The sequence below is a fragment of the Vibrio sp. 1727 genome, from assembly GCF_033344415.1.
Classification (GTDB): Bacteria; Pseudomonadota; Gammaproteobacteria; order Enterobacterales; family Vibrionaceae; genus Vibrio; species Vibrio alginolyticus.
Genome location: NZ_JAWPOT010000016.1, coordinates 1 through 115,343 on the forward strand (window position 1 = coordinate 1; position 115,343 = coordinate 115,343).

Consider the following 115,343-nt stretch of genomic DNA (forward strand, 5'->3'; position numbering starts at 1 on the left):
CTACGATGCTTGATGGGTGTAGCCGATCAGATCGTATCTTTTTGATTTAGTTCCATCGATTTAAGCAACAAAGCCTGAGAAAGGGAGAAAAATCAGTATTCAGTGAAAGGTCAGATGTATGACGTTTTTTCCCGATTTAGTGTATATCTCCCAATCTGTGGTTGATTAAATCATACACTCTGTCATACCCCAAAATGGTGGTCGACTTAGGACTTTATTGGATGCTATAGGACTATAACTTATTGATTTTATAACATTAAAGGCATAAAAAAAGACGTCCTAGGACGTCTTTCTTCAAGAATGTGGCGGTGAGTGAGAGATTCGAACTCTCGATACGTTGCCGTATACACACTTTCCAGGCGTGCTCCTTCAGCCACTCGGACAACTCACCGAATCAAATTTTGGTTAGCATCATTGGCTAACGAGGCGCTAATTTAATGATTATGTGCCTGATGGTCAAGGCTAAACATAAAAAAAAGCGCCCTTTTCGAATCGATTGCTCACTAAGTAACTAAATTGAGCAAAACTGGGGCATTTAGATGCTTTGAGAATAACCGGGAACACGGAACCAACGGCGGCACATGTCCAAGAAGTACCCATACAACACACCCATGCCACAAGAAATAACAGCGTTACTTGCCACTGCGGTCACAATTTGATCTATAGACGCGCCAACTGCGAATAAAATACCCGCATAAACTGGAGATTGAAATAGTACGTAAGCGACCAGATCAGAGATGTTCTTCATAAAGGAAGACGGCGACACCTTACTACCTTGATGCAGCACCCAATCACGAAAAACCCCATACGGCCAAGCAATGGCGATATTCACTGGAATCGATAGCGTACGCGATGCTAGAGATTGCTCAAATGTCATCCCTGAAATCAAAATCTCGACAATCATCCCTGTGATAAAGCAAAAAACAACCATAGCAAAGGTATCCGCAGCGGCGTGACGAATACAAAATGGTCCACGAGACTTCATTTACAAAACCCTTAAAATCAAACACTGCAATTAATAAAAATAATAAAACTATTAACCACTAAAAAGACACAAAGCCAGTTAATGATGCAATTAGAGCACACAAAAGCTAGCTTATGGTTCTGTATTTAAAATTAAGTTGTAAATTTATAACCAACTTTTAAAGTAAAAGTAGTTTTTTTCACCAATAGCGAGTAAAAACGCCTAAAATCACGTAAAAATGGTACAAAAACACGGATTTCACTTACATAAAAAGGGGTTACGATAATTATTTCGACGTAAAGTTAGAACAAAACTCGGACCGAAAACAGTCACTCCTATAGCTTATGCTACCAAGCTGCGAAAATTCAGAGTATTACCGATATAATCACAGTAGAAGGTCTTGCTGTTTTACTCGTAAAAGTAAAACTGCAAGCCTGTTCATTGCGGGTTAGAAGAGTTTGTGACGACGCTGGATGACGTATGAATAGTAAGAACAGTTCACAGTTGCGCCATATTGATTAAATTATGGTGAGGCCAGCAAAATCGTTAATGTATCGATATCATCTTGGTCTGGGGATTGCTGACGCTTTAAGTTACTTCTTATCCGTTCGGCGACTGAAGAAACGTCGCCACTGAGTTCAAGGGGAGCCTCCGCAATGATCGCTGAAATAGCCTCAAGTGCTTCATTAAGATGTCCATTATCTAGAGCGACATAGAAGTTGAGTAACCACTTTTCAGCATTAAAGCTATCTGCTGCATTTCCATCAAAGTCCGATTGGTACTGATATAACTGTGTCGCATGAAGATACAGTGCATCATTTAATTCAGACTCCACTATTGGTTTCGCTATTATGTGATCTGCTCCTACATTAATCATACGCTCTTGTGTTTCTTTGAACACATCCGCTGTACAGCCAAAAATCAGTACCGACTTAGCAGGTGAACTCATTGCTCGAATGGCTGATATGGCCCCAACGCCATCTAGAACAGGCATATGATTATCCATCAGTATCAAATCAAATGGTTTGATCGCAACCTCATCGACTGCAAGCTGACCATTTTCGACACTTGTGCACTCAAAGCCCTTGGCTCGGAGGAAAGTTTCCATAATGATCGCATTTGTTCGGTTGTCTTCAACAATGAGTGCTTTCAACCCTTTACAGTTCAATTTATGTGTATTGATTGACTCTACTTTACCTGGCTTGCAAGGTGTAAGGGCAATTTCGACAGTAAAAGTCGTTCCAGCGTCCTCCTGACTCTCTACAACCACTTGCCCACCCATATGTTCCGCGATTTCTTTGACTATTGCTAAACCAAGCCCTGTACCACCAAACCGTCTAGTCGTTGATGACTCCGCTTGCTCAAAAGGACGAAAAATGCGTTTTTGTGCCTCTTTTGAAATACCAATTCCTGTATCTTTTACCTTTAGTATCAGCTTGGTGCCTGCCTTACTCGATTTCTCGGCTAGCTCTACCTCTACGATGCCACGATCGGTAAACTTAACAGCGTTATTGAGTAGATTGAACAGTACTTGACGCAAACGGGCTTTGTCATTGTTGTACCAACGACCCGTTGGTAAATGCGAGACGACTCTAAAGCGAAGACCTTTTTCTGCACATAGAGTTTGATAAACACTCTTGATACTGCCGATAATCGACTCAATTGGGAAAGGCTTATTTTCAAACTCAACATGCCCTTGTTCAATTTTTGAGTAATCTAAAATCTCATTGAGTAATGTCATCATGTGATCACCTGAATCATAAAGTGTTCTCAGGTGCTTACGCTGCTCATCGGTAAGTGGTGTTTTTAACAGTATCTGGGCAGTTCCTAGTACACCGTTCATTGGTGTGCGAATCTCGTGGGACAATGTGGCTAAGAATGCCGTTTTAGCGTTTGTCGAAGCCTGAGCTTTTATTCTCTCCTGCTCTAAATAGATCGTCTTTTCATTGAACTTCTCGATAAGCTGTCCGATTTCGTCATCGCTATCGTAGTCAATATCTATGATCCCACCAGTTTTCGAGTCATCAATCTTAGCGGCAATGCGAACAATTGGTTCAACAATATAGCGATTCAGTAAGTAGTAACCGACCAAGACACACAAGAGCAAAAATGGAATGATCCTCCCCTCAACGCTCATCACTTGTTCAAACACTTGATCGGCGACTTTAGATTTTGCGTTGACAACTTCCATGCGCCAGTCGAACTCTCCGAAATCAAGCTCGCTGACATAAATTTCGTCCGTCAGTTGAAAGTTGTGTTCAATAATCACGTTTGAGTCAGCATCGCGAACCACTACCCCCAAAGAATGCTGGTTCGTGTGCTCTCGAATAAACTGAAAAAGTGCATCTAGTGATAGGTCTACCGTTACAACTCCAGCGAATCGACCGTTTTGGTAGTACGGAGAAGACGCGGTAATCATCTGGACCTGAGTAAAGGTATCGATGTAAACCGTAGACCAACTAACAGAACCTACCGGAGCATCGGCGGCAGCGACATACCAGGGTTCATTATCATAACCGCCAGATTCGGGGTTATTGTAGGAGTGAATTTGGTCAATACCACTATCACTGTTTTTATTGAAGAATAGACTTTTATATCTCCATTGTTCTGCTTTGAGTTTGGGTTTAGGCCATACGCCACCACTAACAAGCATCTTGTCACTCAATTGAAGAATATGTGGAATTATTGTGTTGAGAGATTGAATATTTTCAGTCCCTTGGGCTAGCCCTACTAAGCTGCTCAATACACCTGTAGAACTGAGGAGGGGCTCTTTGATCTCAAGAGCCAGGAGTTGGGTACGTAACTCTAGGTTTTGCTCTAGCTTTTGTCTAACCGGTGGCTCAACAACCAAATAGGCGACAGAACCGATAGTGGCGATAAAGAAGCACAGGTAAAGTGTTAGGGCGAGAATGCTTTTTTTTCTAAGTGATGAGCGAATTTCCATAGATGTGTGAATCATTCCCTAATATCGATTTATCACTAATTGATTGGTAAGATGAGCGCAATCAACTAGCCCATTAACAAATGGTATTCTATTTTGAAACTACAAGACATCCTTTCTCTCCCAGAACTTGACGGTAAACTACTAAACCTATCAAAAACTCAAGGCTTTGTAACAGCGATGGCTGCAGCGCCAAACGTATTAATGCCTCAAGAGTGGTTGCCATTCTTATGGGGTGGAGAAGAAACAGCGCCATTTACTGACGGTGAGCAACTAGAGCAATACATTGACGAGATTGTACAAATGTGGAACCAAACTCGTCCCGCTCTCCTAGAAGGCACTTGGCAGTGGCCTGCAGGGTGCGCGCTAGATGAGCAAGACATTGTAACAAGTCAGGCTCGCGATTTCTGTGAAGGTGTATTACAAGGCTGGCAACTTGCGCGTGATGACTGGGAAACGTTGATGCCTGAGGATAGCGAAGATAATGCCCTACTCGGTGGTGTTTTACTTTCTCTTACTATGCTTTACGACCCAGAAACGACCATTGAAACATTGGCCGAACAAGGTATGGAAGGCTTAGAGCAGTTTGAGGAAATCTTCAATGCAATGCCAGTGATGTTATGTGGTCTTACCCAGCGCGGTGTTGCATTAGCTGAAGAACAATAGACGCAACGCTGTCGACCATCAAGATTGAACGGCTGAATAGACAAAAAGCTCTCCAAATGGAGAGCTTTTTTGATCATGTTAAAATTACATGTGGAATATACCGCGCCATATCTTGAGTCACTAAGCTACTGTCTTCCCTAATCGAAATACCGGCAGCTCTATCATTGACCAACCAACTGCCAATTAACGTATGGTTTTGCCCAAACTTAGGTAGTGGATGGTATTGCTGGACGATATTGAATTTAGATTCATAAGGCCCTGACGTTTTAACAAAACGTTTTCCATCGATGACGATCTCGATGTTCGCGCCCTCTCGAGAAAATAGTGGCTTGATGACATAATCTCTCATAGTGTTCGCTTTTGAATCGTTAGCAAAATAAGCGGGCAAAAGGTTCGGGTGATTAGGAAAGCGCTCCCACAATAACGGTAAAAGTGCTTTATTGGATAGTATCGACTTCCACATCGGTTCTAACCAGTTTACGTTTGCAGTCGCTAAGTACTTCGCATATTCCTCTTCAAACATAAACTCCCAAGGGTAAAGCTTAAACATCCAACGAATCGCTCTGTCGTCAGCATCCACAAACAGACCATCTTCCGTCACTCCAATATCTTCGACATGCACGAATGCCGTTGCTAACCCTGCCTCTCGCGCGCAATCCTCTAAATACTGGACAGTCCCTTTATCTTCTTCAGTGTACTTGCAGCAGCTAAAGTGAAGTGTTTGTCCTGGTTGGTATTTTGCTATTTCGGCGAAGCGCTCGATCAAAAAGTCTTGAAGAATATTGAATTGATCCGCGCTCTGGTGAACTCGACCTTTATTTACAACATCTTCTAGCCACACCCACTGCCAAAAGCCAGTTTCAAACAAGCTGGTTGGCGTATCCGCATTGTTTTCCAGTAATTTTGCTGGCGAGGTCCCGTTGTACGCGAAATCCAGCCGCGAATAAAGCGAAGGTTCGCTTCGTCTCCACGAAGAAGCGACCTGCTCCCACATAGATTCAGGGATCGCACATTGCGTCAGCAACCGCTCACTCCGAACGACTTCATCCACAATAGCCAGGCACATCTGATGCAGCTCTTCAGTGGGCGCTTCTATATCGCGCTCAATTTGCTCCAGCGTGAATTGATAGTAAGCACTCTCATCCCAATACGGTTGGTCATACATGGTATGGAAACCAAAACCAAACTGGCGTGCTAATTCACGCCAGTTTTCGCGCTCTTGTATTTCTCGTCGAAACATAGTGCTTTTTAACCGCCTCGACTGACCGACACCGCTTTACCAAACCCGCCTCGAGACATCGCCCTGCCAATGGTGCCGCCGCCACGTTTATTAAGGCTATTCGTCGCAACTTTGGTCGGCTGATTTCGGTAGGAGCCAAAGAATTGTCCTGCTCCATTATAGAATTTGGATTTATAACGGTACATCGGCTCTGAGTAATAGCTCTTGTTATAACCTTTCAACCCGCTTAATGAGCGACTGTAAAAAAAACCGCCAAAGTTAGGTACATAAGCTCGGGAACTGGAACTGTAGTAACAATCATCCTCGTAGAAATCATTCTCGCATTCGAACTCGCTGCGGTAGCGAGGGGCATTTTGTTCGGCACGAGCTAAAGCTTCTTGGTATGCAATGTCACACTGTTCACTAAACTCAGGCGAGTTAGATTTACACTCATCAGCATCAGAAAAAATGTACCCTTCTGTTTTTGACTCGTACGTAGCAAAGAAGAAAATACCACCAAAGGCAGCAAAGGGAAGAATTTTCCCAAGCTTTAAGCTTTTGTCCATGGAAGAACGTTTAACGTTAGAACTCCGCTTCATCGTTCCTCCTAGTAGGTCATGCACGCGGCATTCAATACGCCAACCGAAACAGAAACTGCTGCTAATACAATACCGGCTGGCAGTTCATCTTTTTCGATACGCTCTGCCACTTTCGGAAGTAAAATAAAGCGTACAATTGCAAATGCAATAATTTGAGCAAGCATTGCAACAACGCCCCATACCATAAAATCGACGATATTGACTGAGTTTTTTGCCGCCCCCGAAATCGCGAGACAGTAACCAAGGAAGGCCCCACTTAGCGCAATCGCTGCTGCTGTATTTTGTTTTTCTTTGATCAGATGCCACTCATCGTATGGCGTCAACTTGACGTAGATGAACTTAAACGCCAATACAAAAATAATAGAAACAGAGAAATAGAGTAAAAAGTTTGGGAAGCCTGCTAACAGGCCAGCAATCATGTGCATTATTGTTCCTTGTTCATTTCTTTCCAGGCAAAATCTTCAATACGTTCATCTGCAATGTAAAACAGCTTGGTACTCGCGGGTACTTCAGCATCTAAATCTGGGTTGAGTTGAATACCATCGCCAATATCAAAAGCAATCAGCGTGGCATGATGGCGTCTTTTGAGAAAAACGAAGAGATTCTCAATAGTGGTGGCAGACTGCCCCTCAGGATAAATAACTGAGTATTGCGTCATACCTCGTGTTGAAGCCAAAAGCTCCTGATGAAGCGCACTTGAGCCCGGGTCAACCGCCGCTTTTGCCAACATTTCTGCGCCAACAGCAGGTATGCATTCCGCTTTCGGGCAATGCTGACTTAGAAGTCGGCCTAGCGCTTCATCTTTAAAGTAAGCGACCAAATGAGCGGAAGGGTTTACAGATGCGCAGTATAGAGCGGCTGACAAGGTAATGTCGTCCGAGAGATTATCCACAATAATGCAAGCGGCTTCGGCAATATTGGCGTTTTTCATTTCTTGCGAATCGGTATAACTGGTCACTTTGATAAAACTGATTTCGCCAGGTAACGGGTTCTCTATTTCTGAACGGCTGCATAAAACAATCGGACGCTTTCCCTCTTCTTCATGTTGTAACATGCGAATAAGGTGCATCGTTCTCGATCCATTCCAGCCCAACAATACAATATGGTTCTCCACTCTTACTCTCCGTTTTCCTAAAATACCCGCTCGCCAATAGTCCATCGCTGCTCCAGCGACACGCCCCAATAATGCGGCGAATAAGCTCAAACCGCCGGGGATTACAAATAGTACGACAACCCATTTACCCAAATCTGTTACTGGAGAATGGTCGCCATAACCCACCGTACTCGCCGTAACCATGAGGTAATAGATAAAGTTAGCGAAACTGTCTGTTAATGCTGTTTCACCAGCGAGAACCAGCAGCCACCATGAAAGGCTCACATATAAGCCACTAAAGATGAGAAGGCTTCGGTTGCTCAATTTAAAAAGGTGGGAACTAAGCCACTTTTTAACTACTAACCACACCGCCATAAATTTATGACCTCGATATTCATTGATTGCATCAATAGTAACTCATTGATAGTAAGACACAAAAAAACCAGCCATATTCGGCTGGTTTTTGAGATTTATTTTCAGTTACGCCTACTTTTTAAGCATTACCTTTCACTTGCATATTTAGCTGCTCAGCAAAATCTAGCATGCGGTTAAGCGGGATAAGGGATTTAACACGCAGTTCTTCGTTAACAAAAATCTCGTGCTCTTCACCACCTTCACTAAGCGCTTTCTCAATTGCTTTCAAACCGTTCATTGCCATCCAAGGACAGTGTGCACAGCTGCGACATGTTGCGCCTGCACCTGCGGTTGGCGCTTCGATAAGTTCTTTCTCTGGCACAAGTTGCTGCATTTTAAAGAAAATGCCTTTGTCTGTCGCAACGATCATTTGTTTGTGAGGAAGCTCTTTCGCTGCTTTGATCAGCTGACTCGTTGATCCAACGGCATCGGCAAGTTCTACGACGCTTGCTGGTGACTCAGGGTGAACCAAAATAGCCGCATCTGGATACACGCTCTTCATTTTTCGTAGCGCATCAGCAGAGAACTCATCATGAACCACACACTCACCCTGCCAAAGCAGCATATCTGCGCCAGTTTTGTTAGCGATGTACGATCCTAGGTGACGGTCTGGTCCCCAAATAATTGGCTTATCTTCAGCGTCTAAGTGTTCCACGATTTCAAGCGCAATGCTCGATGTAACGACCCAGTCGGCACGGGCTTTAACCGCTGCTGAAGTATTTGCGTAAACTACAACCGTATGATCAGGGTGAGCATCACAAAACTCGCTGAACTTATCCGCAGGACAGCCAAGGTCAAGCGAACATTCCGCTTCCAACGTTGGCATTAGAATGCGCTTTTCTGGTGTCAGAATTTTGGCCGACTCGCCCATAAAGCGAACACCACCAATAATCAATGTACTTGCAGGGTGACGATTACCAAACTTCGCCATTTCCAACGAGTCACCAACAAACCCGCCAGTGTCTTCAGCTAGGGCTTGAATCTCAGGGTCGGTATAGTAGTGCGCGATAAGTACCGCATCTTTTTCTTTGAGTAACTTTTTAATACGCTCAATGTAAGATGCTTTTTCTTCTTCGCTTAATGGAACTGGTTTCGGTGGGAATGGGTAAACAGTGTCGATTTTATCTAATATATGGCTCATTGCTCTTGCTCTACGCAACTTCCTTTAATCCGAGTATTGTAACCTCGTTAATTTTCAAAAACCAACTTGTCGCGGGGATTTCTAGCGGTCTAGCCGTATATCTTTGTTACAGGTAGCATTTCCGAGTAGCGAAATTCGGTGCAACATAAGGTCAGAGGCTCTGCATCATTGCTATCGACTTAGCCGTTCTGCACCAACAGAAAATGGAAAAGAAAAAGGAAGCCGAAGCTTCCTTTTCAAAACATAACGTCTTACAGCTTAGAGCTGGCAAGTTTTGCAGATGCACTACCTGGGTATTCATCAACCACTTGTTGGTAGTACTTTTTCGCTTGAGCTGCATTGTTATTACGCTCAGCGATTTCGCCTAACTTAAGCAACGCATCGGCTCGCTTATTGGAGTCTTTATAAGACACAACAGCGGCAAAACTTTTCACTGCATCCTCATCCTGCTTTTTAGCGAAGTACAACTGACCTAGCCAGTAGTGAGAATTCGCTGAATATGTAGAATCAGGATAATCTTTCTGGAACTGCTGGAACGCTGCAATTGCGCCAGTGTAGTCACGTTTCTTGAGGATGAGGTCGACTGCATTTTGGTATGCCGTTTGCTCATCAACATTTGGTGTGTACTGACCACCTGTTTTAGCCGGTTTCGCTTCTTGCGCAGGCGCGGATTTTATCTCTCCACGAACACGATCCAGCTCGACAAACAACTCTCGTTGACGTTGCAACATTTGCTTCATTTCGTAGCTATTTCGCTCTAATTGACCACGTAATTCACTGATCTCTTGTGACATTTGGTCAATTTGCTGTTGCATTTGGAGCTGAACGCGATTGCGGTTTTGTAGCAAGCGCTCTAGACGCTCTACTTCCGTTTCAGATGAACGGCTCTTAGAGACGGATGATGTGCTGTTGAGATCGGATACTGGAGCTGGTGCAGCGAACGCAAAGTTCGCTGCACTTGCCAGTAACGTAAGCGCAACAGCGCGCTTAGTGTTACTGAACATGAGGATTACCTCGAATTAGTATACTAGAACCGCGCGACGGTTTTTAGCGTAAACTTCATCTGATTGACCTAGAAGAAGTGGCTTCTCTTCACCGTAGCTAACGATTGAGATTTGGTCAGCTTGAACACCTAGTGCTTGTAGGTAGTTCGCTACTGCTTGTGCACGACGCTCACCTAGAGCGATGTTGTACTCAGGAGTACCACGCTCATCAGCGTGACCTTCGATAGTTACGTTAAGTGCTGGGTTCTTGCTTAGGTAAGAAGCGTGAGCCGCTAGCATCTCTTCGTAATCTGCTGCAATTGTTGAGTTGTCAAAAGCAAAGTAGATTGTTTGAGTTTCACGTAGCGCTTGCTCTTTTAGCTCTTGCTCTGTCAACTGACCGCTTTGATCAATTGGCGTAGCTACTGTTGTTTCCACTGCGCCATTGTTGTTTGTTGCTGCACCAGTGTTAGAAGCAGCGTCGTCGCTTGAACTACACGCTGTAACAGCCATTACAGGAAGCGCGATTAGTAGCCCTTTTAGAACCTTGTTCAGTTGCATCTTATTTTCCTTTATTAATCAAACTTATTACTACAAAAACGGTGACCATGCAGGCGCTCGAACACGCCCATTTGTTGCCGGTAATCTAGCTTTGAATCGACCATCAATTGACACCATCGATAGTACGTTTTTCTTGTTGTAAATCGAGCTATACACAACCATGCCACCGTTTGGGGCAATACTAGGAGACTCATCAAGCAAGGTCTTAGTTAAGACTTGAAGAGCACCAGTTTCCAAATCTTGTTTCGCCAAATTAAATCCTGCGTTGCTGCGGTTCACCATAACTAGGAATCGCCCATCAGGAGTAATCTGACCACCCAAATTTTGGCTGCCTTGCCAAGTCAAACGGTCAATAGAACCGCTGCCCAAATTTACTTGATAAATCTGTGGTTTACCACCCCTATCCGATGTGAAAATCAACGATTTTCCATCCGGATGCCAGAACGGTTCCGTATTATTTGATCTGCCACGCGTAATTTGCGTCAGCTTACGAGTGTTAAGGTCAAACGTATAAACATGAAGCGAGCCTGTTTTAGAAAGAACAATCGCTAACTTATTGCCATCTGGCGAAAATCTTGGCGCACCATTGTGACGTGGGTATGAAGTAATTTTCTCACGTTCACCGGTGTAGATGTTCATGATGAAGATTTCTGCTTGGCCATTTTGGAAGCTAACATATGCAAGCTTTTTACCATCGGGGGACCACGCTGGTGACATTAATGGTTGTTTAGAGCGTAAAACCAGACGCTCATTGTAGCCATCGTAATCAGCGACTCGAAGTTGGTAAGGGAAACGGTCTTTATCGTTCACTACCACATATGCGATACGAGTCATGAAAGCGCCACGGTCGCCAGTTAACTGCTCATACACCAAATCAGAGATACGGTGAGCGTACTCACGCATACGAGGCCCTTGAACAGTGGCTACTTTATTGAACAGCACATGATCTTTTGACAGGACTAATTCACCGTCACTACCAAGCGCCTTACTCTTCCCACCTGTTAACTGACCACGCACAATATCAACAAGTTGATAGTTGATAACGTAGTCACCTTGGTCGTTTTGCTTGATTGAACCAGTCAATAGCGCATCCACACCTAAATTGGTCCAAGCATCAAAATTAACTTCTGATTCACTGAACGGTGTTTGTGGCATTTTGCTCGTTGGAACTGGGCTGAATTTACCACTACGTTGTAAATCCGAGGCGATAACAGCAGAAACATCCGTTGGAAGCGCTTGTGTGCCCTCCCACTTAAACGGAACAACAGCAATTGGTCGTGCTGAATCAATACCATCGGTAATGACCAACTCTAATGCGGCATTCGCCACATTTGTCATACTGCTAAACAGTACAAACATTCCTAGTAAAAGGCGTCTAATCACGTCTTATTCCTTATTCTAGTATTCAACGGTTAAGTTGATATCTCTAACTTTATCAATAACATCTCTATCTTTAGGCATCGGAAAGTTGCCAACTTGGGCTACTGCACTTTTGGCTGCACTACAAAGACGAGAGTCACCGTTTAACACAGTAACATTACTCACAATACCATCAGTCCCAGTTGGAACTAGCTTCACATTAAGCCTACACGACTTTCCCACAAGATAATCGTCCTTAATGATACGACTCTCTATCAATTGTTTGTAAATTGCACCATAGCGGTCAACTTCAGATTGCACATGTTGATTTTTCGCTTGCTGATTCTGTTCTGACTCACTCTCGAGACCCGCAAAAATATCATCTAACGCGGCTTCTTGAGCTTTACGCTCACGCTCGGCACGCTCAGCTGCTTCTCTCGCTTTACGCTCTCGCTCCGCTGCCTCTTTTGCCGCTTTCTCTTTTGCAATGCGCTCTTGTTCAGCTTTTTCAGCAGCTTCACGCTCACGACGTGCTTTTTCTTCCGCTTCTTTTGCTGCTTTTTCACGAGCTAAACGTTCTTGCTCAGCTTTTGCTATAGCCGCTTCTTTTGCTAAACGCTCCTGCTCAGCTTTACGCACGGCTTCTTCTTTTGCCTTGCGCTCTTTTTCTAGCTTAGCAGCTCGCTCTTTTTCTTTGCGAACACGTTCTTCTTCCTGCTTGCGCTCTTGCTCTTTTTTCTTACGTGCAGCTTCTGCTTCTCGTGCCGCTTGAGCATCTTTCGCTTGCTGCTCTTTCAACTTGCGAATTTGCTCTTCTTCAGCTTTGCGGTTTTTTTCTAGCTGCTCTGCTTCGCGTCTCAGTTTATCAAGACGCTCTTGTTCTTTTTTCGCTGCCTTTTCGCGTTGCTGGCGAATTTCTTTCGCTTGTTGCTGCACAAGTTTTGGATCGATGACAACAGCTTGAACCATTTGCCCTGTAGGCTCTGGTTTAGACATGTTGAAGTCCGTCCCCCAAAGCAGGGCTGCAACTAGAATTGCATGCAAACCAACCGATATTGCTATCGGTTTGGCGTATTGGTTGGGTTTCTTCTTGTGATCTTTCATAGATAATTGATGTCTATTCCCTGATATCGGTCATTAGACCTACCTTAGGGATACCAGCTCGACTTAGTTCATCTAGCAATAGAACAACATCGGCATATGGTGTTGCCGCGTCGCCACCTACCGCAACTGGTGAATCCGGCTTAACCTCTCGCTCCGCTTTCACTCGCACAATAACATCTTGCAACGACAAACCTCGCTGAACTTCTTCATCATTTACGCTTAGGCCTAAATTACCCTCGCTATCAATTTCGATGATAATAAAGCTACTGTCAGTCTCGCCAGCAAGGTCTTGCATAGATTCTGCGGTCGATGTTTTCGGAAGATCAACGTCGACGCCTTGAGTCACAAATGGAGCGGTCGCCATAAAAATGATCAACAGTACGAGCATTACGTCGATATACGGAACAACGTTGATCTCCGCTGTCATTTTTCGCTTTTTAGGTTGATAACCCGCCATGCTTTATTCCTTATCCGCGCTGTCTCGGCCAGCCATCGCTTGACGATGAAGGATGCTGTGGAATTCTTCAGAAAATGTTGCGTAAGTGTGCTCTAGTTTACTCACTTTATTGCTTAGACGGTTGTACGCCATTACTGCCGGAATAGCCGCAAATAGCCCCATCGCTGTCGCGATAAGTGCCTCGGCGATACCCGGTGCAACCATAGACAACGTAGCTTGCTTTACTTCACCCAGCGCAATAAAGGCGTGCATGATGCCCCAAACGGTACCAAATAGGCCGATATAAGGGCTTATAGAACCGACTGTTGCCAAAAACGGTAAGCTTGTTTCTAGCTCATCTACTTCACGAGAAACAGCAACGCGCATTGCGCGGCCAGTGCCTTCCATGATGTAAGCTGGTGAATTTGCGTTGCTCTTACGTAGGCGAGCAAACTCTGTAAAACCTGCGTAGAAGATTTCTTCTGTGCCTTCAATTTCGTCTTTACGCGCTTTTACTTTTTGGTAAAGCTGAGAAAGATCAGTACCCGACCAAAATTTGTCTTCAAACTGCTCTGCATTTTTTGATGCTTGAGAAAGCACTTTGCTGCGCTTGATGATCATTGCCCATGACACAATTGACATGCCAAGCAACGTCAGCATCACAAGCTTTACCAACAGACTGGCCTGAAGAAAGAGATCTAAAATGGAAATATCAGCAGTCACTATTTGTTAGCTCCGAATTTATAAAGGTTGGAATAGCTATTGGTTTCATTTTCTTATTATCGATACATGCTACCTTAACCGAGGCCTTGCACAATATCTTGCCTTGATCATTGACCAACTCTTGACAGAATTGCAGAGAAGCACGTTTTATTTCTGACACTCGGGTTACGACTGTCAGATGCTCGTCCAGCCTAGCCCCTTGGTTGAAATCGATATCCATGTGTCGGACAACAAAGCCGATATTTTGTTCCAGTAACACATGTTGAGAAATGCCTTTAGCACGTAACATCTCTGTCCGTGCGCGCTCAAAGAATTTTAGATAATTAGAATGATATACAACACCGCCCGCATCAGTGTCTTCATAGTACACGGTGATCGGCCAGTGAAAGAGATTTGATGTGCCTTGCAAGGGAGTACCAATATATTCAATTCTTTAAAGTAATTACTATAACTGAAGCGACAGCAATTGGTACCGAGCTAAGGAAATATTTTTGAAATTTGTAGAAAAAATAAAAGCTAGGCGAGATACCTAGCTTTTATTCGATGATTTAGTAACCGACTTTATTACAGCATATTTCAGCCTAAATGAAATAAAGTGCCGTTAGATAAATTAAGATAGCTAACGAGAAATAAGGACTAAACAAAACTTGCCAGTACCAGTTTCTTGGCTTGAAGCCCACCCCATACACCATGCTTGAACATACAGACCAAATCAGTGCTGGTGCGATGATTGAGTTAAAACCACCAATTGCTTGATGGTAAGCTTCAGGGTCCCACATCACCAATCCTACGTGCATAAAGCCAAGGATGAGAGATAAGACTCGTAGCAGAGTCTTATCCATTGGTGCGTGAAGTTTCGCTACCTTATCAGCGAGGTTACTCACTGTCTTTATCCATCATTTCTGAGTGCTCTAGCCAAAGAGCGTTGATGATACCGAATGCACAAGCAAGTAGTACACCTAGAATCCATGCGAAATACCACATAGTAAATGCTCCTTAGTAAAGTGAGTTTTTGTTGTCTTCAATGTACTGGTCATCAAGGCGACCAAACATCTTGTAGTAAGTCCAAGATGTGTAGCCAAGGATGATTGGCACCATAACAAACGCAACGCCTGTCATTAGGTTCAGAGTCAGCTCAGATGACGTTGCATCCCACATTGTTAAGCTGTGGCTTGGCATTAAGTCTGAAGGCATGATGAATGGGAACATCGCAAAACCTGCAGTAAAGATAACACCAGCAACACCCAAGCTTGAAGTAATGAACGAAATCGCACATTTTTCAAGACGAGATGCCAATACAGCGAGAAGCGGCATTGCAACACCTAGTACAGGAGCAGCCCATAGTAATGGGTAGTTTTCAAAATTCTTCATCCACGCACCAGCTTCACGGATAACCTCTTTGTTTAGAGGGTTAGAAGCTGCGTTAGTGTCGATACCGCCAACAATGACGTAGCCATCGATATTTTGGATCCAGAAACCAGCCGCTACAAACGCAGCAACCGTCAGTAAACCAGCCAACTGAGCAACGTTGCGCGCACGCACATGCACTTCGCCTGTTGTTTTCATTTGTAGCCAAGTAGAACCTTGCATCAAAATCATGAACAAGCTTACTAGACCACACAACAGTGCAAATGGGTTTAGTAGACCAAAGAATGAGCCATGGTATGTTGGCATCAAGAACTCACTCAATTGGAATGGTACACCTTGTAGAAGGTTGCCAAACGCTACACCAAAGATGATTGGCGGAACAAAACCACTGATTGAGATACAGATATCCCAGCTATTGCGCCATTTTGGATCTTCGATTTTAGAGCGGTAGTCTAGGCCAAGAGGACGAAGCCATAGCGCTGCTAGTGTCAAAATCATCGCTAAGTAGAAGCCTGAAAATGACGTTGCGTAAACCAAAGGCCAAGCTGCGAACAGTGCACCACCAGCAGTGATAAGCCAAACTTGGTTACCATCCCAGTGAGGAGCAATTGAGTTAATCATGACACGGCGTTGCGTGTCGTTTTTACCGATGATAGGTACAAGCGCGCCTACACCCATATCGAAGCCGTCTGTTACTGCAAAACCAACTAGTAGAACACCGATTAGTACCCACCAGATGAGTCGCAAGATTTCGTAATCAAACATCTTGTTATCTCCTTACCTTACGCTTCTACTTGGCGACTAACTTTGTCTTCAACAGAGTCAGCATTTTGCTCGAAGTGGTAGCGACCCGTTTTCAGGCTACTTGGGCCTTTACGAGCGAATTTCAACATTAGGTAAACTTCTGCAATCAGGAATACCGTGTATAGCGCCAGAATTGCGAAGAGTGAAGTCCAGATTTCACCTGCAGTTAGCGCAGAAGCTGCAACATGCACTGGTAGAATTTCACCTACAGCCCAAGGCTGACGGCCGTACTCAGCGACGAACCAACCCGCTTCAATTGCAATCCAAGGTAGTGGAATGCTAAATAGTGCAGCTTTTAGAATCCATTGTTTCTGTTCAATCTTCTGACGACACGTTTGGATAAACGCCGCACCAAAGACAAACAACATGATGAAGCCACAAGCAACCATGATACGGAATGACCAGAATAGCGGCCATACTGTTGGGATTGAGTCGTCCGCAGCAGCTTGGATTTGCTCTTCTGTTGCATCAACAACATTGTCTGTGTAGCGTTTTAGAAGTAGACCGTAACCTAGGTCACCTTTCACTTCATCAAACGCAGTCATGTTTTCTTCTGACTTGTCGCCCGCACGAAGCTTCTCTAGAAGTTCATAAGCGTACATGCCGTCACGAATACGATCGACGTGTTCATCACGTAAATCACGAAGACCTGTTACTTGCTCATCAAAAGAGCGTGTCGCGATAATACCCATTACGTAAGGGATCTTAATTGCGTAATCGGTATGCATCGTTTCCTGGTTAGGAACACCAAATAACGTAAATGCGGCAGGTGCAGGTTCAGTGTGCCACTCTGCTTCAATTGCAGCGAGTTTCACTTTTTGAACTTCACCAAGCTCGTAGCCAGATTCGTCACCAAGAACGATGGTAGATAAGATAGCTGCAATACCGAAAGAAGCAGCAATAGCAAACGAACGACGAGCAAACGCAATGTCACGACCTTTTAATAGGTAGTATGAACTGATGCCTAGAATAAACATTGCGCCACAAGTGTAACCAGAAGCAACCGTATGCACGAACTTAACCTGAGCAACTGGGTTTAGTACAACCTCAGAGAAGCTCACCATTTCCATTCGCATGGTTTCGAAGTTGAAATCTGCGCCTACTGGGTTTTGCATCCAGCCGTTTGCGATAAGAATCCAAAGAGCAGAGAAGTTAGAGCCTAGTGCCACAAGCCAGGTAACCGCTAAGTGTTGGCGTTTAGATAGACGATCCCACCCGAAGAAGAATAGACCAACAAAAGTTGACTCCAAGAAGAATGCGACAAGTGCTTCGATCGCTAGCGGTGCACCGAAGATATCACCTACATAGTGGGAGTAGTAAGACCAGTTCGTACCAAACTGGAACTCCATGGTAAGGCCTGTCGCCACACCAAGTGCAAAGTTAATACCGAATAGCTTACCCCAGAACTTGGTCATGTCCTTATAGATTTGCTTGTTCGTCATTACGTACATCGATTCCATAATGGCCAGAAGGAAGGCCATACCAAGGGTCAATGGTACGAATAGGAAGTGATACATCGCTGTCAGTGCAAACTGCAACCGCGATAGATCAACTACGTCAATCATGGTAACTCCTATGTGTCGGCTGAATGACACTCTCTACATATTGCAATCCATATTCAGGTGTTATTTACACTTGAAAAATGTTGAATTATCACAACTCATTGTTGCAAAAATGTTCTTCATTGGTTAGTTAATTGTTAAGCATCAGCTAATATAGCTGGGGCTAATATTACTTGTAAAAACAGATTGTTTCAAAAGGTTTATAGCCGTAACGCGCTTTGATATACATCAATGTTTATGCGCGGAATTTGCACAAAAATCCATCACATTGATCTAGATCAACCAGTATTGGATACGGATGTTAAGAGAGAGTAATCAGGAGAGAAATTAACCAGTTGCAAGCAAACATCGAGTTAACAATCAATGCTTTTTACTTACTAAACCAGTATGAGAAAAAATTCAAAAAAATGTGAGTTTGGTCAACTTTAATGAAGCGCTGGGCAACAAAGGCCCAGCGAGGGAATCTTATTTTTCAATTCCGAAATGCAAATACGCACGATCTGTCGCGATTCTTCCACGCGGAGTGCGTTGTAAATAACCTTGCTGAATAAGATAAGGCTCAAGAACGTCTTCAATAGTGTCCTTTTCTTCACCTATTGCCGCTGCCATGTTGTCGAGCCCGACCGGACCACCACCAAATTTTTCCATAATCGCGAGTAGTAGCTTACGGTCCATGTAATCGAAGCCTTCGGCGTCCACATCAAGCATATTCAACGCCTTATCGGCAACATCGGCGCAAATGTGACCATTGCCTTTTACTTCCGCATAATCACGAACACGGCGTAGCAAACGGTTAGCAATACGTGGTGTGCCACGCGCACGTCTTGCCACTTCCAATGCACCTTCAGGTTCCATTGATAAACCTAAACAATCCGCGCTTCGCTGCACGATATCTTGGAGGTCTTTTATCTTATAAAACTCAAGGCGCTGAGTAATACCAAAGCGGTCGCGCAATGGTGACGTCAAAGAGCCCGCTCGGGTCGTCGCACCAATTAACGTAAACGGTGGTAAATCGATCTTAATAGAACGAGCGGCCGGACCTTCACCGATCATAATATCCAGTTGATAATCTTCCATCGCCGGATATAGCACCTCTTCAACCATCGGACTCAAGCGGTGAATCTCATCGATGAACAACACATCGTTTTCTTCAAGGTTGGTTAACAGCGCGGCCAAATCGCCTGCTTTCTCAAGTACAGGGCCTGAAGTAGTGCGAATGTTCACTTCCATTTCATTGGCAACGATATTCGCAAGTGTGGTTTTACCCAAACCTGGGGGACCAAAAATCAAAAGGTGATCAAGTGCTTCGCTACGTAACTGAGCAGCTTTAATGAAGATCTCCATTTGGTCACGGACATGGTCCTGACCTTGGTAATCCGCTAATTTTTTTGGCCGAATAGCACGATCAATGACATCTTCATCACGAAAGGCAGGGTTTTCTGGCGCGATTAAACGATCGGCTTCAATCATCTTTTTACCTTGAAAAATGGTTACCTGAGAGAATAATGCCGCTCGTTTAACAGCAAGTGGCATATTTCTATATCTCGTCATCCTGTACAGCGACGAAGGAGCGTGATACAGGATCTTCTATCCGAGCGATTTATGGTCAAATTGTTTCATTAACCGCTCAGCGTGCTGCTATTAGATTCCCAGTCTCGCCAGGCTCGCTGGAATGACACAAAAAAACATCGTTAAGCGATTGGCATTAACCTTAGAGAATGAGTTATCTTGAACAAATATTCACTGTGCAACCAGCGTTACACCATTGATTTTAGAGCTTCACGGATCATTTGCTCACTGCTCATGTCCGGTTTAGCGATCTGAGATACCACTTTCGACGCTTGAGTCGGCTTGTAACCTAGAGCTAGAAGCGCACTGATTGCCTCTTCTTCTGCGTTGTTGGATGTTGCACCAGAATCCGCAGGAGCAGCATCCGTAAATGGCGTAAATAGATCGCCAGCGCCCCACCCTTTCAAGCGGTCTTTCATTTCAACAACCAATCGCTCTGCGGTTTTCTTGCCAACGCCTGGAAGCTTAACCAGCGTAGAAACGTCTTCATGTTCCACACAAGTAACAAATTGCGTTGCTGTCATACCAGAGAGAATACCAAGACCGAGTTTAGGACCAACGCCATTGGCTTTGATCACTTCACGGAAAAGTGCTCGTTCTTTTACTGTGTTGAAACCGTATAGCAATTGCGCATCCTCACGGACAACAAAGTGAGTATAAATAATGGCTTCTTCGCCAACATTTGGCAGTTCGTAAAAACAGCTCATTGGCATCTGGACTTCATAACCAATGCCATTAACTTCAATTAATACTTCAGGTGGTTGTTTTTCAATCAGTATGCCACGAAGACGTCCAATCACTATAAATACTCTTTGGAAATGAATTTGCGACAGGATAATAAAGAACTGGATAGACATCCAGTTAATTTTAACGGTAGCGCCCTTTTCTGGCACTGGTTGCTTTGCCCGCTAACGCAACGAGAGTCTTGTTAGTATTGGCATGACAAATCGCCACACCCAAAGCATCGGCTGCATCCGCTTGAGGCTTGGCGGGCAATTTAAGCATCTGCTGAACCATATGCTGAACTTGCGCTTTGTCCGCGCCACCAGTGCCGACGACAGCTTGCTTAATAAGACGAGCCGCGTATTCAAATACCGGCAACTCCGCATTCACCGCAGCAACAATTGCACTGCCACGAGCTTGGCCAAGTTTTAGCGCTGAATCCGCGTTTTTGGCCATAAACACTTGCTCGATCGCGAAAACGTCCGGTTGAAACTGGGTAATGATTTCCGTGACGCCTGCATAAATCTGTTTAAGCCGACCCGGAAGTTCTTTTTCTGAAGTACGAATGCAGCCACTACCAAGGTATTGCAAGTGGCGTCCATTTTGACGAATGACCCCATAGCCGGTAATGCGCGAACCTGGGTCAATGCCCAAAATAATTGACATGAATGTTCCTAAAAATGAGGCCTAATTCGGCCTCAGTCTTTTTATTATTACTTGCTAACTTCGGAGCAAATACCGCTACCGACACCTTGAGTTTAATCTAGCGTAGCCGCAACGTCGTCAGAGATATCACCATTGTGATAAACCTCTTGAACGTCGTCCAGATCTTCCAAAGCGTCAATCAAACGAAGTAGTTTTGGCGCAGTATCCGCGTCCAAATCTGCTTTCGTAGATGGGATCAGCGACACCTCAGCGTTCTCTGCCTCAAACCCTGCGGCATCAAGAGCATCTTTTACGAGTCCAAAATCGCCTGGGGCCGTGTAGACATCAATCGAGCCATCTTCTGCCGTTTCAATGTCATCAGCACCACTTTCTAATGCTACTTCCATTACCCCATCTTCATCTAAACCTGGGCCATATGAAATCACGCCTTTCTTGTCGAAAAGATAGTTGACGCTACCATCCGTCCCCAGATTACCGCCTGACTTTGAGAATGCATGACGTACGCCAGATACCGTACGATTTCGGTTATCCGTCATACATTCGACCATGACCGCCGTACCACCTGGACCATAACCTTCATAGATCACGGTTTCCATGTTGTCGTCGCCTTCACCACCAGCACCTCGGCTGACAGCGCGGTTGACAGTGTCACGTGTCATGTTGTTAGACAGTGCTTTATCAATTGCTGCTCGCAAACGTGGGTTATTTTCTGGCTCACCGCCCCCCTCTTTTGCCGCAACAACGATTTCACGAATTAATTTAGTAAAGATTTTGCCGCGCTTCGCATCTTGCGCTGCTTTACGGTGACGAATATTCGCCCATTTACTATGACCAGCCATAATTCACCTTTTAATGTATTTTGACGCTTAATAACAAAACATGTTCTAAAAAGCGTTGCTTGGGAAATTGCTTTGGAAGTTTCTTGGGTTTATTTAAACAAAAACTCCCGCAGTTGCGGGAGTTTTCTTCAAATGTTGTGCGCTTATTCTGCGTCTTTTTCTTTCGCTGCAGTTACTGCGATTGCTAGCTCTTCTAGCGCTGCTGGGTTCGCAATACTTGGTGCGTCTGTTAGTAGACACGCCGCTGCTGTTGTTTTAGGGAACGCGATAACATCACGGATGTTCTCTGTGCCACATAGCAGCATTACTAGACGGTCTAGACCAAATGCAAGACCAGCATGTGGAGGCGTACCGAATTTCAGCGCATCAAGCAGGAAGCCGAACTTAAGCTGTTGCTCTTCAGGTGTGATACCTAGAATATCAAATACGGCTTCTTGCATATCTGCGTTGTGGATACGAACAGAGCCGCCGCCCACTTCGTAGCCATTTAGAACCATATCGTAAGCGTTAGAATTTGCCGCAGCAGGGTTTGCTTTTAGCTCTTCCGCAGTCACACCTAGAGGCGATGTGAATGGGTGGTGCATCGCGTGTAGGTTGCCTTCGTCATCTTCTTCGAACATCGGGAAGTCAACCACCCATAATGGAGCCCAAGCAGATTCATCCGTTAGCTCTAGGTCTTTACCTAGTTTCAAACGTAGCGCACCCATTGCTTCTGCAACGATACCCGCTTTATCAGCGCCAAATAGGATAATGTCACCAGATTCCGCTTGAGTACGATCTAGAATGCCGTTGATCACGTCTTCATTTAGGAACTTAGCGACTGGAGATTGGATACCTTCCATGCCCGCTGCACGGTCATTAACCTTCATCCAAGCTAGACCTTTCGCACCGTAGATGCCAACGAATTCACCGTAGCCATCAATTTGCTTACGAGTCAAAGATGCACCACCTGGAACGCGAATAACGGCAACGCGGCCTTTTTCGTCGTTTGCTGGACCTGAGAATACTTTGAACTCAACATCTTTCACTAGGTCAGCAACGTCTACTAGTTCCAGTGGGTTACGTAGGTCTGGCTTGTCCGAACCGAAACGACGAATCGCTTCGCTGAACGGCATTACTGGGAATTCACCTAGGTCAACATTTAGTAGCTCTTGCCACATTTCACGAACCATTTTCTCAGTCGTTGCACGAACTTGGTCAGCCGTCATGAATGACGTTTCGATATCGATCTGAGTGAATTCTGGTTGACGGTCAGCACGCAAGTCTTCATCACGGAAACACTTAACGATTTGGTAGTAACGGTCAAAACCAGACATCATTAGAAGCTGTTTGAATAGCTGTGGAGACTGAGGAAGCGCGTAGAAGCTGCCTTTGTGAACACGGCTAGGTACTAGGTAGTCACGAGCGCCTTCTGGAGTCGCTTTTGTTAGGACTGGTGTTTCGATGTCTAGGAAACCGTTGTCATCTAGGAAACGACGAACAAAGCTAGACGCTTTAGCTCGTAGCTTGATGCGGTCGCTCATTTCTGGACGACGTAGATCTAGGTAACGGTACTTCAAGCGCTGCTCTTCAGAGTTCTTTTGGTTGAAGTCTAGAGGCAGAACATCAGAACGGTTGATGATTTCAAGACCTTTCGCAAGGATCTCAACTTCACCTGTTGCCATGTCTTTGTTTGCTTGGCTCTCTGGGCGAACGCGCACTTCACCCGTTAGTTTGATACAGAATTCATTACGAAGTGTGTTCGCCACTTCATACGCATCCGCCATATCTGGATCAACAACTACCTGAACGATACCTTCGCGATCTCGCATATCAATAAAAATAAGACCGCCTAAATCACGACGACGGTTAACCCAGCCGCAAAGTTCTACAGTTTGTCCTGCAAGGGACTTGTTCAGGTGACCACAGTAATGGGTACGCATAATGAAATTCCCAATCTCTCAAATGTTGTTAACTACGCTCTGTCAGCCTCATTGCTAAGCAGAGTAAAGATTCAGTTATACGCTGAATGTCCACGAAAATCGACTACTCAACATACAATTACGTGTGTTTTATCATTCACTGGTGCTTTTTAGTACAACAAATGTTCAAAAGCGCACCAAAGCGAAAAAATTGGGGAGGATTATAGCGTGAAATTACCTATTTCAGCAAAACTCTCGTAAAGTATTCACACGAGTAGCAAGCAGTAAAGAATAATGGATAACTTACCTCTTCGACTTGGATTGACGATGTGGTCGCACAATCAATGGCAACAAAGTTTTTACGGCAGCGGGACAAAGCCCGCTGAACGTTTAGAAAGGTATGCGCAAGTGTTTCATACCGTGGAAGGCAACACGACATTTTATGCCACACCGACGCTCAATACAGTGCAAAACTGGAGAGCCGCAACCCACGATGATTTTCGCTTTACTTTCAAACTTCCTAAAGCCATCACTCATGAGCAAATGCTAAGAGGTTGCAGCGAACAACTGAGAGACTTCATGAAAGTCATGGAGCCTTTGCATGACCGTGTGGGCCAATGGACAATTCAATTACCAGCCGCATTTGGTCCTGAGCACCTTGATCGGCTGAAAAAGTTCTGTGCGAACTTTCCACCTAACTTCCCTCTCGGTGTTGAGGTTCGCCATATGGCATTTTTCTCCAAAGGCGAAGAAGAGCGAGCACTTAACCAATGGTTAGTAGAGAATAATATTGACCGCATTATTATGGATAGCCGCCCAGTCTTTGCCGCTAAGCCCGACAATGAGGCGATTATTGATGCACAAATGAAAAAACCACGAGTCCCTGTTCACGCCATTGCTACCGCTTCACACCCTTTGATTCGCTTTATTGGTCATCCAGAAGAACAGCAAAATTACGAGTTTTTTAAACCATGGCTCAACAAGTTGCCACAATGGATTGCCGAAGGTAAACAGCCATATGTCATGATCCATACCGCAGACAATATAATTGCGCCAGAGTTGGCCGCAAACCTATATAAAGACATACAAAAGCGTATCACACTCCCTGAGTTATCACCTTTCCCAGCTGACGATGGCAACTCGCAGTTACAGATGTTCTAACGCAACACATGACAGAGGCGCGAAATTCCCATAAAATACGCGCCTTTTTTGGTGCCTGACATTTTCAGGCGGCTTGTATGCAGAGACTTAGTTATGAACCCTAAGAGCAATCCAGATACTATTTTTTCGGCTCCAATCGATAAAATTGGGGATTTCACGTTCGATGAACGCGTAGCGGAAGTATTTCCTGACATGATTCAACGATCGGTACCGGGTTACAGCAATATCATTTCTGCAATCGGTATGCTGGCAGAGCGTTTTGTAAAACCTCACTCAAACATCTATGACCTTGGCTGTTCTTTGGGTGCTGCAACATTGTCTATGCGTCGCCATATCAAACAAGAAGGTTGCCAAATCATCGCAGTGGACAACTCTCCTGCGATGGTTGAGCGTTGTAAACTTCACGTCAACGCTTACCGCAGTGACACTCCTGTGGATGTAGTAGAAGCAGACATTCGCAATATCGAAATTGAAAACGCGTCAGTGGTGGTGTTGAACTTCACTTTGCAATTCCTCTCTCCAGAAGATCGTTACTCCTTGCTCGAGAAAATTTACGCAGGCCTGCGTCCAGGCGGCATTTTGATTCTATCGGAGAAGTTCGTCTTCGAAGATGAAGTTTCGAACGAACTGTTAATTGACCTTCACCACGACTTTAAACGTGCGAATGGTTATAGCGAACTAGAAATCAGCCAAAAGCGCAGCGCGATAGAAAACGTAATGCGCCCAGATTCAAAGAAAGAACATAAAGAGCGTTTCGCTAAAATTGGCTTTTCTAGCTACGATGTTTGGTTCCAATGCTTTAACTTCGGCTCCATGTTCGCGATTAAATAGACCATGCATACAAAGCCTGAACCATACCGATTTCGGCTTTTGTTAATAATTTATACCCATCAACTCAGCGATTAACTAACTATGTTTAACTTTGCAAATTTCTACCAATTGATTGCCCAAGACACCCGTCTTCAACCTTGGCTTAATGTGCTTCCACAACAGCTAACGGATTGGCAAAATGCAGAGCACGGTGACTTTGGTCGCTGGTTGAAAGCCCTGAACAAAATCCCAGCGGGTAGACCGGACAACATCAACATTGTTGATTCTGTCACGATTTCAAACAATGAGCCCATGCCTCAAGGGGAACTTAAAAAGCTAGAAAGCTTACTTCGTACATTCCATCCTTGGCGCAAAGGCCCATACAACGTACACGGCATCCATATTGATACTGAGTGGCGCAGTGATTGGAAATGGGACCGCGTGCTTCCGCATATTTCACCATTAAAAAATCGCAGCGTACTCGATGTAGGTTGTGGTAACGGCTACCACATGTGGCGCATGCTAGGCGAAGGTGCACGCTTAACTGTCGGTATCGATCCATCTCACCTGTTTCTAATTCAGTTCGAAGCAATTCGTAAACTAATGGGCGATGACCAACGTGCACACCTATTGCCATTGGGTATTGAACAACTACCTAAGTTAGAAGCGTTCGATACGGTATTCAGCATGGGCGTGCTTTACCATCGCCGCTCGCCTCTCGATCATTTAGTGCAACTAAAAGATCAATTGGTATCTGGTGGTGAACTCGTATTGGAAACACTCGTGATTGAAGGTGATGAGAATGCAGTACTGGTCCCGACTTCTCGTTACGCGCAAATGCGTAATGTCTATTTCTTCCCTTCAGCAAAAGCCCTAAAAGTGTGGTTAGAATTGGTCGGTTTTGAAGATGTTCGTATCGTTGATGAAAACATCACATCCGTAGATGAACAACGTACCACAGATTGGATGACGCATAACTCTCTACCTGACTACTTAGATCCGAACGACCCAAGCAAGACTGTAGAAGGCTACCCTGCCCCTCGCCGCGCGGTTCTTGTCGCTCGCAAATCATAATTCGCTGAGATTCCTGACATTGTCTTAACTCATTTTACGAGTTAAGACATTACCCTCTTTCCTCGTAATGAGCGAGTTTGATTTTTGAATCCATTTTTCACGTCAAAATATAAGCACGCTCTAAATAAGGATGCGCTTTTATGTCCTTGATTTTTGGCTTTTCATCACTATTCCTCAAACAATAAGTAATAGAGAAACATTCTTACTTGTGAGGCTTTATCGATATAAGCTAAACTCCTAAAAAATAAACAACTTAATCCAATCCCAAGGTTTTCAATGTTATTACGATTGACCCCGATTGTTGCCATCGCCTTACTATCTGGATGCTCACTAACCAAAGGCGAACAGTACCACCAAGAAACGTTAGCGGCGATTCAAAATTCAGAAGCGAATGTCAATAATCGCATTACCAACCTAGAGCTACAGCTCAGCAACCAATCGGACTATATCGACAGCCTTGAAGAACAAGTCGATAAACTACAGGTTGAACTTCTTACATTTCGCGATGAAGCAATGGCAGAAGTAAAAAAACCGAAAGAGCCGATTATTGTCCAATCTCCCGCTCCTGTGGAACCAACCCCAACTCACGATATTGTCCTTGGCTCTATCGAAAAGGTCACTGTAGAGTCGATTAAGCAAACTTTTGATGCACGTATCGACACTGGTGCCGCGACGTCGTCTTTAAATGCCGTTGATATTGAAGAGTTCGAAAGAAATGGCAAAAAATGGGTCCGATTCCACTTAGCAGACACCAGTAAATCCGAAGAAGAGAAAAGTACTTGGATCGAAGCTCCTGTCATTCGCTACGTCAAAATCCGCCAGGTTACCAGTGAAGAGTTAGAACGCCGCGCTGTGGTAGAACTTTGGGTGCGCGTTGGAAAAATTCATGAAAAAGCGCAATTTACGTTGGCAGATCGCTCACATATGAACCATCCTATTTTACTGGGTAGAGAATTTATGCGCGACATAGCACTTGTCGATGTAAGTCGTACCTATATCCAAACGGACGAAGATAAAAAATAATAAGGTAGATTATGACGTCAAAAATACCGTTTTACCTTTCTATCATCTTATTGGTGATTGCGGGCATTGCTCTGAGTGTTTTCAGACATGAAAACTACGGCGTGCCTTGGACGCCAGGCGAAACTCGCCAGGTATGGGATGTAGAAGCTCGTATTGAGTTCAATGCTAACGGCAACGAAGTAAAAGCGTCACTTGCAGCACCTCATACACAAAGTGGTTACACACTTATCGGTGAATCTGCTTCCTCATCAGGTTATGGCGTTTCCTACATCAATGACGATTCAGGCCGTCGTGCAGAATGGTCAATTCGCCAAGCTCAAGGGCCACAAACCATATACTACAAAGCCCAGTTCTTAGTAGACCCTCAGGCTAAAGTCACTCCTTTACCGCCAACGGAAGACATTACGCCACCAACGCTATCAGCACCACAAGCAGCAGCGGCAAATGCCCTTATCGAACGTGCGATGAGTCGCTCAGCCGATAATGTGACGTTTACTCGTGAGCTTATCAAAGCGCTTAATGACCCAGATAGCCAAAACTCGTCGCTACTACTGAACGATTTCAGCCGTACTGATGCACTGCATAATATTTTGCTTACCGCAGGTATACAAAGCAAAACCGTCGGTGTTATCGAACTAGAAGATGGTCGTCGACGCCAAACAATTCAACCAATGGTTCAGGTTTGGTCAGGTAAAGATTGGGTACTGTTTTCGCCAAAATCCGAACAAAAAGCAGTGAAACCCAACTTGTTAGTGTGGGATGAATCAAACGTATCCTTACTTGACCTTGTTGGTGGTAAAAATAGCCAAGTGCATTTCTCGATGATTAAGCAAGAAATGACACCACAACAAGCTACAAACAACAAAATAGAAGCAGATGGATTACTGAATATTTCAATTCATAGCCTACCTTTGGAAGAGCAAGCGATGTTCAAAACCATCATGCTCATCCCTATTGGTGCTCTGATCGTTGTGTTCTTGCGTGTGATTATCGGCCTGAAAACATCCGGTACCTTCATGCCTGTGTTGATTGCCGTTGCTTTTGTTCAAACTCAACTATTAACGGGTATTGTCGGTTTCTTGCTAATTGTAGGTACAGGCCTGATTATTCGAAGCTATTTGTCTAGGTTGAACTTATTGCTGGTAGCAAGGATATCTGCGGTCATTATTACCGTTATCATGATCATCTCGGTGTTCACCGTTGTTGCATTTAAGATGGGCTTAACGGAAGGCCTAACAATTACCTTCTTCCCTATGATCATCTTGTCTTGGACGATTGAACGTATGTCAATCCTATGGGAAGAAGAAGGTGCGAAGGAAGTTGCTCTGCAAGGTGGTGGTTCATTGCTGACAGCGGTATTAGTTTACCTTGCAATGACGAACTCATACATTCAACACTTAACCTTTAACTTCATTGGTCTACAGTTGATTGTTCTGGCCGGTATTCTATTACTAGGTACTTACACAGGTTACCGCCTCACTGAGCTACGACGCTTCAAACCACTAGCGGAGGACTAAACGATGTTCGAAAGTTTTACTTCGCCGTCTAAGCTTCGCCATAAAGGCATTATGGGGATGAACAAGCGTAACCACAGCTATATTGGCCGTTACAATGATCGTTCTAAATACCCACTTGTCGATGACAAGCTAAAGACCAAAATTATTGCACAGGCAGCAGGAGCAACAGTTCCTGCCCTGATCGGTGTCATTCATAACCAAGCTGAAGTTAAGACTATCCACAAAATGGTTGAGAACTGGCCTGGTTTTGTAATCAAACCTGCACAAGGTAGTGGCGGTAAAGGCATTCTGGTTGTTACGTCTCATAAAAACGGGGTATATACCAAACCCTCCGGCTCTACAATTGGTAGGGATGAGGTCGAGCGTCACATTAGTAATGCGCTTGCTGGCCTTTTCTCTCTTGGTGGTAAAAATGACGTTGCTGTGGTTGAAAACTTAATCAAGTTTGATGACTGTTTTGATGGCTTCAGTTATGAAGGCGTACCAGATGTTCGGATCATCGTATTTAAAGGTTATCCAGTTATGGCGATGATGCGCTGCTCTACAGCGGCTTCCGACGGCAAAGCAAACCTTCACCAAGGTGCGGTAGGAGTAGGCATTGACATCGCGACAGGTAAAGCCGTCAGAGCGGTGCAGTTCGATCATCCAGTGACTCATCACCCTGATACAGGTAAAGACCTTTCGACCCTTCAAGTACCGCATTGGGAGCGCTTGCTGGAGCTTGCGTCAAGTGCCTGGGAAATGACAGGTTTGGGATACATGGGTACGGATATGGTGCTGGATAAAGATGAAGGGCCTATGGTTTTAGAGCTTAACGCTCGCCCTGGTCTGGCAATCCAAATCGCTAATGGTGCAGGCTTGCTTCCTCGTTTGAAACACATAGAGAGCCTTGGCACACCTGCTGAGTATCCAAAACCGATTGAACGCGTCGCTTACGCGGCAGAGCAATTCGGTGTGAAGCCGTTGTTCTAACCCTCCGACATAATGTTCGTTATTACTCGCCAGTAATTGTCATGATTACTGGCGTTTTTGTTCCCGCATCCAAAAACCTTGCACTTGCTCTCCTTATTAAACACATCCTTCTCATATATAAGTTGAATCAATGATCGAGCTAACAAAATCAACATAGATCGTTTCTTTTCTACTTTGCCTTTTGAGTATGATGAGAGCTCCCCTTACTCAACTTGAGAGGTTGGGAAATGCTAATAAAAGAAACAAATAATGATGAACCAGAGCTTGAAGAACAAGAGAGCTTAGACCAACACCTACAACGCTTGTCTGAGCTTTCTGTCCAAGCACTTGAAGAACTTGCTGAAATGATCGAAGTCAGGGACGATATTCCAGAGGAATAAACGTCGCTTCCTCATTAAGTTCCGCTAATAAGCCGAGACTGCCGTCCTACAGTCTCGGCTTGTCTTATGTTGTTCGAAGCCTACCTCGTAAATAGATACAAAAACGCCCGCGTTCATTGCGGGCGTTTTGTTAGATTCGAAGTTTACGATTCAAACTCTTCAATCATCTCTTGTGCTTCAGTCTTAGGCTTATCCGTTTGACCAAAACCACGCAAGCCAACCACGTGTACGTGTTCGTGATCTTTAAACACCTTACGCACCAGTTTGTAGGTCGTACCTTTCTCTGGGCTGATGTTTTCAGGCGCCGCGATAAGAAGCTGCATATCCAGACGGTCACACAATTCGAACAATGTCGCGATCGATTTCGCATCCAGACGCGCGGCTTCATCCAAGAAGAGCAGACGACAAGGCACAATGTCTTTGCTGCGTAGACGACGAGACTCTTCTTCCCAGCTTTGAACAACCATAAGAAGGATTGACTGACCGGTACCGATCGCTTCACCTGTTGATAGCGCGCCAGACTCAGCCTGTAGCCAACCATCTGTACCACGGTTCACTTCTACACTTAGCTCTAGGTAGTTACGGTAATCCAGTAGCTCTTCACCCAGAACTTGAGGTGAACGTTGACCCATATCGATGTGTGGGTTCACGCGTTGGAACAGTTTCGCCATTGCTTCAGAGAAGGTAAAGCGAGTCGATTCAAACAGGTCTTTATGCTGCTCTTGTTGTGTCGCTAGGCCGTTCAGTAGCACTTCGTGACTTTCGCGGATCTTCACGTTTAGACGTACGCCCTTCACCTGACCGAACGAAATATTCGACAGGCCTTGGTTCAGCATACGAATACGATTTTGCTCACGCTGAATCGTCTTCTTAATGATGCTCGCTACTGACTCAGAGCTGATCGCTAAGCGGTTTTCACGTTGGGTTAGCTCTTCCGTTAGACGCGCTAGCTCAACTTCCATCTCTTCGATCGCTTCAACTGGATCATCAGTACGGATGATATCCTGACGAATGCGCTCGCGAAGATGTTGGTAAACCGCGATGTAGAACAGAACTTTACGCTCTGGACGTGCATTGTCTTCTGATAGACGCAGCGCATCACGCAGGTCGTCATTGTTCGCAACCGCGAGACGCAGCGCACCCAGTGATTTATCCGACATTGAACGCAGTTCATCCGCTGACATATAAGCCAGTTCACGCTTGTGTAGACGACGCTCAACATCGTTCTCACGCGCCAGACGAAGTACTGAACACCAGCCAGCTTTCGCTGCAACCACGAACGTACGTAGCTCAACGTATTCTTTCTGAACTTTCTTCAGACGTTTCGCCAAGCCTTTCATCTCTAGTTCAGTAGAGGTGATCGTGCGCTCGTATTCGCTCTTACGACTGCGAGACGTGTGTAGACGCTCGTGCAGTTCGTCACGACGACGCATTGCACGTTCTTCCGCACCTTCGTCCGCATTAACACCAAACTCTTGAAGTTCTTGTTTGAACTCTTGAACCGTTTCCAGTTTCGCTTGGTGTGAACTCTTCAATGATGCCAATACTTGGTTGTATTGGTTCATTTGACCCTGCGATTGCTTCAACTCTTCACGAGAGCGAGTACGCATTTGTTCAGCTTGAACCAGTTTAGCTTTTAGCTGCTCACTCAGTTCGCTACTCTTGTTCAGTAGGTCTACTGAATCTGAGTAAGCGAAGTAGTGACGACGTTCAACGAGATCCGAGAGTGCAAAGATTTGCTTCTTAAGATCTTGTAGCCGCTCGTCTGCCGCTTTGTATTCTGCTTCTAGTGCATCGAATTGCTCTGGGTCAGCATCAAGCGCAGACGCAATATTCTCTAATTGCGTGACGGCTTTTGCATGGTTGTTTAAGAAGTTTTTTGCCTCTGCAAGATGAGCGATTTTCTCTTCTAGCTCATCAAAACGCGCTTGCAATGACTCATCTTCAACAAGCACCATGTGTGACGCTAGCTTGTCCAGAGAAGACAACGCTTGCTTGCTGGTTTGAAGCTGAGAACGTTGTTGTTGCTCTTTCACATCCAGATCCGCCAACACGCGAGCAATTTGGTTACGCTTATCACGAATAGTTGCCAGTGCTTGTTCTGGATCGGCGTCAAAAGCAACCTGAATGTGGTTAGACACAAATAGGTTAAACGCTTGGTACAAGCGCTGCATTTTCTGAGAATCAAACGCCGCTTTTGCGTGTTTCTCTACCACTTCTTCTCGTTCGTTACGCAGCAACTCTAGACGCTGCTCACGTGCCGCACGGCCAAACAATGGGATCTCAGGCAAGCGGGAGTAACGCATTTGGCGATCGTTCATACGAACGCAAACCGCGCCCTCTAACTCTTCTGCATCGAACGAGCTGTCATCAAAGGCATCGATGTCACCTTCAATGATGTACAAGTCTTCTGGACAGTCGTCTAGCTCTACCAGTTTCTCTTCGATACCTGACAGGTCAGAAACAACGATAGCGTGACGAGCCGGACCGTACATCGCACTGAAGTAAGGCGCGTCATCAATCGTGATGTCATCGTAGATCTCAGACAGCAATACGCCGCCCAGTGTATCAGCCAAACCTTTCAGGCGAGGGTCATTTGAACCACCAGGAGAAGCAAGACGCTCAATCTCAGCGTCTAGCTGGTTACGGCGCTCAGCAAGCTTATCTTTAGCTAAAGACAGCTCCCTTTCTTGTTCAAGGACAACTTGCATGTGGTTCATTACCGCATGGCGACCCTCAAGCTCTTCCCCGCTCTGCTCTCTCAGTTTCTCTAGCGCATCGTTCGCCGCGATCCAAGCTGGTGCTATTGCTTCAAGCTTACTGATTTCTGCCACCGCGTTTTGCTCTAGACGGCGCTGTTCACCACGCTGATCACGAACTTCTTCTTGAGCTATCTCTAGTGATTCGATTTGCGTCGCATGACGTTCACGTTCTTGTTCAAACGTAACCTCATCGGTTAGTTCAACGTGATATTGCTTTTTGTATTCAGCAACCAGTTCACGTGCTTGACGCTGCTGGTTAAGGCTGCGTTCGAGATCACGGTGTTGTGCTCGCCATTGTTGTTCGTTTTGTGCAATTTGTTGTGACTCACGCGCTTTCGCAATTGCGGTTTTCGCATGCTCAGACGCGTCTTTGCGCTCAACTTGACCAACGATGCTTTGTACCAGTTTAAGCGCGGTTTCAAACTGCTCTGCCGCTGCAGAAGACATGTCTAGTTTGTGCTTAACCGATAGCAACGCATTGGTGCTTTCTGATTCTTTGTTCTTAAGCTCAGAGACAAGCGCTTGAGCCGATTCCGCCGTTAGGCTGTCATCGCCAAGTAGTTGCTTCGCTTTCTCCAGCGCTTGAACTGCTTGTTGATATTGAAGGGCGCGAGTTTGCTGAACGTCAAGAGCTTGCTGGTAATCAGCAAGTTGCGTCTTAAGGCTATCCACCTCTTCTTCTGCAACGGTAGCTTGCTCTTCAGCCATCATCACGCGTTCTTGCGCTTCTTCGACTACCATCATTTGTTCTTCAAGACGCTCGCTCAGCTCTTCAAGATCTTCTTGGTAGCGTTCGATCTTCTCTTGCTGACGCAGCGCGTTTTGCACCAGTTGCAAGTGATCAGAAGCCGCTTGGTAGTCTTGCTCTAAAGAAGATTCTGATTCGATCAGCAGTTCCAGCTCTTCTTGAACGCGATTAAGCAGATTGTTTTGCTCAATCAAGGTCTCGCGAGAACCAAATAACTCTGAACGCAAAGACAATGTCTGTTCTAGTTTTTTACGACGCTCGTTAGCATGGCGCATATAGTCCGCTGCCACGTAGTTAGTCGACTCTGTGATCAAGTGTTTGAACAAGTCACGGTCTGCTTGCGTAGTTTTGATCGCTTCTAGCGTCATGCGGTTTTCACGCAGCGCCGATTCCATATCTTGGAACGCTTTCTTCACGCCGCCGTTTTGTGGCAGAAGGTAGTCACGTAGCGAACGGGTAATCGCACTTGAGATACCACCGTAAAGCGATGCTTCGATCAGGCGGTAGAATTTAGAACGGTCACCAGAGTTACGCAGTTTCTTCGGAATCACACCGAATTCAAACATTTGTGCGTGGTAATCCACGATAGAAGAGAAGGCTTTAAATTGAACGCCTTCAAATTCTGCGATTGATTCTTTTACTTCATTGATTTGACGTACACGAGCTTGAGTCGCTGATACGCTTTCAATCAAGATATCCGTTGGTTTCACATGGCTTGGAAGACCTTGGATAACAAACGGTTTGATGTCTACTTTCTTATCACGACCCGCAACTTGCTGCAGTTTTACTGCGAACAATAGGCGTTGGTTACGTGAGTTCACCACATCTAGCGCCGCATAACATGCGCCCGGCTGTAGCTTACCGTACAAACCTTTGTCGCGAGACGATTGGCTGCTGCCTGCTTCTGTGGTGTTACGGAAGTGCAGTAGCGTTTGGTCAGGAATCAATGCGGTGATGAACGCCGCCATTGTGGTTGATTTACCTGCACCGTTACCACCTGATAGCGTGGTGACCAGACCATCGATGTCAAACGTACGGGCAAAGAAGCCGTTCCAGTTGACCATGGTCAGCGATTGGTATTTACCGCGTTCAATCATGCTCATGCTTCACCCTCTTCTGTCGTTTCTTCTTGGGCTTGGTCGTCTTGATCTTCTTCAGACAATAGGCTGCCTTGGCTTGGCTCTTTGGTGTGCACTACTGCTTCACCATCACGGATCAGACGCAGTTGCGCTTCACGCATGTCATCGCCAATACGTACATCGGCACCAAAGCGGAATACCGCTTCACTGATGCTGAATTTACCGGTTTCACCGATGTTGATGATCATGCCTAGGCGACGCAAACGACGAAGTGACGTACGTACTTTTTCAAACAGCTTTTCTTTATCAAGGTCAGAACCAGTCGCACGGTTCGTCACTAGCTTCATCAGCTTGTTTTCGTCTGCTAGAGCAAGCAGTTCGTCGTACAGCTCTTGGTTAGTAAAGATGCCTTCGTGCGCAAGACGCTCTGGGCTTAGGTAAAGGAAACACAGTACCTTCCCCACCAGCATATCCAGTTCAGAAAGAACACTACGGCCAATCAGAGACGTTGAACGAGGACGAAGGTAGAAGAAACCTTCTGGCGCTTTCACCAATTCGGTGTTGTAGCGTTGGTAGAAAGAAGAAAGCTCAAGTTCGAAATCCGACAACAACGCGTGATTGTCTAGATCTTCACTTGAGATATGACGCCCTGCTCGAAGCATGCTGTCTAGCGCTGGGAACAGAGGGTTAGAAATTGCTTTTGCCAGATTCTCTGACATGTATTCATTAGTATCGGTCGATGACATTCGCTTGTACCTTTGCCCCAAATTCGTTGATTGCTTTCCAGTCTGGTTGAATCGCTTGGTAATCCGATTCTGAATACCCTAGACGTACAGCTTGATCGACGATAATGCGAGCTAAATCAAAATGATGAGTGTAAGGGTGCTGTGCAAGGTAATCTCGCAGTACCACACTCAAATCGATTGGTGTGCCTTGATCTTTATGCGCTTTTAGCATGTCACCAATTCGTTCAGACAACTCATCATTGACTTGTTGAAACTCTTCGTATTCTACTTCCATCGGAACTTGACCCGTGACCTCGTCATCACGCAGTACTAGGGCCTCATCACGAAGGTCGGAAAGCCTCTCCGCATCTGCATAAGTCAGATACCAAGGCGCATCGAAGTAATCTTTGACAGATTGACGCAGACGCGAGCTAAACGCACGGTTCTTATCCATATCGATTGCAGTACGAATAAACTTGTGCACGTGTCGGTCGTAACCAATCCAAAGGTCGATCGCTTGCTGGCCCCAGCTTGTGATTCGGTCCAACTTCATTTGCAGACCAAACAAGGCTTCTTCGATAAACTCCAGCTCAGGGTCACCGTAAACAATTTCTTGAATATCGAGGATCTGAGTTTGCAGTTCATCACTGGCGGCTTGCAGCGTATCTTGAAGTTCACGCAACGTGCTTGATGTTTCTGACAGAAGTGCTTCACAGTTGTTGATCGCTTCGCGCCAGTCTTTGTTAAGCAGGTCAGCAATCTGTTGTTTCACTGACTGTTGCTGCTCATCCATAACACGTTGGTTGAGGTCAATTTGATCGAAGATTTCGCCTACAGAATATTTTAAAACACCGTATACGTTTTTCTTCCAGTGACCCGGTGTGCCACCTTTTTGTGCTGCCTCAATCGCTTTCGCCATTTCATCCGCTACCATGGATAGCTGGATAGATAGACGCAGTTTTGAGAACTCACGATGACGCACGTAGTAGTCGGTTATTCCTATCGCTAATGGCGACAAGCGGTAAATGCTCGCTCCGTCAGTAATTTCACTGACAAAACGGCTCATAAGACGCTGCTTAACCATCTCGTTGATCGCATTGTTCGCACGAAAAGCGGAGGCTTCGCCGGTCTCATCAAATAGTCGAGTGACGATGGCAAATGCATCATGCAGTTCACCTTCACCCAGTTCTTCATCGAACCTTTCATTACTCAGTACGGCAATGGCTATCAAAAATGCCAATCGCTCTGTGGTCAGGTTCAACGAGAAATCGTGCTGCTTAACCCAGCCAACCAGCTCATCGATTGGTTGCTCTGCAGCATTGAGAGTCATCTCACTCATTGTTATTCCTGTTTATCGTTCTTTTTAGCCCACACATGAATGTAGCGGCCTAATGAGAGGTATGGCTCTTGTCGACAAAGTTGTTTTTCTAGCGCCAACACATCTTCAAACTCGTAATCACCCATGTATTCCATATTGCCTATGTAATCACTAAATGAGCGAATACCAGATTTGCCACAAATATTAAAACCTGAATTTTCTATCCACTGGTAGACTTCTTCAGGTTTTAAGCCTTTTTGCGGCTGTAGTTTAAATCTTTTTCGGTGAGGCATGCCGTCTAATATATGAGGAATGTTGCCACAAACCACGTTTTTATAGACTAAACCGTGGTGGTTGTAGAACATGACTGATGCGATACCTCCCGGTTTTACTTGTTCTAGAACTGTTTCAAGTGCGGCCTTAGGATCAACCAGCCACTCCATCACAGCGTGGAACATAACCAGATCGACCTGTACATCCATATGTTCACCGATGGATTGGACAGGCGAATGAATCAGGCGATACTGCTCAAGCAAACCGTTTTTTTCAATATCCTGCTTAGCCAACTGCAGCATTTCCGAAGATAGATCACATAAAGCGATTCGATGTCCGAGCTTAGCAAGCTTTTGCGACATTTGTGCCAAACCACCACCAGCGTCTAACACTTCTAGGGGTTGCTGGTCAGCATCTAATTCACTTAGAATCTGTAGAAAATCTTCCCACACAATGATTTGGCGGATCTCCCCTTTATCGGAGCCGTAAATATTTTTTGCAAATTTGTGGGCGATATCGTCGAAATTGCGGTCTTCTGTCACTTCTGCTGAGTTATCATAACGGATTGTGCCGCTATTCTGGCACAAGGAAAGCAGGAATAAAGAGGGATACCCTCATTTTTATTATCAATTGATGTTTTTTCGGACTATTTATGTATGTTTGAGCTGAAAAAAGTAGTGTCAGCCATGCTTATGCCCCTTCCGGCATTGCTGCTGATAGGCTTGTTGGGTCTTGCTCTCATTAGTTTTACTACAAAACGTAAAACTGGCTGCTTCGTTGTTCTATTCTCTTTTGTTGGCATTTTTCTTGTTGCCTTCCAACCTGTTTCAACCAAGCTTCTTATGCCGTTAGAGCGAGAGCATAAAGCCTTTTTGCCAGTTTCTGGCACCATCGACTACGTGATGGTTTTAGGGAATGGTCATGTTATCGATGACGAAATTCCACCCACCTCGCAGTTAAGCCGTGCAGCATTAATGCGCTTAACTGAGGGCATTCGTATTTTAAGAATGTATCCAGGCGCGAAATTAATCTTATCCGGCTATGCTGGCGGATCTGAAATTAGCCACGCGCGAATGATGGCGAACGTTGCCCTTGCGTTGGGAGTCGCGAAATCCGATATCATTTTATTAGAAGATGCGAAAGATACGTGGGAAGAGGCGCGTCAAGCGGCTGCATTCGTTCAACAAAAGGAGATTGTGTTAGTCACTTCTGCGAGTCACATGAGCCGTGCATTGTATGAGTTCAACGCAGCAGGCATTAAACCAATCCCAGCCCCGACCAACTTCTTAGCTATTAGCGAGATAAGTCAACCTTGGGATAAATACTCACCTAAAGCGCGTTACTTAGAACAAACAGAGCTTTATTGGCATGAGTACTTGGGCAGTATTTGGCAAAGGTTGCGTGATACTGTCGGCCAAACACCAATGGTTGAAGCAAACTAGTATTATCTTGAAGCCACAAAAAAGGAGAGCCGAAGCTCTCCTTTTCTTTTTACGATTGAGTTATGTTCCAACTAGTCACCAGCAAACATATAGCCTTCGCCGTGCACCGTTACAAAAATCTGTGGGTTCTTAGGATCGAACTCCATTTTTGCGCGCATACGTCGAATAAGAACATCAATGGTGCGGTCATTCGGCGCATCCACTCGATGGCTGATCATGTTCAAAATACGCTCACGACTTAACACCTGGTTAGGATAAGACGATAATGCCACCAAAAGTTCATACTCTGCTTTAGTTAGTTTTACTGGCTCACCGTTGCGGCTAAGTGCGCGACGTTGAATGTCGAATGTCCACTCCCCAAAGCGCACAATGTGCTCTTCACTGGTTTCATTCGCTTTCGAGCTGCCACTGCGCGCTGCTGAAATACGCCACAGCAAGTTTTTAACGCGAACTAACAGCTCTCTCAGTTCAAAAGGTTTTGTCACATAATCGTCAGCACCCATTTCTAGGCCTACGATTTTATCAATGCTATCCGTGCGTCCTGTTACTAATATGATACCAATATCCGATTGGCTACGTAACTCACGAGTAAGCATCAGGCCGTCTTCACCAGGCAGGTTAATATCCAGCATGATCAGGTCTACATCGCCCGCTTGCAAAACTTCACGCATTTCTGCGCCACTCTCTGCTTCGCTGACTTGGTAGCCCTCATTTTGGAAATATCCCGCAAGCTTACTACGAGTTACAACATCATCTTCTACGACTAATACGTGATAGCTCATTTACACCACTTTTCTGTCTTCTTATTATCCAAGACGTATTCTATTCATAACTAGTAACATTTCTAGTCATAGATACATTAAAACGCAAGATTTAGCGTTTTTATTGATTCAAAACAAGCTTGCCCATTGCTATTAATAAACGGTCATTTTTGACCATAAAACATAACAATTATAGTTACTGCTATTCATTTTAATTGATTACACTTAGGGGATATCCCTAATTGACTTTGTGATGCATGACTTGAAGCATCATTCAGGAGCCCAAAATGCAAGAAGTGAAAGCTTTTAATGAAAAACGCGCTGAAATTTACTGGTGGTTTTCGAGCTTGTTCGCAAAAGAACTAACAGAGAAAGAATTGGAAGCCTATCACAGTGTTGAAATTCGCAGTTTTCTCGCAGGTTTAGGTGAAAATGAGTCGCTGAAACCAGCTGTTGATAGCCTAGTTGATGCATTGAATCGGTTACAAGATCGTGAAGATGCACAACTAGAGCTTGCAGCTGACTTTTGTGAACTGTTTTTGAAGACAGAAAAATACGGCGCTCTTCCTTACGCATCCATGTACATTGGTGAATCAGGTTTACTGAATGACAAGCCAGCTGAGGAAATGGAAAAGTTGATGTCTGAATTTGGCGTTCAAGTAGACGAAAACCTAAAGGAACCTGCGGATCACTTAGCCGTTGAGCTCGACTTTCTCGGGAACATGATTATCCGCTCAAACGAGCTTGAACAAGAAAAACACATGGAAGAAGCCTTCGTTAAACAAAACGACTTTATCCAGCAACAATTGATGTCTTGGTTACCTCAGTTTTCAGACAAATGTAAAAAATTCGACGAATTTGGATTTTACTCGAGTGTCGCGAAACTATTAGTTGTATTTTGTAAACTAGACAGCGCCTACCTTCTTGGTGAATAATTGCCGCCTATTTTTAGGGAGCCTGCCTATCGGGCTTCCTGTATGCCTGAAAGTGACCAATTGTAAGTAACTTGGGTATAATATTCGTTTGCCTTAACTTAGCGCAAAGACGCTTGGTTATTTAGCAGTCAAAATGTGACTTCAAATACACAAATCTCTTGCTGAAAACATTGCTAGTCAGTCCACATAGGGCTAAAATGTGAGCGCAAACGATTAAATATGATTTATATGTAAACCGCTGAAATATAGCGGTTTTTGTGTTTTCTTAACAGGTTGATGGCAATTTCTCATCAGATAGAAAAAAGATAAAATTCATCGACCGATGCTGCTACGTACCCTTTTGTCGCACTTGGATCAACCGCTGCCGAGACACTTAGCGCCAATTTTATATTGCTAGGTGTGAAACCATTAGAGCATCAGGTACATCCAATACGACATATTTCAGTAGCTCGATACAGGACACCATTTATGGCCACGATAAAAGACGTTGCTCGCTTAGCCGGCGTTTCCACTACGACAGTTTCGCACGTTATCAATAAAACGCGTTTCGTTGCAGAAGCAACGCAAGAAAAAGTAATGAAAGCCGTTGACGAGCTGAATTACGCGCCAAGTGCCGTTGCACGCAGCCTAAAATGCAACTCAACTCGTACGATTGGCATGTTAGTAACTCAATCAACTAACCTATTTTTCTCAGAAGTGATTGATGGCGTTGAGAGCTACTGTTACCGCCAAGGCTATACTCTGATTTTATGTAACACAGGCGGGATTTACGAAAAACAACGCGATTACATTCGTATGCTGGCTGAAAAGCGCGTTGATGGCATCCTAGTGATGTGTTCTGACTTAACCGAAGAACTAAAAGAGATGCTTGACCGTCATGCGGACATTCCTAAAGTGGTCATGGATTGGGGCCCAGAGAGCTCACAAGCAGACAAGATCATGGATAACTCAGAAGAAGGTGGCTACATTGCAACCAAACATCTGATTGACAATGGTCATACGGATATCGCTTGTCTAAGCGGTCATTTTGAAAAGCTTGCTTGCCAAGAGCGCATTGCAGGTTTCCGTCGCGCAATGAGCGAAGCGAACCTAGCTGTAAATGAAGACTGGATCCTTGAAGGTAACTTTGAATGTGATACGGCCGTATTAGTTGCAGATAAAATTACCGCAATGGACAAGCGCCCGACGGCGGTATTCTGTTTTAACGACACAATGGCTCTCGGCCTAATGAGCCGCTTGCAACAAAACGGGATCAAAATTCCTGAAGATATTTCAGTGATCGGCTACGACAACATCGAGCTTGCAGAATACTTCTCTCCACCGCTAACGACTATCCACCAACCTAAACGTCGTGTTGGTAAAAATGCATTCGAAATTCTACTTGAGCGTATCAAAGATAAAGAACACGAAAAACGAATTTTCGAAATGCAACCTGAGCTTGTAATTCGAAATACTGTGAAAAAAATGAACTAAATTTTACTGTATTTAACCGTGTTAAATAAGCGCTCTACAGGGGCGCTTATTTTTTTGGAAAAATTAAGCATTCCCTAATACTTCACACCACTCTAATAACAATTGACTAACGTTAACTCCCTGTTTTATATAAATGTAATATATATTAAGAACTCCTTTTCAAAGGCCAATTTGCACCTTTCCATATGCAAAATAGAGCATTCAATCTATCATTTTTATTGAACCGAAATCACACTTTTAACGCTAAACCGTGATGTTAATTCAATATAAGAAGTATGCTCATTGTGTCACGCACAGGGCAAACCATTCGAAAGAGTGGGACGCAAAGCCTCCGGCCTGAACCATATTACGATATGGAAGGTAGCGGGGTTACCGATGGCAAGTGTGTAAGCAATGACTTTACTCTGTAATGACATTGTTTTTACGCATGTTTGCTACTCTCTCGGACCTGACTTTTGGTGGCGTAATATTAATTACACCGAGATAACAAAACATGGATAAACCGATACTCAAAGACTCTATGAAGCTATTTGAGGCACTTGGTAATATCAAGTCGCGCTCAATGTTTGGTGGCTTCGGACTATTCGCTGATGAAACAATGTTTGCACTAGTGGTAAACAATCAGCTTCATATCAGAGCAGACCAAAAAACTTCATCTGACTTCGAGAAACAAGGGCTAAAGCCTTACGTTTATAAAAAACGTGGCTTTCCAGTCGTTACAAAGTACTACGCTATTTCCAGCGATTTATGGGAATCAAGCGAACGCTTAATCGAAGTAGCGAATCAATCATTGAAAAAGGCAAAGCTTGAGAAAGAACAGCAAGCAAGTACAAAGCCTAACCGTTTGAAAGATTTGCCTAACTTACGACTGGCTACCGAGCGCATGCTAAAAAAAGCCGGCACCGAATCCGTAGAGAAGCTTGAAGAGGAAGGTGCGCTTAACGCCTATAAAGCGATAAGAGATACGCACTCTGCAACCGTCAACATTGAGTTGCTATGGGCACTAGAAGGTGCTATCAACGGCACTCATTGGAGTGTGGTACCTCAAGCTCGCCGAGATGAGTTGATGAACGGCCTCCAATAAAAGTCGGCCTAAAAACTATCTTGTAAAACCGCAGTCTAATCTGCGGTTTTTTTGTGAAATTTTTTCGGTTTTCCTACTGTCTTATTACATATATCCCAAATTGGAATCAAAATTATGAATAAGAAACTGATATTAGGTCTCATCCTACTAGCGGCTATCGTCTTTTTAGGTATTAACTTTGGCCAGTATTTAACCTTAGAGAATGCAAAAGCCCAACAAGAAGCACTAACTACATACATCGATCAGAATTTTGTATTCTCGGCTGCGATTTACTTTTTTACCTACATTGCAATTACCGCTTTTTCTATCCCAGGAGCGGCAGTAGTCACCTTACTTGGTGCAGCCTTATTTGGTTTTTGGACAAGCTTGCTACTGGTTTCTTTCGCTAGCACTATGGGGGCAACACTGGCCTTCTTAAGCAGCCGATACTTATTGCGTGACTGGGTACAAAACAAATTCGGAAATAAACTCAACGCAATTAATCAAGGTGTCGAAAAAGACGGAGCTTTTTATCTATTTTCCTTGCGTCTAATCCCTGTATTCCCTTTCTTTCTAATCAACTTACTGATGGGCTTAACACCGATGTCTGTAGGTCGATTTTATCTCACTAGCCAAATAGGTATGCTGCCAGGCACAGCCGTATATCTGAATGCAGGTACTCAATTAGCAACAATTGAAAGCCTATCGGGCATTGTTTCACCCGCAGTATTAGCGTCTTTTGCGCTATTGGGACTATTTCCAATCATCACTAAATGGGTTATGAATAAAGTAAGGCCGACACCAAGTCAGCAAAACTCGTAATTGGTGAAGTGGGTATTTTGATGAAAATATTTATCGCTAAAAACCCAGCAGAAGCACACATTGTATGTGAGCTGCTTAAAGTGGAACAAATTTACTGTGAAGTTCGCGGAGAAGGTATTTTCGGCTTAAAAGGAGAACTGCCGTTTGGTGATGATACCGATCCTTATGTGTGGCTTTTTGACACGGCACAAAAGATGAAAGCTGAAGAAATAGTAAAAGCATATCGAAAACAATCCGATAGGCATGAGTATCAAGATTGGCAATGCCCAAAATGTCATGAAATAAACGAAGGGCAATTTGGTGCATGTTGGCAATGTGGATATCAACTAGGAGAGCTATAGCGGCTCTCCTATTCAGTGGATGCACTCAGTTTTAAGCACATACAGCTTGCTGTTTAATAAACTCGATGGAGTGTTGATTGAAGTCTTCTGGACGCTCTACATTGCATACATGACCACAATTCGGGATTTCTCGTAGAATGCTGAGCTTATGTGCTGCAACCATTTCTTTGACAGGTTTAATAAACATGTAATCCCTGTCGCCCATTAAGTAAAGAGTCGGAATGGGTAACTCTCGATCTTTAAAATATTTCATTAACGGATTTACATCAGCGGCAAGAATAAACCAACGTTTAAATTCTTTTTGGCAAAGCTTCTTGGCTTCGCGAATAAAAAGGTGGCGAGATTCTCGTTGGCTTCTTTGAGGCATAACAATATAAGCGAACAGTTTGTAGAGCCACATGTACGGTAGGATATGCTTACAAAAATTACCTAATTTCACCAATATCTGAGAACGAGTGTTAAGCCTTGTGACAGCACCGCCGAGCACCATCGAACGTACGCGCTCTGATGACAATTCAGCAAGGTTTCGAACAATAATAGTACCAAGCGACATACCGACAAAATGAGCGGATTGGATCTTTAAATGGTCCAATACTTTCAAAATATCTTGGGTAACTTCCGTAAAGGTATAACGGCTAGCAATGAGCTCTTTAAGTAACTGATTTGACTTTCCATGACCTCTTAAATCGATCAGCAATAAGTTAAAGTGTTGCTTGTAAGCTTTAATTTGCTTGAACCAGATAGAAGAGCTACCACCAGCACCGTGCACAAATACAACCCACTCATTACTAGTAGGGTGCAAATAGGTTTTATGAAAAAGTAGCGGCTGGGTCATATTGAGTATCAAAAAGATCGTGCTATTGAGTAAAAAGCCATCCTACCACACTCCCCTTACTCAAGATAATAAAGGCACCTCATTCGGTGCCTTTCGTTACAATTTTAAGTCAAACTAACGCTGAGTGGTAAAGCTGCAAATAAGATTCTGCGGCCTTTTGCCAACAAAAGTCTCGTTGCATCGCGTGCAACTGTACTTTATTCACTTCAGGCTCGTTTTGAGCGTAGAGCAACAGTGCCCTTAGCATCGTTAACAACAATGCCTGCGGTGTCGGTTCGAAAAAAACAAACCCCGTTGCTTCAGATGGGTTTACATCATAATCGCTAACGCTGTCCTTTAAGCCACCAACACCGCGTACTATCGGTAATGTCCCATAAGCCATACTATAGATTTGGTTTAAGCCACATGGTTCAAACTCAGAAGGCATCAAGAAGAAATCAGAACCAGCTTCAACGATATGCGCAAGTTCATTGTCATACGCTTCTACAAAGGCAAATTTGCTAGAAAACTGCGCGGCAACCTCTCGTAACTGAGCGGCAAGAACAGGGTCTCCGGTCCCAACGACAACTAGCTGAACATCGTGCTTTAAAAAATCGGCCAAAGCAGGCAACAAGTAATGAACGCCTTTCTGCTGGGTCAACCGACAAACCATACCGAACATAGCTACATTTTTTTCGGGCAAATTTAGTCGTTGTTGTAATGCTTTTTTACAAGCTTTCTTCCCTTGCGACATACTTTGCTGGTCGGCGCAGTAATTAACCGGCAAGTAGGTATCAGTTTCCGGATTCCAAGCACTGTAATCACAACCATTCAAGATGCCGACTAAGTCCTGCGCGCGTTGCTGAAACTCCCAAGCCATGCCGTGACTGCCAAGCTCTGTTTTTAGTTCCTCTGCGTACGTAGGGCTAACCGCGTTTATCTTATCTGCATTCATTACACCAGCTTTAAGCATCGTAATATGCGTTGCACTCACCGCAGCATCGGGAACGTTTCTACAATGAAACTCTGGCAAACACTGCACGTCTTCATAACTAAATACGCCTTTAAAGACCGCATTGTGAATTGAAATGACGCTTTTAGTATGAGCAAAAAACGGATCATTGCCATACCTGTGCTTGAGCAAAAATGGAACAAGACCTGTGTGCCAATCGTTCGCGTGTATGATATTAGGTTGAAAGGCGAGCTTGGGTAACATATCGAGACATGCTGCACTAAAAAACGCAAAGCGCTCGCCGTTATCAGTATACGCTTGGTTGTTCTCCGCATACATTGATGGTCGATTGAAATACGGCGGACAATCAATCAGGTAAACAGGATTTTGACCTAACATGAGCCGCAAAACTCGATACTCCGTATGCGGCCATGATGTTAATTCTGTTTCTAATACAACTTCTGCGTCTGCGAGTTTATCAATACTGCTGTACGCAGGGATGGTAATTCTTACGTCTTGCTGTAGGTTTTGAAGGGCTTCCGGTAGTGCCTTGGCAACATCTGCCAAGCCACCACTTTTAATGAGGCCTTCAACCTCAGAAGCTACAAACAGAATAGATAAGTTGTTAGTAGCCAACTCGAGCTCCTTTCGGAATAACAACAATGCCCTCCTCAGACACGTGGAAGTGTTTTTTATCTTCTTGAAGATTCACACCAATCTGAGTACCAGGAGCAATATCGGCATCCTTGTCGACAATCACACGACGTAAAACACATCCTTCGCCAATTTTTACGTCACCAAGAAGTATACATTCGCTGATATCGCAAGCAGAAGCAATATTACTGCGAAAACCAAGCACCGACTTTTCGATTCTTGAGCCTCTAACATAGCTGCCATTACACACTAAACTATCGATTATCTGCACACGACCATTATCAGAGTCGGTAAATGTCGCAGGTGGCAATGGTGGGTAGTAGGTATGCAATGGCCATTTACGGTTGTACAGCGAAAATGGTGCATCTTTTTCTAGCAGATCCATATGCGCTTGCCAGTACGCATCAATAGTTCCGACATCACGCCAGTACACCTCTTCTTTTTCGCCACTGATTTTGTTGGTACTGAAGTCATACACGAACACATCACCTCTAGGGAACATCTTTGGAATGATGTCCTTTCCAAAATCATGTGATGAAGCTTCATTATCCGCATCTTCGACCAACTCTGAGAACAGTACCTGAGCTTCAAAAACATAGTTACCCATTGAAACTAAAGCGTAATCAGGGTCACCAGGAATCGACTTCGGATTTGCTGGTTTTTCTTCAAAGCCAATCATACGACCTTCACTATCGACTTCGATAACCCCAAATTGCGACGCCTCTTTTAGTGGCATGCGCAATGCAGATACCGTCAGAGAAGCCTTCTTTTCTGAGTGGAAGTTCAGCATTTGTTTGATATCCATCTTATAGATATGGTCAGAGCCAAAAATACAAACTTGCTCTGGTTCCTCTAATTCCATAAAACGCAGGTTTTGATAGATCGCGTCCGCCGTCCCTTCGTACCAACGTTTACCAGTACGCATTTGAGCGGGAATAGGATCGATAAAGCGGTCTGTAATGCCGTTGATGTTCCACCCCTTTTTTAAGTGATGGAATAAAGATTGAGATTTAAATTGGGTTAGGACGTAAATGCGCATCAGATCCGCATTAACAAAATTGTTTAGAGCAAAATCGATCAATCGATAACTACCACCAAACGGTACCGAAGGTTTACTGCGAGATTCCGTTAAAGGTCTCAAACGAGAGCCTTCACCGCCAGCAAGAATCATTCCCAAAACACCAGCCATTTGTTGTTCTCCATATCGTTATAGCTTGGATTTGGTACTCGCTTGAATGAGTCATACTCGGGGAGTCAAGCGAATACATTTAGCAACCGTCTCTGAGTTTCTGTGAACTCTTACAACACGGATAAAAAAGCTACGGCACTTCCAGTATGCAACGTCCACTCTTTCCTTATTTTTTGACGCAAACAATGCACACAGTTGCACTAATTTTTGTAATAAATTATCTAAGCGGGTTCTAAATTACAATTTTTAATACGCCATTCTGTGTACCATACAGCTCTTGCGTACTCAAGACGATATCTAGATCACACATGGAAAAGCAAACGATTACATTGTGAAAACAATTTACGAACGGATTCACTACACCGCCGATTTTTTAGCCCAATGTATAACAAATATGTGAATGCAAAATGAAAGTTACAACGAATATTTTTTACATAAAAAATACATCAGCGACTACGAAATATTGATGCAGGGATCTTCTTGCGTCAGCAAAACTCAGTCAAAGCAGCAAAGATCTATACGAACAACACAATGGCCTTTACGCAAAAACAAAACGCAAAAAAGGCAGCGATATCGCTGCCTTTTTACATCACTTAGATCGTACGTTTTTATGCTTTCGCTTTTTTACGCTTATCAGTGACTTCCCACTTACCGTCAACAAAGAGCGCTGTCCAACCACTTGGCTTACCGTTCTCTTCCGAACGAACGTAGTTCTCTTTTGTTTTGCGACTAAAGCGTACGACTGCAGGACGACCATCAGGATCTTCTTGCGGTGCGGTCGCTAGGTATTTGAACTTCTCAGGTAAACGCTCTTCAAAACGTGCCAGTTCAGCAACCAAAGGAGCACGTGTCTCGCGCGATTTCGGGAAGTTGCTTGCCGCCATAAATAGACCTGAAGCACCATCACGAAGTACGAAATACGCATCTGAGTTTTCACATGGCAACTCGGGGAAATGAACAGGATCTTCTTTCGGGGGCGCGACTTCGCCATTCTTCAAGATCTTTCGAGTGTTCTTGCACGTTTCGCTCGTACAATCCATGTATTTACCAAAGCGACCGTTCTTAAGCACCATATCAGAGCCACATTTGTCACATTCAACAACTGGACCATCGTAGCCTTTTACTTTGAACTCGCCGTATTCAACAAGGTAGCCTTCACAGTTCGGGTTATTACCACAAACATGCATCTTACGCTTGTCATCAATCAGGTATGCGTCCATCGCTGTTTCACAGATCGGACAACGCTTTTTAGCACGAAGAGCTGCGGTTTCAACGTCTTCTTCTAGAACGTTAATAATACCTTCTTCGTCACCCAAGTTGATGGTTGTCTTACAACGCTCTTTTGGTGGTAACGCGTAACCTGAACAGCCTAAGAACACACCTGTTGAAGCAGTACGGATGCCCATTGGACGGCTACACGTCGGACATTCGATATCCGTCATGACGATATGGTTTAGCTTCATACCGCCTTCTGACTCATCCAATTCCGCTTTTTCAAGATCGCCAGTAAAATCAGCAAAGAAGTTGTCTAACACAGCTTTCCAGTTCACTTCACCTTCAGCGATTTGGTCCAATTTCTGTTCCATACGCGCAGTAAAGTCGTAGTTCATCAAATCGTTAAAGCTGTCATCAAGGCGGTCAGTAACAATTTCACCCATTTTTTCAGCGTAGAAACGGCGCTGATCAACTTTCACGTAGCCACGATCTTGAATCGTAGAAATGATCGATGCGTAAGTCGACGGACGACCAATGCCTCGTTTCTCCAGCTCTTTAACCAGTGCTGCTTCAGTGTAGCGCGCAGGTGGCTTTGTAAAGTGCTGTTTAGGGTCAAGTGACTCTAAGCTTAGCTTATCGCCAAGTTGTACCGCTGGAAGGATTGTATCCTCGTTTTTGCCCATTGGACGCTGTACACGAGTCCAGCCGTCAAATTTAAGGATACGGCCTTTCGCTTTAAGCGTGTATTCTGCCGCTTTTACGCTAATGGTTGTTGAATCGTATTCTGCTGGCGTCATTTGACACGCTACAAACTGATTCCAAATCAAAGCGTAAAGTTTGTGCGCATCAGCATCGACACCTTGCAGGTCTTCCGCCTTAACACCCACATTTGAAGGACGGATCGCTTCGTGCGCTTCCTGTGCTCCTTCTTTGCTACCGTACGTCAATGGTTTCGCTGGTAGGTACTTATCACCAAACTCAGAACCAATAAAGTCACGTACAGCGTCCACAGCCTCGGCACTTAGGTTAGTCGAGTCAGTACGCATATAAGTGATGTAACCGGCCTCATAGAGGCGCTGAGCTAGCATCATGGTCTTTTTCACGCCGTAGCCCAGACGTGTACTCGCTGCCTGTTGAAGCGTAGAGGTGATGTAAGGTGCTGAGGGCTTGCTCTTTGTAGGGCGGTCTTCACGCTTACATACTTCGTAACTTGCATTCTCAAGTACAGACATCGCTGCTTTGGTTTCTGCCTCATTAACTGGCTTAAACGCAGAACCGTCTTTCTGAGCAACAAGCAGTTTAAAGTCCGCTTTGTCTTTCGTTTTCGTATTCGCATGAATGTCCCAGAATTCTTCTGGTACAAACGCGTTAATCTCACGCTCGCGCTCAACTAACAGTTTCACCGCAACAGACTGCACGCGACCAGCAGATAAACCACGAGCCACTTTTTTCCAAAGTAAAGGTGAAACCATAAAACCAACGACACGGTCCATGAAGCGACGTGCTTGTTGGGCATTTACACCATCCATGTTCAGCTCGCCAGGTGTCTGGAAAGCTTGTTGGATCGCGTTTTTCGTAATTTCGTTAAAAACTACACGTTTGTATCGCTCTTCATCGCCACCGATGATCTCACGAAGGTGCCATGCGATTGCTTCTCCTTCGCGGTCCAAATCGGTTGCGAGATAAACGCAATCTGCGTCTTTGGCGAGTTTTTGTAGTTCGTTGACAACTTTTTCTTTGCCTGGAAGGATTTGGTAATTCGCTTCCCAGTCATGATATGGGTTAATCCCCATCTTTTTGATCAACGCTTTGCGGTCTTTCTCTTTTTTAACGCGCGCTTTCTCTTCCGGACTCATCCCTTTAGTTGAGATGGCTGCGGCTTTTTTCTCACCAGTGCTTTGACCGGCCGTAGGCAGATCACGCACATGACCAACACTAGACTTAACAATAAAGTCTTTACCAAGGTACTTATTTATCGTCTTTGCCTTGGCTGGTGACTCCACTATAACGAGTGATTTACCCATAACTGACTCTAACGTCCTTCATAATAATGCGGGTAGAAACCTTGTTTAAAGGCCACCCGCATAATGTTCTATTTCATTGCTTCTTTTTTTACTATTGTGCGAGATGAAAAGAAGATCAACTGCTTTTTTGAAATTCAGATCCGATTGGTTGACAATTCATCGTCTTTATACTTCAAAGAGACAGGGTTCTGAAAGGTATTGAGCGGCATATCTAAACAGGCAAACTTAGCATCCGCTAATCCAATGCAATAAATTTTGTTACCCATCACAAAATAGTTTGGTTCAATGCTCTGCCATCTTCCTCCGCATCATGCTTATACTCTAAAAATTGATCTGTTTAGTCTTACTGAACGATTGACTGAATTAATCATGCAAACCCATTTTAGTTGTAGGTATACTCAGCGTTCTTAACTGAATAGGATGGTAGAAAGAATATGTCTGATAGAACGTTTATCGAAGAGTTCGACCTTCTTTTGATCGCTAACCAAATCATCCAAGAGCACGATGATTACATCGAGGGAATGCGAGCAACAAGTGTAGAAGAAAAAGAAGGTGTTTTAGTTTTTAAAGGTGAATACTTCCTTGATGACAAAGGTTTACCAACTTCAAATACGACTGCAGTATTCAATATGTTCAAATACTTAGCGCATCACCTTTCTAAGGAATTTACGCTGGTTAAATAGTATTGGGAAACCAAAAAGCCAGAGTGTTATTCACTCTGGCTTTCCTGTTTCAGGTCAGAATATTTAGCAGCTTAAAGCCTTAAGTTTGTCGAAGTAGTCAGGGAACGTTTTCGACGTACACTTTGGATCGTTAATCGTCACAGGCGTATCACTAAGTGCCACCAGCGAAAAACACATCGCCATTCGATGATCATCGTAAGTATCAATCGCAGCATGCTTTAACTGAGAGACAGGTTTGACGATGATGTAGTCTTCCCCTTCTTCCACTTCCGCACCAACTTTACGTAACTCAGTCGCCATAGCTGACAAACGGTCTGTTTCTTTTACACGCCAGTTATAAACGTTACGAATAGCGGTAGTGCCTTCGGCAAATAACGCTGTTGTCGCGATGGTCATTGCAGCATCAGGGATATGGTTGTAATCCATATCAATGCCTTTTAATTGACCAACACGTGAAATTACGTAGTCATCACCCCATTCAATTTCTGCACCCATTTTTTCAAGCGCATCAGCAAATTGAATATCACCTTGAATGCTGTTTTTACCGATACCCGTGACTTTAACTTCTCCGCCTTTGATGGCTGCCGCCGCCAAGAAGTAAGAAGCAGAAGACGCGTCACCTTCAACCAAGAAATCACCTGGAGCGATGTATTGCTGACCGGCTGGGATCACAAACTCTTGATAGTCGTTGTTGATCACATCGACTCCAAACTGCTTCATGATATGCAGGGTGATATCGATATAAGGCTTAGAAACCAAATCGCCTTCGATGTTGATGCGAATTTCACCTTCAGCCAATGGCGCAGACATTAAGAAAGCGGTCAAGAACTGACTTGAAATGGACCCATCGATAGAAACTGTACCTGCTTTTAGGCCAGTACCAATTATTTTGAGAGGCGGAAAGTTCTCGTTTTCCATGTACTCAACGTTCGCACCAGCATCTTTCAGTGCCGTGACAAGGTGACCAATTGGACGCTCTTTCATACGAGGTTCGCCCGTCAGTACATACTCCCCTTCTCCAAGACAAAGAGCCGCAGCTAATGGTCGCATCGCAGTGCCAGCATTGCCGAGAAATAACTCTACCGGCTCTGAGACAGAAAACGGACGCCCAAGGCCTTCAACGAGACATTCTGTTTTATCTTCGGAAAGTTGGTATTGAACGCCTAGTTTAGTCAGCGCATTCAGCATATGACGGATATCATCACTGTCGAGGAGATTAGTAAGGCGAGTTCTGCCTTTAGCAAGAGCAGCAAGTAAAAGAGCTCGATTAGAAACGCTTTTAGAGCCAGGAAGGTTCACTTCCCCTTGAATTTTATTGATAGGTTGTAACGTTAGGCTTTCCATTAAAAGTTGATAATCCTTTGTGCCCTCAACATACGATTTTTTATGAGGGCTAAACAATTCTTCGTGAATTCAGACTACCCAAAAAAACACGACAAAACCAGAGTAAATCGGCGCTAATTTATGAATATCCTCAAGCAGCCTAAAGATACAGAATTAAAGGCATTGCCAGCGATGTAAATCAGAGCGAAAGAAGCACGGCGAAACAGCAAACTATTTCGACTTTATTTGACGATAAGCCAGCCCGACTGTACATGCCTGATTAGGCTTCGTTAGACTAAAACAACCTAGGGTTAATAAGTGATATCAACCCTGACTCCATCATCAAAATATAAAATACGAACTTCATCCCCTCGACTAAATAACATATTTTTATCAACATCTTGGATGACATTAATTAGCTTATCACCCTTCACTTTGATGAGTAGCTCAACTAACTTATATTCAACCGTGTATTGGTAATTACTTTGGTTTTGAGCAACTGCGGCACCTGCAAGCGCACCCACTGCCGTCGCGACTTCTCTTCCCGTACCACCACCAAATTGATTACCGACTAAACCACCGATAGTGGCACCAAGTAGTGTCTTCCAACCGTTACTTTTCGATTGAACAACCTCTTGTTGAGTAATATAACGGACAGAGTCAATCTTCCCGTAAACTACTTCATTAACTGGCTTGGCAACATTTCTTTCATAGGCTGCGTTGGCGACAAGTGGTAAAAACAGTATGATCCCAAGCCATACTTTTACGATATTTCTTAACCAGGTCATCATAAACTCCTCTGACTCCAATGTTGGTAACGACTTCTTATGGCTATTTATTTAACTGAACTCGATGAAACGTTCAACTTTCCCTCACCCTATAAAGCACTCAGCGACCCCAATGGTTTGCTGGCTTTTGGTGGTGACTTAAACCCCATGAGAATCCTCAATGGTTACTATCAAGGCATTTTCCCTTGGTATGGTCCTGGTGAACCTATTTTATGGTGGAGCCCTTCTCCGCGCGCCGTGTTTGACCCATTACAGTTTAAGCCATCTAAAAGTCTCAAAAAATTTCAGCGTAAACATAACTATAAAGTAACACTCAATTTCGCGACAGAAGAAGTGATTAGACTATGTTCTTCAACACGCCCTGCAGAGGAAACATGGCTCAACGAGGAAATGCAAGCTTCCTACATTGAGTTAGCCAAACTTGGTCACTGTCACTCTGTAGAAGTATGGCATGACAACAACCTGATTGGCGGACTATATGGCATTTGCGTGGGCCAACTTTTTTGCGGAGAGTCGATGTTTAGTCTAAAAGATAACGCATCCAAAATTGCATTGTGGTACTTATGCAACCATTTGGCGTCAAAGCAAGGTCAATTAATCGATTGCCAAGTTATGAATTCTCACTTGGCATCACTTGGCGCATTTGAACTTGAGCGTGACGAATTTATGCAAAAACTACTATCTTTAAGAGAAAAGCAAACACTATTTGATGCCTATCAGCCCCAAGTTTTGCAGGATTCAGTATGAGTACGGATATACAACATATTCGAATAGGGTTGACGAATAATCACCCTTGTAGTTATTTGCCTGAACGGCAAGAGCGGGTTGCGGTGGCGCTTGATGAAAGGCTGCATACTGAAGAAAATTACCAGTTGCTCATGGCTAACGGTTTTCGTCGTAGCGGAGATACCATATATAAACCGCATTGCGAGCATTGCACCGCTTGCCAGCCAATTCGAGTCTCGATTCCAGACCTTAGACTATCAAAAAGTCAGAAGAGGCTGCTTAATAAAGCACAGTCTTTACGCTGGGAAATGAAACCTGAAATGGATGAGGAATGGTTTGAGCTTTACAGTCGGTACATCTGCAAACGGCATAAAAACGGCACTATGTACCCACCAAAGCGTGATGAGTTTGCTCGATTTGCTCAAACCAGCTGGCTGACAACGTCGTTTTTACACATTTACGATGAATCAGATCAATTGCTCGCCATTGCAGTGACAGATTTGATGCCACAATGCTCGAGTGCTTTTTATACTTTCTTTGACCCTGACTACGAGTTATCTCTTGGGACATTAGCGGTGCTTTATCAAATTAAATACTGCCAAGAAAACAAACAACAGTGGCTATATTTGGGATATCAGATTGATGAGTGCCCAGCAATGAGCTACAAAACACGCTTTCAACGCCACCAAAGGCTAGTAAATCAGCGTTGGCGAGGGTAGAATACGCCTCAACTTTACATAATTACTATTTAGCGGCAGAATATAGCCCGCTAATATTGCCTAATTTCTAAAGAGGATTAAATGGCTAAAGAAGACGTAATCGAGATGCAAGGCACAGTCCTTGACACTCTACCAAACACTATGTTCCGTGTTGAACTTGAAAACGGTCACGTTGTGACTGCTCACATCTCTGGCAAGATGCGTAAGAACTACATCCGTATCCTAACGGGTGACAAAGTAACTGTAGAGATGACTCCATACGACCTGTCAAAAGGCCGCATCGTCTTCCGCGCTCGTTAATCTCTGATTTTCGGATGCAATAAAAAACGGAGCAAGCTGCTCCGTTTTTTATTGCACAATTTTTTCCGATTTAGTTCAGATAAAAAAGCGCACGATCTTCTCGTGCGCTTTTGCGTTTGTTACCGACTAACGATTAATGCATCGCTGTCTCTTTCTCACTTAAGTATTCAAACTCAAGCGTATCGTTGACCAGCGTTACTTTCACTGTACCGCCGTCAACTAAAGATCCAAACAACAGTTCGTTAGCCAAAGGCTTCTTAAGCTGTTCTTGGATAACACGCCCCATTGGGCGAGCCCCCATAGCTTTGTCATAACCTTTATGTGCTAACCAATGGCGAGCGTCTTGCGATACTTCCATTGAAACGCCTCTCGCATCAAGTTGCACTTGCAGTTCAACAATGAACTTATCAACCACTTGATGGATAACGCTTTCATCAAGGCTGTTAAACCAGATGATGTTATCAAGACGGTTACGGAACTCAGGAGTAAACACCTTCTTAATTTCCGCCATTGCATCGTGACTGTTGTCTTGTTGAATCAAACCAATTGATTTCTTCTCGGTTTCCGCCACACCTGCGTTAGTTGTCATAACAAGAATGACATTACGGAAGTCTGCTTTGCGACCATTGTTGTCCGTTAGCGTACCGTTATCCATGACTTGCAACAACAGGTTAAAGATATCAGGGTGCGCTTTTTCAATCTCATCAAGTAATACGACTGAGTGTGGGTGCTTAATAACAGCATCGGTTAGCAAACCACCTTGGTCATAACCGACATAACCAGGAGGCGCACCAATTAAGCGACTTACGGAGTGACGCTCACCATACTCAGACATATCAAAACGAAGTAGCTCGATACCTAGAAGCTTAGATAACTGCACCGTCACCTCTGTTTTACCAACCCCTGTTGGGCCTGCAAACAAGAATGAACCAACAGGTTTGTTGTCTACACCTAAACCTGCACGTGTCAGCTTGATCGCCTCGGACAATGCATCAATCGCATTATCTTGACCGAATACCAACATCTTCATTTTGCTATCTAAGTTTTTCAAAATGTCTTTATCTGAAGAAGAAACCGACTTCTCTGGAATTCGCGCCATTTTGGCAACCATTGATTCGATATCAGCCACTCCGACCGTTTTTTTACGACGGCTTGCAGGAGCAAGACGACTACGCGCACCAGCTTCATCAATGACATCAATGGCCTTATCTGGTAGATGGCGTTCATTAATGTATTTAGCCGACAGTTCTACCGCGGCACGCAGTGCTTTATTGGTATAACGTACTTCATGGTGAGCTTCGTACTTCGGCTTCAAACCCATCAAGATTTTAGTTGTATCATCCAATGAAGGCTCTACAACGTCTATCTTTTGGAAACGGCGAGACAACGCACGCTCTTTCTCGAAAATGTTGCTGTATTCTTGGTATGTCGTCGAACCAATACAACGCAACTTACCGCTACTTAAAAGAGGCTTAATAAGATTTGCTGCATCGACTTGACCACCAGATGCCGCGCCTGCACCGATGATGGTATGTATTTCATCGATGAACAAAATGGCATCTTCTTCTTTTTCAAGTTGTTTCAAAATCGCCTTGAAGCGCTTTTCAAAATCACCGCGATATTTGGTACCAGCGAGCAAAGAGCCAATATCTAGTGAATAAATCACGCTGTTTTGAATGACCTCAGGGACCTGCCCTTCGACAATTCGCCATGCAAGACCTTCCGCAATGGCTGTTTTACCAACTCCTGCCTCACCCACTAGTAGTGGATTATTCTTGCGGCGTCGACAAAGTACCTGAATAGTGCGCTCTAACTCTTTATCACGTCCAATGAGTGGGTCGATGTTTCCATCTTTAGCGACTTGATTAAGATTCGTCGCAAAGCTTTCTAGGCGTTCTTCAGAATTAGGCTCTTCAACACTTTCTGAGCTAAACGAGTCTGATGATGAATCCTCACCTGCACCTGATGCTTTAGTAATACCGTGGGAGATGAAATTAACAATATCTAATCGGGAGATGTCATTTTTCTTCAGTAAGTAAGCGGCATGCGACTCTTGTTCACTGAAGATAGCAACAAGCACGTTGGCGCCTGTTACTTCATTACGACCAGACGACTGTACATGAAAGACGGCGCGTTGTAGTACACGTTGAAAACTCAAAGTCGGCTGCGTTTCACGCGTCTCATCACTATCTGGGATAAGAGGCGTAGTTTGATCGATGAAAATATCGAGTTCGTTGCGTAAAGCGTCAAGATCCGCCTTACAAGCTAGAAGGGCTTCCTTAGCTGCATCATTTTCCAACAATGCAAGTAGGAGGTGTTCGACAGTCATAAACTCGTGTCGTTTATCTCGCGCCCGAGCAAATGCACCGTTAAGGCTTGACTCTAGTTCTTTATTTAGCATAAGTACCTCCCGAAAAAACAACTGGGGTTGTTCGAGCAAGTCTTCTTTGTTTACGCTTGCTCCATAGTGCAAAGTAGCGGATGTTCATTTTCCCTTGCGTACATCGTAACTTGCGCTACTTTTGTTTCGGCAATTTCTGCGCTGTATGTGCCGCAAATTGCCTTTCCTTCATAGTGGACCTGAAGCATGATTTGAGTTGCTTTATCAATATCATGTGAGAAAAATCGCTCAAGCACCTCTATGACGAAATCCATAGGTGTATAGTCATCATTATTGAGTACGACATTGTACAGCTTAGGTGGCTGGACTCTCGTACTTTCTCGCTCCAGAAGATCAGAGTCCGGAGTGACCCATTCAAAATTTTTACTCATGGCAATCTAAAGATATCGTATCAAAGGGTTGATGTTTTCGACCTATAAAAACAATCTACCACATGCGTGCAGCGCGGTGTAGTGAGTTATGGCACCGAATTCGATCTTTGATCGATAAAAGTTGCTACCTAATATAGAGACTAATGCACGTCTTGATACGGCGCAAATAAAAGATGCTTGTCGATAAGTTACACATTTTTTCTTATAAAAGAACTTTCTATTTATTGCTTTCGGACTATTGCAAACCACCCCATCATCTTCTATCTGGATCACACTTCCTCATTGAGAATACGGTAATTATCACGAAAACTTCATTTTTTATTCAGTCAGAGGATTCTTCTCCCATAAGCAACACGGACAGTATGGCTTTTTCAGTATGAGCCACTTCATAGGCAAATTGACTAAACTTCTGCGTATATACGAAAAACTGTTTGCAAATTTGTTAATCTCAAAAGTGATTTGTTTTCAATTATGTTTCTGTTTGTTGCTCACTGCTATTGACTGTCGAAATTCATTGACTACAGTGGAAAGTGTCGATGCATAAATCATCATTTTGAAACCTCTCTTCTTTAAGTGGTTTGATGAATGTGACTTATCATTGATTTGACGTTTGTTGGCATTCGCTGACAATGGTAGTACCAAGTTAAAGGTATAACTTGGTTGCAGTAACAACATCAGTAAAAAATGCATGAGGGATGTAAAGCATGGCTACAGGTACAGTAAAGTGGTTTAACAATGCCAAAGGATTTGGGTTTATTTGTTCAGATGAAGAAGAGGGAGATATCTTTGCCCACTACTCAACTATCCAGATGGACGGTTATCGTACACTGAAAGCAGGCCAACAAGTCTCTTACGAGATTGAAAAAGGTCCCAAAGGCTGTCACGCGAGTAGCGTCGTGCCTCTTGAAGGCCAAGCCAAATAATTAGAGCGCTGTCGAAATATAAAAATATTGCTCTCGAAACGCCACGTTGATGTTTTGAAGAGAAAAATAAACCCGCCAAGATAGCGGGTTTCTTACTATTTAGAGCACGTGTTACAAAAGGAACACTTACAACGCACTTACAGGATAGGAAACACGCCGAAAACGACGTGTTTTTACACTAACTTACTTGTTAATGATTGCGTTAAAGGTTTCGCTTGGACGCATCAATTTAGAAACCAATGCATCGTCTAGTAAGTAGTAACCTCCTAGCTCACCTTTCACGCCTTGCGCATTATTTAGCTCAGCAACGATCGTTTCTTCCTGCTCTGACAGCGCTTTTGCAATTGGTGCAAATTCAGCAGCAAGATCCGCATCATCCGTTTGCTCTGAAAGCGCTTTCGCCCAGTAAAGTGCAAGATAGAAGTGGCTTCCACGGTTATCTAGCTCACCCACTTTACGTGACGGAGATTTGTTGGTGTCTAAAAACTCACCGGTCGCTTTATCTAGTGTATCTGCGAGAACCTGAGCCTTAGGATTGTTTGTCGCTACACTTAAATGCTCTAACGAAGCTGCAAGCGCTAGGAACTCGCCCAAAGAATCCCAACGAAGGTGATTCTCTTTTTCTACTTGTTGAACGTGCTTAGGAGCAGAACCACCAGCGCCTGTTTCAAATAGACCACCACCATTCATCAATGGAACAATAGATAGCATCTTAGCAGACGTACCTAACTCGAGAATTGGGAACAAGTCTGTTAGGTAGTCACGAAGAACATTACCTGTAACAGAGATAGTATCTAGGCCCGCTTTCATACGCTCTAGTGAGTACTTACAAGCTTCAACAGGAGATAGGATCTTAATCTCTAGACCGTCAGTATCGTGATCTGGTAGGTAGGTGTTTACTTTCTTGATGAGCTCAGCATCGTGCGCGCGGTTTTCATCTAGCCAGAATACAGCTGGAACACCTGTTGCACGTGCGCGAGTCACTGCTAGTTTAACCCAATCTTGGATTGGTGCGTCTTTAACCTGACACATACGGAAGATATCACCTTCTTCAACCGCTTGCTCTAACAGTACGTTACCTGAAGCATCAACAACGCGAACAGTACCCGCAGCGTCTAGAATGAATGTCTTGTCGTGAGAACCATACTCTTCAGCTTTCTGAGCCATTAGACCAACGTTAGGTACGCTACCCATAGTGGTTGGATCAAATGCGCCGTGCTCTTTACAGAAATCAATAACCGCTTGGTAAATACCTGCGTAGCTACGATCTGGAATCATCGCTTTGGTGTCTTTTTGTTTACCATCTGGTCCCCACATTTGACCCGAAGAGCGAAGCATTGCTGGCATAGAAGCATCTACAATAATGTCACTTGGTACATGTAAGTTTGTGATACCACGATCAGAGTCAACCATCGCAAGTTCTGGTTGAGTTTGGTAAACCGCTTGAATGGCCGCTTCAATTTCTGCTTTTTGCGCTTCAGGTAGAGACTCAATTTTTGAGTAAACATCACCGATGCCATTGTTTACATCAACACCTAGCTCTTCAAACAGCTTACCGTACTTATCGAAAACGTCTTTGTAGTAAACTTTTACTGCATGGCCGAAAATGACAGGGTCAGAAACTTTCATCATCGTCGCTTTCATATGAAGAGACAGCAGCACGTCTTGTGCTTTCGCTTCAGCAATCTCTTTCTCGAAAAATTCAACCAACGCCTTCTTCTTCATTACTGAAGTATCAATGACTTCTTTATCTAGTAATGGGAACGCAGACTTAAGCTCTTTAACTGTACCATCATTACCGACAAACTCGATTTTGACCTCTGTTGCACCAGAGATAGTTGTAGACTTTTCGCTACCAAAGAAGTCATTGTCTGACATGCTCGCAACATGGGACTTAGATTCTGCTGACCATGCACCCATTGAGTGTGGGTTTTTCTTCGCGTAGTTCTTAACCGAAGTCGGAGCACGACGGTCTGAGTTACCTTCACGAAGTACTGGGTTAACCGCACTACCTTTGATTTTGTCGTAAGCCGCTTTAATCGCTTTCTCTTCGTACGTGCTCGGCTCTTCTGGGTAGTTTGGTAAATCGTAACCTTTCGCCTGAAGCTCTTTAATCGCCGCTTTAAGCTGAGGAACTGAAGCTGAAATGTTAGGTAGCTTGATGATATTTGCTTCTGGAGTTTGAGCTAGTTCACCAAGCTCAGTCAACGCATCGCCAATGCGCTGTTCTTCTTTTAGATGCTCTGGGAAGTTAGCGATAATTCGACCTGCTAGTGAAATATCACGAGTATCTACATTGATGCCAGACGATGCTGTGAATGATTGAATGATTGGTAGTAATGAATAAGTTGCTAGCGCCGGCGCTTCATCAGTGATGGTGTAGATAATTGTAGGTTTTTCTGTAGGCATGAAATTTCCCTATTTTTTAATCAACTTGTTGGCTGATCAACTCAGCGTCTGAGTTGGTTTAATTGACGCATTGCTGCGCGTTAGCAGTACATGTATCCTCACTAACGCCACATGCGGTTCGCACTCTTTGTTGTAGTTTGAAGCTCTAAGCTCTGAATCCATGAGTGCACTGATATAATTAAACAAATAACACGAATTAGTCTATCATTCTGTGCGCGTTTGTTAGTTTTAGGCGCGCAAATCATATCCGATCATGAGAAAACTTAAAACTTTCAAACACAGTTCATTTACATTTTTGCAGGGTAGTTAACATGTCATCTCGCACAGGTCAGGAAAAAGGTCGCAGTCGTAACCAGTCTAAAACGGGCCATTTTAAACACTCAGGAGCTCGCAATGGCTCGAAGACTCGTACTCAGCAAGACCGCCGCCCTAATCGCCCAACAAAAAGCCAAAAGCCAAAAGTGGCCCCTAAAGATCGTAAAGTCATTATTTTCAATAAGCCTTACGATACGCTCAGTCAATTTACCGATGGCGATGGTCGCAAAACGTTAGCGGACTATATCCCAATCAAAAATGTCTATGCGGCTGGCCGATTGGACCGAGACAGCGAAGGTTTGATGGTACTCACTAACGATGGCATCTTGCAGGCGAAGCTAACGCAGCCAAAGTCAAAATCGCCGAAGACTTATTGGGTTCAAGTTGATGGCGCTCCTCAGGAGCAAGATCTTGAAAAATTGAGAAAGGGAGTAGAGCTAAAAGATGGTATGACTCTACCAGCCGAAGTTGAAGTTATTCCAGAACCACAAGTCTGGGACAGAACGCCTCCTGTTCGTTTTCGAGCAAATATCCCTACAACTTGGTTAGCCATTACCATTATTGAAGGAAGAAATCGTCAGGTGCGTCGCATGACTGCGCACATTGGCTTCCCTACCTTGCGCCTCATTCGTCATTCGATGGGTGATATCGTCCTTAACGACCTAATGCCTGGTGAATGGAGAGAAATCTCTCTCTAATAAGCAGAAAAGATAAAAGCAGGCTTAAAGCCTGCTTTTTAGATTCGTACTTTTTCAGTTAAGCCCTATCTAATGAACTAAGGGATTACTGCTCAGCAAGCCAGTTTTTAAAGGCCTCTTTTTCCGCCGGAGACGCTTTCTGGTACATCGTCTTTAATACATCAACCATTGGGCTGTCGTTCGATGCGGCTGTTGAACGGGTATCACTAGTCTCAACTCGAGGCTCGATATCACTTACTGATTGTTGATGCTGATTCACAGTTACATAGCTAACAGCAACACTCGCGATACCGCCAGCAATATTGTAGTTACGAGTTTCTTGAGGGTAATTACGACCAATTTGAACACCATCTGACTCTAATACATCTTCGACCAAAGCAATAGGTTGGCCTTTGGTATCCAGTAATTGCCAATCTAGAGGCGAGATGTTGTTTTGCGCTTGGCGAAGAGTTTTAAACTCTGGCAGTTCAAACGTTAGCTTTTCGTTTTCAGCATCAAATTTAGCAACGATTACATCACTGTAAACCGTCTTAAGGTTTTCGTTAATTTCGAATGTAGGTTGATATTTGAAGACAATTTGATTCGTTCCGTCAGGTAGTTCGATTGTCTTCTCACTAGAAAAAAGACCACCTTCTAGATCTGGCTTCTCCATGTTGACGGCCAATAACTTCACGTCTTCTGGAACCACTAAAGTCGTTGCAGCGTAGAGGTTTGTACTGGCAAAAATAGACAGTGCCATTGCCACTTTTAATGATAACTGCATAGAATTTTTCATCCTTATCTTCATAGTAAAAGACCCAGCATATAGCTGGGTCTTACAATATCAAACTGGGTATTGATTACCAGTAGAAACGAGCACCAACACCGAAGTTAGTTGCGTCGTCTGTGTCTTTGTTGTCGAAGTCAGTACCTTCGAAAGTGTAACCCGCTTCTGCGAATACACGTGCCCATTTAGAGAACTTGTATTCAACACCAGCGTAGAACCAAGAAGAGTCTGCGTCTACTTTACCTGCTTCGTCAGTAGACTGAGCTAGGTACTCGTAACCAGAGTATAGAGTTGTTTTAGGAGCAACAGCGAACATACCAGCTACAACGATGTAGTGTGAATCAACTGTTGATTTACCTAGCTTATCTTCGTTTTCGTTGTAGTAGTACGTAGCACCTAGAGTGTGCTCGTTTAGTGCGTACTCAGCAGTTACTTCAAAAGATAGGTTTTCGTTATCAGTACGCTCTGTGTGAGAAACTGTTTGCTCTACACCATTAAGAACTAGTTTTTTCTCTTTAGTTACGTTGATGTCGTTGTTCGCAGTAAGTACACCAGCGTGTAGAGATAGGTCGTTGAAAGATTTACCAACGAATACTTCTAGTACTTCTTCGTTAGAATCTTTTTCGCCTAGCGCGTAACCAGCTTTTAGCCAGAACGCGTCATTTTCGTAAGCGTATTTGATTTGAGAATCGTTGTTCCAAGCGTGACCGTATGCAGTTTCCGCTGCGTTACCACCGAAGAAGTAAGAGTAATCTGCGAAGTATACGTCATCAGCCCAAGTACCTTCTTTACCGAAGCGAAGAGTACCCATATCACCCATATCAAAACCGATGATGTGGCGACGTACGTATACAGAGTCATCTGTACGCTCGCTTGAATCAGCACCTGCGTCGTAGTTGTCACCTAGAGCAACACCGATTTCAACTTCACCCAGAACTTTTAGGCTTTCGTCAACAACGTAAACCGCGTTCACACCAGTACGAGAAGAGCTAGTGTTTAGCTCTGCTGTGTGATCAGTTTTTTCTGTGAATAGAAGAGTTGGACGTAGCTGACCGTAGAAATCTACAGAACCTTCTTCAGATTTGAATACTTCAGCTGCGTTCACTGAAGTTGCAGACGCAACTACAGCTAGTGCTAATAGAGTTTTTTTCATAATTAATCCACTGCCTTTTCTTAGTTCGGGATATCCTTGTCCGGTTCCCTTTTTTTATATGTTTGAGGTAGAGCGTTAACAAAACGTTATACAGCACCTCCTCAAAATCTGGAGCTAAGAGTGCAAAAGATTATTCTGGCTGTCAAATTTTCTAAATACCAATGTAAAAAAAAACAAAATACCATTATAAAACAATAACTTGATAAGTTTACCTTTATTTATTCGACGAACATCTAACCAATCTCCATTATTATTTGTAATTTACAAAATTATTAACAAATGGTTTTTTAATCCAATAAGTAAATTTAAAAAAACAAAAAAAAGAATAAAAACCCACAAATCAGACCAAGTTGGAGTTTTATATTTTTCATATAATGAAATTAATTTCATTAAGATAAGGTTCAATATTTTTTTGTGAAGGAGATCTACATTCCTTATAAAAGCATTCCGTTTTGTGAACTACTGTACAACTAGTGATGTGTGCTACTATTCGCCTCCAACGCATTTGAGGCCCGTATGCTGACCAGTAACATTCAAAAATCGATTCGTAATAGCTATCAAAACCTTCAAGATCAACTTGATAACTTTGTGCCTAGAAGAGCACAAAACTACCTTGTTGCAGAGATTGCAAAAACGCTGTGCGGTCAGTATCACAAATCTAACCGAATACTCGTTGCAGAAGCAGGGACTGGAATTGGTAAATCGCTCTCCTATCTAATGGCGACCATTCCCGTGGCTGTACATAACAATAGAAAAGTGGTTATCTCAACGGCGACCGTCGCTCTGCAAGAGCAGCTCATAAATAAAGACCTCCCTCTTTTTCGTCGGATTACCGACCGAGAGTTTTCTTTTATTTTGGCAAAAGGCCGTCAACGCTATTGTTGTGCAGAAAAGCTCGCTACTGCTAGCGGTGCTGATGGTGGCCAGTTAGCCATGTTTGAAACCAAACCTAAGCAAAAAGATATAGAGCTGTTAGAAACAATGCATCGCTCTCTTGCGCAAGGTAAATGGGACGGTGACCGTGATTCTTGGCCTAAACCCATCGACGATAAGCTTTGGCAACTGATTGTCAGTGATAAACACAGTTGCAATAACAGTTTACCAGGCCACCGCGGCTGCCCATTCCAAAAAGCGCGCTCAGAGTTGGATAAAAACGATGTCATCATTGCTAACCACTCTCTCGTCATGGCAGACGCAGATTTAGGTGGCGGCGTGATTTTACCTGAGCCAGAAAATACGATATACGTCTTCGACGAGGCACATCACTTACCTCACGTCGCTCGTGACCATGCTTCAGCATCTGCGAGTTTAAAAGGTGCGGCAGCATGGCTTGAGAAGTTAAATCAGTCGATTAGTAAGTTTTCATCACTCGCAGACGAGAAACGCGTAGCTCGATTTCGCAACGACCTTCAAGACGCGGTTCAGAACTTGATACCGGCACTGACTCAATTGCCCAAACAGTTCGACCCAGCTCAATTTGAAGAGGGTATCTACCGCTTCGAACACGGTGAACTACCTGAGTGGCTAGAGAACCAATCCAAAGAACTAAAACAGTTCAGTAAAAAAGCAAATCAGAGCGTGGCAAAAATTGCCGACCTTATTGCGGAAAGAGTAAAAGACGGGGAGCTTGCGACAAGGTTGGCTGAACCAGCGCTTGCAGAGCTCGGTTTCTACATTCAAAGGTTAGAAAACCTAGCGCAAGTATGGCATTTAATGGCTGAACCAACTCGTGAAAAAGGTGCGCCTTTAGCTCGCTGGTTAGAAACCCACCCCGATCGCGAGGGTGATTTCATTGTGAGTGTTTCGCCACTTGAAATTGGATGGCAACTCGACCAACAGATTTGGAGCAGATGTATTGGCGCCATTTTGGTTTCCGCAACGATGCGTGCATTAAACTCTTTCCATTACTTTTGCCATCAGGTTGGTATTGATGGAAAACCAGAATCAGGCACTCAGTTTTTAGCGCTTGCGTCACCATTCGATTACCAAAACCAGGCAGAATTGCTCATCCCTGCGATGAAATATGAACCACCAGCGCCTCAATTTACTGAATATCTTATCGAGATATTGCCTAAGTACTTGGAAGACAAGAAAGCCAACTTAGTATTATTCTCATCCTATTGGCAGATGAACCAAGTCGCGAAGGCACTCTCTTCGGAGTTCATAAAAAAAGGCTGGGCGTTGCAAGTTCAAGGTGAAAGCTCACGTCAAGAAATTCTAAAAAAACATAAAAAGTTAATAGAATCAAATAAAACCAGCGTCTTATTTGGTACTGGCAGTTTCTCTGAGGGGCTAGACTTACCTGGCGAATTACTTGAAAACTTGGTGATTACAAAAATTCCATTTGGCGTTCCAACCTCCCCTGTTGAGCAGGCTCATTCCGAATACATTGAGAAAAAAGGAGGAAACCCGTTTATGCAAATAACTGTACCAGACGCAAGCAAAAAGCTGATCCAGAGCGTAGGTCGCTTACTGCGTAAAGAGAGAGATTCTGGTAGAGTAACGATTCTTGATCGACGCCTAGTCACTAAGCGATACGGACAAGCCTTAATCGACTCACTACCTCCATTTAAACGTAAAATAGAATATTAGAAGAATCACCATTTATGGAAATGATTGAGCCAACCATGCTGTTGGTGTTGGCGCTTGTCGCTTTTGTCGCTGGATTTATTGATGCAGTTGCCGGTGGTGGTGGCATGCTTACCGTACCTGCTCTACTGTCGCTGGGCTTGCCGCCTCATATTGCACTAGGCACCAATAAACTTGCCGCTACCTTTGCTTCTTCTACTGCGGCATTTACGTACTACAAAAAACGTCTAATCAAGCCTCAATGCTGGAGGCGTGCATTCGTGGCGACACTCGTCGGAGCGACATTAGGTACGCTATTTGTAGATGCGATTAGTACGGATTGGCTGGAAAAAGGATTGCCGCTTGTTATTTTGGCGGCAGCGTTGTATACCGTTTTTCATAAAACGCCCCACTCTGCTCATCAAAGTCCAATACCCGAGCCTTGCCCCAAACTTCATAAAAAACAGTACATACAAGGCTTATCAATCGGATTCTACGACGGACTCGCTGGGCCTGGAACTGGGGCTTTTTGGACAGTAAGTTCAATGGCGCTGTACCGGCTGAATATCTTGCTCGCCTCTGGCTTAGCAAAAGCAATGAACTTTACCAGTAACTTTACCTCTTTGATCACTTTTGCATTCCTCGGACATATCAACTGGGTGCTAGGCTTAACAATGGGAGTATGTTTAATGGCTGGTGCTTTTGTTGGCGCGCACTCCGCTATTAGATTTGGTTCTAAATTCATTCGTCCTGTATTTGTTACTGTCGTCAGCATACTAGCCATTAAATTGGCTTATGACGCATGGTTTGTAGGTTTGTCATGAACATTTCTCAACTCCAGGAAAATCTAGAACAAATGGCGAAGCAAGCCGCTGTTCTTGACCGTCAAAGAGGCGAACATCATGTTCCGCTTTTTGATGAGCGTTTATTTGGTTGCCGCTCTCGCTTACTTACTCCTTGCGTAAAAGAAGCAAAAGCCACGCTGGATGCGATTGTGCGTGAGCAAAATGAAGGTAAGCTCACCGCTTTGCGTGCTGAGTACCTCACTGAACGGTTAGTGGCGCAAATCGGTGCGATTCAACGCGAGATTTCTACCACTAAAATTCGTAAGAATGAAATCAAACATAGCAGCTATTTCCGCAAGCCTATCAACGTGCTTTATCAGGAACTCGCTCAACACCAAGAGTGGGCAAGACGCTTGCGCGAGATGGTGTTATTAAAAGAACGTGCTGTCGAAAGCGCTCCGAGTTTTATGCGTGCCGACGCTCAAAAAGTATTACTAGCAACCGAGCAACGTTTAGCGCGTTGTGAAGCAGCACTTCTTAAGCTAGAGAACCAAATTACACATAGGGAAAAACATCAATAATGGCTGACCAACCAACCTCGCCTTTAGATGACGCACCTGAAGAGATCAAACTGGCTGTCGATTTAATCTATTTGCTTGAGAGCAATGAGATAGATCCAGAAGTTGCGCTTAACGCTTTAAAGATCGTGCAAAACGACTTAGAAAACAAATTAAAAGCAAAGTAGCTCAGAGCGTTTCACTCCTTTCACCGAGACTCATTTTCAGTGCTCTTACACAATGATACTATTCATAAAAAGTACGCCCCAAAAGGATAAATAATGAAAGTAATCAGCTTTAACATCAATGGACTACGTGCGCGACTGCACCAACTCCAAGCGCTAATCGACAAACACCAACCTGATGTGATTGGTCTTCAGGAAATTAAAGTTCACGATGAAGCATTCCCGATTGAAGCTGTCGAAGCCATGGGCTACAAAGTGTATTTTCATGGTCAAAAAGCACATTACGGCGTAGCAATGCTTTGTAAGCAAGAGCCTCTACACGTACAAAAAGGGTTCCCGACGGATAATGAGGAACATCAAAAGCGCATGATCATGGCAACGTTTTTAAATGAAAACGGCGAAAAGGTCACTGTGCTAAACGGCTATTTCCCTCAAGGGGATAACATCAGCCACGAAACCAAATTCCCATACAAGCGCCAATTCTATAAAGATCTGATGACCTACCTAAACGATCATCACAATAACGACGAGCAATTGATTGTTATGGGTGACATCAACATCAGCCCTATTGATGCAGATATCGGTATCGGCGAGCCAAACCGTAAACGTTGGCTAAAAACAGGTAAATGTTCATTCCAACCTGAAGAGCGCGAATGGTTGAAAACCTTACTAGACTGGGGCTTTGTGGACACCTTCCGTAAGCTATACCCAGAGGTGAACGATCAATTTTCGTGGTTTGACTACCGTTCTCGCGGTTTTGATGATAACCGTGGCCTACGAATTGATGTCATTTTGGCAACCCCTTCTCTAGCGGAAAAGTGTATTGAATCTGGTATCGACTATGAGCTTCGTGGTATCGAGAAGCCTTCAGATCACGCACCAATCTGGTCAACATTTAAGTAATATATTGCAAAGCTATAAGCGAGACTCAACGCTAAGCTTAGTCCAATAAAAAGGGAGACTCAGTCTCCCTTTTTCATACAAATTACCATTTAATCACTGATTCAGCGGCCAAACCGTTTGACCATCAATAGTTATCGGTGTTTGAGCAAATTCGTTCAGACAGTAGCCTGTATTACTACTTGCAAAGTAAGTGAGCGGCATCGGCGGTAGATTCAGCTCCACAACCTGCTGTTTCGCTTTTTCTGTGAACGAGAACCCCCACATATCGAGATAGCTAGTCATATCTCGCTGAGAGATGTAGCTCAGAGCAATAAGCAACCAGTCGCTGTTCGAGATGCTATTTGCTTCTTCCCGAGAGTAGTTGGCAAAACCAATGCTCAATCGTCTCTCATCCCAAAGCGCGTCATCCGATTTTAAGCGGTTAAACTCACGTTCAATCAGGTGCAAGCGCGCCAATAAATGCCAACCACTTTTAAGCACACCTTCATGCTGCGCCGCCATCATCATTTGAATGTAAACACGAGCGCCCCAACTCCAACTGGTTTGATTTTGCGCAGCCATGTATGCGTTTGGATCCGCTTGAGTTCGGCTAGCTTGCAATAATTCAAACTGGCCTTTGAAATCCAAGCTTTGGCAAGTTGAAACTTTTCCCGTATTCTGGAAGAAACGAGACTTACTGTAATACGAGTAGTAATTGGTCGTTGAATGCCCTTCCCAGCCTGAAAATCGGAATCGACCTTTTTCTAAACCATGACCAAGCTCATGTAAATCACCGTGACCGAGTGGGCTGAATGACCAGTAAGCATCGTAAGGGTTACCCGAACAACCATAACCACACGTCGCTTGGTCAGCGTTCATGTGCTTCACTATATCAATATTGGCGATTTCCCAACCTTGGTTTTGGGCGTATTGAATAATTTCAGGCACTTCATCTATGCCCGGCCCTTGGAAACCTGCCAGCACATGCGGGTAGTTGTGAACATATTCTTCTGTTGCAAGCGCCATTTCCGAAGGGGTAGACCACATTTCATCGTTGACCGACTCCAACATTTTGTCGCGCTTTGAGTGTACTTCAAACCCAGGAGTGATCAGCTCAGCCCAATCGAATAAATTGGCTTCTAACTGTTGAATAAAAGCGTCGTTGTCCTTCTCACTTCTCCAAACTGGATGCTGTGCCACATGATTAAATTTCAGTTCAACCGGAACATCATTTTTGTCAAAGTGAACCTGTACTGGACCACCATAAGGAGAAGTCAGCGTGATGGTTTCACCCGGCTTCACTTCATAGCCGAATGAAGTCAGCAGTTTTGGTCGCGTGTATCCATCTTTGCTGAACTCATGAGTTGCACCACTTCTTAAAGTGTTGATGACAATCTTAGTCGCCACATCATTGCTGTCATTACGTTTAACCGTAAAGGTTTCCCCAGGAAGCGCATACACACCAGCCGAACGGAAGTTACGCTTTGATTCCATATTAATCGTTGCACTGATTCTCTTTATGTCAGGGCTAAACTCACTACGGCTGAAGTTCCCCATATTTGGTTGTTTTGGGTTTACGCTTCGGCTGTTGTATTGCACGTAATCGGCAAAGTACGACTTTAGGAATTCGGTCATTTGGGTTGATTGTTTGTCCATCGGGAAGACAACCGTTTGACGATAATGATCAGCCAGCAATACCATGAGTTTTTCGTATTGGTAGCCGTTTTGATTAAACAAATCTACTTTTTGTTCATCAAGCTTTTGCAACCAATGGCGAATGCTGTTTGCCCCTGCATAAAATTGACTGTCCATATTCGCAGTGTCAGGGCAGGATTTGTCATCACACTTTGACAAGTCAACGTTGAAATTTTGAGATTCAAAACGAGACAACAGCGCTTGTTGTGTGATGACAGAGTCCGGCACAACGTTCATCAACGATGAAGGTTCCCAGTCGACCAAGCCTAACTTACGCCAATAGTTATCTCCCACATAATCAACATGGAATTTTTCCAAAATGTCTTGGCCAAGATCAGTTAGTCCTCCATCCCAATGCAGGTATAGAACAGGAATTTGGGCTTGCTCAGCGTATTCCAAAGCTTCGAGTACTGGTTTGTTGGTATCTCCAGATTGCAGATGCTGTGACAAGATCAATAAGTTTGGAGTATTGGTTTGCAAGCAGCTAAGTAGCTTCGAACCATCGCATAGGTTGGCCTCGTTAAACGCCAGCTCTTGTGAAACATTGTCTTTCAGCCAATTCCGAGTCGCTTGCTCATCCGGAAAGTAATAAGACTGATCCATTTGCGCGATGACGACGTTTGAAGTAACTCCACCCGACAACCAAGTGACCAGGTTACTTAACCATTGCGTCATCGCCGCGTTGGAAGAGTCGGGAAAACGTTGTGCCGTTCTAAATGGGTTACTACCTAATAGTGCGTAACGTTGACCATTAGACTTTTCCCCGGCAACGCCAATTGACAGAGCTTGATCTTTGTAACCGCTTGCCATGGCCTTATTGGTCATCAAGATGGTGTCGTTGAAGCCATACTGAGGTGCCAAGATCGCGGCATCATGGGTTGGATCCCAATAAAGACCTGAAAGGCTTTTCGCAATTGCAGATTTGATCGTATTCGACTGCATCTTGTGAGCTTCTACAACCTGACGACTTTTACGAATGAATTCGCTCGGGTCAGAAACGAGCAGTGCATTACCAGTTTCAAGAGCTTGTTGAACTGGAGCTGGCGTTGGTTTTACTTGAGCATTAGGTTGTGATTCTCCCTCTCCCCCACCACATCCTGTGGCTAAGGCGGCAATGCCCAACGATAGAATTGTTTTTTTCATTTTTACTTACTAAACAATGAGTTTACCGAATGTTAATGTAAGTTGATGAATAATAAGAAAGAGTCTTTTACATCGACTGGAAAAATAGGAATGAAGATAACAAAATTATCAAAAGCAATAGCACCCACTCCGATGCTATTGCCTCTATTGATAATTAGCTTAAAGGACGCAGATAAGCTAAGAAACGCTTCTCTGCCACTTTGAAACACCACAAGATCATAAACGTCAGTGCCATGTAGAACAGCCCCGCCGTCAGGAAAGACTCAAATGGTGCATAGTAGCGCGAGTTAACTAGACGCGCAGCACCAGTTAAATCCATGATGGTAACGATGCCCGCGACTGCACTTCCGTGCAGCATAAATATGACCTCGTTTGAATAAGCTGGTAATGCTCGACGCAATGCACTCGGCAAGATAATACGTCTGTATGTCATAAACTTACTCATGCCATACGCTTTCGCAGCTTCCACCTCACCTTTCGGCAAACCATTAATCGCACCACGAATAATTTCTGCGGTGTAAGCCGATGTATTCAGAATAAAAGCGACCAAAGCACAGAACCAAGCGTTCTCCCATAAGGTATCTTTCACAGGGAAAAACTGATCCATGCCGTAGTAAATCAAATACAGCTGAACCAATAGCGGCGTTCCACGGAAAAAGTAAATGAATCCCCAAGAAGGTAAGCTTAGAGCGTAATTGGTACTATTGCGTGCCACGGCTAATGGGATAGAGACACACAAGCCAATAACCAACGCTAATCCCACTAACCAAACTGTTGTCCAAAGTCCCTGAAGATAAGTTGGAAAGCTTTCAATAATCAAAGAAAAGTCCATAACTTACCTCGCATGAATACTGAACTTACGCTCAACAAGCTTGAGTAGCCCGGTCGAAACGCTGGTAAAAAATAGAAAGATGAGCGCGACAGCCATGTAAAAGGTGAACGGCATTTTGGTCGTACCTGCTGCCAATGAGCTCATTCTCACCATGTCATCCAGACCAATAATGGAAACTAACGCAGTGGTCTTAAGTAACACTAACCAGTTATTACCAAATCCAGGTAATGCATGACGAATCATCTGAGGAAGCAAGATTCTTCTAAACGATAAAGCAGAGCTCATCCCATAAGCTTTCGCCGCTTCTAATTCACCCTTGTCCACCGCCATGATCGCTCCACGAAAAGTCTCCGCCATGTAGGCGCCAAAGATAAAACCAATCGTGAGTACACCAGCAATAAATGGGCTGACATCAATATAATCAGGTAAGTAAGACGTCCATTCATGGTTTGGATCACTCGAGGCAAACCACTCGTTGAGCGTTTCGTTAATGGAGTAAAGGCTGTTATTTAAAAGTATTTGTCCACCAAAGAAAATCAGCATCATCAGAACCAAATCTGGAATACCGCGAATGACGGTGGTGTAAAGAGTGGCAATCGCCCTTGCCCATTTGTAAGGTGCTAACTTAGCTAATGCGCCAAGCATGCCTAAGACCATGGCGAGAATGAGTGAAAGCACTGCAACTTCTATTGTTACTAAAGCTCCTTTCAAAATCGAAGCTTCGTATCCTTGTAAATCTAGCATAGGTGAGTTCCTAATCCCTAAACTCAAAAAATCGACCGTTGACTACTTCTAGGAACAAGCCAACGGTCGCTTAATTACGGTTTATTCACCGTACACATCGTAGTTAAAGTATTTACCAGCAATTTCTTGGTAAACACCTTTCTCACGTAGTGAAATAATTGCTGCGTCGAGTTTCTTCGTCAGATCTTTGTCTTGTTTACGAACAGCGATACCCATACCTTCACCAAACCATTTTGGATCGGTTAACGACGGTCCAACAAACTCATAAGCTTCGCCACCTGCTTTGTTGATCACACCCTCTTCTAGAGCAGACGCATCACCTAAAACGGCAGCAATTCGACCATTTTCTAGATCAAGATACGCTTCATCAAAAGAGCCATAACGCACAATTTCAACATCATCGCCGTAGTTGTCAGTTAAGTACTTGTCATGTGTCGTCGCACGTTGCACGCCAATTTTGACATCTTTAAGATTATCAAAATCTAGACCCGCACCTTTCTTAGCGATAAATTTATTTGGAATTTGTGCGTACTTGCCAGTGAAATCGACTTTTTTCTTGCGCTCTTCAGTGATAGACATTGCTGCGATGATGGCATCGTACTTACGTGCAAGCAGAGAAGGAATAATACCATCCCAATCTTGAGCGACGATTTTGCACTTCACTTGCATCTCTTCACAGAGTGCATTTGCCATGTCTACGTCAAAGCCTTTTATTGAGCCATCAGTTTCTGTCCAGCTAAACGGAGGGTAAGCACCTTCGATACCAAAGCGAACTGTTTTCCATTCTTTCGCTTGGGCAACACCTGATACTGCCGTTGCAGCAATCGTTGCTGCTAATAACCACTTTTTCATTTCCATACTCCTGTGATTGCTATTTTATTTCGTTTTGTTTGTTGTGTTGGCTTAGGAGGCAATAGTCTGCCGCCTAACAAATATTAGTAAATGGATGAGATAAACTGCTGTAATCGTTCTGAATCCGGGTTTGTAAATAGCTTAGCTGGATTTCCCTGTTCTTCCACTAAGCCTTGATGTAAAAACATCACATGGTTTGATACGTCACGTGCAAACGCCATTTCGTGCGTGACCACCAGCATAGTTCGCCCTTCATCTGCCAAATCTCTCATTACCCCCAGAACTTCTCCTACAAGTTCTGGGTCAAGCGCAGAAGTTGGCTCGTCAAACAACATCACCTCTGGGTCAACTGCTAGCGCACGGGCAATAGCTGCACGTTGCTGCTGGCCGCCAGATAAGTGCCCAGGGTAATAATCTTTACGCTCATACAAGCCTACCTTCTTAAGCAAGACTTCTGCGTTTTCAATCGCTTGAGCTTTTGGCACGCCTAAGACATGAACAGGCGCCTCAATCACGTTTTCTAGTACGGTTAGGTGAGACCAGAGGTTGAAACCTTGGAAAACCATTGCCAGGCGTGAACGAATACGTTGGACTTGCTTTTCATTAGCAGGAACAGATTCACCTGCTCTGTTGTTCTTCATTTGGATTAATTCACCATTTACCCAAATTTCGCCCGCGGTAGGCGTTTCTAGCAAGTTGATACATCTGAGAAAGGTACTCTTACCTGAGCCGGAAGAGCCAATGATGGAGATAACATCTCCTTTGTGCGCGGCAAGTGAAATGCCTTTTAAAACTTCATTTTGTCCAAATGTTTTGTGCAGGTCTTTTATATCTAGCGCTGGTACATCATTCATGCGCCCTACTCCCTGTGTTTTTGTCACTGCAATTAAGGGACTCCGCCCTCTCTAATTCGGAACAAATTAGCACCGCCCCTTGAAACTTGCAACAAATTATTAACCTGAACAATTCGAATAGAAAGATACGATAGACAAATTAATATGCAATATATAGCAACATATTCTTCAAAAGTTGAATATTAAATATAAAAAAGCCCCTTTCAAAGGGGCTTAATAAATTTACAAAAGTGTTAATTGAAACCTATTCGAGGTCGCAATGAATTAATTAAAACGACTGACTACCAACGAGTTTGAAGTACGTAATGTCACTTCATTTTCTAAGCCTTCTTTTTCAGAAGTAATGATGCCATCTAGGTCTTCATCTAGTTCAGGCTCTGACGCTTCACCATTGGAGAAGAAGCTCATGAAAACTTTAGAATCAATATTACTATCTTCATTCACTACTAAAGCAGTGCGATTAAAATCGTCCGAAGCTGAAACCTTCAAACCGTTAACGGCCGATGTTGGGAAGTTGTAGTAATGCAATTCAGGAACAACAACAGAATCACTATCACTTGTTGTGAAAATGCGATGTGTGACTCTGTAGTCGCCTGAAGTTGCAAAGTAAGCGACACGAGTAAAGCCTTCAGTAGACGATGTTAAGCCCATGTCCAGATCAATCACGGACTCTGCACTTCCTTGCGTTGATACACTTGGTTTTGTGTTCGGCAGGTTATCAATATTTAAGTAAGCACTCGGATCAACGTCAATATCCCATCCGTCAGAGATCGTTTCGTTAAGTAGAGACTCCCAACCATTAACTTGATTCTCTGAGAACGCCATGTATACCCAAGTTTCTTTATTCGTTGCACTAGGGCGATTATATTCAACGGCCGTTTTATCCAGCTTCAACGCGTCATATGCAAAGCCGTTAGTAACAAAGCCAATGTTAAGCGAGTCGTAAGTATAGTCAGAAGACGAATAAATGTTTGACGTATTATCCGCTCTAACTAAGGCTATCTCACCAGTTCCCCACGAACCAATACCATATTGGTAAAGCGCTTTGTCGCTTGAACCTGATTCATACTGAAACAATGCCGTTGGTTCACCTTTAAGCCCCATCAGTTCATCAGTAGGCAACATATCAGGGTTCGGAGACGTGAAAATATCGGTTTGCGAGACAAAGTTGTAATCTCCGCCACCTGATTCAGCATTTCGGTAATCTAAGTTAGTAAACTTATTGCTTGCTAAGTTACCGCCAGTAAAGCATTTGTTCAAAGAGTCTCGGTTTAGTGCAAAAGTAGCATTACGTAGTTTCTTATCTTCCAAGAACTCTTTTGAAAACGTGTTTACGCGAGCTTCTTTGCCGTTAAATTCTATTGCTTGAAACGTTATAAAGCCGCCGTCAGGGATATCTTCAAGATAAAACTTAAAGTTATCAGTGGTAGGTTTGATAATGTCTCCGGATCTTTTGCCATCTGCATCAGAGTAGTAACCGATAACATAGTTGGTCACTTGCTCTTTTGACGCTGCACTGTAGGTTAAAACCGTTTTATCGCCGTTCAGCTCAGTTTTGTGGTCATATACAGTACAACCTTTCGTAGTTGCTTCACTTTCAGTCATTGTTGCTGGTATAGCAAAATCAAAAGTAAACGCAGTTTTCGGCGCTGCACCACCGCCACCGCCGCCACCGCCGCCGCAACCGACCATTAACCCTGAGATGATTGCCACTAGTGGCAGTACTTTAAGCTGTTTCATGTCTTTTTCCTAAACTGAGCGGCAATGATTAGCCAAAAAATTGTCTTTGCTCTGTCCAAAGCAAGAATAAAGCCAGCTTTATATAATCATCGTGAATATTGACATTTAATCTGCATCTCGTGCAAAAGGACAAAAAGTTCTAATTTTATGCAACTTGTGTAATGAAATTACACAAGATCTCCGCATCTCATTCGCATGCCAGAAACTTTCTGTAGTTTTATTTCACAACCATTCTTAAAGTGATCTAAATCAATCACCCTAAATGGCTATCTTGCTAGACTCCTGCCAAAAGATGAGGCTTTTTTTTGTGCCTCAACACAATAAGTTATTAGCTATGCTTAGGCACAGTGTCGACGTGTAACAAATCTAACAATAGCTAGCATAAGCGTGCCGCAGGATGCGGATTAACACAATTGAATGAAGAATTCATAACTTTTAAATATATGAGGAATCTATGTCAGACGCAGTTAACAAAACGCACTCTGATTCAGATATCGAGACCAAGAGCTACCGTGAGCTTCATCGTCCAGCATCTGAGTTCGCAAGCCGTTCAGACTACCTAGACCACGAACTACAAATCATGAAGCCACGTCGTTTTGGCTTGAACTTGCCAGGTCGTGACTTCCGCTTTGAGCTTGAAGACCTTGTTCCAGCACTTGCTGGTACTATCGGTATTATCGCAATGTACTCTGCGGTAATGATGTCTTGGGCTGAAGGTCTTACTGCAGCATGGGACCACGTAAACTTAGGCAAGGACTTTGCTATCGAAGTTGCGCGTGTAGAAATGCTCATCCCTGCACTTCTTTTCTGTGTACTTGCCTCTGGTTTTATTAACCCTAAAGCCAACCTAGCAGGCAACCACGGCCCAATGATCCCTCTTATTGGTACCATCGCTCTTGCTGGTGCTCATCCTCTTGCATTAGCAATTCTCATTGGTGTGTTTGGTTTGATTTTGAGCCTCTTAAAAGGTGGGTCAAAACTGGTTAACCTCACCTCTGAAGGTACGGCTGGTGGCCTTCTTATTTTCCTAGGTTTAACCGGAACCATGAGCCAAATTAACTCTATTCAAGCTTGGGCTGTTGGTTTGCAATCCGATACGGTTGCCGCTGGTAGCATGGGTTACATCGGTCTAATTGTTCTTGCGGTTACCATTGGCTTATACGCGTTCCTTGCTAAAGTGAACAAACGCTGGCTAGCGATCCCTGTTTGTGCCTTCACTGGGCTTGCAATCGCACTTGCTCTTGGCGCAGGCTTCGATATTAAATTCGTAACCGAGACAGGCCTTCCAAACCTAAATCCAATCTACTGGTGGGGTTCAACAGAAGAAGGTTGGATGCTTGGTCTTCCTAATATGGAACACTTCATCGCTTCACTACCATTCGCCATTCTTGCGGTAGCAATGTGGTCACCTGACTTCTTGGGTCACCGTATCTTCCAAGAGATGAACTACCCACGTAAGAGTGAGAAAGTGCTGATGGACGTTGATGACACAATGACAATGTGTTCCGTTCGCCAAATGGTCGGTACTGCAGTGGGTGGTGGTAACATCACATCATCTTGGGGGACTTACATGATCCCTGCTGCAATCGCGAAACGCCCTATTCCTGCTGGTGCCATCTTACTAGGCTCTCTATGTATTATTGTTGCAATCCTTGGTTTTCCTATGGACGTTGCAGTATGGCCTCCAGTTATGCGCGTTGCTCTTCTCGTTGGTGTATCTCTACCACTGCTTGAAGCTGGCATGCAGATGGTGAAGGACTCGAAAGACTCACAAGCAGCAGGTATCTGTATCTTTGGTTCTGCCGTTGTTAACCCAGTTCTAGCTTGGGCACTAACTATGCTTTTAGATAACAACGGTTTAATTGGAGATAAAGAGCGCGCGTCTCGCCTATCATTTGTAGACAAGATTGTGATCCCAGTAAGCGTACTTGTTATCTGTTTAGTTGCTATGCTTGCAGTTGGTATGCTTGAAGGCCAGTATGGCATCCAAGCTTGGCTATAAGCTAGCAGTCCAGAAATTTGTGGGTAGCGCTCGTCGCTACCCCATTTTTATCGAGATTTTTGAGGATTTATTGATTTAGTTTAAGGTTTGCAAAAAAATTTTAGTTTAACCTCTAACTGTTGCTTAAAAAGAGAAACGTTAAAACTAGTGACAATATTTATAGTTTTGTAAATCGAATACGTAAATTTAAGACTATAAATATTGTTATTCATAAGAGTGTACTGTTCCCCTCTTTTATCTGGGGATAGCTGGCTCAACGGCGAAGCAGTACGTATTTTTTTCTACTAAAAAGGTAGGTATGTCATGGCAGAGCAATTTGCTAAAGCTTGGGAAGGTTTTGCTGCAGGCGACTGGCAAAACGAAGTAAACGTTCGTGATTTCATTCAGAAGAACTACACTCCGTACGAAGGCGACGAATCTTTCCTAGTTTCTGAAGGTACTGAAGCGACTAACAAGCTTTGGGCTAAGGTAATGGAAGGCATCAAACAAGAGAACGCGACTCACGCTCCTGTTGATTTTGATACTTCAGTTATCTCTACCATCACTGCTCACGATGCAGGCTACATCGAAAAAGACCTAGAAACTATCGTAGGTCTTCAAACTGACGCTCCTCTAAAACGTGCGATCATCCCTAACGGTGGTATCCGCATGGTTGAAGGTTCATGCAAAGCCTACGACCGCGAGCTAGACCCACAAGTTAAAAAAATCTACACAGAATACCGTAAAACTCACAACCAAGGCGTTTTCGATATCTACACTCCTCAAATCATGGCGTGTCGTAAATCTGGCGTACTGACTGGTCTTCCAGATGCATACGGTCGTGGTCGTATCATCGGTGACTACCGTCGTGTTGCTCTATACGGTATTGACTTCCTAATGAAGGATAAATTCGCGCAGTTCTCTTCTCTACAAGAGCGTTTTGAGAACGGCGAAGACCTACAAATGACAATGCAGCTTCGTGAAGAGATCGCAGAGCAACACCGTGCTCTAGGTCAAATCAAAGAAATGGCTGCAAAATACGGTTGTGATATTTCTCGTCCTGCTGAAACTGCGCAAGAAGCTATTCAGTGGACTTACTTCGGTTACCTAGCTGCTGTTAAATCTCAAAACGGTGCGGCTATGTCTCTAGGTCGTACTTCTACGTTCCTAGACATCTTCATCGAACGTGATATCGCGGCTGGTAAGCTAACTGAAGAACAAGCTCAGGAAATGATCGACCACTTCGTAATGAAACTACGTATGGTTCGTTTCCTACGTACTCCTGAGTACGATGATCTATTCTCTGGCGACCCTATCTGGGCAACTGAGTCTATGGGTGGTATGGGTCTTGACGGTCGTACGCTAGTTACTCGTACAAACTTCCGTTTCCTAAACTCACTATACACTATGGGTCCTTCTCCAGAGCCAAACATCACTGTTCTTTGGTCTGAGCAACTACCTGAAGGCTTCAAGAAGTTCTGTGCGAAAGTATCTATCGATACTTCTTCTATTCAGTACGAAAATGACGACTTAATGCGTCCAGACATGAACTCTGACGACTACGCGATCGCATGTTGTGTATCTCCAATGGTTGTTGGTAAGCAAATGCAGTTCTTCGGTGCTCGTGCGAACCTTGCGAAAACAATGCTTTACACCATCAACGGTGGTGTGGATGAGAAGCTAAAAATCCAAGTTGGCCCGCAAATGCCTAAGATCGAAGGCGATGTTCTTAACTACGATGAACTGTGGGAGAAAATGGACCACTTCATGGATTGGCTAGCGAAACAATATGTGACTGCACTAAACGCTATCCACTTCATGCACGATAAGTACAGCTACGAAGCGGCACTAATGGCTCTACACGACCGTGACGTTAAACGTACTATGGCTTGTGGTATTGCTGGTCTATCTGTTGCGGCTGACTCACTATCTGCAATTAAATACGCAAAAGTTAAGCCAATTCGTGACGAAGACGGTCTAGCAATCGACTTCGAAATCGAAGGCGATTACCCTAAATTCGGTAACAACGACCCACGCGTTGATGACATTGCATGTGAACTTGTTTCTGTATTTATGGGCAAAATCCGTAAGCTTAAGACTTACCGTGATGCAATCCCTACTCAGTCAATTCTTACTATCACTTCAAACGTGGTTTACGGTAAGAAAACTGGTAACACGCCTGACGGTCGTCGTGCTGGTGCTCCATTTGCTCCAGGTGCAAACCCAATGCACGGTCGTGACGAGAAAGGTGCTGTAGCATCACTAACTTCAGTTGCTAAACTGCCGTTTGCTGACGCACAAGATGGTATCTCTTACACATTCTCTATCGTACCTAACGCACTAGGTAAAGATGAGGGTTCACAACGCGCTAACCTTGCTGGTCTTATGGATGGTTACTTCCACCACGAAGCGGGTATCGAAGGTGGTCAACACCTAAACGTGAACGTTCTTAACCGTGAAACTCTAGAAGACGCAGTTAAGCACCCAGAGAAATACCCTCAGCTAACAATCCGTGTATCTGGTTACGCTGTTCGCTTCAACTCTCTAACTGCAGAGCAACAAGCTGACGTAATCGCGCGTACATTCACTGAGTCTCTATAAGACTATAGCGAAATAACGTTCTAGTAATACAACAAAGGCTGATGCTAAGTAGCATCAGCCTTTTTTTATTTCTTGAATGAAAGTTGTGATATCGCGAAAGACTTTTGCCCGCATTCTTACGTATGATGCGAAAAAAGTTAGCAAATAAAGTCTATGAGATTTAGTAAATTAATTATTCTTACCCTTCTTTCTCCAGTTGCAATAGCATCCACTAAGTCTACGGTTTCTTTTACCATCGACAACGATGGTATTTTTGGCGTCGATCAAGACTATACGAATGGTGTTTTCCTTTCTTACGCGACAGACCAACTGACACAAGAAAGCCAATGGAAATGGCTGAGTCTAGCTAACTCAGAGCACGCCAATATCGATAAAATAGAGTTGGTTCTTGGCCACAAGATGTGGACTCCAAGCGACATTGAAGCCGATTATCCACTAATCAATGATCGCCCATATGCCGGTTACCTACACACCGAAATCAACTACCTTTCCCTAACGAGTGACAAAGCTGTACGGTACAATTTCACCATAGGAGCTACGGGTGAAAGTTCGCTATCAGAAAAGGCGCAAGAAATCGTTCACGGCATAACAGGATCGACGGACCCTCAAGGTTGGGATTACCAGATTGAAGATAAAGTTGCGTTCAGCCTTGGTTACCGCGTATTTAACAAATTGATGCGCAGCGAAGAACAAAAAACACAATGGGAGATCACCAACATTAACGACATCAATGCGGGTAACTTCCGTAGTGATGTCTCTCAAGGCGTCATGTTTCGTTGGGGTACAAACCTAGCAAATAGCATCGGAGCCGCCAATATCAGTGTCGAAAGCCCTTTCTCAGCAAGTATGATCGCTCAGAACACGTCGAGTTGGTTCTTGTTCACCGGGTTTGAAGGTCGTTACCGCTTTAATGACATGACTATCGAAGGAGATCGTCCTGGCATTCCTGAACCGTCAGCGCCATACGACGTCACACTGCAAAATTGGCAAGCAAGTGCCGTCGCGGGAGTATCTTGGTACAACCAAAATTACGGTGCAAGCATCACCTTTACAATTAAAACACCGGATTATGAAGAAGCCCAAACCGATGTTTATGGGACAGGCTCGTTCTCCGTGTTCGCCTTTTTCTAAAAACTGGATTATCCCAGCATCGAAGTCAATCTAGATACACGGCAAGTTCTCGGGGTAGGTATTAACCACCTCGTGTTCAAGCGTTTATGCAGATTGGCTCCATCTATTTTCTTTCTTCAAATAACCTTGCCTTTAGTACCGACAAAGCTGTTTTAACCCTGCTTTTTGTAATAAAATAACAGCTAGAATTTACTAGTAATGAGAGCAAAAGATGTCAACAGCTGGTCGTATTCACTCATTTGAGTCATGTGGTACCGTAGACGGACCTGGTATTCGATTTATCGTCTTCTTGCAAGGTTGTTTAATGCGCTGTAAGTATTGCCATAACCGCGATACTTGGGACACGCATGATGGCAAAGAAGTCACGGTTGAAGAAATCATTTCCGAAGCGAAAAGTTACCGCCACTTCATGAATGCATCAGGTGGTGGCGTTACTTGTTCTGGCGGCGAAGCGATGCTTCAACCGGAATTCGTACGTGATTTTTTCCGCGCAGCTAAAACCGAAGGCATTCATACATGTCTAGATACTAACGGTTATGTTCGTAAGCACACTGATGTTATCGATGAAGTACTGGATGCAACAGACTTAGTCATGCTTGACATCAAACACATGAAAGACGAAGTGCACCAAGATCTCATCGGTGTATCCAACCGACGCACATTGGACTTTGCTCGTTACTTGCAAAAAATCGGAAAGAAAACATGGATTCGCTATGTCGTCGTGCCTGGTTACACAGATGACCCAGAAGCAGCACACATGCTTGGTGAATTTATTAAAGACATGGATAACATCGAAAAGGTCGAGTTACTTCCTTACCACAAATTAGGGGCTCATAAGTGGGAAGCGTTAGGCTTAGAATACCCACTCGAAGGCGTAAACCCGCCACCGAAAGAAACCATGGATGAAATTCAATCCATTCTTGCTCAATACAACGATAACGTAAAATACTAAGTGAACCGCAAGACTAACCTCTTTAAAATACCAGCTTATTGCTGGTATTTTTTTGATTATATCTAAGCCTTATCAGTGAGTTTCTCTGCGGTCATTTAGGTATAAAAAGAACGATAGAAATGATTGCGTCATGTTCGCATAGGAAGGAAGTAACATGGATTTGTTTAACTTAGGCTCTCTTGTTGTCTCAATTTGGATAGTAGTAGTCTACTGCCTACCAGATTGGAAAAAAGTCGTTTGGCCCAAACTGGAAAAAGAAAAAGGATTTCAGCACCTCGTTTTTGCAACGCTCTTCTTTTTCAGTATTTTATGGGCCGCTCAAGCAGGTGTAAAAGAAGGATTACAGATTCATTTTCTTGCACTAACAACGCTGACGATGATGTATGGTTGGCGCATGGCATTTATACTCAGCATTCCCGCTATGTTGGTCAACCACCTACTACATGATGTGTCCTTGCTACTCTTACCCACGTCGTTAGTTCTATCTGCCCTAATTCCGATTTTCATTAGTTACTTAGTGTTTCTTCTGAGTTACCACTACTTGCCACGAAACATTTTTGTTTTCATCTTCGTTGCTGGATTTTTCAATGGCGCGATAACAGGAAGTCTGCACCTCATCATTAACTCTTTTTATCACCTATCAGTTGGTCACTACGATTGGGAAACCATTCAACATAACTACTTTGTTTTTGTGCCGTTGCTCGCCTTTCCAGAAGGTCTATTAAATGGTTTGGCACTGGCGGTTTTAACCGTATTCAAGCCAGAGTGGCTGAGAGTATTTTCAGACCGAGACTACATATACAATCATTACCATAAATAAGTGTTTTCAAACTGGTCAAAAGTGACAGTTCTTGCCATTTTTTAGTATTAAATATGTGTTGAGATCATGTTTCACTCATGTCTTAAGCGTTAACCTAAGCACATTAAAAATGTATTAGATATCTAGTGAGGTCACCATGGAAATGTCAAACGCTCAACGTTTGATTCTATCAAACCAATACAACCTTATGTCTCAACTTGATCCAAGTAATGCGGCCAAATACAAACGCTTACAAACGATCGTTGAACGTGGTTATGAACTACAAATGCGAGAGTTGAACAAAGATTTCGGCTGCCTCTCAGAAGCAGAATGTCGTGAGATCATCGACGTTATGGAGATGTATCATGCGATGCAAGAATCTTACAACATGCTAGACGATGAAGACCGCAGCAACGTAGATCAGCGCCGCTTGAAGTTCTTGGGATTTGATATCGCTTCAGAAGCGCAACAAGTACATTACGTACGTTTTCTCATCGATTCTGAAGGTTTGTACCCTCAGTTTGACAAGGCAGATCATCACTTTAACAGCCAAATGCCGATGCTAGATAAATACCGCCGTATGCTGCAAACTTGGCGTAACTGCCCTCGTCAGTATCATTTATGTGAAAACGAACTAGCGCAAATCTTCAGCGCATAAAATGGTCGTCTAAGAATGAGGAGAGCGCCCGCTCTCCTTGTTATTTACCCTGTCACAAACTTATCTAAGACTTTGCTCTCTTCCTACCTCTTTCACTTACCTTGCTCAATGTAGAACAACGAATCACTGAGACTCTTCTGTCTTTGCCAAATATTTGATTTCTATTGCACCTATTCACGACATAAATTCGTCCTTAATAAAAGAGTGATTCAAATGTCACTTTTACAATAAATTCATAATTGTTAAGCAAAATTGCAAATCCCCGACTAGGCTTAAGTAGAGAAAGGCTGTGATTGAAAAATTCATATCCACCGCTCACCGTTGTAACGAAAAAACCGTCCATAAAGCAAAGTCTTTGGTGTCGCCAATCTTACATTCTGTACGAACCAAATGTGATAACAGGACGTATATTCAAACAACAACGAGCATAACTGTTGGTGGAAAGCCTGAATCAACGTTCGTCGGTAGACTGACTATTAAAGGGGAAAGCGACATGAGTATTTTCGACCACTATCAATCAAGATATGAAGCTGCAAAAGATGAAGAGATGTCGTTACAGGAGTTTTTAGCCCTGTGTAAAGATGACAAAAGCGCTTATGCTAATGCAGCAGAACGCCTACTGATGGCGATTGGTGAACCAGAGATAATCGATACGGCAAAGGATCCGAGACTAAGCCGAATCTTCTCGAATCGTGTTATCTCTCGTTATGAAACCTTTAAAGACTTTTATGGCATGGAAGATGCCATAGAACAAATTGTGTCTTACCTAAAACATGCGGCGCAAGGCCTAGAAGAGCGTAAGCAGATTCTTTACTTACTCGGCCCTGTAGGTGGCGGTAAGTCTTCGCTTGCAGAAAAGCTTAAGGCTCTGATGGAACAGATGCCTATTTATGTTCTTACTGCTAACGGCGAACGCAGCCCAGTGAATGACCATCCATTCTGCCTATTCAAAGCCACAGAAGATGGCGATATTTTGAAAAAAGAATATGGCATCGAGCACCGTTATCTTCGCTCGATCATGTCTCCTTGGGCCGCTAAACGTCTTCACGAGTTTGGTGGTGATATCACCAAATTTAAAGTAGTGAAAGTACGCCCTTCTATCCTTGACCAAATCGGTATTGCCAAAACTGAACCAGGCGATGAAAACAACCAAGATATCTCATCATTGGTTGGTAAAGTCGATATTCGTAAGCTTGAACACTATTCGCAAGACGATCCAGACGCTTACAGCTACTCCGGTGCGCTGTGTAAAGCAAACCAAGGTTTAATGGAATTCGTTGAGATGTTCAAAGCACCAATCAAAGTGCTTCACCCGCTGTTAACAGCAACGCAAGAAGGCAACTTCAACGGTACAGAAGGCCTTTCTGCGATTCCATTCGACGGTATGATTCTGGCTCACTCAAACGAATCTGAGTGGCAGACCTTCCGTAACAACAAGAACAATGAAGCGTTCTTGGACCGTGTTTATATTGTGAAAGTACCTTACTGTCTACGTGTTTCAGAAGAAGTCAAAATCTACCAAAAACTTCTCGAAAACAGTGAGTTGTCTCAAGCCCCTTGTTCACCAAGCACGCTCGAGACTCTGGCACAATTCAGTATTCTTTCTCGACTTAAAGAGCCTGAAAACTCGTCCATCTTCTCTAAGATGCGCGTATACGACGGTGAAACGCTGAAAGATACGGATCCAAAGGCAAAAAGCTATCAAGAGTATCGTGATTATGCTGGTGTCGATGAAGGCATGAACGGTCTCTCAACACGTTTTGCCTTTAAGATTTTGTCACGCGTATTTAACTTCGACCAAACCGAAGTGGCAGCCAACCCTGTACATCTATTCTATGTGATTGAACAACAGGTTGAGCGCGAACAGTTCCCTGCTGAAACAGCAGAGAAATATCTCGAGTTCTTGAAAGGCTACCTAGTACCTCGATACGTTGAATTTATCGGTAAAGAGATTCAGACCGCTTATCTTGAGTCTTACTCTGAATACGGCCAAAACATCTTCGACCGATATGTCACCTATGCAGACTTCTGGATTCAAGACCAAGAGTACCGAGATCCAGAAACTGGTCAGCTATTTGATCGCTCTTCACTGAATGCTGAGCTAGAGAAGATCGAAAAAACAGCTGGTATTTCTAACCCGAAAGATTTCCGAAACGAAATCGTTAACTTTGTGCTTCGTGCGAAAGCGAATAACAATGGTCAAAACCCGGTTTGGACCAGCTACGAAAAACTGCGCACAGTAATCGAGAAGAAAATGTTCTCCAATACCGAAGAGCTACTTCCGGTTATCTCATTTAATGCGAAAACCTCTTCTGAAGATCAGAAGAAGCATGACGACTTTGTCGCTCGCATGATGGAAAAAGGCTATACCGAGAAACAGGTTCGCCTACTTTCTGAGTGGTACCTACGAGTACGTAAGTCATCCTAACCCAGTATTGAGTTAGGTCGCTTGTGAAACATGAAGAGGGCTATTTCATGGCGCAATTTATAGACCGAAGGCTCAATGGCAAGAACAAGAGCGCTGTTAATCGACAGCGCTTCTTGAAGCGCCACAAAGAGCAAATAAAAGAGTCGGTAGCAGACGCAGTGAATCGACGCTCGATTACGAATACGGAAACGGGCGAAGACGTCTCTATCCCTCACAAAGACATCAATGAGCCTATATTTCATCAAGGCAAAGGTGGTGTTCGAGAACGAGTTCATCCCGGTAACGACCAATTCATTACTGGTGATAAAATTGAGCGTCCCAAAGGTGGCGGTCAAGGTAGCGGCTCTGGAGAAGGGAACGCCAGTCCAGATGGAGAAGGCCAAGACGAATTTGTATTCCAAATATCAAAAGATGAGTACCTCGATATTTTGTTCGAAGATCTCGAGCTGCCTAATCTAGAAAAAAACCAAATTGCCAAAATCACAGAATGGAAAACGCACCGTGCAGGCTTTCAAACTGCCGGTATCCCTTCCAATATCGCCGTAGTACGCTCTCTGCAACAATCTCTTGCGCGCCGTACTGCAATGACTGCTGGTAAGAAACGACTTCTTAAAGAGTTAGAAGACGAACTTGCTCGCATCAAAAATATTGAACCTGCTCAGCAGTTTGAAGAGAACCGCTTGAAGGCTGAAATTGAAGAACTGCGCAAGAAAATCGAAAACGTGCCGTTCATCGATACCTTCGACTTACGCTTCAAGAACTATGAGAAACGCCCGGTACCATCGAGCCAAGCGGTAATGTTCTGTCTAATGGACGTATCCGGTTCGATGGACCAGGCAACGAAAGACATCGCAAAACGCTTCTATGTTCTTTTGTACTTGTTCTTAACTCGTACCTACGAGAATGTCGAAGTCGTCTTTATCCGCCACCATACCCAAGCGAAGGAAGTGGACGAGCACGAATTTTTCTACTCACAAGAAACCGGGGGTACCATTGTATCTAGCGCGCTCAAGTTAATGGATGAAATAGTAAAAGAGCGATACCCGATTGGTCAGTGGAACATATATGCAGCTCAAGCATCCGACGGTGACAACTGGGCAGATGATTCGCCAAGATGCCGGGATCTGTTAGTGAACAAATTACTTCCAAACTGTCAGTATTACTCTTACATAGAGATCACGCGGCGATCGCACCAAACTCTATGGCATGAGTACGAAAAACTCACTGAAGAGTTTCCTAATTTCGCAATGAAAAACATTCGCTCTGTGGAGGATATTTTCCCAGTCTTTCGTGAACTATTCCAAAAAGAAACGGCGTAAGGAGGCTAGCGATGAATACCGCAACGAGAAACCTCTCAGGAGAGGCGCCTAAAAAGCGTAACAGTAAAGTGTTGCCAGATGGACCAGATTGGACATTTGAGCTGTTAGAGCGATACCACAAAGAAATTAAGCGTGTCGCGGAGCATTATCGCCTAGACACTTACCCTAACCAAATAGAAGTGATTACTTCAGAACAGATGATGGATGCCTACTCAAGTATCGGCATGCCAATCAATTACAACCACTGGTCATTTGGTAAAAAATTCATTCAAACAGAGCAGAACTATAAACATGGTCAAATGGGGTTAGCCTACGAGATTGTGATTAACTCCGACCCTTGTATTGCTTATTTGATGGAAGAAAATACGGTAACAATGCAAGCACTCGTTATAGCGCACGCGTGTTACGGCCATAACTCTTTTTTCAAAGGTAATTACCTATTCCAAACGTGGACTGACGCCAGCTCTATTATCGACTATCTGCTGTTCGCCAAAAAGTATTTAGCCGAGTGTGAAGAACGATATGGCGTAAAAGAAGTGGAAAAACTGCTCGACTCTTGTCACGCGTTAATGAACTTTGGTGTAGACCGCTACAAGCGTCCAGAGAAAATCTCAATTACAGAGGAAAAAGCAAGACAAGAAGAACGCGAAGCATACCTACAATCTCAAGTTAATGAGCTTTGGCGCACGGTACCAACAGCCAAGACGAAAGAGGAAGACATTAAAGAGCGATTCCCAAGCGAGCCTCAGGAAAATTTGCTCTACTTCTTCGAAAAACATGCTCCGTTGTTAGAGCCATGGCAACGTGAAGTTGTTCGGATCGTCCGTAAGATCAGTCAGTATTTTTATCCGCAAAAACAAACGCAAGTCATGAATGAGGGCTGGGCAACGTTCTGGCACTACACCATACTCAACCATCTTTATGATGAGGGCTTGGTGTCTGAAAAGTTCATTCTAGAGTTCTTGCATAGCCACACCAGTGTCGTGGCTCAGCCGCCTTATAACAGTCCTTACTTTAATGGCATTAACCCCTACGCGTTAGGCTTTGCCATGTTCCGAGATATTAAGCGTATCTGTGAAGAACCAACTGATGAGGACAAGGAGTGGTTTCCAGACTTGGCAGGAACCGACTGGTTAGATGCAGTGCATTTCGCGATGCATAATTTCAAAGATGAAAGCTTTATTAGCCAATACCTTTCTCCGAAATTAATGCGTGATTTCAAGCTGTTTGCGATCAACGATGATGACCATAAGAACTTTATTGAAGTCGCTGCTATACACGATGAGATGGGTTATAAACGCATTAGAGAAACCTTAGCCGCTCAGTATAACTTATCTAATCTTGAACCAAACATTCAGGTGTTTAATGTCGATGTCCGTGGTGATCGATCGCTTACGTTGCAGTACGTTCCTCACAACCGCATCCCACTTGATGATAGTTACGAAGAAGTTCTAAAGCACGTGTACCGATTATGGGGCTTTGATGTCATTCTCCAAGAAGTGAAAGACACCGGTCACCGAGAGGTGTTAGCGACCTGCCCTAAACGGAACCAATACGACACTAACATTTAACTAATACCGCGATACGAGTAAAACAAAAAAGGCTCCTAATTCAGGAGCCTTGTTTATTCTTAAATCTATATGAGCATTTGTTACGCTTGCTTTGCAACAATCGCGCGCACGGCTTCTAGGTCTTCGGGCGTATCAACCCCTGCCGCTGGTGCTTCTTTCGCTACCGCCACATGAATTTTTTCACCGTACCAAAGCACTCGCAGTTGCTCAAGACACTCAATCTGCTCTAATGCACTTGGTGCCCAGTTGATATACGTATTAATGAAACCAGCTCGATAAGCATAAATACCAATATGACGCATTAATGGGTTGGCAATAGTTTTGTCTTGTTTAGCAAAGTTATCGCGATCCCAAGGGATGGTTGCTCGACTAAAGTACAACGCATAGCCTTGCTCATCTGCGACAACTTTAACAGCGTTCGGGTTGAACACTTCCTCTTCCGAGTCTATTTCTACAGCTAACGTCGCCATCGGGGCTTCACACCCAGATAAGTTATCAGCAACCTGACGAATGATGGACGGCGGAATCAAAGGCTCATCCCCTTGCACATTAACAATAATGTGGTCTGACGGAATAGCCATCTTTTCAACAACTTCGGCAAGACGCTCCGTACCTGATTCGTGGTGGGGAGAGGTCATACAAACTTTACCACCAAATGACGAAACCGCTTTCGCAACACGCTCGTCATCAGTTGCAACGATGACATCTTCCGCACCCGCTTGTAGCGCTTGTTCATAAACCCACTGAACCATAGGCTTACCACCAATATCCGCTAGCGGTTTACCAGGCAAACGGCTCGATGCGTAGCGCGAAGGGATGACAACCGTAAAAGACATTAGCGTCCCTCATCCATGCTCATAGTGCGAGCTTCAGGCTCTAGCAGAACTGGAATACCCTCTTTGATCGGGTAAGCAAGGCGATCCAATTTGCAGATCAACTCTTGATTATCTTTATCGTACGTCAGCTTACCTTTGCAAACAGGGCAAGCTACAATCTCAAGTAGACGGTGATCCATAAGCCGCTTTAACCTCTTTTATTCTATTTAAAATTTGCTCTGCATCGTTTGATTCAAACTGGGCAGATACAGGCAGATACCACCAATTATCTTGCGCATAATGGCTGCACTTGACGGCATCTTTCTCGGTCATAATCACATTGGTCCCTTGTTGAGCCAATGCTTCTAATTCTTGTTGATCAAAGTCTTGATGGTCAGCAAAACCTTTTGTGACTTTAACATCTGCGTTCATCGAGTTTAGTGTATGAAAAAAACGCGGAGGATGCCCAATGCCCGCAAATGCGACGAGATCTTTCAACTCCGAGACATCCACATGTTGCTTAGTCTTAAGATTAATAGCTTTAGAGGGTGCTAAAGCCATTGCGATTTCGCCCGTATGCGCTTGACCGCCATTGGTGATGATAAAGTCGACTTCTTTAAGTCGCTCAATACCTTCACGTAAAGGACCTAATGGAATCAGGCTTTCATTTCCAAACCGGCGATTCCCATCCACAATCACTAACTCAATATCACGGCCTAACGCATAATGTTGTAATCCATCATCCGTAATTATGATATCCACATCCAAATCTAGCAGTGCTTTCACTGCATTTGAACGCACAGGATCTACCGCAACAGGTGCTCCTGTACGGCGATGAATCAACTTAGGTTCATCGCCACAATGCTTCGCTGGCGTATCTTCTTTTAGCACTAACGGATAGGCAGGAGCCTTTGCCCCATAACCACGAGAAACAACCCCCGGCTTAAAGCCCATTTGCTGTAGTTGCTCAACAAGCCACACAACAACTGGTGTTTTACCATTGCCACCAGCAGTGATATTGCCAACCACAACAACAGGTATAGGCGCATTATAAGCTTGCTTGCGGCCAGTTTGGTATTGCTTTCGCTTTGACTTGCTTATCGCTCCAAATAATAAACTCAGTGGCCACAAAAGCGGCCACAAGAGATATTTTATTGGATGGCTTTCAAACCAGATTTTTTCAATCACCGCGCTTATTCACCAAACTGAATACGGTGCAATTGTGCATACGCACCATTTTTCTCAATAAGCTCAGCGTGGTTGCCACGTTCAATGATGGCACCATCATCAACCACAAGAATTTCATCGGCTTTCTCGATTGTGGATAAGCGGTGCGCTATTACAAGTACCGTTTTGTCTTTTTGCAGCTCATCAAGTGCAGCTTGAATAGCTCGCTCGGATTCGGTATCCAAAGCCGAAGTTGCCTCATCAAGAATCAGCACTGGAGCATCACGCAATAGAGCTCGCGCAATCGCAACACGTTGGCGTTGACCACCAGACAAGCTAGCACCATTTTCACCAATCATGGTATCAAGTCCATCATCCATTTTGCCGATGAACTCCATCGCATGCGCGAGTGTTGCCGCTTTCTCGATATCACTGCGCTCGTATTGGCCATCCGTTGCGTACGCAATATTGTTTGCTATCGTGTCATTAAACAAATGAACATTTTGCGATACTAGTGCAAATTGCTGACGTAAATTCTTTAGCTCGTAATCACGAATATCATGCCCATCTAATGTGATAGATCCACTGTCAACATCATAGAAGCGGTTGAACAAGTTCGCGATGGTACTTTTACCTGAGCCAGAACGGCCAACTAGCGCCACCGTTTTTCCTCTTGGAATATCGAAGCTGACATTTTCCAATGCTGGTTTTTCTGCACCAGTGTAAGTAAAGCTTACGTTTTTAACTGAAACATCGCCATTTGCGCGTTCAACTGTCAACTTACCTTCGTTTTTCTCAGGCTCGAGGTCAATTAACGCGAAGAGCGTTTGGCTCGCGGCCATACCACGTTGGAACTGAGAAGTAACGTTAGTCAGCGCTTTAAGTGGGCGCATCAGACCAAACATTGCAGAGAACACAACAGTAAATGTACCTGGAGTCAGTTGCTCTTTAATCGAATCAATACTTGCTAAATAAAGAACGGCAACAATTGCAAGTGATGCAATCATTTGGATGATAGGGTTAGCCGCCGCTTGAGCCGTCACCAACTTCATGCTTTGTTGACGCATTTGGTTGCTGACTTTTTCAAATCGTTTACGTTCGATGTCTTGGCCGCCATAGCTCAACACAACTTTATGGCCTTTCAGCATCTGCTCTGCTGATGCAGTTACGTTACCCATCATGGTCTGCATATTTTTGGATATTTTTCTAAAACGTTTAGAAACAACACCAATACCCCATGCCACAACGGGAGCAACAGCAAACAGCACTAGCGACAATTGCCAGCTGTTGTAAAACATCAAGACTAACAGACCAATGATACTTGCGCCTTCACGCACAATGCTCACCAACGCTTGGCTAGTTGCCGCTGATACTTGCTCTGAGTCGTAGGTTATACGCGACAATAAGTTGCCCGTCTTTTCCTTATCAAAGTAAGACACTGGCATATGCATAAAGTGATTGAACACCATGCGACGGACTTGCATAACTACGTTGCCAGATACCCAGCTCAAACAGTAGGTGGAGACAAATCCACTTATGCCACGGATGAACATCATGGCAAAAATAATCAATGGAAGCGTGCGTAAAAAATCAGATTCAGCGTTCCCAAAACCTTCATCGAGTAGTGGTTTTAGCAGGGAAATCATATAGGTATCTGATATAGCATTAATAACTAATGCAATGACTGCAACGACAAGACCTGACTTATAAAGGCGAATAAATTGCCATAGACGCTTAAACGTCTGCCAAGTCGTTTCATCAGTATTTATCGACATAGAAGTGCTTTATTTTCTTACATTAAGACTCTCATTCTACTCCCTTACGCAGCATCTGCCTATACCAAGGCTCAAATGTATCGCTACGTTTGGTTTCTGAGCGCCAATTATCACGGTGAATAAAGAAGCTTACCTGACCACCCTCACCAGTATCAAGCCAAGTAACGCCAAGCTTTCGGTATGAAGCAACGACATTTTCCGCTGGCATTCCCCATCGATTGTTTTTTGCTAAAGAAGCAACCGCCACACTCGGGCTCACCGCCTCGATAAATCGAGGATTCGATGAACTTTTACTCCCGTGGTGAGGGACTAGCATCACATCGCTTTGTAACTTTCCGGGTTCTCTAAGCAAAATCCACTCGCTAATGGCCTCAATATCACCAGTAAAAAGCATACTAAAGTTAGAAATAGGGTCAGTAAGTCGTAATACACAGGAGTGCGGATTATACGCACGTTGAACAAGTGCAGGAGGCCAGAGCACTTCCATGTTTAATCCTTGCCATTTCCATTGGTCGCCTCTAGTGCAAGGCTCATATTCGATAAAGAATTGACTACTAAGTTTACGCTGTGGAGAAAAGGCATCTTCAATGAAAAAGCGGCCGCCTGCGTGATCATTATCGGAATGGCTTAGAATCAGTGTATCTATGCTTTCATAACCTCGTTGATGCAAAACCGGAGTGACGACCTGCTCTGCGATACTGCCGCTTTGCCATGCTTTACCAGTGTCATACAGCAACACCTTGTCGTCTTTTTCTACAACCACTGCAAGGCCATGACCTACATCTAATACATCGATACGCCAGTGCGGTTCATACTCCGCTGCAAACTTGATACTAATAACGATGCCGAGTAACAAATACCACGCGTACTGAGACATGAACCGTTGAAATATTAAGCAAACCACTATCACCATAACCAGCATTGTCATTTCCATGCTAATGGGTTGCCAAGAACCTACTGCGTACTGTATTGACGTGCTCAATGGCTGTAATGACCAGTCCACCAAATGCCACAGAGGCTTCGCTATCATTTCAAGAAACAAAGATGAGAACAGGGCTAGAAACATCAAAGGTACAACGATAAATCCGAACCAAGGAATAAATACCAAGTTGTAGGCTATTGAGGACAAACTAAAACCGGAGAAGAAATGGCCACTAACAGGTACGATTAAAGCGCTCAACATCAATTGAGTAAGCAATAACGCTTTTAATCGCGCTTTCCAACCTCCCCTTTGATGTCGAATCAAATTAATTGCGAACAATACCGCACAAACGGAGAGGTACGATAACCAAAAGCTCATACTGTAGGATGCAAAAGGTTGGACAAGCAGTTGTAGAGATACTGCAAGCAAAAGAACTCGCCAAGAAGTCCAGTGCACCAGAGTATACTTCAGGAGAACGTAAACAACGCATACCGACACTGCTCGCGTAGTAGGCAGAGAGAAATCCGCTAACCAAGCGTAGGCAACAGCGAAGATCAGCCCATATAAGCTAGGTAACAACTGGTATTGGGGTAATAGATAACGAACGGTACCGCCCACGACTAGCCCAAAAGTAAACGCCATACCAATATGTAAACCAGAAATGGAGACCAAATGCAGTAAACCACTGTCCCTGAGCGCTTGCCAATCTTCCTTAGACAACCAAGAACGGTCAGCAAAAACTAACGCACTTATTAACGAGAAATGATGAAGGGAAGACACATCATCAGCGACATCGGCAATAATGGATTGACGCAGAGATACATTAGAACGAACAATCCACTTAGCATCTTTGTTAACAACCGCTCGGGCGATAATATTTTTACCCATCGCGTGCTTTTCAGCATCAAAGCCAGCTTCGTTGCGTAGACCTGTAATCGGCTTTAACGAGATGGATGTCGTAAACTCACTGTTAACATCGAGTGGAAAAGGCGTAATAAGACGGATTTTAGGTTTAAGAAAAGGTAACAGAGTTTGAGAATTTACCGCTTCTATAGCGACAATACCTTCATAACCGTGACTTATTTGCGTAAAAGGGCTGTCAACTTTACCAATTATGGTAATATTCTCCCCTGCTTGAAAAAGGGCTTGTCTCTGAGACTCCAATACATTGCCGTGGACGATGACAACCATAAAGCCCGCAATTGCGCCTATGCTAATTAAGCCACGACGTAATTTGATTATTGAGCCAGTGGTTATTATTCCCAGCAGCAACCAACGCCAATCTGGTATTGTCGGCCACCAAGCTGACGAGATTACGCTCGCTACAAATAACGCCAAGGTCCAACTTTTTTCTGAGAGAGTCATGCTGTCCTATGCCTAGAAAGCTGATAAAACGCTTCATGCCAGATCATGAATTGATCAAACGCCAAAAAGCATTGAAGGTCTTCGGCAATGTGTTGTACAACCCAAACTTGTGGTGCTTAAACCGCCGCTCGGCATCAGGGGCTTTTGCTGTCGGGTTATTTATGGCTTTTGTTCCGCTGCCGAGCCAAATGATCATGGCCGCTGGTTTGGCCATTATGTTGGGTGTCAATCTGCCCCTCTCCGTTGCTTTGGTATGGATCAGCAATCCTATCACTATGCCTGTGCTATTTTACTTTGCGTACAAGCTAGGTGCTCTAGTGATGCGTCTTCCCCCGCAACCTTTTCACTTTGAACTATCGTGGGAATTCATCATGCAGCAAATGAGCACCATTGGACCTCCATTTCTATTGGGCTGCGCAATTTGTGGGGTTGTATCCGCGATTATTGGCTACTTCGGAATTCGAGGGCTTTGGCGCTACTCGGTGGTACGGAGCTGGCAAAAACGCAAAATAAGATAAGACCTTACTGCGTAAAAATCAGCATTTGAGCTATCAGTTGAGGGGCATCTAACAGTTAGAATGAAACGCGATGTTACTCAAGTCGGATAAATACAAAAAAGGACCGAATTCGGTCCTTTTTGTTTTTCGCATATTGTAAAATAATCAGCTATTTAGTACTCAGTACAGCCGCCGGATTCAACCTTGCGGCACGAGAAGCAGGATACCACGTCGCAAGTAAACTAAGCACTATCGCCGTCACTGACACCAATGCGACATCTGGCCAGTGTAGTTGTGATGGTAAGAAGTCAACAAAGTAAATATCACCCGATAAAAACTGATGACCGATTAAGCTCTCTAGCCCTTTAATTAACGGAGTCAGGTTTAACGCTACTAAGACACCGATAACACTGCCGACGAGACTACCAAATACACCAGAGAATACACCTTGCCAAACAAAGATCCGTTTGATTAGGCTATCTTTTGCTCCCATTGTTCGCAAAATTGCAATTTCCGCCGCTCGGTCTTTCACTGCCATCATCAACGTAGACACAATATTAAAACATGCCACGCCAATCACCAGTACCATCACCAAGTACATAATGGTGCGCACGAGCTGAATATCGCGATACAAAAAACCAAACTTTTGCTGCCAGCTTTTCAAATACACGTAAACATCAACCATGCTACCAACCTCGCGAACAATAGAAGGCGCATTGAGAACATCGTCCGTTTTTAGTGAGATGCCAGTGACCCCTTCCCCTAACCTCGCGTATTGCTGAGCATCCGCTAATGGTACTAACGCTAGAGAGTGGTCGATTTGGCCATTCAACGTTAAGAACCCTGACACTTTCACGCGCACACGCTTAGGAGCCTGCACTTTATTTGCGCCGCCTGTTTGCGGAATCATCAACGTAACGTAATCCCCCACGGCGACATTTAGCTCGTTTGCTACACCTCGGCCTAAGATCACTTGCTGCTGACCAGCATAAAAGTTTTGCCAAGCAGCTTGGTCAATAAAATTCGACAAGCTCGACACCGCTTGCTCGAAAGTAGGCTCTACACCACGAACTTCTATCGCTTTTAGCTTACTGCCTTTTTCTGCCAAACCCGTAAAACGAACATACGGTGCTGCCGCAACAACATGTTCATGTTTTAGAGCTTGATTCATCGTTTTGGTGTAGTCCTGAAGTGGTCCATTAACACCTTCTAACTCGCCGTGTGGGATCACAGACAACACACGCGATTGCAGCTCGCGCTCAAAGCCATTCATTGCAGACAAACCGATAATGATCACAGCAACGCCAACCGCAATACCAATAGTCGAAGAAAGCGATATGAAAGACACCATCTTGTTGCGCTTTTTCGCTCGACTGAAGCGACCACCAATCATCAAAGCTAAAGAGGTAAACAAAACTAGCCCTCCGCAGATGCTGTATCAGTCACAAAACGATCTACGAGCAAACCATCTTGCATGTGCATTTGACGATCCATTTTTGCTGCCAGCTCTTTGTCATGCGTGACAACCAAAAATGCAATGTTTGACTCTTTATTGAGCTCGCGCATCAAATCATAGATAGACAGTGCCGTATTGTGATCTAAGTTCCCCGTAGGTTCATCAGCCAAGACCAGATCAGGTTTATTCACCAATGCACGCGCAATCGCAACACGCTGACGCTCACCGCCCGATAACTCGGAGGGTCTATGTTGCATCCGATGACTCAAACCAACTTTATCTAACAGCGCTTTAGCCGCCTGTTTTGCATCCGCTACTTTAGCACCGCCAATCATCAGTGGCATCGCCACATTTTCAAGCGCAGTAAAGTCAGCCAACAAGTGATGAAACTGGTATACAAAACCAAGGTGCTTGTTGCGTAATGCCGCCTGTTTGTTCGAGCTCAAAGCTGATAGGTTTTGCCCTAGAAAATCAACTTCACCATGAGTTGCGTCATCTAACGCACCTAAAATATGCAATAAGGTACTTTTTCCCGAACCAGAAGAGCCAACAATAGAAACCAACTCCCCTTTGTCGATATCGAAACTTACGCCTTTCAACACTTCCGTATCTAACGAACCCTCTCGGTAGACTTTACGAATATCACGACATTCTAATAGCTTATTCATAGCGAAGTGCCTCAGCAGGTTTAACAGAAGATGCTCGATAAGAAGGATAAAGCGTAGCAGCAAGGCTAAGAGCAATCGCCAATACCACCACTAAAAGAATTTGCAGTGAATCAATCAAGATGGGTAGATGACCACCAAAGCTGAATAGCGCCACACCAGCAGATTCAAGAATCGCATTTAGATTAAGTGACAAGATCACGCCCGCAGCGCCACCAACAATCGCGCCAATTACACCACTGCTTGCACCTTGCACCATGAAAATGGTCATCACTTGAGATTGAGTCATGCCTTGAGTTTTCAATATTGCAACTTCTGATTGCTTCTCCATTACCACCATGATTAAAGCGGAGATAATATTGAATGCAGCGACACCCACAATTAGACCTAGCATAAGTCCCATCATGTTCTTTTCCATTTTCACCGCTTGGAAAAGCTCACCACGCTGTTCGCGCCAATCACTCCATTCCCATCCATCAGGCATGGGTTGGTCAGCAAAATCCGTTACCATAAATGGGTCAGAGAAAAAGACACGCCAACCAGAAACCGTGTCTTTAGGGAAACGCATCAGCTTAGATGCATCCGTCATGTTCACAATCATTAATTGACCATCAACGTCCGATCCCGTATTGAAAATGCCTGAGACAGTAAAGTTTCGCTGGCTAGGAATACGGCCAAGTGGGGTAAACTGCGTTGCGTTGGTCACCATCAAGCGCACTTTATCCCCGATTGAGACCTTTAGTGAACGCGCCAAACTGTGACCCAAAAATACATTGTAGTCACCTGCTTGAAGTGACGATAATCGTCCGGCAATCAAATGGTTGCTAATCGGATCGCCTTTCTTAGGTTCAATACCGATGAGGTAACCAGCCGTCAGCTGTGCAGAACTCTGAATAACAGCCTCTCCTCTAACGATAGGCTCCGGCTGAGATTCACTCGACATCGCTTGAACAAATGGAGGGGCAGACTCGGTCATAGGCGTTTTTCCATCGTGTTGCGAAACAACGGCATGAGGTAGCACACCTAAAATGCGTTCTTTTAACTGCGATTCAAACCCGTTCATCACAGAAAGAACCGTCACCAACGCCATTACACCGATCGTAATACCCGCCGTCGACATATAAGAAACAAATCGGCTGAACCTATCTCCAGAGCGTCCCCGAAGATACCTTAAGCCAATAAACAATGAGATAGGATGATACATATAAGACAAACCAACTGGTTGTTTTGATATAAAGCTTTAGCGGATTATCTTACCTTACTCTTCTCATTAAGAAGACAAGAGAATCGCTAAATTTGTCAACGACATGCAATAAGTCTGTATTTAGGGCAAAAAGTTCAAGGACAAATCAGCTAAACTTGATAACTTCATTCAGTTAGCGATAATCAGTGCCCTATTTCTCTTTGTTTGTTGAGTGAACAGGGGGCGCTCACTGGCAAAAGGATCGACTATATGACAGAGCAAGAATACTTTACCGTCCATCATAACCTCACCATCAACGTCGAAACGTTGAGTGCGGACTTTGCTTTGCCAGATGAAGAAACATTTGCCTCCGAAATTCCAGCACCATTTATTGTCGCCAGTGAATTTAGTCACTTAGATATGTTGGCAGACAACGCGCGTCTAGAGCTGAAAAACAAAGAGTTAAAGCATGTGATCAACTTGCTTGATACGCAAAACGCGAAACTTAACCTCTTGTTGAGCTTTATGCTTTCACAACAAGATGACGCCTCCATTCGATATCAAACGACGCAGTTTGGTGCTAGTCAACTCAGTTTCCGCTCAGATACAGCGTTAACTACTCAACAACTCGTTCGTGTTAAACTGTTCCTCGATCACCCTGCTGCGGCGATTTACTGTTACGCTCAAGTAGAAGAATGTGATGCTTCAGAGCAAGATTTCATTATCACGCTTAGATACAAGATGCTCCGAGAATCTGATCAAGATTTACTGATAAAGGCGGCACTGTATCAACAACAAAAACTTTTACGTCAGCGCTCGATGGAGCGAGATAAAAAATAATTCCTATGACAAAAGCAACGATTCTTTCCGTCACCAACCCTTCAGAGCGTGGCGACAAAAAACAGCTAGGTAATTTGCCGGGCGCAGCTCTACCTCTAGCCATTGCAGAGCTAGCCAAGCAGCATTCGAGTCACTCGCTACTCGTTGTGCCTGACCCGCAAATCGCTTTAAAGCTTCAGGCAGAGATTGAGCAATTCACCGACCAAACGGTAAGCCTGTTCCCCGACTGGGAAACGCTGCCTTACGATAACTTTTCTCCGCATCAAGAAATCATCTCTGAACGTATCGCTCGCCTATACCAACTGCCAAGTCAACGTGATGGCATAACCATCGTCCCGGTCAGTACAGTATTGCAACGCCAATCGCCACGTGATTTTCTGTTGCAACACACTTTAATGGTGAAAACTGGTGATCGGCTCTCGCTAGAGAAGTTACGTGTACAACTTGAAAATTCTGGCTACCGCCATGTAGATCAAGTATTTGGACCAGGTGAATATGCAAGTCGTGGGTCTATTCTGGATCTCTTTCCTATGGGCAGCAATGACCCGTACCGCATCGACTTCTTTGATGATGAAATAGATACCATTCGCACGTTTGATCCAGAGAACCAACGCTCTATCGACGATATTCAGCAAATCCAATTGCTGCCTGCACATGAGTTCCCAACCACTAAAGAAGCGATTGAAGATTTCCGTACACGTTGGCGCACCCAGTTCGACGCACGCCGCGAGCCTGAATCAATCTACATGCAAGTGACCAAAGGCACGTGGCCCGCTGGTATTGAGTATTGGCAGCCGCTGTTTTTTGACCATACCGAGACTTTATTTGAATATTTGCCAGAAGACTCTCAAGTCATCACATATGGTGATATCGAATCTGCGGTCGATACTTTCTTAACCGATGTCGAATATCGATACGACCAGAAAAAAGTTGATCCGCTGCGTCCTCTTTTGACTCCTGAACAGCTTTGGTTGAAAAAAGACGAACTTTTCAGTCAACTAAAACAGCTCCCTATCGCTCAATTGAGCCTAGATAAAGTGGTTAAGCGTGCCGGTCGTCAAAACCTACCAGTACAATCGTTAGCCGAGCTTGGCGTTCAACAACAAAATAAAGAGCCGCTCTCGCGCCTTCGTCAGTTTAGTGAGCAATTCAGCGGCAAAATCGTTTTCTCGGTAGAGTCAGAAGGTCGTCGTGAAGCACTAACGGAGCTGTTGCAAGGCATCAAAGTTCGGCCAGTCGTACATGGCTCACTTTACCAAGCTCTAGACTCGGGTGATCGATTCAGCTTGGTCTTAGGCGCAGCAGAGCATGGTTTCATTCACGAAGAGCTGAACTTCGCTCTGATCTGTGAAAGTGATCTACTCGGTGACCGTGTTATCCAGCGACGCCGCAAAGATAAAAAAGCCGTCAACAGTGACACCGTTATTCGCCACCTTGCCGAACTAAAACCCGGCCAACCTGTGGTTCATATTGATCACGGTATTGGCCGCTACATCGGTTTACAAACACTTGAAGCCGGTGGTATGAAAACGGAATACGTCACCCTTGAGTATCAAAACGATGCCAAGCTCTACGTGCCAGTTTCATCACTGAATCTTATCAGCCGTTATTCTGGCGGCGCTGAAGAGAGTGCGCCACTGCATAAATTAGGTGGTGAAGCGTGGGCAAAAGCACGTCGTAAAGCGGCAGAAAAAGTGCGTGATGTCGCGGCAGAATTGCTGGATGTGTATGCAAAACGAGAATTAAAACCGGGCTTCAAATTTGAGCTAGATCGTGGGCAATACGCAACATTTAAAGCAACATTCCCGTTTGAAGAAACAGATGACCAAGCGATGGCCATCAATGCCGTATTGTCAGACATGTGCCAGGCAAAAGCAATGGATCGCTTAGTATGTGGTGACGTGGGCTTTGGTAAAACGGAAGTCGCTATGCGCGCAGCATTTGTCGCAACGGATAATAGTAAACAGGTCGCCGTACTCGTACCAACAACCTTACTTGCTCAGCAGCATTTCGAAAACTTCCGTGACCGTTTTGCCAACTTACCAATCCGAGTTGAAGTACTGTCTCGTTTTAAATCTGCCAAAGAACAAAAAGTCATTCTGCAAGACGTTGCCGATGGTAAAGTCGATATTGTCGTTGGTACGCATAAGCTGCTTTCGAGCGACATTAAATTCAAAGATTTAGGTTTGTTGATCGTTGATGAGGAACACCGCTTTGGGGTTCGTCAAAAAGAAAAAGTCAAAGCAATGCGTGCGGATGTGGACATTCTTACCCTCACCGCAACACCAATTCCACGCACACTGAATATGGCAATGAGTGGCATGCGAGACCTGTCGATCATCGCGACACCTCCTGCACGCCGTTTAGCCATTAAAACCTTTGTTCGACAAAAAGAAGAGCCAGTGGTCCGTGAAGCGGTACTGCGTGAAATTATGCGTGGTGGTCAGGTTTACTTCCTGCACAATCAGGTTGAAAGCATTGAAAAAACGGCAGAAGACTTACAGAAACTCATCCCAGAGGCACGCATTACCGTGGCTCATGGTCAAATGCGCGAGCGCGAACTTGAGCGAATCATGAATGACTTCTACCATCAGCGCTTTAATGTGTTGGTGTGTACAACCATCATCGAAACCGGTATCGACGTACCAACGGCGAATACCATAATCATGGATCGTGCGGACAATCTTGGCTTGGCGCAGTTGCATCAATTACGTGGCCGTGTTGGACGTTCACACCATCAGGCCTATGCTTACTTATTAACGCCACATCCAAAAGCCATGACCAAAGATGCCATCAAGCGTCTTGATGCGATTGCTTCACTGGAAGACTTAGGTGCTGGCTTTACGTTAGCAACCCACGATTTAGAAATCCGTGGTGCTGGTGAGCTGCTTGGTGATGAGCAAAGTGGGCAAATTCAATCCGTTGGTTTTACACTTTATATGGAAATGCTGGAACAAGCAGTGCAAGCATTAAAAGAAGGCAAGGAGCCATCTTTGGATGAGCTGCTTCGTGAGCAAACTGAAGTGGAAATGCGAATCCCAGCGCTCTTACCAGATGATTACATTCCGGATGTAAACACACGACTGTCGATGTACAAACGCATTGCGAGTGTCACAAGCAGTGATGAACTATCAGAGCTAAAAGTGGAACTGATTGATCGCTTTGGTCTGCTTCCAGACGCAACAAAGAACTTACTTGCCGTCTCAGAATTGAAAATTTCGGCTGGTAGTTTAAAAGCGAAAAAGATAGAAGCCCATGATAAAGGTGGATTTATCGAGTTTTACCCTGATGCTGACATAAATCCAGCGTATTTAGTTAAACTGCTGCAATCACAGCCGCAAAAATTTGCAATGGAAGGTCCAACTAAGTTCAAGTTTAGCGTACCATTGGTGGACCGACGTAAACGCATTCAGTTTGTTCAAGACTTACTGAATGATTTTAAACAGAATTTATTACCAACGAGCTAATAGTCGAATGAGAATACTGATCCCGTTATTGCTTCTATGTGTCTCAATGCCCTCTTGGGCACAGCGCCAATTTGATATTGAAGTGATCATTTTCAAGCGAGCAGTCGACGCTGAAAGCACAACAGAATCTTGGCCGAATCAACTGCCAAAAATCGATATGGAAAATGTCGGTAGCCTAGAGAGTGAATCCTACCGCCGCTCTAAAGGCGTGACACTTTTGCCAAGTTCTTCTTTCCGTCTCAACGCGCAAGAAGCGGCACTAAATAATCATGCCGGCTTTAAAGTGCTTAAACACGTAGCCTGGCGTCAAGGTGACCGAGGTAAATCTAGCGCCCCAATTTTCCGCATCGTTGGCGGGCGAGATTTCTCTGATTCTTATCAAGCAGATGGCCGCCCAATCAATGGCAATCAAACATTTTCCAGCGACGGTTACAGTGAAGAGACGGTCAATGGTCCTTTATATGAACTAGATGGTCGATTCCAAATATACGTACAGCATTACCTCTTCGCCGAAACAACACTAGATCTGCGCGAACCAAGTGTTAGAGAGGTGCGTTTTGAACCAACCTCAACTGAGCAATTGGCGGATGACTTAGGTGAAGTAGATGGTAACGTCCAAGTCGGTAACTTGGCAGAAATATCGCCGACAGTAACCGAAGAGAAATTCCTGAAGAGTTATCGAATGGATCAAAAACGTCGTATGCGTAGCAGCGAGACTCATTACCTAGATAACCCGTTGATGGGTATGATCATTCAAGTTCGTCGGGTTCGATAAGCACGAGCGGTTCGACAAAGCGCAGCAAAGCTGCGCTTTGTTTTTATCTGCTATACCTCAGTTATTCCTAACCAACGCAGAGCAAGGAAAATAGCTGCGTTCACGTATAAATAGACAGCTTTCAATTTACTTACACTCAACATGGAAGTCGTATTAGTTCATGAGTCCAGACTTTGAAATCATTGCGCCCCGCTTAGCGCTCAAGCTCATCCCTGCTGAAGAAGCACATTCACTACAACGATTACTTGCAGAATCCCCTTCGCTGCACCAATGGCTTGACTGGTGTGATAAAAACGTCACATTGAAAACCGCGCAGGACTTTCTGTTGGCAACCCGTCTTAACTGGGTCAAAACTGAGGCTTTTGGTTTCGGTATCTATGAGCGGCAAAGTAACACTTTGGTTGGAATGGCAGCGGTTAATGAGTTATATCATACGTTTAATATGGCGAGTATTGGTTACTGGGTTGCCGACCGCTATCAACGGCAAGGCTATGCCCAAGAAGCCGTTAAAGCCTTAGCAGAATTCTGCTTCGCAAAGCTAAGTTTAACTCGACTAGAGATTGTTTGTGACCCCGACAACGAAGCTAGCCAAGCCTTAATTGAGTCCGTCGGTGCACAAAAAGAAGCCATCGCCAGAAACCGGTTTATTTTTCATGGTAAGCCTAAAGATGGCGTTGTGTACTCACTTTTACCGACAGATCTAACATAAACAAAAAGCCACCGACTTGCGGTGGCTTCTGCATTTTTTAAGATACAACACATCCACACAGAGTGGATTTAAAACCTTAGTGCAGCTTAAGGTTTGGACGCAGCACGCGATTAATGCGGCCGACGAGCATCATCAGACCGGTTTTGAATACACCGTGCAACGCCATTAGGTGCATGCGATACAATGAGATGTAAACGACACGAGCAATACGGCCTTCTACCATCATCGACCCTTTAGTTAGGTTCCCCATCAGACTACCAACGGTTGAGAAGCGACTTAGAGACACTAATGAACCGTGATCTTTATATACGTAGTCTTTCAACTCGCGCCCGTTGATCTTCGCGACGATGTTACTAAATGCCTGGCTTGCCATTTGGTGTGCAGCTTGAGCGCGTGGCGGCACGAACGAACCGTCAGACTGGGTGCATTGTGCTAAGTCACCAATAACAAAGATGTCATCATCTCGTGTTGTCTGTAGTGTGTTTTTCACTACAAGCTGATTGATACGGTTCGTTTCTAAGCCAGCGATATCTTTAATAAAGTCTGGAGCTTTGATACCCGCAGCCCAAACCATGATTTGAGCTGGGATCTTCTCACCATCTTTTGTAGTAAGGCCATCTTTTTCAGCTTTAGTCACCATAGTGGCGGTGCGCACGTTTACGCCCAACTTCACCAACTCTTGATGAGCAGCAGAAGAAATACGTGGAGGTAACGCTGGTAAAATACGCTCACCTGCTTCAATCAGATTGACGTTCAACTTGCTAGAGTCAAGATCACCGAAGCCATAAGTGCGCAGCTCTTTAACAGCATTATGTAACTCAGCTGATAGTTCAACGCCAGTTGCACCAGCACCAACAATCGCAATATCGACCGTACCGTTACCGTTTTTCGCGTGCAGCTTTAGGAACTCGTTGTTCATTTCTGTACGGAAACGGTGTGCTTGCTCAGGGCTGTCTAGGAAAATACAGTTTTCACGAACGCCAGGCGTGTTGAAGTCGTTTGATGTCGAGCCAATCGCCATCACTAGAATGTCGTATTCTAGCTCACGGCTTGGCATAAGAAGTTCACCGTGTTCGTCTTTAAGCTCACTTAAGATGATCACTTTACGTTCACGGTCGATGTCTTGAAGACTACCCATTTGGAAGTCGAAGCTGTGGTTTTTTGCATGAGCTCGATAGCTCAGTGCATCTACTCCTTCGTCCAAAGAACCTGTAGCAACCTCATGCAATAATGGCTTCCACAAGTGGCTCGCTTTTCGATCGACTAGCGTAATTCGCGCACGGTTTTTGCGACCTAGAGTTCGACCAAGCTTAGTTGCCAACTCAAGACCACCTGCACCGCCGCCTACAACGATAATGCGTGTCACAATGATTTTCCTCTACAAAAATGAATATATGGGGTTCAGCTCGATGCATGACTCACAAACATTTGTGGCATCCATCCAACCGATGAATTCTTGGTTCTTAGAGGTGTCTCAATTACTTGGATTAAAAAACTACCACCCACTTTGATTCTTTATCTATCAATGACTTGTCAGGGTTTGGCATGTTTATCTGGTACGCATACGACGCCAGAAGTTTTTGGGCAAGTTTATTACTCGCTCTCAATTTTTTTTGATATTTATCAAATTATTTTAGTCCGGTTCATTATATAGAGACCAACTTTGAAGGCAACCAAAATCCGTGTAACGAGTACGGATTGACTACTTTTCGACTACTCTACAACAAGGTGTTCGTGCTACATAGGAGGGAAGTAAGAAAACGGTAAGGAGAACACAATATTCAAAGCGTTAAACCAAGAAAATGTGCCTTTCAAAGAGACAGTGGCTCGGCATACTCAAGAGAAGGAATCGCAGCAAAGCAGCCGATAAAAACGCCGCTTTACTGTCTACACTCAACATTAATAAGTATTTTTAAATGCCTTTATCGCTTGTAAATGATGAGAGATTTTTTTGAACTTATGAGACTGAGTTTCATCCCAAATGATTTGATAGTGTTTTTCTAACTCAGCTGCCGTTTTCGAATTGTCATGCACTTCATCATCTTTAGAGAGAATCACTAAGCAGTGCGCTTGATTTTTCGCTCGGAACTGATCAACACATTTTGTTGCGATATCTTCGTACTCTTCTGGGCGATCGATTCGACCAGCCATCGTTTTTTCTGGGTGCAAGTTCGGGTTGAACATCACTTGCTTGATACCGCATAGAAAACCAATTCGCTCAGACCAGTAACCACCTAAACCTACCCCACAGATTAACGGGTTTGGGTCATCAGATTGATCGATAACTTTAGACACTTCTTTTAACAAGTGTTGCATGTCGTGCTTTGGGTGAAGGGTGCTGTAATTGATAAAACGAACGTCGTCGTCGATAAATTGCAGTTGAAGAACTTTTTCGTGGTTACCCGGGCTTGTACTGTCAAAGCCGTGTAAGTAAATAATCATGTGTACCTCTCCCTGTGTGTATCTGGTACTTTTATTAAAACTACCACTATTTCCTTACTGTTAAAGGGGAAAATATCACGAGTTCTCAAAACAGTGATCTTCCATACACAATGAGCCTTTCAACTCATACGCACTGTTTAAGTATTGTTCATCTCCCCACAATTTATAGGCAAGTAGATACCAGAGCATCGCCATCACCAAGGTTCTTGGTTGCCAAGCGTGTACACCTCTCAGCCAAAGAGACACATCTTCGATACCTCGAATTTGGCAATACTGCTTTACCGCTTCTTCCACAGGCGCATTCGCGACCTGAATAGTTAAGGTCAAATCTAGCCTAGGGTCAGCAATCCCGGCATACTCCCAATCAATGACTTTCACCCCACTCTCCCCTCGCACTAGGTTGTAACACCCCAGATCGAAGTGACATAGGGCAAGCGGAACAGGTGCAACGTTCGGTTCCGTGCGCCACTTCATGTACAAAGCCTCAAACTCCGTACCCACATACTGACCATCAAGCTCAAGCCAATAATGATCGATGCGAGAAATATATGAAAATGGAACCAAAGGAATTGCGCTTATCGGATATTGATGAATCTTCGCCGCAATGGATAATAAATCGCTTAGTGCTAAGCCTGACTCCGTCAGTGCCTCTCCTTCTATCCATTCCACCAGCAACCCTTGCTCATGAATAAAAACTGGCTTGGGGCCAATTTCCAATGAAGAGACTGCATTCAGCACTTGATATTCACTGTGACGAGAAATTGAAAAAGCCTTGCAGACATGACTGGTCGGTCGCCAGATGTATGCAAGGCCTTGAGAAGATTCCAACCGCCAACAGCGGTTGGTTAGCCCCCCGGTAACAGTTTGTACTTTTACCGGAGGCTCCGTAAAGAAGCCATCGAGAGCATTAAGACTCGGATCTAACTGTTTTGCTTGTTGCCAAGAAAACCATGCCATTGATGACTTCTCCACCCTGTTCGATTAAAGACCGAATAGGCTCTTAGATTGCGCTTTACGAATTTCAGTTTCATCCGCCCACTCAATCAAACCTGTTTCTAGGTCCATTAGGCGCATGGTCATCTTGTAGTATACATCTTTATCGCTACCTGCATTTTTCACAATGCTAGATAGGTTGCCGTAAAGCATGTATTGAGCACCAACCATTTTACCAAATTGGATCGCTGTGCTTTGGTTAACAAGCTCATCCGTGTTTTGGAAGTTAAGTTGTTCACGCACAGACTCAACACGATCCATATCAACAAAGCGGAACTTACCTGAGTTCAACATCTTAGTAGAGATCGTGTCAGTAATGGATTCAGTGTCAATATGTTCACTGGTTTTGTTCTTAATTCGCTCAACAAAAACGATAGGACGTTGGTCACGAGTAATTGCTGCTACAGAGCCCGACATCATCATGCTATCCACCATTTCAGCCGCGATTTTTTGTAAATCTGTTGAGCCAAAATCGATAGTCGTGGTTTCTGTTGCTTGCGCATCGCCGTAAGAGACTTTGTTAGAACAGCCACCTAAAATGACGGCAAGACCTAAAAGAGCAATAATACTTTTTTTCATGAGAGTTCCTTAGTTTTTCAATACCAGCGCATCGTTAGCGCGGCAGCTTCGGCAGAGCCGTTAAGATTAATCGTCTTGTGCTTCTCTAATTTGCACACGGAATTTTGTGCCATTTGGATTCACAGTAACTTCAGATAACGTGACTTGCTCAAATCCTCGCACAATCATTTTTCGCCACGGACCAGGTTTGGTATTCACTTCTAAACCATTGTTGTCATACCAATAAAATCGGTAAAGAATGTGCTGATCACCTTTGTAATTGCTACTCAACTGCACGACTCCTCGTGGGCGATCATCAACGTAAGTGGTGGTGATGTTGTCAACTAATAAGCGACTACCTAAAACGTTATCATTAAAGAATACTTTTTGCGTTTGGCCATCAATTCGAATACCAGCCGTGTTTTCGGCGCATCCAACTAAACCAATAGCCATTGCTAAACAAACAAGCCATGCTTTCATTACAGTCTCCCTAGCTGTTTATGCCACACGGTTGAGTGTGCTCCCTGACGAGATACCCATACCAATGTAGTCTGCTGTGCAGGCACTTCAAACTGATAGGTTTGATCACCCAAGTTTAAACTTTGTGTTCCCGGTTTCACGATTTTTGAAGCCGTTTTCACTTGCGCTGGCAATGTTTGCCAACTTCTTGTATCTGGCTGTTCGGTCAATGTGTTCCATACATTGAAAAGTATGTTGCCCACATCATCGCCTTTTTTCGCCGCCTCTTTTCGGATTCGATCTTTTGCCCAAACACGAAGAGCTTGACGGATCACTATTGTAGTAAGACGTTCATTAAGATCGTTTTGCGCCATCGCATTAACATCAGTCAGCGTACTGGAAGGCAATACCTGACCATTTAAAACAACATCGCTAAAACGTTGAGCACCTCGGTTCTGATAATAAGGAAGCGCCAACGAATAAATCGCGCCATTATCGCGACTGTCGTAAATCGGTAAATCAATACGCCACCCTTTCATCGCCTCAACAACACCCTGCTCATCAATAACGATGACTCGCCCTTGTGACTGAGTTAATCCAGAAGGTGCTTCGCCATACCGCTTCTCTAGCATGCGCAAGTCTTCACGCATGCCCAGCTTCTTAGCAGCGTATAAGGTGCTTTCCACAACTTGCTTGTTGTCTGGCATTACAGCGAGTGCTCGTCGGTAATCAACATAAGCACTGTTTAAGTCTCGCGACGCTTCATATAACAAGCCAGAAAGATAGAACAGATAACCATTTTGTACCGCGCTTAGTTTTTTACCAGCATCAGGGTAGTTCGCTAACACACTGCCTAAATTGGCAGACATGCCTTGCTTGTTAAGGTCTTTCTCTGCTGCTTTTAGCTCTTTTTCACGCGCCTTTCTTGCTGCTTCCTGAACTTGATTAGCTCGACGCACTTCAACTAGTGCCCCTTCTAAATCGTTTTTCTGTAAGTAATTTAGTCCTAGATACAGGTGCAAAAAGCCAAGTTCGTAATCGGCGGGATGATAGTCTTGGAGATTGTCGTTCACTGCGAGAGAGCCGACGCTCGTTGCCGTGTCTGACACAGATACCGTCGCTCGATCTTGTTGAACACGTACAGCACGATCGCTGCTTTCTAGCGCATTTAAACTTGTTGGGTAATCTTCAGCAAGAAAAGAGATGCGACCTTTTTCAAAATTGCCAAGTATCTCGCCACCCACTTCACTTGATTGAAGTTGTTTTGCTTTGGCATATTCCCCTGCAACAACGGCTTGATAAACTTCTTGATTCTGGTTGCTGTAATGGCTAAACAGATTGCCCGCAGATAAATTCGCGCAGCCAGAGGCCATTAAAGCCCAGCTCATCAGCCCTAACAGCTTTACACCTAGTTTCACATTTATCTCCACAAATGTGTCATTCGACAGGAAAAAGAAGTGGGTGAATCGCCACCCACTTTTAAAAGCTTAGCTCAATACCATTGGACCTAGAGGGCGGCCGCCTAGTAGGTGCATGTGAATATGGTAAACCTCTTGGCCACCATGTGGATTACAATTAACGATTAGGCGATAGCCGTCTTCAGCAATACCTTCTTCTTTCGCTAACTTTCTAGCAACAGTGAACAAACGCCCCATCATTGCTTCATCTTCAGCTTCTACATCATTCGTTGTTGGGATCAGTTTATTCGGAATAATGAGAATATGGCTTGGTGTGCGAGGGTTAATGTCGCGAAACGCAGTCACCAAATCATCTTGATAAAGGATATCGGCAGGGATTTCCTTGCGAATAATTTTACTAAAGATCGTTTCTTCCGCCATGAGGACTCCATTTTATAAACGTAATTAGACCCCAATTAGTATGCGCCAACCAAAAGCGGAGCTCAATAAAAACAGTGTTCACTTAACATTATTAATCAAATGCTAATTAACGAAGCTTTTTTTGTCGTGTGCGTCATAAAATGCGCGTCACAAACTGAATACAATCCAATGAATTTTGTTACTTTTTTAAGACAATTATTATTTTTATACCCAAGTAAACTCAAAATGCTTGGGTAGCTTGTCTATTTTTGGGAGAGGAAGCTCACTTATGCGAGGTTCAGTTATTAAAAGGATGTATGCCGGCTTTGCACTGATCATCATCCTATTTGCCGTCACAATTGCCATTATGATGGGAGGAATGAGTGATATTCACGGAAAATTTGGCACGGTTTCTAAATCATCCCTACCGTTGGTATCGTTATCTAATCAAACCAGTGTTGAGCTGCTTTCTGCCGACAAATCATTTAAAGACTTCCTGACGACAGAGAATAAACAACGCATGGATGAAATGCGTCAGGAATTTGCTAGATCTCAACAGCGCTTCGAATCCACATTGGCTCAACTGAAAACCGCAAGCCAAACCTACCCTTCTCTTGCCGAACCGTTTTCACAGTTAAAAACGTTAGAGCAGAGCTATTTTACAGAAGCTCTAGAGGCCATGGACAACTACGAAGCAATGTTCGCGGCTCAAGAAGAAGTGCAAAAATCCTCACGCCGCTTCCAAAAACTGAATACCGAACTGTCGGTTGGTCTTAAAGAATATGTGGCAGATCAAACCAGCATTTCTGTCAAAGTCATGGCAAAGAGCTACTTTATCAAGTTAAAAGATGCCGAAGTGATTACTTCTGATGCCCTCGCCAGTTCCAACCCTGAGTTTGTTACGCAAGCCGTGGCTAAAAACCGCAAAGCAGTAACGCACTTGAATTACGCATTCCGCGGGTTGGTGACTCAGCTTCCTGAGCTAGAAAAAGCATTTGGCGAATCTGTAGAGCAATTTACTCGTGACGTCGGTATGCGTGGCGGTGTGCTAGACCAACATAATAATTACCTCAATGCTCGCGCCGCTTTGTATAACAATATCGCCAACCTAGCAAATAAAGTGGATTCAACCATGGCGATTCTTGAGCAATTTACGACAACCGCAACAGATAAGCTCAATGAATCATTGGCAGATGCAGGTGACATATATTCGGCGGGTGTAACGAAAGCCATCATCATTGGCGTTATTGTCGTTTTACTCGCGACAGCGATTGGCTACCACATCGCACAAAGCGTTCGCGAGCCGTTGACTCGTATTCTAAAAGTGTTAGAAGGCCTGACTGAAGGTGATATGACACAGCGTATCGATATTCGCTATAACAACGAATTCAGCCGTGTGAGTGGACACATTAACTCACTCGCCGACAACCTTCACGAGATCTTGGTGAAACTCAACGAAGCGTCAGAAAACCTATCGTCAACCGCGACAACCAACGAACGCACCTCTTCGCAAGCACAAATCAAATTGAGCTCTCAACGCGAACAAACAGCAAACGTCGCTACCGCGATGACAGAAATGTCTCATTCAGTGCAGGAAGTCGCGCAAAGTGCGCAAGGCTCGCTAGAAATGGTGCAACGCGTCGAATCTGCCTCTGAAGAAGGCAGAAATGTTATGAGCAGTAATATCTCAACCATTAATCAACTAGAAACACGTTTGAACGAATCGGTCTCCGCAGTTTCTGAGCTACAAAAGATGAGTGGTCAAATTGGGTCTATCCTTGATGTGATCCGCAACATTGCGGAGCAAACCAACCTACTGGCATTGAACGCGGCAATTGAAGCGGCTCGCGCTGGTGAACAAGGTCGCGGCTTCGCGGTAGTGGCAGATGAAGTACGAGTACTCGCATCAAGAACGACTCAATCAACCACTGAAATTGAATCCATGATCAGTAATCTGCAATCTAGCTCGCAATCGGCGAACCAAGTCATACAAAGCTGTATGAGCGATATGGAGATGTCGGTTGAGCAAGCATCAAAAGCGAACAGCTCAATGGAAGAGATCCAAGCGCTAATCATCGAAATCAGCCAAATGAGTACGCACATTTCACAAGCAGCAGCAGAGCAAAGTGAAACATCAACAGACATTGCTCGCAGCATCGAAGATATCAACAGCATCGCCGATGAAAGTTTCCAAGCCATGTCGAATATCGCACAAACCAGTGAATCACTGACCCACTTGGCTCATCAGCAAAATGAATTGGTCCACCGATTTAAGTTATAAATACTTTATAATTAAGAGCATTAATTAGTGCAATCAACTGTATAAGGGCGACTTTTTGTTAAGTCGCCCTTGTTTTTTGTCGGCCATGTCTACATATGATTAATAAGGCCAGCTCATCCCCTTGAACAACTCTTTTCGAGCGG

100 protein-coding genes, 1 tRNA gene and 1 riboswitch are annotated in these 115,343 nt (G+C 44.2%); of the genes, 40 read left to right on the forward strand and 61 right to left on the reverse strand.

The window, feature by feature from the left end; all coding sequences use genetic code 11:
- Window positions 1-303: 303 nt before the first annotated feature.
- The 3 genes from R8O10_RS15455 to R8O10_RS15465 form a co-directional block, all read right to left on the reverse strand.
- Window positions 304-391: transfer RNA gene (locus R8O10_RS15455), tRNA-Ser, on the reverse strand.
- A gap of 144 nt (window positions 392-535) precedes the next feature.
- Window positions 536-985, reverse strand: coding sequence for an L-alanine exporter AlaE (locus R8O10_RS15460; protein ID WP_318191540.1), 450 nt, complete (start codon window positions 983-985; stop codon window positions 536-538).
- Window positions 986-1,487: 502 nt separating this feature from the next.
- A complete protein-coding gene (locus tag R8O10_RS15465) occupies window positions 1,488-3,908 on the reverse strand; it encodes a hybrid sensor histidine kinase/response regulator (RefSeq protein WP_318191541.1) in 2,421 nt (806 codons plus the stop codon).
- Between the two features lie 93 nt (window positions 3,909-4,001).
- Between R8O10_RS15465 and R8O10_RS15470 the strand changes: the two genes are divergently transcribed.
- The gene (locus R8O10_RS15470) at window positions 4,002-4,571 is read left to right on the forward strand and encodes a YecA family protein (protein WP_318191542.1); all 570 of its coding nucleotides are present in this window, start codon (window positions 4,002-4,004) and stop codon (window positions 4,569-4,571) included.
- Window positions 4,572-4,644: 73 nt separating this feature from the next.
- Here R8O10_RS15470 and R8O10_RS15475 read toward each other — a convergent pair whose 3' ends face one another.
- The 21 genes from R8O10_RS15475 to aspS all read right to left on the reverse strand — a co-directional run bounded on the left by R8O10_RS15475 (window position 4,645) and on the right by aspS (window position 23,656).
- The gene (locus R8O10_RS15475; protein WP_005378279.1) at window positions 4,645-5,811 is read right to left on the reverse strand and encodes a glutathionylspermidine synthase family protein; all 1,167 of its coding nucleotides are present in this window, start codon (window positions 5,809-5,811) and stop codon (window positions 4,645-4,647) included.
- Between the two features lie 8 nt (window positions 5,812-5,819).
- Entirely contained in the window at window positions 5,820-6,389 is a 570-nt protein-coding gene (locus R8O10_RS15480) for a DUF1190 domain-containing protein (RefSeq protein ID WP_025766906.1), read from the reverse strand.
- An 8-nt stretch (window positions 6,390-6,397) separates the two neighbouring features.
- Entirely contained in the window at window positions 6,398-6,814 is a 417-nt protein-coding gene (locus R8O10_RS15485) for a DUF350 domain-containing protein (RefSeq protein WP_005378281.1), read from the reverse strand.
- Window positions 6,814-7,857 (reverse strand): potassium channel protein, encoded by a 1,044-nt coding sequence (locus tag R8O10_RS15490; protein WP_017635053.1) that lies wholly within the window; start codon window positions 7,855-7,857, stop codon window positions 6,814-6,816. The genes R8O10_RS15485 and R8O10_RS15490 overlap by 1 nt, the downstream gene beginning before the upstream one ends.
- A 118-nt stretch (window positions 7,858-7,975) precedes the next feature.
- Entirely contained in the window at window positions 7,976-9,037 is a 1,062-nt protein-coding gene (gene nadA, locus R8O10_RS15495; RefSeq protein WP_042522106.1) for a quinolinate synthase NadA, read from the reverse strand.
- A gap of 251 nt (window positions 9,038-9,288) precedes the next feature.
- Window positions 9,289-10,041 carry a tol-pal system protein YbgF gene (gene ybgF, locus R8O10_RS15500; RefSeq protein ID WP_005387926.1) on the reverse strand — a complete coding sequence of 251 codons (753 nt, stop codon included), beginning with the start codon at window positions 10,039-10,041 and terminating at the stop codon, window positions 9,289-9,291.
- 15 nt (window positions 10,042-10,056) lie between these two features.
- Window positions 10,057-10,581, reverse strand: coding sequence for a peptidoglycan-associated lipoprotein Pal (pal, locus tag R8O10_RS15505; RefSeq protein ID WP_005378293.1), 525 nt, complete (start codon window positions 10,579-10,581; stop codon window positions 10,057-10,059).
- Between the two features lie 30 nt (window positions 10,582-10,611).
- Window positions 10,612-11,964, reverse strand: coding sequence for a Tol-Pal system beta propeller repeat protein TolB (gene tolB / locus R8O10_RS15510; protein WP_005387925.1), 1,353 nt, complete (start codon window positions 11,962-11,964; stop codon window positions 10,612-10,614).
- A gap of 15 nt (window positions 11,965-11,979) precedes the next feature.
- Window positions 11,980-13,044 (reverse strand): cell envelope integrity protein TolA, encoded by a 1,065-nt coding sequence (gene tolA / locus R8O10_RS15515; RefSeq protein WP_053303231.1) that lies wholly within the window; start codon window positions 13,042-13,044, stop codon window positions 11,980-11,982.
- A 13-nt stretch (window positions 13,045-13,057) separates the two neighbouring features.
- A complete protein-coding gene (locus R8O10_RS15520; RefSeq protein ID WP_005378298.1) occupies window positions 13,058-13,501 on the reverse strand; it encodes an ExbD/TolR family protein in 444 nt (147 codons plus the stop codon).
- 3 nt (window positions 13,502-13,504) lie between these two features.
- Window positions 13,505-14,203, reverse strand: a complete 699-nt coding sequence (tolQ, locus tag R8O10_RS15525; RefSeq protein ID WP_005378301.1) for a protein TolQ — start codon at window positions 14,201-14,203, stop codon at window positions 13,505-13,507.
- Entirely contained in the window at window positions 14,193-14,612 is a 420-nt protein-coding gene (ybgC, locus tag R8O10_RS15530; protein ID WP_017820044.1) for a tol-pal system-associated acyl-CoA thioesterase, read from the reverse strand. The genes tolQ and ybgC overlap by 11 nt, the downstream gene beginning before the upstream one ends.
- 172 nt (window positions 14,613-14,784) lie before the next feature.
- Window positions 14,785-15,087 (reverse strand): cyd operon protein YbgE, encoded by a 303-nt coding sequence (gene ybgE / locus R8O10_RS15535; protein ID WP_005378304.1) that lies wholly within the window; start codon window positions 15,085-15,087, stop codon window positions 14,785-14,787.
- Window positions 15,080-15,187, reverse strand: coding sequence for a cytochrome bd-I oxidase subunit CydX (gene cydX / locus R8O10_RS15540; RefSeq protein WP_000270284.1), 108 nt, complete (start codon window positions 15,185-15,187; stop codon window positions 15,080-15,082). The genes ybgE and cydX overlap by 8 nt, the downstream gene beginning before the upstream one ends.
- A 12-nt stretch (window positions 15,188-15,199) precedes the next feature.
- Complete coding sequence (gene cydB, locus R8O10_RS15545) at window positions 15,200-16,336, reverse strand: cytochrome d ubiquinol oxidase subunit II (RefSeq protein ID WP_005387923.1); 1,137 nt, start codon at window positions 16,334-16,336, stop codon at window positions 15,200-15,202.
- A 17-nt stretch (window positions 16,337-16,353) separates the two neighbouring features.
- A complete protein-coding gene (gene cydA / locus R8O10_RS15550; protein WP_005378311.1) occupies window positions 16,354-17,940 on the reverse strand; it encodes a cytochrome ubiquinol oxidase subunit I in 1,587 nt (528 codons plus the stop codon).
- Between the two features lie 462 nt (window positions 17,941-18,402).
- Window positions 18,403-19,407: a Holliday junction branch migration DNA helicase RuvB gene (ruvB, locus tag R8O10_RS15555; RefSeq protein WP_005378312.1), complete on the reverse strand. Its 1,005-nt coding sequence runs from the start codon at window positions 19,405-19,407 to the stop codon at window positions 18,403-18,405.
- 287 nt (window positions 19,408-19,694) lie between these two features.
- Window positions 19,695-20,306: a Holliday junction branch migration protein RuvA gene (gene ruvA / locus R8O10_RS15560; protein ID WP_005378313.1), complete on the reverse strand. Its 612-nt coding sequence runs from the start codon at window positions 20,304-20,306 to the stop codon at window positions 19,695-19,697.
- Window positions 20,307-20,373: 67 nt separating this feature from the next.
- A complete protein-coding gene (gene ruvC, locus R8O10_RS15565) occupies window positions 20,374-20,895 on the reverse strand; it encodes a crossover junction endodeoxyribonuclease RuvC (protein WP_005387909.1) in 522 nt (173 codons plus the stop codon).
- Window positions 20,896-20,987: 92 nt separating this feature from the next.
- Window positions 20,988-21,734 carry a YebC/PmpR family DNA-binding transcriptional regulator gene (locus R8O10_RS15570; protein WP_017635061.1) on the reverse strand — a complete coding sequence of 249 codons (747 nt, stop codon included), beginning with the start codon at window positions 21,732-21,734 and terminating at the stop codon, window positions 20,988-20,990.
- A gap of 143 nt (window positions 21,735-21,877) precedes the next feature.
- Entirely contained in the window at window positions 21,878-23,656 is a 1,779-nt protein-coding gene (gene aspS / locus R8O10_RS15575) for an aspartate--tRNA ligase (RefSeq protein WP_005378401.1), read from the reverse strand.
- A 273-nt stretch (window positions 23,657-23,929) separates the two neighbouring features.
- On the opposite strand from aspS, the gene R8O10_RS15580 reads away from it, so the two are divergent.
- The 7 genes from R8O10_RS15580 to R8O10_RS15610 all read left to right on the forward strand — a co-directional run bounded on the left by R8O10_RS15580 (window position 23,930) and on the right by R8O10_RS15610 (window position 30,572).
- The gene (locus R8O10_RS15580; protein WP_042522110.1) at window positions 23,930-24,796 is read left to right on the forward strand and encodes a DUF72 domain-containing protein; all 867 of its coding nucleotides are present in this window, start codon (window positions 23,930-23,932) and stop codon (window positions 24,794-24,796) included.
- 93 nt (window positions 24,797-24,889) lie between these two features.
- Entirely contained in the window at window positions 24,890-25,627 is a 738-nt protein-coding gene (gene cmoA, locus R8O10_RS15585; protein WP_017635063.1) for a carboxy-S-adenosyl-L-methionine synthase CmoA, read from the forward strand.
- Window positions 25,628-25,708: 81 nt separating this feature from the next.
- Window positions 25,709-26,680, forward strand: a complete 972-nt coding sequence (gene cmoB, locus R8O10_RS15590) for a tRNA 5-methoxyuridine(34)/uridine 5-oxyacetic acid(34) synthase CmoB (protein ID WP_053307473.1) — start codon at window positions 25,709-25,711, stop codon at window positions 26,678-26,680.
- 276 nt (window positions 26,681-26,956) lie between these two features.
- Window positions 26,957-27,703: an ATP-dependent zinc protease gene (locus R8O10_RS15595; RefSeq protein ID WP_005378391.1), complete on the forward strand. Its 747-nt coding sequence runs from the start codon at window positions 26,957-26,959 to the stop codon at window positions 27,701-27,703.
- A gap of 11 nt (window positions 27,704-27,714) precedes the next feature.
- Complete coding sequence (locus R8O10_RS15600) at window positions 27,715-29,220, forward strand: inactive transglutaminase family protein (protein ID WP_005378389.1); 1,506 nt, start codon at window positions 27,715-27,717, stop codon at window positions 29,218-29,220.
- Between the two features lie 3 nt (window positions 29,221-29,223).
- Window positions 29,224-30,192, forward strand: a complete 969-nt coding sequence (locus tag R8O10_RS15605; protein ID WP_005378387.1) for an alpha-L-glutamate ligase-like protein — start codon at window positions 29,224-29,226, stop codon at window positions 30,190-30,192.
- Window positions 30,193-30,419: 227 nt separating this feature from the next.
- On the forward strand, window positions 30,420-30,572 hold the full coding sequence (locus R8O10_RS15610; protein ID WP_005378381.1) for a hypothetical protein: 153 nt from the start codon (window positions 30,420-30,422) through the stop codon (window positions 30,570-30,572).
- Between the two features lie 143 nt (window positions 30,573-30,715).
- Here the strand turns inward: R8O10_RS15610 and mukB are convergent, their stop codons facing one another.
- From mukB to cmoM, 4 genes are read right to left on the reverse strand one after another with little or no spacing between them, the layout of a single operon-like run.
- Window positions 30,716-35,179, reverse strand: a complete 4,464-nt coding sequence (gene mukB / locus R8O10_RS15615; protein ID WP_258478476.1) for a chromosome partition protein MukB — start codon at window positions 35,177-35,179, stop codon at window positions 30,716-30,718.
- Between the two features lie 2 nt (window positions 35,180-35,181).
- On the reverse strand, window positions 35,182-35,907 hold the full coding sequence (mukE, locus tag R8O10_RS15620; protein WP_005378379.1) for a chromosome partition protein MukE: 726 nt from the start codon (window positions 35,905-35,907) through the stop codon (window positions 35,182-35,184).
- The gene (gene mukF / locus R8O10_RS15625) at window positions 35,888-37,225 is read right to left on the reverse strand and encodes a chromosome partition protein MukF (protein ID WP_017634722.1); all 1,338 of its coding nucleotides are present in this window, start codon (window positions 37,223-37,225) and stop codon (window positions 35,888-35,890) included. The genes mukE and mukF overlap by 20 nt, the downstream gene beginning before the upstream one ends.
- 2 nt (window positions 37,226-37,227) lie before the next feature.
- On the reverse strand, window positions 37,228-38,019 hold the full coding sequence (gene cmoM, locus R8O10_RS15630) for a tRNA uridine 5-oxyacetic acid(34) methyltransferase CmoM (protein WP_025998624.1): 792 nt from the start codon (window positions 38,017-38,019) through the stop codon (window positions 37,228-37,230).
- Between the two features lie 114 nt (window positions 38,020-38,133).
- On the opposite strand from cmoM, the gene elyC reads away from it, so the two are divergent.
- Window positions 38,134-38,919 carry an envelope biogenesis factor ElyC gene (gene elyC / locus R8O10_RS15635; RefSeq protein ID WP_005387893.1) on the forward strand — a complete coding sequence of 262 codons (786 nt, stop codon included), beginning with the start codon at window positions 38,134-38,136 and terminating at the stop codon, window positions 38,917-38,919.
- 71 nt (window positions 38,920-38,990) lie between these two features.
- On the opposite strand, the gene torR is transcribed toward elyC, so the two are convergent.
- On the reverse strand, window positions 38,991-39,701 hold the full coding sequence (gene torR, locus R8O10_RS15640; RefSeq protein ID WP_005378370.1) for a two-component system response regulator TorR: 711 nt from the start codon (window positions 39,699-39,701) through the stop codon (window positions 38,991-38,993).
- A 266-nt stretch (window positions 39,702-39,967) separates the two neighbouring features.
- On the opposite strand from torR, the gene torD reads away from it, so the two are divergent.
- The 5 genes from torD (at window position 39,968) to R8O10_RS15665 (ending at window position 44,314) form a co-directional block, all read left to right on the forward strand.
- Window positions 39,968-40,615: a molecular chaperone TorD gene (torD, locus tag R8O10_RS15645; RefSeq protein ID WP_318191543.1), complete on the forward strand. Its 648-nt coding sequence runs from the start codon at window positions 39,968-39,970 to the stop codon at window positions 40,613-40,615.
- Between the two features lie 468 nt (window positions 40,616-41,083).
- Entirely contained in the window at window positions 41,084-42,088 is a 1,005-nt protein-coding gene (gene purR / locus R8O10_RS15650; RefSeq protein ID WP_005378368.1) for an HTH-type transcriptional repressor PurR, read from the forward strand.
- Window positions 42,089-42,375: 287 nt separating this feature from the next.
- A riboswitch (cyclic di-GMP riboswitch) is annotated at window positions 42,376-42,465 on the forward strand.
- 116 nt (window positions 42,466-42,581) lie between these two features.
- Entirely contained in the window at window positions 42,582-43,172 is a 591-nt protein-coding gene (locus R8O10_RS15655) for a TfoX/Sxy family DNA transformation protein (RefSeq protein ID WP_318191544.1), read from the forward strand.
- Window positions 43,173-43,286: 114 nt separating this feature from the next.
- Complete coding sequence (locus R8O10_RS15660; protein WP_005378366.1) at window positions 43,287-43,973, forward strand: TVP38/TMEM64 family protein; 687 nt, start codon at window positions 43,287-43,289, stop codon at window positions 43,971-43,973.
- Window positions 43,974-43,993: 20 nt separating this feature from the next.
- A complete protein-coding gene (locus R8O10_RS15665; RefSeq protein ID WP_017820033.1) occupies window positions 43,994-44,314 on the forward strand; it encodes a DUF2007 domain-containing protein in 321 nt (106 codons plus the stop codon).
- A gap of 31 nt (window positions 44,315-44,345) precedes the next feature.
- Here R8O10_RS15665 and R8O10_RS15670 read toward each other — a convergent pair whose 3' ends face one another.
- The 4 genes from R8O10_RS15670 to topA form a co-directional block, all read right to left on the reverse strand.
- Window positions 44,346-45,149: an alpha/beta fold hydrolase gene (locus R8O10_RS15670; protein ID WP_017820032.1), complete on the reverse strand. Its 804-nt coding sequence runs from the start codon at window positions 45,147-45,149 to the stop codon at window positions 44,346-44,348.
- A gap of 109 nt (window positions 45,150-45,258) precedes the next feature.
- Window positions 45,259-46,716 carry a glycogen synthase GlgA gene (glgA, locus tag R8O10_RS15675; protein ID WP_017634725.1) on the reverse strand — a complete coding sequence of 486 codons (1,458 nt, stop codon included), beginning with the start codon at window positions 46,714-46,716 and terminating at the stop codon, window positions 45,259-45,261.
- Complete coding sequence (glgC, locus tag R8O10_RS15680) at window positions 46,706-47,923, reverse strand: glucose-1-phosphate adenylyltransferase (RefSeq protein ID WP_005378352.1); 1,218 nt, start codon at window positions 47,921-47,923, stop codon at window positions 46,706-46,708. Before glgC ends, glgA begins: the two co-directional genes overlap by 11 nt.
- A gap of 608 nt (window positions 47,924-48,531) precedes the next feature.
- Window positions 48,532-51,162 (reverse strand): type I DNA topoisomerase, encoded by a 2,631-nt coding sequence (gene topA / locus R8O10_RS15685; protein ID WP_005378351.1) that lies wholly within the window; start codon window positions 51,160-51,162, stop codon window positions 48,532-48,534.
- Between the two features lie 434 nt (window positions 51,163-51,596).
- Between topA and R8O10_RS15690 the strand changes: the two genes are divergently transcribed.
- Window positions 51,597-51,845 carry a YciN family protein gene (locus tag R8O10_RS15690; protein WP_005387884.1) on the forward strand — a complete coding sequence of 83 codons (249 nt, stop codon included), beginning with the start codon at window positions 51,597-51,599 and terminating at the stop codon, window positions 51,843-51,845.
- A gap of 63 nt (window positions 51,846-51,908) precedes the next feature.
- Here R8O10_RS15690 and aroA read toward each other — a convergent pair whose 3' ends face one another.
- On the reverse strand, window positions 51,909-53,189 hold the full coding sequence (gene aroA / locus R8O10_RS15695) for a 3-phosphoshikimate 1-carboxyvinyltransferase (RefSeq protein WP_005387883.1): 1,281 nt from the start codon (window positions 53,187-53,189) through the stop codon (window positions 51,909-51,911).
- Window positions 53,190-53,479: 290 nt separating this feature from the next.
- Entirely contained in the window at window positions 53,480-53,956 is a 477-nt protein-coding gene (locus R8O10_RS15700) for a glycine zipper 2TM domain-containing protein (RefSeq protein ID WP_005378348.1), read from the reverse strand.
- A 39-nt stretch (window positions 53,957-53,995) separates the two neighbouring features.
- Between R8O10_RS15700 and aat the strand changes: the two genes are divergently transcribed.
- The 3 genes from aat to infA all read left to right on the forward strand — a co-directional run bounded on the left by aat (window position 53,996) and on the right by infA (window position 55,701).
- Window positions 53,996-54,703 carry a leucyl/phenylalanyl-tRNA--protein transferase gene (gene aat / locus R8O10_RS15705; protein WP_005387881.1) on the forward strand — a complete coding sequence of 236 codons (708 nt, stop codon included), beginning with the start codon at window positions 53,996-53,998 and terminating at the stop codon, window positions 54,701-54,703.
- Window positions 54,700-55,401, forward strand: coding sequence for an arginyltransferase (locus tag R8O10_RS15710; protein WP_053307475.1), 702 nt, complete (start codon window positions 54,700-54,702; stop codon window positions 55,399-55,401). The genes aat and R8O10_RS15710 overlap by 4 nt, the downstream gene beginning before the upstream one ends.
- 81 nt (window positions 55,402-55,482) lie before the next feature.
- Window positions 55,483-55,701: a translation initiation factor IF-1 gene (gene infA, locus R8O10_RS15715; RefSeq protein WP_001040192.1), complete on the forward strand. Its 219-nt coding sequence runs from the start codon at window positions 55,483-55,485 to the stop codon at window positions 55,699-55,701.
- Window positions 55,702-55,834: 133 nt separating this feature from the next.
- On the opposite strand, the gene clpA is transcribed toward infA, so the two are convergent.
- Both clpA and clpS read right to left on the reverse strand, forming a co-directional pair.
- A complete protein-coding gene (gene clpA, locus R8O10_RS15720) occupies window positions 55,835-58,102 on the reverse strand; it encodes an ATP-dependent Clp protease ATP-binding subunit ClpA (RefSeq protein ID WP_005387879.1) in 2,268 nt (755 codons plus the stop codon).
- A 50-nt stretch (window positions 58,103-58,152) separates the two neighbouring features.
- Window positions 58,153-58,473 (reverse strand): ATP-dependent Clp protease adapter ClpS, encoded by a 321-nt coding sequence (clpS, locus tag R8O10_RS15725; protein ID WP_318191545.1) that lies wholly within the window; start codon window positions 58,471-58,473, stop codon window positions 58,153-58,155.
- 704 nt (window positions 58,474-59,177) lie between these two features.
- On the opposite strand from clpS, the gene cspD reads away from it, so the two are divergent.
- Window positions 59,178-59,396 carry a cold shock domain-containing protein CspD gene (cspD, locus tag R8O10_RS15730; protein ID WP_005378407.1) on the forward strand — a complete coding sequence of 73 codons (219 nt, stop codon included), beginning with the start codon at window positions 59,178-59,180 and terminating at the stop codon, window positions 59,394-59,396.
- A 183-nt stretch (window positions 59,397-59,579) separates the two neighbouring features.
- On the opposite strand, the gene R8O10_RS15735 is transcribed toward cspD, so the two are convergent.
- Window positions 59,580-61,805, reverse strand: a complete 2,226-nt coding sequence (locus tag R8O10_RS15735) for an NADP-dependent isocitrate dehydrogenase (protein WP_086046610.1) — start codon at window positions 61,803-61,805, stop codon at window positions 59,580-59,582.
- Window positions 61,806-62,116: 311 nt separating this feature from the next.
- Here R8O10_RS15735 and R8O10_RS15740 point away from each other — a divergent pair, with 311 nt between their 5' ends.
- A complete protein-coding gene (locus R8O10_RS15740) occupies window positions 62,117-62,818 on the forward strand; it encodes a pseudouridine synthase (protein WP_005387874.1) in 702 nt (233 codons plus the stop codon).
- An 85-nt stretch (window positions 62,819-62,903) separates the two neighbouring features.
- Here the strand turns inward: R8O10_RS15740 and R8O10_RS15745 are convergent, their stop codons facing one another.
- Together R8O10_RS15745 and R8O10_RS15750 are read right to left on the reverse strand one after the other, a co-directional pair.
- Entirely contained in the window at window positions 62,904-63,581 is a 678-nt protein-coding gene (locus R8O10_RS15745; protein ID WP_017820027.1) for a DUF2057 family protein, read from the reverse strand.
- A 76-nt stretch (window positions 63,582-63,657) separates the two neighbouring features.
- Window positions 63,658-64,737, reverse strand: coding sequence for a porin (locus R8O10_RS15750; RefSeq protein ID WP_005378424.1), 1,080 nt, complete (start codon window positions 64,735-64,737; stop codon window positions 63,658-63,660).
- Window positions 64,738-65,253: 516 nt separating this feature from the next.
- On the opposite strand from R8O10_RS15750, the gene dinG reads away from it, so the two are divergent.
- From dinG to xthA, 5 genes are all read left to right on the forward strand, one after another.
- Window positions 65,254-67,329 (forward strand): ATP-dependent DNA helicase DinG, encoded by a 2,076-nt coding sequence (gene dinG, locus R8O10_RS15755; protein ID WP_017634733.1) that lies wholly within the window; start codon window positions 65,254-65,256, stop codon window positions 67,327-67,329.
- Window positions 67,330-67,343: 14 nt separating this feature from the next.
- Entirely contained in the window at window positions 67,344-68,129 is a 786-nt protein-coding gene (locus R8O10_RS15760) for a sulfite exporter TauE/SafE family protein (protein ID WP_318191546.1), read from the forward strand.
- Window positions 68,126-68,671 carry a primosomal replication protein gene (locus R8O10_RS15765; RefSeq protein ID WP_171344558.1) on the forward strand — a complete coding sequence of 182 codons (546 nt, stop codon included), beginning with the start codon at window positions 68,126-68,128 and terminating at the stop codon, window positions 68,669-68,671. Before R8O10_RS15760 ends, R8O10_RS15765 begins: the two co-directional genes overlap by 4 nt.
- Window positions 68,671-68,835 carry a pleiotropic regulatory protein RsmS gene (gene rsmS, locus R8O10_RS15770; RefSeq protein ID WP_005378432.1) on the forward strand — a complete coding sequence of 55 codons (165 nt, stop codon included), beginning with the start codon at window positions 68,671-68,673 and terminating at the stop codon, window positions 68,833-68,835. Before R8O10_RS15765 ends, rsmS begins: the two co-directional genes overlap by 1 nt.
- Before the next feature lie 93 nt (window positions 68,836-68,928).
- Entirely contained in the window at window positions 68,929-69,735 is an 807-nt protein-coding gene (gene xthA, locus R8O10_RS15775; RefSeq protein ID WP_005378433.1) for an exodeoxyribonuclease III, read from the forward strand.
- Window positions 69,736-69,828: 93 nt separating this feature from the next.
- Here the strand turns inward: xthA and R8O10_RS15780 are convergent, their stop codons facing one another.
- From R8O10_RS15780 to R8O10_RS15805, 6 genes are all read right to left on the reverse strand, one after another.
- The gene (locus R8O10_RS15780) at window positions 69,829-72,552 is read right to left on the reverse strand and encodes an ImpA family metalloprotease (protein ID WP_318191547.1); all 2,724 of its coding nucleotides are present in this window, start codon (window positions 72,550-72,552) and stop codon (window positions 69,829-69,831) included.
- A gap of 154 nt (window positions 72,553-72,706) precedes the next feature.
- Window positions 72,707-73,384: an ABC transporter permease gene (locus R8O10_RS15785; RefSeq protein WP_005378435.1), complete on the reverse strand. Its 678-nt coding sequence runs from the start codon at window positions 73,382-73,384 to the stop codon at window positions 72,707-72,709.
- A gap of 3 nt (window positions 73,385-73,387) precedes the next feature.
- Complete coding sequence (locus R8O10_RS15790; RefSeq protein ID WP_005378436.1) at window positions 73,388-74,128, reverse strand: ABC transporter permease; 741 nt, start codon at window positions 74,126-74,128, stop codon at window positions 73,388-73,390.
- 81 nt (window positions 74,129-74,209) lie between these two features.
- A complete protein-coding gene (locus tag R8O10_RS15795; RefSeq protein WP_005378437.1) occupies window positions 74,210-74,980 on the reverse strand; it encodes an ABC transporter substrate-binding protein in 771 nt (256 codons plus the stop codon).
- Between the two features lie 83 nt (window positions 74,981-75,063).
- A complete protein-coding gene (locus tag R8O10_RS15800) occupies window positions 75,064-75,834 on the reverse strand; it encodes an ABC transporter ATP-binding protein (RefSeq protein ID WP_005378438.1) in 771 nt (256 codons plus the stop codon).
- A 264-nt stretch (window positions 75,835-76,098) separates the two neighbouring features.
- A complete protein-coding gene (locus R8O10_RS15805; protein WP_115385845.1) occupies window positions 76,099-77,574 on the reverse strand; it encodes a 54K polar flagellar sheath protein A in 1,476 nt (491 codons plus the stop codon).
- A 454-nt stretch (window positions 77,575-78,028) separates the two neighbouring features.
- Here R8O10_RS15805 and R8O10_RS15810 point away from each other — a divergent pair, with 454 nt between their 5' ends.
- The 9 genes from R8O10_RS15810 to R8O10_RS15850 all read left to right on the forward strand — a co-directional run bounded on the left by R8O10_RS15810 (window position 78,029) and on the right by R8O10_RS15850 (window position 91,014).
- A complete protein-coding gene (locus R8O10_RS15810; RefSeq protein WP_005378441.1) occupies window positions 78,029-79,576 on the forward strand; it encodes a DUF3360 family protein in 1,548 nt (515 codons plus the stop codon).
- A gap of 303 nt (window positions 79,577-79,879) precedes the next feature.
- A complete protein-coding gene (gene pflB / locus R8O10_RS15815) occupies window positions 79,880-82,156 on the forward strand; it encodes a formate C-acetyltransferase (protein ID WP_005378442.1) in 2,277 nt (758 codons plus the stop codon).
- Window positions 82,157-82,309: 153 nt separating this feature from the next.
- Entirely contained in the window at window positions 82,310-83,287 is a 978-nt protein-coding gene (locus tag R8O10_RS15820; RefSeq protein ID WP_005387855.1) for a lipid A deacylase LpxR family protein, read from the forward strand.
- Window positions 83,288-83,498: 211 nt separating this feature from the next.
- On the forward strand, window positions 83,499-84,239 hold the full coding sequence (gene pflA, locus R8O10_RS15825) for a pyruvate formate lyase 1-activating protein (protein WP_005387854.1): 741 nt from the start codon (window positions 83,499-83,501) through the stop codon (window positions 84,237-84,239).
- Between the two features lie 154 nt (window positions 84,240-84,393).
- A complete protein-coding gene (locus tag R8O10_RS15830) occupies window positions 84,394-85,059 on the forward strand; it encodes an energy-coupling factor ABC transporter permease (protein WP_318191548.1) in 666 nt (221 codons plus the stop codon).
- Between the two features lie 136 nt (window positions 85,060-85,195).
- Window positions 85,196-85,696 carry a YfbU family protein gene (locus R8O10_RS15835; RefSeq protein ID WP_005378446.1) on the forward strand — a complete coding sequence of 167 codons (501 nt, stop codon included), beginning with the start codon at window positions 85,196-85,198 and terminating at the stop codon, window positions 85,694-85,696.
- A 493-nt stretch (window positions 85,697-86,189) separates the two neighbouring features.
- The gene (locus tag R8O10_RS15840; protein WP_005378447.1) at window positions 86,190-88,124 is read left to right on the forward strand and encodes a PrkA family serine protein kinase; all 1,935 of its coding nucleotides are present in this window, start codon (window positions 86,190-86,192) and stop codon (window positions 88,122-88,124) included.
- 47 nt (window positions 88,125-88,171) lie between these two features.
- Window positions 88,172-89,443: a YeaH/YhbH family protein gene (locus R8O10_RS15845; protein ID WP_053307483.1), complete on the forward strand. Its 1,272-nt coding sequence runs from the start codon at window positions 88,172-88,174 to the stop codon at window positions 89,441-89,443.
- An 11-nt stretch (window positions 89,444-89,454) separates the two neighbouring features.
- The gene (locus R8O10_RS15850; protein WP_005378449.1) at window positions 89,455-91,014 is read left to right on the forward strand and encodes a SpoVR family protein; all 1,560 of its coding nucleotides are present in this window, start codon (window positions 89,455-89,457) and stop codon (window positions 91,012-91,014) included.
- An 80-nt stretch (window positions 91,015-91,094) separates the two neighbouring features.
- On the opposite strand, the gene kdsB is transcribed toward R8O10_RS15850, so the two are convergent.
- From kdsB to R8O10_RS15875, 5 genes are read right to left on the reverse strand one after another with little or no spacing between them, the layout of a single operon-like run.
- Complete coding sequence (gene kdsB, locus R8O10_RS15855) at window positions 91,095-91,850, reverse strand: 3-deoxy-manno-octulosonate cytidylyltransferase (protein ID WP_318191549.1); 756 nt, start codon at window positions 91,848-91,850, stop codon at window positions 91,095-91,097.
- Entirely contained in the window at window positions 91,850-92,029 is a 180-nt protein-coding gene (locus R8O10_RS15860) for a Trm112 family protein (protein ID WP_005378451.1), read from the reverse strand. The genes kdsB and R8O10_RS15860 overlap by 1 nt, the downstream gene beginning before the upstream one ends.
- The gene (lpxK, locus tag R8O10_RS15865; protein ID WP_054729263.1) at window positions 92,010-93,017 is read right to left on the reverse strand and encodes a tetraacyldisaccharide 4'-kinase; all 1,008 of its coding nucleotides are present in this window, start codon (window positions 93,015-93,017) and stop codon (window positions 92,010-92,012) included. The genes R8O10_RS15860 and lpxK overlap by 20 nt, the downstream gene beginning before the upstream one ends.
- A 5-nt stretch (window positions 93,018-93,022) precedes the next feature.
- Window positions 93,023-94,771: a lipid A ABC transporter ATP-binding protein/permease MsbA gene (msbA, locus tag R8O10_RS15870; protein ID WP_042522131.1), complete on the reverse strand. Its 1,749-nt coding sequence runs from the start codon at window positions 94,769-94,771 to the stop codon at window positions 93,023-93,025.
- A gap of 31 nt (window positions 94,772-94,802) precedes the next feature.
- On the reverse strand, window positions 94,803-97,058 hold the full coding sequence (locus tag R8O10_RS15875; protein WP_042522133.1) for a DNA internalization-related competence protein ComEC/Rec2: 2,256 nt from the start codon (window positions 97,056-97,058) through the stop codon (window positions 94,803-94,805).
- 8 nt (window positions 97,059-97,066) lie between these two features.
- Here R8O10_RS15875 and R8O10_RS15880 point away from each other — a divergent pair, with 8 nt between their 5' ends.
- Window positions 97,067-97,576 carry a DUF2062 domain-containing protein gene (locus R8O10_RS15880; protein WP_005387834.1) on the forward strand — a complete coding sequence of 170 codons (510 nt, stop codon included), beginning with the start codon at window positions 97,067-97,069 and terminating at the stop codon, window positions 97,574-97,576.
- A gap of 148 nt (window positions 97,577-97,724) precedes the next feature.
- Here R8O10_RS15880 and lolE read toward each other — a convergent pair whose 3' ends face one another.
- From lolE to lolC, 3 genes are read right to left on the reverse strand one after another with little or no spacing between them, the layout of a single operon-like run.
- The gene (gene lolE, locus R8O10_RS15885; protein ID WP_318191550.1) at window positions 97,725-98,969 is read right to left on the reverse strand and encodes a lipoprotein-releasing ABC transporter permease subunit LolE; all 1,245 of its coding nucleotides are present in this window, start codon (window positions 98,967-98,969) and stop codon (window positions 97,725-97,727) included.
- A 2-nt stretch (window positions 98,970-98,971) separates the two neighbouring features.
- Window positions 98,972-99,679: a lipoprotein-releasing ABC transporter ATP-binding protein LolD gene (lolD, locus tag R8O10_RS15890; protein WP_005378457.1), complete on the reverse strand. Its 708-nt coding sequence runs from the start codon at window positions 99,677-99,679 to the stop codon at window positions 98,972-98,974.
- Entirely contained in the window at window positions 99,672-100,880 is a 1,209-nt protein-coding gene (lolC, locus tag R8O10_RS15895; RefSeq protein ID WP_031778997.1) for a lipoprotein-releasing ABC transporter permease subunit LolC, read from the reverse strand. Before lolC ends, lolD begins: the two co-directional genes overlap by 8 nt.
- Window positions 100,881-101,129: 249 nt before the next feature.
- Here lolC and R8O10_RS15900 point away from each other — a divergent pair, with 249 nt between their 5' ends.
- From R8O10_RS15900 to R8O10_RS15915, 4 genes are all read left to right on the forward strand, one after another.
- Entirely contained in the window at window positions 101,130-101,699 is a 570-nt protein-coding gene (locus R8O10_RS15900; RefSeq protein WP_017634743.1) for a hypothetical protein, read from the forward strand.
- A 5-nt stretch (window positions 101,700-101,704) separates the two neighbouring features.
- On the forward strand, window positions 101,705-105,166 hold the full coding sequence (mfd, locus tag R8O10_RS15905) for a transcription-repair coupling factor (RefSeq protein WP_205390771.1): 3,462 nt from the start codon (window positions 101,705-101,707) through the stop codon (window positions 105,164-105,166).
- A 7-nt stretch (window positions 105,167-105,173) separates the two neighbouring features.
- Entirely contained in the window at window positions 105,174-105,941 is a 768-nt protein-coding gene (locus R8O10_RS15910) for a peptidoglycan binding protein CsiV (protein WP_021707672.1), read from the forward strand.
- A gap of 160 nt (window positions 105,942-106,101) precedes the next feature.
- Window positions 106,102-106,650 carry a GNAT family N-acetyltransferase gene (locus tag R8O10_RS15915; RefSeq protein ID WP_025766936.1) on the forward strand — a complete coding sequence of 183 codons (549 nt, stop codon included), beginning with the start codon at window positions 106,102-106,104 and terminating at the stop codon, window positions 106,648-106,650.
- A gap of 76 nt (window positions 106,651-106,726) precedes the next feature.
- Here R8O10_RS15915 and R8O10_RS15920 read toward each other — a convergent pair whose 3' ends face one another.
- The 7 genes from R8O10_RS15920 to hinT all read right to left on the reverse strand — a co-directional run bounded on the left by R8O10_RS15920 (window position 106,727) and on the right by hinT (window position 112,940).
- On the reverse strand, window positions 106,727-108,016 hold the full coding sequence (locus R8O10_RS15920) for an NAD(P)/FAD-dependent oxidoreductase (RefSeq protein WP_025766937.1): 1,290 nt from the start codon (window positions 108,014-108,016) through the stop codon (window positions 106,727-106,729).
- Between the two features lie 533 nt (window positions 108,017-108,549).
- Window positions 108,550-109,092 (reverse strand): alpha/beta hydrolase YcfP, encoded by a 543-nt coding sequence (gene ycfP, locus R8O10_RS15925; RefSeq protein ID WP_005378464.1) that lies wholly within the window; start codon window positions 109,090-109,092, stop codon window positions 108,550-108,552.
- Window positions 109,093-109,167: 75 nt separating this feature from the next.
- A complete protein-coding gene (gene thiK, locus R8O10_RS15930) occupies window positions 109,168-110,049 on the reverse strand; it encodes a thiamine kinase (protein ID WP_222712634.1) in 882 nt (293 codons plus the stop codon).
- 24 nt (window positions 110,050-110,073) lie between these two features.
- The gene (lpoB, locus tag R8O10_RS15935) at window positions 110,074-110,664 is read right to left on the reverse strand and encodes a penicillin-binding protein activator LpoB (RefSeq protein ID WP_005378467.1); all 591 of its coding nucleotides are present in this window, start codon (window positions 110,662-110,664) and stop codon (window positions 110,074-110,076) included.
- A gap of 66 nt (window positions 110,665-110,730) precedes the next feature.
- Entirely contained in the window at window positions 110,731-111,123 is a 393-nt protein-coding gene (locus R8O10_RS15940) for a YcfL family protein (RefSeq protein WP_005378469.1), read from the reverse strand.
- Window positions 111,123-112,520, reverse strand: a complete 1,398-nt coding sequence (locus tag R8O10_RS15945; protein ID WP_206958517.1) for a COG3014 family protein — start codon at window positions 112,518-112,520, stop codon at window positions 111,123-111,125. The genes R8O10_RS15940 and R8O10_RS15945 overlap by 1 nt, the downstream gene beginning before the upstream one ends.
- 69 nt (window positions 112,521-112,589) lie before the next feature.
- Window positions 112,590-112,940 carry a purine nucleoside phosphoramidase gene (hinT, locus tag R8O10_RS15950; protein ID WP_005378473.1) on the reverse strand — a complete coding sequence of 117 codons (351 nt, stop codon included), beginning with the start codon at window positions 112,938-112,940 and terminating at the stop codon, window positions 112,590-112,592.
- Window positions 112,941-113,208: 268 nt separating this feature from the next.
- Here hinT and R8O10_RS15955 point away from each other — a divergent pair, with 268 nt between their 5' ends.
- Window positions 113,209-115,200: a methyl-accepting chemotaxis protein gene (locus R8O10_RS15955; protein WP_206958516.1), complete on the forward strand. Its 1,992-nt coding sequence runs from the start codon at window positions 113,209-113,211 to the stop codon at window positions 115,198-115,200.
- Window positions 115,201-115,343: the final 143 nt, after the last annotated feature.

Excerpts from the sequence above, each read along its gene's own strand:
- mukB (WP_258478476.1), bottom strand. The coding sequence starts at position 35,179 with ATGATTGAACGCGGTAAATACCAATCGCTGACCATGGTCAACTGGAAC.
- R8O10_RS15785 (WP_005378435.1), bottom strand. The coding sequence starts at position 73,384 with ATGGACTTTTCTTTGATTATTGAAAGCTTTCCAACTTATCTTCAGGGA.
- R8O10_RS15475 (WP_005378279.1), bottom strand. The coding sequence starts at position 5,811 with ATGTTTCGACGAGAAATACAAGAGCGCGAAAACTGGCGTGAATTAGCA.
- cydB (WP_005387923.1), bottom strand. The coding sequence starts at position 16,336 with ATGTTTGATTACGAAATCTTGCGACTCATCTGGTGGGTACTAATCGGT.
- R8O10_RS15835 (WP_005378446.1), top strand. The coding sequence starts at position 85,196 with ATGGAAATGTCAAACGCTCAACGTTTGATTCTATCAAACCAATACAAC.
- mukE (WP_005378379.1), bottom strand. The coding sequence starts at position 35,907 with ATGTCATCGACCGATACTAATGAATACATGTCAGAGAATCTGGCAAAA.
- xthA (WP_005378433.1), top strand. The coding sequence starts at position 68,929 with ATGAAAGTAATCAGCTTTAACATCAATGGACTACGTGCGCGACTGCAC.
- R8O10_RS15465 (WP_318191541.1), bottom strand. The coding sequence starts at position 3,908 with ATGGAAATTCGCTCATCACTTAGAAAAAAAAGCATTCTCGCCCTAACA.
- pflB (WP_005378442.1), top strand. The coding sequence starts at position 79,880 with ATGGCAGAGCAATTTGCTAAAGCTTGGGAAGGTTTTGCTGCAGGCGAC.
- ybgF (WP_005387926.1), bottom strand. The coding sequence starts at position 10,041 with ATGTTCAGTAACACTAAGCGCGCTGTTGCGCTTACGTTACTGGCAAGT.
- R8O10_RS15660 (WP_005378366.1), top strand. The coding sequence starts at position 43,287 with ATGAATAAGAAACTGATATTAGGTCTCATCCTACTAGCGGCTATCGTC.
- R8O10_RS15570 (WP_017635061.1), bottom strand. The coding sequence starts at position 21,734 with ATGGCTGGTCATAGTAAATGGGCGAATATTCGTCACCGTAAAGCAGCG.
- R8O10_RS15845 (WP_053307483.1), top strand. The coding sequence starts at position 88,172 with ATGGCGCAATTTATAGACCGAAGGCTCAATGGCAAGAACAAGAGCGCT.
- R8O10_RS15850 (WP_005378449.1), top strand. The coding sequence starts at position 89,455 with ATGAATACCGCAACGAGAAACCTCTCAGGAGAGGCGCCTAAAAAGCGT.
- R8O10_RS15955 (WP_206958516.1), top strand. The coding sequence starts at position 113,209 with ATGCGAGGTTCAGTTATTAAAAGGATGTATGCCGGCTTTGCACTGATC.
- R8O10_RS15480 (WP_025766906.1), bottom strand. The coding sequence starts at position 6,389 with ATGAAGCGGAGTTCTAACGTTAAACGTTCTTCCATGGACAAAAGCTTA.
- R8O10_RS15485 (WP_005378281.1), bottom strand. The coding sequence starts at position 6,814 with ATGCACATGATTGCTGGCCTGTTAGCAGGCTTCCCAAACTTTTTACTC.
- R8O10_RS15790 (WP_005378436.1), bottom strand. The coding sequence starts at position 74,128 with ATGCTAGATTTACAAGGATACGAAGCTTCGATTTTGAAAGGAGCTTTA.
- clpA (WP_005387879.1), bottom strand. The coding sequence starts at position 58,102 with ATGCTAAATAAAGAACTAGAGTCAAGCCTTAACGGTGCATTTGCTCGG.
- R8O10_RS15840 (WP_005378447.1), top strand. The coding sequence starts at position 86,190 with ATGAGTATTTTCGACCACTATCAATCAAGATATGAAGCTGCAAAAGAT.
- R8O10_RS15610 (WP_005378381.1), top strand. The coding sequence starts at position 30,420 with ATGCTAATAAAAGAAACAAATAATGATGAACCAGAGCTTGAAGAACAA.
- R8O10_RS15900 (WP_017634743.1), top strand. The coding sequence starts at position 101,130 with ATGACAGAGCAAGAATACTTTACCGTCCATCATAACCTCACCATCAAC.
- R8O10_RS15765 (WP_171344558.1), top strand. The coding sequence starts at position 68,126 with ATGAACATTTCTCAACTCCAGGAAAATCTAGAACAAATGGCGAAGCAA.
- R8O10_RS15520 (WP_005378298.1), bottom strand. The coding sequence starts at position 13,501 with ATGGCGGGTTATCAACCTAAAAAGCGAAAAATGACAGCGGAGATCAAC.
- ycfP (WP_005378464.1), bottom strand. The coding sequence starts at position 109,092 with ATGATTATTTACTTACACGGCTTTGACAGTACAAGCCCGGGTAACCAC.
- R8O10_RS15875 (WP_042522133.1), bottom strand. The coding sequence starts at position 97,058 with ATGACTCTCTCAGAAAAAAGTTGGACCTTGGCGTTATTTGTAGCGAGC.
- pflA (WP_005387854.1), top strand. The coding sequence starts at position 83,499 with ATGTCAACAGCTGGTCGTATTCACTCATTTGAGTCATGTGGTACCGTA.
- R8O10_RS15805 (WP_115385845.1), bottom strand. The coding sequence starts at position 77,574 with ATGAAACAGCTTAAAGTACTGCCACTAGTGGCAATCATCTCAGGGTTA.
- R8O10_RS15795 (WP_005378437.1), bottom strand. The coding sequence starts at position 74,980 with ATGAAAAAGTGGTTATTAGCAGCAACGATTGCTGCAACGGCAGTATCA.
- msbA (WP_042522131.1), bottom strand. The coding sequence starts at position 94,771 with ATGTCGATAAATACTGATGAAACGACTTGGCAGACGTTTAAGCGTCTA.
- R8O10_RS15710 (WP_053307475.1), top strand. The coding sequence starts at position 54,700 with ATGAGTACGGATATACAACATATTCGAATAGGGTTGACGAATAATCAC.
- clpS (WP_318191545.1), bottom strand. The coding sequence starts at position 58,473 with ATGAGTAAAAATTTTGAATGGGTCACTCCGGACTCTGATCTTCTGGAG.
- nadA (WP_042522106.1), bottom strand. The coding sequence starts at position 9,037 with ATGAGCCATATATTAGATAAAATCGACACTGTTTACCCATTCCCACCG.
- R8O10_RS15740 (WP_005387874.1), top strand. The coding sequence starts at position 62,117 with ATGTCATCTCGCACAGGTCAGGAAAAAGGTCGCAGTCGTAACCAGTCT.
- cydX (WP_000270284.1), bottom strand. The coding sequence starts at position 15,187 with ATGTGGTATTTCGCATGGATTCTAGGTGTACTACTTGCTTGTGCATTC.
- ruvB (WP_005378312.1), bottom strand. The coding sequence starts at position 19,407 with ATGATTGAAGCCGATCGTTTAATCGCGCCAGAAAACCCTGCCTTTCGT.
- glgC (WP_005378352.1), bottom strand. The coding sequence starts at position 47,923 with ATGGCTGGTGTTTTGGGAATGATTCTTGCTGGCGGTGAAGGCTCTCGT.
- R8O10_RS15665 (WP_017820033.1), top strand. The coding sequence starts at position 43,994 with ATGAAAATATTTATCGCTAAAAACCCAGCAGAAGCACACATTGTATGT.
- aat (WP_005387881.1), top strand. The coding sequence starts at position 53,996 with ATGGCTATTTATTTAACTGAACTCGATGAAACGTTCAACTTTCCCTCA.
- torD (WP_318191543.1), top strand. The coding sequence starts at position 39,968 with ATGCAAGAAGTGAAAGCTTTTAATGAAAAACGCGCTGAAATTTACTGG.
- lolD (WP_005378457.1), bottom strand. The coding sequence starts at position 99,679 with ATGAATAAGCTATTAGAATGTCGTGATATTCGTAAAGTCTACCGAGAG.
- R8O10_RS15655 (WP_318191544.1), top strand. The coding sequence starts at position 42,582 with ATGGATAAACCGATACTCAAAGACTCTATGAAGCTATTTGAGGCACTT.
- R8O10_RS15880 (WP_005387834.1), top strand. The coding sequence starts at position 97,067 with ATGCCTAGAAAGCTGATAAAACGCTTCATGCCAGATCATGAATTGATC.
- rsmS (WP_005378432.1), top strand. The coding sequence starts at position 68,671 with ATGGCTGACCAACCAACCTCGCCTTTAGATGACGCACCTGAAGAGATC.
- cmoB (WP_053307473.1), top strand. The coding sequence starts at position 25,709 with ATGTTTAACTTTGCAAATTTCTACCAATTGATTGCCCAAGACACCCGT.
- thiK (WP_222712634.1), bottom strand. The coding sequence starts at position 110,049 with ATGGCATGGTTTTCTTGGCAACAAGCAAAACAGTTAGATCCGAGTCTT.
- R8O10_RS15700 (WP_005378348.1), bottom strand. The coding sequence starts at position 53,956 with ATGACCTGGTTAAGAAATATCGTAAAAGTATGGCTTGGGATCATACTG.
- elyC (WP_005387893.1), top strand. The coding sequence starts at position 38,134 with ATGTTTGAGCTGAAAAAAGTAGTGTCAGCCATGCTTATGCCCCTTCCG.
- R8O10_RS15490 (WP_017635053.1), bottom strand. The coding sequence starts at position 7,857 with ATGGCGGTGTGGTTAGTAGTTAAAAAGTGGCTTAGTTCCCACCTTTTT.
- infA (WP_001040192.1), top strand. The coding sequence starts at position 55,483 with ATGGCTAAAGAAGACGTAATCGAGATGCAAGGCACAGTCCTTGACACT.
- R8O10_RS15595 (WP_005378391.1), top strand. The coding sequence starts at position 26,957 with ATGTTATTACGATTGACCCCGATTGTTGCCATCGCCTTACTATCTGGA.
- hinT (WP_005378473.1), bottom strand. The coding sequence starts at position 112,940 with ATGGCGGAAGAAACGATCTTTAGTAAAATTATTCGCAAGGAAATCCCT.
- R8O10_RS15810 (WP_005378441.1), top strand. The coding sequence starts at position 78,029 with ATGTCAGACGCAGTTAACAAAACGCACTCTGATTCAGATATCGAGACC.
- R8O10_RS15600 (WP_005378389.1), top strand. The coding sequence starts at position 27,715 with ATGACGTCAAAAATACCGTTTTACCTTTCTATCATCTTATTGGTGATT.
- R8O10_RS15820 (WP_005387855.1), top strand. The coding sequence starts at position 82,310 with ATGAGATTTAGTAAATTAATTATTCTTACCCTTCTTTCTCCAGTTGCA.
- pal (WP_005378293.1), bottom strand. The coding sequence starts at position 10,581 with ATGCAACTGAACAAGGTTCTAAAAGGGCTACTAATCGCGCTTCCTGTA.
- R8O10_RS15780 (WP_318191547.1), bottom strand. The coding sequence starts at position 72,552 with ATGAAAAAAACAATTCTATCGTTGGGCATTGCCGCCTTAGCCACAGGA.
- R8O10_RS15910 (WP_021707672.1), top strand. The coding sequence starts at position 105,174 with ATGAGAATACTGATCCCGTTATTGCTTCTATGTGTCTCAATGCCCTCT.
- purR (WP_005378368.1), top strand. The coding sequence starts at position 41,084 with ATGGCCACGATAAAAGACGTTGCTCGCTTAGCCGGCGTTTCCACTACG.
- R8O10_RS15460 (WP_318191540.1), bottom strand. The coding sequence starts at position 985 with ATGAAGTCTCGTGGACCATTTTGTATTCGTCACGCCGCTGCGGATACC.
- cydA (WP_005378311.1), bottom strand. The coding sequence starts at position 17,940 with ATGATTGACGTAGTTGATCTATCGCGGTTGCAGTTTGCACTGACAGCG.
- mfd (WP_205390771.1), top strand. The coding sequence starts at position 101,705 with ATGACAAAAGCAACGATTCTTTCCGTCACCAACCCTTCAGAGCGTGGC.
- topA (WP_005378351.1), bottom strand. The coding sequence starts at position 51,162 with ATGGGTAAATCACTCGTTATAGTGGAGTCACCAGCCAAGGCAAAGACG.
- tolA (WP_053303231.1), bottom strand. The coding sequence starts at position 13,044 with ATGAAAGATCACAAGAAGAAACCCAACCAATACGCCAAACCGATAGCA.
- R8O10_RS15735 (WP_086046610.1), bottom strand. The coding sequence starts at position 61,805 with ATGCCTACAGAAAAACCTACAATTATCTACACCATCACTGATGAAGCG.
- R8O10_RS15690 (WP_005387884.1), top strand. The coding sequence starts at position 51,597 with ATGTCTGATAGAACGTTTATCGAAGAGTTCGACCTTCTTTTGATCGCT.
- mukF (WP_017634722.1), bottom strand. The coding sequence starts at position 37,225 with ATGAGTGAGATGACTCTCAATGCTGCAGAGCAACCAATCGATGAGCTG.
- R8O10_RS15830 (WP_318191548.1), top strand. The coding sequence starts at position 84,394 with ATGGATTTGTTTAACTTAGGCTCTCTTGTTGTCTCAATTTGGATAGTA.
- cspD (WP_005378407.1), top strand. The coding sequence starts at position 59,178 with ATGGCTACAGGTACAGTAAAGTGGTTTAACAATGCCAAAGGATTTGGG.
- R8O10_RS15940 (WP_005378469.1), bottom strand. The coding sequence starts at position 111,123 with ATGAAAGCATGGCTTGTTTGTTTAGCAATGGCTATTGGTTTAGTTGGA.
- lolC (WP_031778997.1), bottom strand. The coding sequence starts at position 100,880 with ATGTATCATCCTATCTCATTGTTTATTGGCTTAAGGTATCTTCGGGGA.
- lpoB (WP_005378467.1), bottom strand. The coding sequence starts at position 110,664 with ATGAAAAAAAGTATTATTGCTCTTTTAGGTCTTGCCGTCATTTTAGGT.
- cmoA (WP_017635063.1), top strand. The coding sequence starts at position 24,890 with ATGAACCCTAAGAGCAATCCAGATACTATTTTTTCGGCTCCAATCGAT.
- aspS (WP_005378401.1), bottom strand. The coding sequence starts at position 23,656 with ATGCGTACCCATTACTGTGGTCACCTGAACAAGTCCCTTGCAGGACAA.
- kdsB (WP_318191549.1), bottom strand. The coding sequence starts at position 91,850 with ATGTCTTTTACGGTTGTCATCCCTTCGCGCTACGCATCGAGCCGTTTG.
- R8O10_RS15750 (WP_005378424.1), bottom strand. The coding sequence starts at position 64,737 with ATGAAAAAAACTCTATTAGCACTAGCTGTAGTTGCGTCTGCAACTTCA.
- R8O10_RS15580 (WP_042522110.1), top strand. The coding sequence starts at position 23,930 with ATGGATAACTTACCTCTTCGACTTGGATTGACGATGTGGTCGCACAAT.
- aroA (WP_005387883.1), bottom strand. The coding sequence starts at position 53,189 with ATGGAAAGCCTAACGTTACAACCTATCAATAAAATTCAAGGGGAAGTG.
- ruvC (WP_005387909.1), bottom strand. The coding sequence starts at position 20,895 with ATGTCAATTATTTTGGGCATTGACCCAGGTTCGCGCATTACCGGCTAT.
- R8O10_RS15860 (WP_005378451.1), bottom strand. The coding sequence starts at position 92,029 with ATGGATCACCGTCTACTTGAGATTGTAGCTTGCCCTGTTTGCAAAGGT.
- R8O10_RS15745 (WP_017820027.1), bottom strand. The coding sequence starts at position 63,581 with ATGCAGTTATCATTAAAAGTGGCAATGGCACTGTCTATTTTTGCCAGT.
- torR (WP_005378370.1), bottom strand. The coding sequence starts at position 39,701 with ATGAGCTATCACGTATTAGTCGTAGAAGATGATGTTGTAACTCGTAGT.
- dinG (WP_017634733.1), top strand. The coding sequence starts at position 65,254 with ATGCTGACCAGTAACATTCAAAAATCGATTCGTAATAGCTATCAAAAC.
- R8O10_RS15760 (WP_318191546.1), top strand. The coding sequence starts at position 67,344 with ATGGAAATGATTGAGCCAACCATGCTGTTGGTGTTGGCGCTTGTCGCT.
- R8O10_RS15915 (WP_025766936.1), top strand. The coding sequence starts at position 106,102 with ATGAGTCCAGACTTTGAAATCATTGCGCCCCGCTTAGCGCTCAAGCTC.
- R8O10_RS15605 (WP_005378387.1), top strand. The coding sequence starts at position 29,224 with ATGTTCGAAAGTTTTACTTCGCCGTCTAAGCTTCGCCATAAAGGCATT.
- R8O10_RS15800 (WP_005378438.1), bottom strand. The coding sequence starts at position 75,834 with ATGAATGATGTACCAGCGCTAGATATAAAAGACCTGCACAAAACATTT.
- R8O10_RS15670 (WP_017820032.1), bottom strand. The coding sequence starts at position 45,149 with ATGACCCAGCCGCTACTTTTTCATAAAACCTATTTGCACCCTACTAGT.